Below are 112,131 nucleotides of genomic sequence, written 5' to 3'. Positions count from 1 at the left end.
GTTCCGCGTCGTAAGCCAGAACTTCAAGGCCGAGTACGAGCAGGCCTCCTCAGCGATCATCACCGCCGTCACCCGCTCGGGCACCAACGAGTTCCACGGCGAAGTGTTCGGCCAGTATCGCGACGAAAGCTTCATCGCTCAGGACGAGTTCGCCGAGCGGCGCGGAGATGAAAAGGCGGATTTGGAGGTGCGCCAGTATGGCGCCGCTCTGGGCGGTCCAATCATCCAGGATCGCCTGCACTTCTTCGTGAACTACGAGCGCAAGGAGGAGCAGCGCGCCGCCCAGGTGAACTTGGGGCGGCAGAATCCAGAATACGTCAGCCGGTTCGACGAATACATCGGCACTTTCGCCACCCCGTTCGAAGAAGACCTGATCTTCGGAAAGCTGAGCTTTCAGCCTGCGGACGGTCACCTGATCGACCTCAGCGTCACCTATCGCGATGAGGCGGACACCACGGGGGTTGGCGGCGCAAATACCTTTGAGCGCGCCAGCGGCCTGCGCCAGACTACTAAGAGCGGCAACCTGCGCTATCAGTGGCAGGGGGCGGGTTTTCTAAACGAGTTCGCGGTCGATTACCGCGACTACAACTACAACCCGACCGCAGCCAACTTCGATCTGCCTGGAGCCAGCTACCGCATTTTTGAGGGTCCTTATGATCCGTTTGGCGGGGTGGCCATCGTAAACATCGGCGGCGCCAACAGCCGACAGGACATCACGGACGAAGCCCTGACCTTCCGCAACGATCTGACTTTCACGGATGTGGAGTTCCGCGGCTTTCATACGATCAAGGTGGGGGCAAAATTTTCCAAGCAGACATACAACGTGGAGAAAGAATTCGGGCGCAATCCCCAGTTCTTTTATGACTTGAACGGCGTTGCCAGCGGTGACGATGACGTGCCGTACCGTGTCGAACTGGGCAATGAGTTTCCGACCATAGACCTGACCAACAACGTCTATGGCCTGTATATCCAGGATGACTGGCGGATCACCGACAAGCTCGAATTGAACCTTGGGCTGCGGTGGGACTATGAAGACAATTTCAATAATGCGGACTACGTCACGCCTCAGTCGGTTGTCACCGGACTGAACCAATGGATCGCGTCTACCGACGGAGGGAAACCGGCCGGGTATGCCCCAAGCTGGTTCAACATCAACGACTATATCGGCAGCGGTGACCGCGAGCCCTTTACCGACGCCTTCCAGCCGCGCTTCGGGTTCTCGTATGACATCTTCGGCGACCGCTCGACCGTGATCTTCGGCGGCGCCGGTCGGTATTATGATCGGGTGCAGTTCAATTTTGCATTTGACGAGCTGGCCAAGCCTTTCGACTTCTCTCAGAACGTCTTCTTCTCGACGACGGGCCGACCGGCCGGCGTGGCCGATGGCACCCCGACGGACCCGGTGCGCTGGAATCCCGTTTACGCGACGACGGACGGATTGGACGCCCTGTTGGCCGGCTTCCCCGCCAAGGGCGAGGCGTTCCTGCTGAAGAACGACTTCGAGCCGCCGCGCACCGACCAGTTCAACCTGGGCGTCCGCCAGCGCGTTGGCGAGTGGCAGACCGAGTTCACCCTGGCCTACGGCAAGACGGAGAACGAGTTCACCTGGCAATATCTGAACCGTTGTCGCGAACCGTCCTATGGCAACGACGACGGCGGCTTCGGCGACAACGGCGGCTTCTGTTCTCCCGGCGCGGCCAACCCTTACCGCTCTTACCTGGTGTCCGACCACAACAAGGAGCGTGAGTTTACCGCCCTCTATGTCAAGTTGGACAAGCCCTACACGGCTGATTCAGGTTGGGGCCTGAACGTTGCCTACACCCTGTCGAAAGCTGAGCAGAACGGCGGCGCCGACAACTTCTGCTTTGATTGCTTCTCGGTGGAGAGCTCGCCGATGCGGCCGTCGGGCAACGACGAGCGTCACCGCATCGTGGCCAACGGCATCATCGACCTGCCATTGGATTTCCGTTTGTCCGGTATCCTGACGCTAGGCTCGGGCACGCCGTATGACGTCTTTGACGGGCGGGGCTCACAGTTTTATTATCGACCCAACGCGGGCCGTCCCGAGCGGGAGCAGTTCTTCCTGCCGGACGCCTTTGCCTACCGGAATCTGGACCTAAGGCTGACCAAGAACTTCCAGGTCTTCGACGGGCAGCAGGTCGAGGTGTTCGTGGACGCGATCAACGTGTTCAACTTCAGCAACTTCACAGGCTACGACGGGGGAACGGGATCGGCTGCCAGCCCCAACGCCAACTTCGGTCGGCCAAGCGGAGTGCTGTTCCCGACCCGGACGTTCCAGGTGGGCGCCCGCTACTCGTTCTGATCTCCCTGGTTTGGCCGCCTCTCGCATCGAGCGGGAGGCGGTCGCTTCTTTTCTGCCCTGTACTGCGTGAGGCGCCATGAACCGTCGAGACCTTCTGATGCAGACCACGGCGGGTGCGGCGGCTCTGGCGGTGGGGGCGCCGGGCGTGGCGTCGGCTCAAGCCACGCCGTCGCCGACGCGCGCTGTCGTGGCGGATCCGGTCAACGGCACCGGGCGCCGGCCGCTCAGGCTGGATCGTGAGATCGACCAACTTCAGGAGCGGACCTTTCGCTGGTTCGCCCATGTGACGGACAAGCGCACGGGGCTGACGCCGGACCGCTGGCCGACGAAATCCTTTTGCTCGGTGGCGGCGGTGGGGTTCGCGCTGACCTGCTGGCCGGTGGGGGTGGAGCGCGGCTGGATGAGCCGGGCGGAGGCGCGCGAGCGCACGCTGAACACCCTGCGCTTCTTCGCCGCCCTGCCGCAGGGGCCGGAGGCGTCCGGCACGGCGGGTTACAAGGGCTTCTTCTATCACTTCCTGGACATGGAAGCCGGGCTTCGGTTCGCAACGAACGAGCTGTCGACGGTGGATACGGCGCTGCTGCTCGCCGGCATGCTGTTCGCCGCCCGCTACTTCGACGGTCGCGATCCGGCCGAGGCGGAGATCCGGGAGAAGGCGCAGTTCCTGTATGAGCGGGTCGAATGGCCCTGGGCCGTGGTGCGGCCGAACCGCATCAGCATGGGCTGGCATCCGGAGACCGGATTCATCCCCTCGGACTGGTTCGTCTACAACGAAGGCATGCTGATCCTGCTCTTGGCGATGGGCAGCCCGACGCATCCGCTGGACGCGGGGGTGTGGCACGAATGGGCGTATGGCTACGACAAGAGCTGGACCGAACGTTGGGGCAGCTGGCACCTGGAGTTCGCCCCGATCTTCGGCCACCAGTACAGCCACATGTTTGTGGATTTCCGCGGCGTCCAGGACGCTTGGATGCGGGGCCAGTCATCGCTGCGGGACGAGCGGCTCGACTATTTCGAGAACAGCCGCCGCGCCGTCTACGCCCAGCAGAAGTACGCCCATGACAATCCCGGCGGCTGGGCGGGCTATTCGTCCGAGGTATGGGGACTGACCGCCTGCGACGGACCTGGGGACTTCAAGCAGACCATCGACGGCAAGGAGCGGGAGTTCTTCTCCTACTCCGCGCGCGGTCCGGGCGACCGGGACGACGGGACGATGGCGCCAACGGCGGCCGCAGGCTCCATCGCCTTTGCGCCCGAGATCGTCGTGCCCTGCATCAAGGCGATCAAGGCGCGTTATGGGGCCGGCCTCTATACCCAGTGGGGCTTCCTCGACAGCTTCAATCCGACGCTGACGGTGCGGGACGGGCCGCTTCAGCACGGCAGGATCGTGGACGGGATCGGCTGGGTTGACGGCGATTATCTCGGCATCGACCAGGGCCCGATCGTCATCATGACCGAGAACCACCGCTCCGACTTCGTGTGGCGCCACATGCGCGGCGAGCCGAACATCCGGCGCGGGCTGGAGGTCGCAGGCTTCACCGGCGGATATCTCGGAACGTGACGGGTGCAGCGCGCCCGCATCGTCGTCACGCGCTTGGCCTGATGGCGGCGGGCGCGGCGACGGCGTGCGCGCCGAGACCGGCGGGCGAGACCCGCCTGCGCTTCTGGGCCATGGGCAACGAAGGCGGCCAGGTTCCGAACCTGATGCCCGAGTTCGAGCGCCGAAACCCCGGCGTGCGGGTGGAGGTGCAGGCCATCCCCTGGACCGCCGCGCATGAAAAGCTGCTGACGGCCTATGCCGGGTCGTCGCTGCCGGACGTCAGCCAGATCGGCAACACCTGGGTCGCGGAACTGACCGCCATCGGAGCCTTGTCGCCGACGCCGCCCGCCGCAGGCGACCTGCTGACCGACCAGTTTCCGGCGGTGCTGGACACCAACCGCATCGGCGGCCGGGCCATGACGACGCCGTGGTATGTGGACACCCGGCTGATCTTCTACCGCACCGACCTGCTGCGCCGCGCGGGGTTCGAGGCGCCGCCGCAGACCTGGGCCGAGTGGAAGCGGTCGATGCACGCGGTGAAGCGGGTCGCGGGCGGCGACGCCTATGCGATCCTGTTGCCGCTGAACGAGTTCGAGCAGCTTCTGACCTTCGGCCTTCAGCAGTCGGAGCCGATGCTGCGCGACCGCGACACGCGCGGAAACTTCTCCAGCCCCGGCTTCGTCTCGGCGCTCGCCTTCTACAAGAGCCTGTTCGACGAGGGGTTGGCGCCGCTGGCGTCGTCGACGCAGATATCGAACGTCTGGACCGAATTCGCGCGCGGCTGGTTCAGCTTCTACTTTTCCGGGCCGTGGAGCGTGGGCGACTTCCGCTCGCGCCTGCCCGAGAGCTTCCAGCCGAATTGGGCGACCGCCGGCGTGCCGGGGCCGCAGGGGCTGGGCGCCTCGGCGCCGGGCGGCTCCAGCCTGGCTGTGTTCCGCTCCTCTCCGCATCAGGAGGCGGCCTGGGCCTTGGTGCGCCATCTGTCGGAGCCGGCCGTGCAGCAGCGGTTCAACACCCTGGTCGGCGACCTGCCGGCGCGCCAGAGCGCCTGGAACACGCCGGCGATCGCGGGCGACGCTATGCTGACGCCGTTCCAGGGGCAACTCGGCCGCGCCAAGGCCGTGCCCAAGGTGCCCGAGTGGGAGCGGATCGTCACCGAGATGCAGATCGTGGCCGAGCGCATGGTGCGGGGCGAATACACGCCCGAGGCCGCGGGACGCGAAATCGACCGCCGCGCCGATCGTTTGCTGGAGAAGCGCCGCTGGATGCTGGAGACGGGGAGGGCGGCATGACCCTGACCGCGCCGGTTCCCACCACGCCGATCCGCCGGACGCAGGCCGGACGCACGCGCCGCGAGCGTGCGGCCTGGGGGTTCATCGCGCCGGCCATGATCGCGATCGGCCTGTTCTTCGCGCTGCCGGTGATCGCGGCGCTTTTGCTCAGCCTGACCGATTTCGACATCTATGCGCTGGCCGATCTCGGCAACCTGCGTTTCGTGGGCGCGCAGAATTATGAGCGACTGCTGACCAATCCGCTGTTCTGGGGCGCGATGAGGAACACGCTCTGGTTCAGCGTGCTGGGCGTGCCGCTGTCGATCGCGGCGTCGCTGCTGGCGGCGGTGATCCTGAACGATCGGATGGTGAAGTGGCGACCGATCTGGCGGGTGATGTTCTTTGCGCCCTATGTCACCACCCTGGTCGCCACGGCGGTGGTGTGGCGCTACCTGCTGCATACCCGTTACGGCGTGATCAACTGGGCGCTGGACGGGGTGGGCCTGCCCGCTGTGGACTGGCTCGGTCAGCCGTCGACCTCGATCCCGGCGATCCTGATGTTCGTTGTGTGGAAGATCTTTGGCTACAACATGCTGATCTTCCTGGCCGTGCTGCAGACCGTGCCTGACGACCTTTACGAGGCGGCCAAGATCGACGGCGCGGGACCGTGGGGCCGGTTCCGGCATGTGACGTTGCCGGCGATCGGCCCGACCATGCTGCTGGTCTCGATCATCTCCGTCGCCGGCTTCTTCCAGCTGTTCGCCGAGCCTTATGTGATGACGCAGGGCGGGCCGGCCCAAAGCACGGTGACGGTGCTCTACTTCATGTACGAAGAGGGCTTCAAATGGTGGAACCTCGGCTCCGCCTCCGCCGTCGCCTTTGTGCTGTTCCTGTGCATCCTGGCGGTGACGCTGGTGCAGCTGGCGGTCGCCCGGCGGATGGAGCGCGGCCGATGAAGGCCAGAACGATCCTGCTCAACCTCGCGGTCGCGATCATCGCCCTGATCGTGCTGTTCCCGCTGCTCTGGATGCTGTCCGTCAGCTTCATGCCGACGGGCGAAGCCGCGACCTTTCCGCCGCCGCTGGTCCCCTCGCGCTTCACGCTTGAGCACTACCAGGACTTGTTCCTCAACCAGGGCATGGGGCGCTATGTGCTGAACAGCGTGCTCCTAGCGACGCTGGCGACGGTCCTGGCGCTGCTGTTCACGGTTCCGGCTGGCTACGCCTTCGCCAAGCTGCGGTTCAGGGGACGCGAACGGCTGTTTCAGGTGCTGGTGGCGGCGCTGGTGGTGCCGGCCCAGATCGGGACCCTGCCGCTGTTCCTGATGCTGAAGAGCATGGGGCTGGTGAACACCCATGCGGGGGCGCTGGTGCCCTGGCTGGCGTCGATCTTTGGGCTTTTCCTGGTGCGCCAGTATGCGCTCAGCATTCCCGACGAGATGCTGGAAGCCGCTCGCGTGGACGGCGCCTCGGAGGGACAGATCTTCCGCCGCGTGGTGCTGCCGACACTTCAGCCTATCGTGGTGACCCTGGGCCTGTTCGTGTTCCTGGGCAGCTGGAACGATTTCCTGTGGCCGTTGATCGTGCTGACGGACCAGTCGAACTACACCCTGCCGGTCGCTCTAGCCGCCCTGTCACGCGAGCACGTGCAGGATGTGGAGCTGATGATGGCGGGTGCGGTGGTCACGGTCGCGCCCGTCCTGATCCTCTTTCTGGCCCTGCAACGCTACTACATCCGCGGCATGCTCGCGGGCAGCGTGAAGGGCTGAGCTTCTACGGAGACCGCCATGCGCGCCCTTCTTCTCGCCACGGCGGCGACGCTCGTCTTTGCGACCACCGCCGTCGCGCAGCAGGACGCGCGCGTGCTGGACGACATGAACGACGCCGAAAGGTGGGAGGCCAGCGCCTCGACCGACATCGTCTCGCGCCTGTCGTCAGTCGAGGGGCGGGAGGGGCGTGCGATCCGCCTCGACTACGACTTCACCGGCAAGGCCGGCTATGCGGTCGCCAGCCGAGCGTTGGCGTTTGATCTGCCCGACAACTACGAGGTCAGCTTCTGGGTGCGCGGGGAGGGGCCGGCCAACACCTTTGAGGTCAAGTTCACGGACGCCGAGGCCGAGAACGTCTGGTGGAAGCAGACCACACGCTACGATGCGCCGGACGGCTGGACCCGCTTCACCATTCGCCGCCGCCAGGTGTCAAAGGCCTGGGGGCCGAGCCCGGAGACGATCCTGCGGCGCGCCGAGCGGGTCGAGTTCGTGGTGGTCGCGGCCGAGAGCGGAAGAGGCGCGATCGAGATCGACCAACTGACCCTGCGGCCGCTGCCCGTGGATCCCGCCGTGCCGCCGCAGCCGATCGCCACCGACGGCGCCGCATCATCCACCGCGCCTCTTTCCGTGGATCTGAACTTGACGACCGCGTGGACGGCTCAGGCAGACGACGCTCCGGCCCTGACGCTGGACCTGGGCTACGAGCGGGAGTTCGGAGGCCTGACCTTGCGCTGGGCCGAACGCGGCGCGGCTTCCGACTACCGCATCAGCGCGTCGTCGGACGGGGAGACATGGCGAGCGCTGGCGTCCGTTGCCGGCAGCAACGGCGGCGTCGACTGGTTGCGCACCCCCGAAGCCTCGGCCCGCTGGCTGCGGCTCGAGCCCCGCGCCCTGGTCGCCGCCTCGGATGTCTCGGGCCAGGCGGGAGCGGGACAGCGGCTCGGCGTGACCGCTCCCACCGCCTTCGCCTTGAACGAGCTCGAGATCGAGCCGCTGAGCTTTGGCGAGGACCACACCGCCTTTCTCGAGGCCGTGGCCGAGGAGAACAGGCGGGGTCTCTATCCCCGTGGCTTCTTCGGAGAGCAGCCCTACTGGACGCTGGTCGGCGTGGACGGCGGCGGCGAAAGCGGCCTGATCAGCGAGGACGGAGCGATCGAACTGCGTCGCGGCGGGCCGAGCATGGAGCCTTTCGTGATCGACAACGGCCGGCTGGTCACCTGGGCGGACGTCCAGATCGCGCCGTCGCTTCTCGAGGATGATCTGCCGATCCCGAGCGTCAGGTGGAGCCACGACGACTGGACGCTGGACGTCACCGCCATGGCGGATGGAGCGCTCGGGACCGCCCAGCTTTATGGTCGCTATGTCCTGACCAACACCTCGCCACGGCCGATTGCCTTGACCCTGGCGTTGATGGGCCGGCCGATGCAGGTCAACGGGCCGGTACAGTTCCTGGCGGTGCCGGGCGGGGCCAGCCCGCTGCCGGGGATCGGCTGGGACGGATCGACCCTGAGCCTCGGCGAGGACTCGCGAGTGCGAATGCTGAGCGCGCCCAGCCAGGTGGTCGTCTCGAGCTTTGACGCCGGCGCCGATCCGCAATCGCTGCTGGCCTCGGCTCGGCCGGCCTCGGCGTCGATCGAGGACCCGACAGGCCTTCCCGCCGCAGCCGCCACGTTCGAGGTGACGCTGCAGCCGGGCGAAAGCCGCACCTTCGGCTGGGTCTCGCCCCTGGGCCAGGCGTCGGCCGACCTGCCGACGAGCGGCAGCATCGAGGCCGCGCTGGACACGGTGCGTGATCGCGTCGCCGCCGCTTGGCGCGCGCGGATAGATCGCGTTGACCTGATCCTGCCGCCGGAGGGGCAGCGGGTCGAGGACGTTCTGAAATCCTCGCTGGCTCACATGCTGATGAGCCGTCAGGGGCCGATCCTGCAGCCCGGTACGCGGTCCTACAATCGCTCCTGGATCCGCGACGGCGCCATGATGGCCGAAGGGTTGAACCGGCTGGGGCTGTCGGACCTGTCGGAAGACTATCTGCGCTGGTACGCGCCCTATCTGTTCGCCAACGGCAAGGTCCCGTGCTGCGTCGATGCACGGGGCGCCGATCCGGTGCCGGAGAACGACAGCCACGGCGAGTTCGTTTTCCTGGCGGCCGAGGCCTATCGCTACGGCGGCGACATCGAGCTGCTGCGCCAAGTCTGGCCCCAGGTGCAGGGCGCGATCCGCTACATGGACGAGCTGCGGGCATCGACTCGCACGGCCGAGTTCCAGTCGCCGGAGACGCGCCATCTCTACGGGCTGCTGCCGCCGACGATCAGCCATGAGGGCTATTCCGACAAGGCGGCCTATTCCTATTGGGACGACTTCTGGGGCCTGCGCGGCTATCGCGATGCGGTCTTCATCGCGGAGACGCTGGGCGACGTCGAAGCTGCACGGCGCATCGGCGCTTCCGAGCAGCAGTTCAAGACAGACATCCTGGCTTCCATCACGGCCACGGCCGCGTTCCATAACATCGACTGGATCGCGGGCGCGGCGGACCGGGGCGACTTCGACGCGACCTCGACCACCATCGGCCTGTCGCCCGGCGGCCTGCAGGAGGAGCTGCCGCAGGACCTGCTGAACGGCACCTTCGACAAGTGGTGGGCGAACTTCACCGCGCGTCAGGAAAACCGTCAGCCGTGGCGCGACTACACCCCCTATGAGCTGAGAAACGTCAGCGCCATGGTGCGGCTGGGTCGGCGCGAGGAGGCGTGGCGGGCGCTGGAGTTCTACTTCGCCGACGTTCGGCCGCGCGCCTGGAACGGCTGGGCCGAGGTGGTGGGCAGAGACCTGCGCGAGCCTCGCTTCATCGGCGACATGCCGCACGCCTGGATCAGCTCGGACTACATCCGCTCGGCGCTGGACCTGTTCGCCTATGAGCGCGACGACGGCGCCATGGTGCTGGCGGCCGGCGTGCCGGTGCGTTGGTTCGAGACGACGGAGGGCGTCGGCGTGGCGGGGCTGAGGACGCCCTACGGGGAGCTGACCTATCGGCTGCGCAAGGTGGGGCGCGACTATCGACTGGATTTCGCCGGCGAGGCGACCCCGCCGGGCGGCTTCGTTCTGCGCTGGCCGGAAGGCGAAGGGCGGCCGAGGTCGGTTCGCATCGACGGCCGTGCCGCGGCATGGAGGGGAGACGAACTGGCGATCCCGGCGGGCAGCAAGCGGGTGGTGCTTAGATAGCGCCGATCCACCTCCCCATCGCAGATGGGGAGGTGGCGCGAGGCGGAGCCTCGTGACGGAGGGGTCACCCGTCAGACGCACAGAAGCCCCTCCGTCTCGCCGGCTGTCGCCGCCGATCCACCTCCCCGCCGCTGCGCGGCAAGGAGGAGATGCTTCACGCCAGCCGTTTGAACGCCGTCCCGTCCGCGTCGAACAGGTGCGCCTGCTCCGCCGGGATGCGCAGGGTCAGGCGCTCGCCGGCCTGCGGTCTGGCGTCCCCGGGCAGCTGGACGGTCAGCGTCTCCGATCCGGCGGGATGGCTGAAATAGGCGTAGGTGGCGGCGCCCAGCGTCTCCACGAACAGCGCCTCGACCGACAGGCTGTCGCCTTCGCCGCCTAGCGTCAGATGCTCGGGACGAATTCCCAGGCTGACCGCATCACCGGCCACGGCGCGGCTGGCGTCGACGGCCACGTGCACCGCCTCGCCGCCGTCCAGCCGCACAAGAGCGCCGCTCGCCGTCGCCTGCTCGATCACGCCGGACAGCATGTTCATCTTCGGGCTGCCGATGAAGCCGGCGACGAACAGGTTGGCGGGGTGCTCGTACAGCTCCAGCGGCGCGCCGACCTGCTCGATCACGCCGCTTCGCAGCACCACGATGCGATCGGCCAGGGTCATGGCCTCGACCTGGTCGTGGGTGACGTAGATCATGGTCGTGCCCAGCGTCCGGTGCAGGCGCGCGAACTCGTAGCGCATCCTGACCCGCAAGGCGGCGTCCAGGTTGGACAGCGGCTCGTCGAACAGGAACACCTCGGGCTCGCGTACGATGGCGCGGCCGATGGCGACCCTCTGGCGCTGGCCGCCGGACAGGGCCTTGGGCTTGCGGTCCAGTTCGCCCGAGATGTTCAGAACCTCGGCGGCGGAGCGCACGCGGCGATCGATCTCGCCCTTGTCCGCCTTGGCCAGCTTCAGGCCGAAGGCCATGTTCTCGTACACCGTCATGTGCGGGTAGAGCGCATAGGACTGGAACACCATGGCGATGCCTCGCTCGGCCGGCTCGGCGTCATTGACGCGGCGTCCGCCGATGGCGATCTCGCCCGCGTCGGCCGTCTCCAGCCCCGCGATGGTGCGCAAGAGGGTGGACTTGCCACAGCCGGATGGGCCCACGAAGACCACGAACTCGCCGTCCGCTATCGCCAGATCCAAGCCCTTCAGCACGGGCGCGCCGCCGAAATGCTTCCTGATGCCCGTAAGCTGGACGTCCGCCATCTGAGTGTCACCCGCGCTGAGATGGCGGCACTGTAAGCGGTTACATTCGTCGGACAAGTCGGCTCCGCCGCCAAGGGACGCCCGTCCTGGCGGGATCGGCGCGCGCGAGCAGCCAAGGTGTCGATACGGGGTCGTGGCTGATCGCCAAAAGTCGGATGTCCGACCGAAACTTGCGCGTTCGACCCATTTGCCGGTCGTCTTTGAAATGGGCGAGGGCGGCGGATGCCGCTATGGTCGGCGGAACCACCGGAAACCGGGACATAAGGAAACGCTTTCATGCGAGACATCCGCCACTTCATCGACGGCTCGGCCTTCGACGGCTCAAGCGGCCGGTTTTCCGACGTGTTCGACCCCAACAGCGGCGAGGTTCAGGCCCGGGTGCAGCTGGCCAGCGCGGGCGAGGTCGATCGCGCCGTGCAGGCGGCGCAGAACGCTTTCGAAGGCTGGGCCTCGACCAATCCGCAGCGTCGCGCGCGGGTGATGTTCGAGTTCAAGCGCCTGGTCGAGGCGAACATGAACGAGCTTGCCGAGATGCTGTCGGGCGAGCACGGCAAGGTCATCGCCGACTCCAAGGGCGACATCCAGCGCGGGCTTGAGGTCATCGAGTTCGCCTGCGGCATCCCGCACGCGCTGAAGGGCGAATACACCCAAGGCGCCGGACCCGGCATCGACGTCTACTCCATGCGCCAGCCGCTGGGCGTGGTGGCCGGCATCACCCCGTTCAACTTCCCCGCCATGATCCCGATGTGGATGTTCGGCGTGGCCATCGCGGTCGGCAACACCTTTGTGCTGAAGCCGTCGGAGCGAGACCCGTCCGTGCCGGTGCGGCTGGCCGAGCTGATGCTGGAGGCCGGCGCGCCGAACGGCGTTCTGAACGTGGTGCACGGCGACAAGACGGCGGTGGACGCCATCCTGACCCATCCGCTGGTGCACGCCGTCAGCTTCGTCGGCTCGTCCGATATCGCCCACTATGTCTATCAGACCGGTGCGGCCAACCATAAGCGCGTGCAGGCCATGGGCGGGGCCAAGAACCACGGCATCGTCCTGCCTGACGCCGACATGGACCAGGTGGTCAAGGACCTGAGCGGCGCGGCCTTCGGCTCGGCCGGCGAACGCTGCATGGCCCTGCCCGTCGTCGTGCCGGTGGGCCAGCGCACGGCCGACGAACTGCGCGAGCGCCTGGTGGACGAGATCCCGCGTCTGAAGGTCGGCGTCTCGACCGACGCCGAGGCTCACTACGGGCCGGTCGTGACCCAGGCGCACAAGGAACGGGTGCTGGGGTGGATCGGCAAGGGCGTCGAGGAAGGCGCCGAACTGGTCGTTGATGGCCGAGATTTCAGCCTGCAGGGGCATGAGAAGGGCTATTTCATCGGCCCGTCGCTGTTCGACCGGGTGACGCCCGAGATGGAAAGCTACCGCGAGGAGATCTTCGGCCCCGTGCTGCAGATCGTGCGCGCCGAAAGCTTCGAAGAGGCGCTGGCCCTGCCGTCACAGCATCAGTACGGCAACGGCGTCGCCATCTTCACCCAGAACGGCCGCGCGGCGCGCGATTTCGCCGCCCGTGTCAACGTCGGCATGGTCGGCATCAATGTGCCGATCCCGGTGCCGGTGGCCTATCACACCTTCGGCGGCTGGAAGCGGTCCGCGTTCGGCGACATCAACCAGCACGGCATGGAGGGCGTCCGCTTCTGGACCAAGACCAAGACCGTGACGGCGCGCTGGCCCGACAGTGCGCTGGAACACGCCGACAGCTCATTCGTCATTCCGACGATGCGCTGACGCAAACCGCCCCGTCACCCTCGGGCTTGACCCGAGGGCCGGACTGTCCGCCGCCCATGCGACCCGGCGGACGCACAGCCGCTCTGCCTCCGATACTCGGGTCAAGCCCCAGGATGACGGGGAAGGGCGGAAGGAGTGAGCAGACGAATGGACTTCGCCCTTTCAGACGACCAGCGCGCGATCCAGGAGGCGGCGCGCGCCTTCTCCGACGCCGAGTTGGCGCCGAACTCCGCCCGGTGGGATGAGGAGAAGCACTTTCCCGTCGACGTCATGCGGCGGGCGGCCGAGATGGGCTTTTGCGGCATCTACGCCGCCGAAGAGCATGGCGGCATGGCGCTGGGCCGCGTCGATGCAGCCCTGATCTTCGAGGAACTGTCGCGCGGAGACGTGACGACGGCGGCCTTTCTGTCGATCCACAACATGGTGACATGGGTGATCGATCGCTTTGGTTCGGAAGAGCTGCGGACGCGCTTCGTGCCGTCCCTGGTGACGATGGACAAGATCGCCAGCTATTGCCTGACCGAGCCCGGCTCGGGGTCCGATGCGGCGGCCCTGCGAACCACGGCGATCCGCGACGGCGACCACTATGTGCTGAACGGGTCCAAGGCCTTCATCTCGGGCGCGGGCGTGTCGGATGTCTACGTCGTCATGGTCCGGACCGGCGGCGAAGGCCCCAAGGGCATCAGCGCGATCGTGGTGGAGAAGGACACGCCCGGCCTGTCCTTCGGCGCCAACGAGAAGAAGATGGGCTGGAACGCCCAGCCGACCGCCATCGTGCAATTCGACGACTGCCGCGTGCCGGCCGGGAACCTAGTGGGCGAAGAAGGGGCGGGCTTCCGCTACGCCATGGCGGGGCTGGACGGCGGACGGTTGAACATCGCCGCCTGTTCGCTGGGCGGGGCGCGACTGGCGCTGGAGACGGCGCAAGGCTATGTCGCCACGCGCAAGCAGTTCGGCAAGCCGATCGGCGAGTTCCAGGCGCTGCAGTTCCGTCTGGCGGACATGGCGACGGACCTTGAGGCGGCGCGGCTGATGGTGCTGCGTGGGGCGTGGGCCATCGACAACGATCATCCTGAGAAGACCAAATGGTGCGCCATGGCCAAGCGGATGGCCACGGACGCCTGCTTCCAGATCGCCGACGAGGCGCTGCAGTTGCACGGCGGCTATGGCTATCTGAAGGACTATCCGCTGGAGCGGATCGTGCGAGACCTGCGGGTCCACCGCATCCTGGAAGGCACCAATGAGGTCATGCGCATGATCGTGGCGCGGGAGCTGGCCAGAGGATGAGCGAAGCCGAAGTCCTGACGCGCGTCGAGAATGGTCTTGGCCGCATCACCCTGAACCGGCCCAAGGCGATCCACGCGCTGAACCGGTCGATGTGCGAGATCATGACGGAAGCCCTTCTGGCGTGGCGGGAGGACGATGCCGTCCTGTCGGTGCTGATCGACCATGCCGGCGAGCGCGGCTTCTGCGCCGGCGGCGATATCCGCATGATCGCCGAAAGCGGAGCGGGAGACGCCTCCGAGGCCAGGACCTTCTTTCTGGCCGAATACCGGCTGAACCACCTGATGTTCGAATACCCGAAGCCGATCGCCGCGATCGTGGACGGCATCGTCATGGGGGGCGGCGTCGGGATCTCGGAGCCTGCGGGCGTCCGGATCGCGACCGAGCGGACGACCTACGCCATGCCCGAGACGGGGATCGGCCTGTTCCCCGACGTGGGCGGCGGCTGGTTCCTGCCGCGCTTGCCAGGCCAGACCGGCGTCTGGCTGGCGCTGACGGGCGCACGGCTGAAGGCGGCGGATACGGTGGCGCTGGGCATCCACACCCACTTCATGACTGCGGAGAGCGTCGAACGCTTCAAGACCGATCTGGCCGATGCGCCGGGCGATCCGAAGTCGATCGCGGGTGGAAGGGCCGCGGACGCCGGTCCGGCGCCGCTCGCCGCTCACCGGGAAGCCATCGACGGGCTGTTCGCCTTTGACACGGTCGAGGAGATTGTCGCCGCGCTCGAGGCGGATGGTTCTGAATGGGCGCTGGCGCAACTGGCGACGCTTCGGACCAAGTCGCCGCAGTCGCTGAAGGTGACCCTGCGCCAGCTGCGCACCGGGGCGACGCTGAACAGCTTCGCCGACAACATGGCGATGGAGTACGCGCTGGGAGGGCGTGTGGTGCGCACGCACGACTTCCAGGAAGGCGTCCGCGCCGTGATCGTGGACAAGGATAACGCGCCGAAATGGTCGCCCGCGCGGCTGGAGGATGTCACCGACGCCGATCTGGGCGCCCTGTTCGCGCCTCTGCCAGACGACGAGGCGTGGACGCCGCTTGCGTCCGGCGCCGGTTCAGCGCGTAGCTAGGCCGAACCGTCTGGAGGGACACCGATGCTGAAGCCGCTTCTTCTCGCCGCCGCCTGCGCCGCCGTGCTGACGGGGTGCGCCACGTCCAGCATGACCGAGCCCACGCCGGCCATGACCGCCGCCTATGCCGCCGCCGTCGCCGACACCAAGCGCCCGGCGGAGGAGGTCGCGCGAGACCCGCTGCGGCATCCGGCCGAGATGCTGGCTTTCGCCCAGGTTCAGGCGGGGGATCGCATCGCCGATATCCGGCCGGGCGCGGGCTATTTCACCCGCCTGTTCGCTGACGTCGCCGGCGCGGAGGGGCGGGTCTACGCCTTTGTGCCCAATCGGACGGCGGCGCGGGAAAACGCACCGGCGGACGCGCTTGTCGCGGCCTATCCGAACGTGGCGCGCGTGAACGGCGAACTCGACACGATGCGGTTCGACCAGCCGCTGGACCTCGTGTTCATGAGCCAGGAGTACCACGACTTCCACATCCCGGGCTTTGGCGTGGACGTGGCGCGGATGAACCGGGCGGTGTTCGACGCCCTGAAGCCGGGCGGTCTGTTCGTCGTCATCGACCACTCGGGCGCGGCGGGCACAGGAATCAGCCAGGTCCAGAGCCTGCACCGGATCGAGGGCGCGCAGCTGCGCCGCGAGATCGAGGCCGCCGGCTTCGTCTTCGACGGCGAAAGCACGGCCGTGGCCAATCCAGCGGACGACCGCACGCTGAACGTCTTCGACGAGGCGATCCGCGGCCGCACCGACCAGTTCGTTTATCGGTTCCGCAAGCCGGGATAAACGCCGGCAGGATCAAAGGAAAAAGGAAACACCGGCATGACACGCATCGCCTTTATCGGCCTGGGCAACATGGGCGGCGGCATGGCCGCGAACCAGGCCAAGGCCGGTCACCAGGTCTCGGCCTTCGACCTTTCGGAAGCCGCCCTGGATCGGGCGGCCGGGGCCGGCTGCACGCGAGCGGCTTCGATCGCGGAGGCGGTTCGAGACGCCGAGGTGGTCATCACCATGCTGCCGGCCGGCCCGCACGTGCATCAGGTCTATGCCGAGCAGATCATCGGAGCGGCGCCCACCAGCGCCCTGCTGCTGGACTGTTCGACCATCGACGTGGAGACGGCGCGCAAGGTGGCGGGTCTGGCTCAGGCTGCGGGGTACGCCTTCGCCGACGCCCCGGTGTCGGGCGGCACCGCCGCGGCGGACGCGGGCACGCTGGCCTTCATGGTCGGCTGCGACGAAGCCGATTTCGCGCGCGTCGAGGCGGCGCTGGAGCCGATGAGCCGGATCACCATCCGTGCGGGCGACCACGGCGCGGGGCAGGCGGCCAAGATCTGCAACAACATGCTGCTGGGCATCTCCATGCTGGGGACCTGCGAGGCCATCGCGCTGGCGGAGAAGCTGGGGCTGGATCCCGACCGCTTCTTCGAGATCGCCTCCAAGTCGTCGGGACAGTGCTGGAGCGTGACCAGCTACTATCCCTGGCCCGGGCCTGTGCCGACGGCGCCGTCGAACCGCGATTATCAGGGCGGGTTCGCCTCCAACATGATGCTGAAGGACCTGAAGCTGGCCCAGGAGGCGGCGGCCAGGGCGAACGCCGCCACGCCGCTGGGCGCCCAGTCCGAGGCGCTCTACGCCATGTTCGCCGGCCTGGGTCATGGCGGGCGGGATTTCTCGGCCGTGCTGCAACTGCTGCGCGGCCGGCTGGCCGATCTGGAGACCACGGCGTGAGCGACACCTATTCCACCCTGCTGATCGACCGGCGCGACGAAGGTTATGCCGTTGTCACCCTGAACCGGCCGGAGGCGCTGAATGCGCTGAACTCGACCCTGTTCGGCGAGCTGGCGGCCTTCCTCGACAGCGTCGAGACCGACGACACGGTGCGCTGCCTGGTGCTGACCGGTTCGGCCAAGGCGTTCGCGGCCGGCGCCGATATCAAGGAGATGGCGGACCAGTCCTATGCCGACATGTTCAAGGGCAACTTCTTCGCCCTGGGCCATGACCGGATCACGCGGTTCAGAAAGCCGATCATCGCGGCGGTGTCCGGCTATGCGCTGGGAGGCGGATGCGAGCTGGCGATGCTGTGCGACTTCATCATCGCCTCTGAGACCGCCAGGTTCGGCCAGCCCGAGATCAACCTGGGCGTGGCGCCGGGTATCGGCGGCTCGCAGCGGCTGACGCGGCTGGTCGGCAAGTCCAAGGCCATGGACATGATCCTGACCGGCCGGATGATCGATGCGGCCGAGGCGGAGCGCGCCGGCTTGGTCAGCCGTGTCGTCGCGGCCGACGCCCTGCTGGACGAGGCTTGCGCCGCCGCCGCCAAGATCGCCGCGCAAAGTCCGCTGGCGGTGATGATGAACAAGGAAATGGTCAACGTCGCGCTGGAGACCACGTTGGCGGAAGGCGTGCGGTTCGAGCGGCGCCTGTTCCACTCGCTGTTCGCCTTCGAGGATCAGAAGGAGGGCATGTCGGCCTTTGTGGAGAAGCGCAAACCCAGCTTCTCCGGCCGCTGACGTCCCATGTCGATCGTGCCGCACAACCGGATGAAGGCGGCGGTCGGCTTTATCTTCGTGACGGCGGCGCTCGACATCGTCGCCATGGGGATCATCATCCCCGTGCTGCCGCAGCTGATCGAGGACTTCGTCGGCTCCAACGCGCGCGCCGGCATCATCAACGGGGTGTTCGTGGCCCTCTGGGCGGGGATGCAATTCGTCGCCTCGCCCATCATCGGCTCGCTGTCGGACCAGCATGGGCGACGACCGGTGATCCTGTTGAGCTGCGCGGGTCTGGCCTTGGACTATGTGCTGATGGCCTTGGCGCCGAACCTGTGGTGGCTGGCGCTGGGACGGATCGTGGCTGGGGTCACCTCGTCCAGCTTCACGACCATCTACGCCTATATGGCGGATGTGACGCCGCCGGAGGAGCGGGCGCGGGCCTATGGCCTGATCGGCGCGGCCTTCTCGGGCGGCTTCGTGCTGGGGCCGGTGATGGGCGGGCTGCTGGGCGAGATCGGGCCGCGCGCGCCGTTCTGGGCGGCGGCGGCGATGTCGGGCATCGCCTTCCTCTATGGCCTGTTCGTCCTGCCTGAGAGCCTGGCGCCGGAGAAGCGGATGCGCTTCAGCTGGCGGCGCGCCAATCCGGTGGGGGCGTTGACGCTGCTGGGGCGGCATCCGGAACTGAGCGGCCTGGCCGGCGTGACCTTTCTGCTGCATTTCGCTCACCACGTCTTTTCGGTCGTTTTCGTCCTCTACGCCCAGGCCCCATACGGCTGGGGTCCGATGGAGGTGGGGCTGCTGCTGGCCGGCGTCGGGGTGCTCGACATGGCGGTGCAGGGGCTGGTCGTCGGACGCGTGGTCAAGCGATTGGGGGATCGCGCGACCATGCTGGTCGGACTGATCGGCGGCACGATCGGGATCGCGCTGATGGGCTGGGCGACGACGCCGCTTCTGTTCATCCTGGCCATGGGGCCCAACGCGCTGTGGGGACTGGCGATGCCGACGCTGCAGTCGCTGATCACCCGCCAGGTGTCGGAAAGCGAACAGGGGCAGCTGCAGGGCGCGACCATGAGCGTGGCCTCCGTCGCCGGCGTCGCCTCGCCCCTGTTTTTTGGCTGGCTGTATTCGGTCTCCTCGCGGGTGGAGATCGGCCTCAGCTTCTATGTGGCGGCGGTCATCCTGCTTCTTGCGGCGGGTCTCGGCTGGATCACCGCCAGGCGTGCGGAACGGGCTGAACGCACGGCCGTTTGAGCGCCGAAGCTGCGCCTTGATGCGGCCTGAAAAGTCCGCAGAAATCCAGCGGGCTGCAACCCTGATGCGCGGATGACGATGAAGACCAGATTCCTGCTCCTTGCCTCGGCCCTGATGCTCTCGGCCTGCGGCAACCCGAATCCCTCCAAGGCGCAGGACGGCGTGTTCGCCGAAAGCAACCGCGTGACGCCGGAAAGCGCCGGGGCGATGAAGTCGAGCTTTGCGCCCGTGGTGCGCACGGCCGCCCCTGCGGTGGTCAACATCTCGGCGCGCACCGTGCAGCGGGTCCAGGCCGATCCGTTCTTCCAATTCTTCGGCGGCGGCATCCCGCAGGCGCGCGTGGCCGAGTCGGTGGGCTCGGGCGTCATCGTCCGCGCCGACGGCATCGTGGTGACCAACAACCACGTCATCGAGGGCGCCCAGGCCATCAAGGTCGTGCTGAACGACCGGCGCGAGTTCCCCGCGACCGTGGTGCTGGCCGATGCGCGATCCGACATTGCGGTGCTGAGACTGGAGAACGTCGGTGAGCGCCTGCCCACCCTGCCGATCGACGACAGCGAGCAGCAGCAGGTCGGCGACCTCGTCCTCGCCATCGGCAATCCATTCGGCGTCGGCCAGACGGTGACGAACGGCATCATCTCGGCCCTGAACCGCACCGAGACCGGCATTTCGGATTCCGGCTCCTTCATCCAGACCGATGCGGCCATCAACCCCGGCAACTCGGGCGGGGCGCTGGTCGACATGGATGGCGACCTGATCGGCATCAACACGGCGATCTTCTCGCGCTCGGGCTCCTCGGCCGGCGTGGGCTTCGCCGTGCCCGCAGCGATGGTGAAGCGGGTGGTCGATTCCGCGGTCGGCGGCGCCGAGAGCGTTGTGCGACCCTGGCTGGGCGTGAAGGGCGACACCGTGTCTGCCGATATCGCGCGCAGCCTGGGGCTCGAGCGGCCGCAGGGTGTTGTGGTGACCGAGCTCTACGCCAACGGTCCCGGCGCGCGCGCCGGCCTGCGCGAAGGCGACGTGATCACCGCCGTCGATGGGCAGGAGGTCAACGACCAAGGCGGGCTGAACTACCGCGTCGGCACCCGCAATCCGAACGACGAGGTCGAGGTCGCGATCCTGCGCGACGGACGACCCCAGACGCTGCGCGCGCGGGTACAGGTGCTGCCCGGCGACGCCGACACCGACCAGGCGACGGTGGTGGAGCAGGGCGCGTTTTCCGGCGCGCAGGTCTTGGCGCTCAATCCCGCGCTGGCCGACCGGCTGGGCGGCGATCCCTTTGCGCGCGGCGTGATCGTGACGGGTGTCTCGGGTCGTGGCTATGCAGCGCGGGTGGGTATCCGGCGCGGTGACGTGATCCAGACGATCAACGGGCGCGCGGCGACCGCCATCGGCGACCTGCAGCGGGCGCAGCCGGGATCGGAGATCGTCATCAATCGTGGCGGCCGTCTGCTGACCGGCCGCATCTGATCTTCTCAAGGTCGGGGCGGAGCGCCTACATCTGCCCGCCATGAGCGACCTGTTCGAAGCCTCCGGCATTCACCCGCCCGACGCCCCGCTGGCGGATCGGCTGCGGCCGACCGCGCTGGATCAGGTTGTGGGGCAGGACCACCTGCTGGGTGAAGGCGGACCGATCCGGCGGATGGTGGAGGCGGGGCGGCTCGGCTCCATGATCCTGTGGGGACCGCCCGGCGCCGGCAAGACCACCATCGCGCGGCTGCTGGCCAGGGCCGCCGGTTACGAATACCAGGCGATCAGCGCCGTCTTCTCCGGCGTTGCCGACTTGAAGAAGGCCTTCGAACAGGCGCGGGGTCGACGAGCGGCGGGGCAGTCGACGCTGCTGTTTGTGGACGAAATCCATCGCTTCAACCGCGCGCAGCAGGACGGCTTTTTGCCGTTTGTCGAGCAGGGAGTTGTGACGCTGGTCGGGGCCACGACCGAGAACCCCAGCTTTGAGCTGAACGGCGCTCTTCTGTCGCGATCTCAGGTGTTCGTGCTTAAGCGCTTGGATGATCAAGCCTTGGAGCAACTGCTGACGCGGGCCGAGGCGCACATGGAGCGTGCGCTGCCGCTAAGTCCGGAGGCGCGACAGGCGCTGCTGGCGCTGGCGGACGGGGATGGGCGCTATCTCTTGACCATGTCGGAGGTTCTGTTCGACCTCCGGGCCGGAGAGACGCTGGATGTGCAGGGTCTGGCCGGGGTGCTGCAACGGCGTGCGCCGGCTTACGACAAGTCCAGAGAAGAACACTATAACCTCATATCTGCGCTGCATAAATCGGTGCGCGGCAGCGACCCGGACGCGGCGCTGTACTGGCTGGCGCGGATGCTGAACGGGGGCGAGGATCCGCTCTATCTCGCGCGGCGCATCGTGCGCATGGCGGTCGAGGACATCGGCGAGGCGGACCCCCTGTCGATCCTGGTCGCCAATGCGGCCAAGGACACCTACGACTTCCTGGGAAGTCCCGAGGGCGAGCTGGCGCTGGCGCAGGCCGTGGTGCACCTCGCCACCGCGCCCAAGTCGGTCGGCGTCTACGAAGCCTATAAGGCGGCGCAAAAGGCGGCGCGCGAGACCGGCTCCCTGATGCCGCCTGCCCACATCCGCAATGCGCCGACCAAGCTGATGAAGTCGCTAGGATACGGAAAAGGCTATCAGTACGATCCGGACACGCCGGAAGGCTTTTCCGGCGCCAACTTCTTTCCCGACGAGATGGAGCGCCGCGTCTTCTACAAGCCCAAGGGCGAGGGGCACGAGGAGAAAGTCAAGGCGCGGCTGGAGCGCTGGGCCGAGATGCGAGCACGGATGCGGACCGGCTCCGAGACGCCTTGACCGTTCGGTCGGCGCCGGGCCAAGAGCCGCGATGACCTTTACGCCGCCCGTCGCCCTGTCCGATGAAGAGATCGCCGCCGTGCGATCCTGGGTGATCCACGAGGACGCCCATGTCGTCGCCTTCAACAAACCGGCGGGTCTGAGCAGTCAGGGCGGGCGCATCAAGGCCCACACGTTGGACGACCTGCTGTGGGCCTTTGCACGGTCGAACGGGAAGCGGCCCGACCTGGTGCACCGACTGGACCGCGACACCTCGGGCGTGATCCTGGCGGCCAAGACCAAGCCGGCGGCGGGGTTCCTCGGCAAGGCGCTGCAGATGCGGCGGTTCAGGAAGACCTATTTGGCCCTGGTCTCGGCGGCGCCGGATCCTCGCGGCGGCACGATCGACGCACCGCTGGCGCGTCAGGAGATCGGGCGCGAGAGCTACATGCGGGTCGTCGCCTTTGATGCGCCGGGTGCGCAGGGCTCGCAAAGCCGCTATCGCACCCTGGTCGCAAGTGAAGATGGCGCTGTGGTGGAGCTGGAGCCGCTGACCGGGCGCATGCACCAGTTGCGGGTCCATATGGCGCACATCGGTCGGCCCCTTGTCGGAGATGTGCGCTACGGCGGCGCGCTGACGATTGCGGGACGGGCGGCGCCGCGCCTGATGCTGCATGCGGCGAAGCTGTCCTTTCCGCACTCGGAGGGCGGCACGATCACCGTGGAGGCGCCGGCGCCCGACGACTTCGCCGGTCTCCGCCTCGCCATGGGGCTGCCCTAAGGAACCAAGCCGCGTACAGCGGCGCTATTTCGCCAAAGCTCAAGGAGTTACGTCGTGAAGCGCATCGCCGTCCTGACCCTCGCCGCTTCGGCCATGGCGCTGTCCGCCTGTGCATCGCTGGCGCCCTATGGCCCGCAGCGCGGACCGAACGGGCAGGGCTTCATCGAGCAGCGGATCGAATCCGACCGGTTCCGCGTGACTTACAACGGCGTAGGCGCGCCGGGCCCCGTCGCCGATTTCGCGCTTCTGCGTGCGGCCGAGGTCACGACCGAGAACGGCTACGACTGGTTCGAGGTCACCCAGCGCTGGATCGACGGCCGGCCGGACGGCGCGGGCGGCGTGCGTCCCAGCGTGTCGGTCGGCGCGGGAACGGGGCGGTACGGCGGCTGGTCGTCGTCGGGCGTGGGCGTCGGGCTCGGCCTGAACTTCAGCGGGCCGTCGCCGACGTCCACCACGCTGGAGATCATCATGGGACGCGGCGCTCGCCCGGATCGACCCCAGGTCTATGACGCGCGATCGGTGCAGAGCAGCCTGCGGCGCTGATCGCCGCGCAAGACCACGATCGCATTCTGCGTGAGGCCGACGCTGCGCTTCGCTTTCGGCGGGCGTCGGCTGTATAGCGGCGCAGCATGACACGTATTCTCCTTGTTGCGGCGGGCGGCGCGCTGGGCGCGATGGCGCGCTATGGATTGGGAACCATGGCCGGTCGGCTGGCGCCGCAGTCCGCGTGGCCATGGGGCACGTTCTGCGCCAATCTGATCGGCGGACTGTTAATGGGTCTGCTGGCCGGATGGCTGGCCTTGAGGGGCGGCGCGCAGCAGGAGACGGTTCGGCTGTTCGCAGCCGTGGGCGTACTCGGCGGCTTCACCACCTTTTCGGCCTTTTCGCTTGAGACGGCGCTGATGATCGAGCGTCGGGAGCTGGCGCTGGCCGCCGCCTATGTCGCGGGATCGGTGATGCTGGCCGTCGGCGCCCTGTTCGCCGGCCTGTTCATCGCGCGGCGGGTGTTCGCATGAGCCGCGAGGTCCAGACGCTGTATGTGGCCGAGGCGGAGGACGGCATCCGGCTGGATCGCTGGTTCCGCCGGCGCTGGCCGCACCTATCGAACATCCAAGTGCAGAAGATGGCGCGCTCAGGCCAAATCCGCGTGGACGGCGCCCGCATCAAGCCGGAAGGCCGGCTGACCGCCGGCGCCGCGGTGCGCGTGCCGCCGCTGCCCGACGTGATCGAGCGCCAGCCTGGCGACCCGCATCAGCTCAGCGAGCGGGATATCGAATATGCCCGGTCGCTGGTGATCTACGAGGACGAGCTGGTGATCGCTCTGAACAAGCCGCACGGGCTGGCGGTGCAGGGCGGCGCCAAGACGACCAAGCATGTCGATCGGCTGCTTTCGGCCTGGGGCGAGGGGATGGAGCGGCCACGCCTGGTACACCGGCTGGATCGTGACACCTCGGGCGTCCTGCTGCTCGGCAAGGGGCCGGAGGCGGCCAAGCGGCTGGCCGGAGCCTTCGCCCGTCGCCAGGCCAAGAAGACCTATTGGGCGGTGGTGATCGGCAATCCCAAGCCCGCCGCCGGGCAGATCGACCTGCCGCTGAAGAAGTCCGGCATCAACGACTTCGAGATGATGCGGCCTGCGGACGCCAAGGAGCATGGGGCCGAGCCTGCCGAAACCGCCTTTGTCACCGTCTCTCGCGCCGCGCACCGCGCGGCCTGGATGGCGTTGAGGCCCTTTACCGGTCGCACGCACCAGCTGCGGGCGCACATGCTGGCCATGGGACACCCGATCCTGGGCGATCCCAAATACAAGACCGAGGCTTCGGTCGAGCTGAGCGGTCCCTTGAGGCTGCAACTGCACGCCCGCAGGATCGAACTGGATCATCCCGCCGGCGGGGCCCTGGTTGTGGAGGCGCCCCTCAGTCCCGAAATGAAGGCGGGGTTCGCGCATTTCGGCTTCTCCGAGGATGAGGCTGAGGCGGACCCGTTCCACGGCGTGCGGAGGCAGCGATGAGCCACATCCCCAATCTCGACCCCATGATTGCAGCCAAGAAGGGCTTCAGCGAGATTGAGGACCGTATAAGGCGTTTCTGGACCACGGCCGACGTCGCGTCCGTCGACGGCGGCTGGGCGGTGCAACTGGACGGCCGCACGCCCAAGACTCCGGCCAAGCAGCCGCTGGTCCTGCCGACCGAGGCCGCCGCACGGCTGGTGGCCGATGAGTGGGCGGCCCAGGGCGAGTACATGGAGCCAGCCACCATGCCGGCCACGCGGCTGGCGTCCACGGCCATCGACCGGATCGGCCAGGCGCGCGACGCGGTGGCGGACGAGATCGCCGCCTATGCCGGGTCCGACGCCATCTGCTACCTGGGCGAGGGCGCGCTGGAGCGACGGCAGGCGGCGGCCTGGACGCCATGGCGCGACTGGGCCGAGCGGGAGCTGGGCGTGCAGTTGGCGGCCGCATCCGGCATCGTTCATGTGGCCCAGTCGCCGGAGGCCATCGCAAGGGTCAAGGCGCTGGCGCTGGCGCTGGACGACTTCTCCCTGACGGGCCTGGCCACCGCGACGCCGCTCCTGGGATCGGCCGTCCTGGCGCTGGCCCTGCAGCGCAGCGCCCTGGCGGCTGAGATGGCGTTCGAACTGTCGCGGCTCGAGGAAGCCTTCCAGGAAGGGCAGTGGGGTGTGGATGCGGAGGCGGCGGAACGTGCGGATCGTATCCGGGCCGAGGCGATCGTGTTGCAGAGATGGTTCGAGGCGCTGAACTAAACTTTCCGAACCGGAAAGGCGTGTCTTGACGACGTGGAAAGTGGAGGTCATTCTTCTGCCGATAGGTGAAGAGGCGACCATGTCCGACGACCGCAACGATCATGATCAGGCCCTGGCGGCCATTCGCCGCTCGCAGGAGACTGTTCGCCAACGGGTGACCCGCGGCTCGTGGCTCTATGATCTCAGCTACTCGGCCATAGCGGCGGTGATGGTGGCGGGTCAGGCCTTGCCGATCCCGTTCAATGTGCTGGCGTCCGTCGGCGGCGCGGTGTGCCTGGCGCTGCTGTGGAAACGCTGGTCCGACAAGAACGGGGTCAGCGTCACCGGCCTGTCGCCCCGACGCGCGCGCTGGGCGGCGCTTCTGGTCGGTCTCCTGCTCGGCGCCTTGATGGTCGGTGCGCTGTATCTCGGCCACACGGATCAGGCGCCTTGGGCGCTGGCGCTCGGGGCCGTGGCCTTTGTGATCGCTCTTGCGCTGTCGCGGCTGTGGATGCGGCTCTATCTCGCGGAAGGGGAGGCGCGGTCTTGAGCGCGCCCGTCTTCGACAGCGTGATCCACGCGCCCGGCCGGCTGCAGATCTGCGCCATGCTGTCCGCGGCCGACGAGGTGGAGTTCAGCGTGGTCCGCGACGGCATCGGCGTGTCGGATTCCGTTCTGTCCAAGCACGTCAGGCAGTTGGAAGAGGCCAGCTACGTCAAAGTGCGCAAGGCCGCCTTTGCCGGGCGCCAGCGCACTTGGCTCGGTCTCACGGCGAACGGAAAGGCGGCCTTCGCGGGCCATGTGGCGGAGTTGACGCGGCTGGCGGGGTTGGCGGGCGTGCCGATCAGCGCCTGACCAGCGCCTCGCGCTCGCTCGGCGTGAGGTGGCGCCAGCGACCCTCCTGCAAGCTGCCCAGCTTAAGCGGTCCGATGCGGATGCGCTGAAGGTCGATCACCTCCAGCCCGACCAGTTCGCACATGCGACGGATCTGACGATTGCGGCCCTCGGTCAGGACGAAGCGCAGCTGCTGAAGCTCGATCTGGGTGACGCGGGCGGGCTTCAGCTGTCGGCCATCCAGTTCGAGCCCATGTCGCAGCCTCGACAGGGCGGCTTCGCTCACGCGACCGTCGACGCGCACCAGATATTCCTTGTCCAGTTCGGATTGCGGGCCGATCACCGCCTTGGCCACGACTCCGTCGGACGACAGCAGCAGAAGGCCGTGGGAGTCCTCGTCCAGTCGACCGATGGGGGGCAGGGACGCATCTCGCGATGGCGGCGCTCCTTCTCCCACGCGATTGGCGGCGGTCATCAGACGCACGGCCGGAACCTTGCCCGGCTCCGGCTGACCGGAGACGTAGCCGACCGGCTTGTTCATCACGATGGTCACGCCAGACGCCAGCGTAGCCTGGGCACGGTCGTTGAGCGTCAGGGTCTGACCCGGCTCAATCTTGCGGCCAGGATCGCGCACCGTCTCGCCGTCAATGGACACCAGGCCGTCGGCGATGAGCCCTTCGGCTTCCCGGCGGGAACAAACGCCGGTCTGGCCCAGCCACTTGTTCAGGCGCATCGGCTCGGCGCCGTCAAAGGTGCGAACAAAGCTCATCAGGCGCGCCGGAACAGCAGCATCAGATTGTTGGCCGGCATGGCGATGCGCAGGGTGAAGGCCAGGCCATGCCCGCGAGCCGTCGCGATCACGGCGTCCCGGTCACGCAGACCCCAGGCGGGATCGCGCGCCTTCAGGTTGGCGTCGAACGCGGCGTTTGAGGCGGCGAGCGGCTGGTCGGCCTCCAGGAACGGTCCGTACAGGGCCAGCAGTCCGCCGGGGCGCGGCAGGACACGCTCAGCCAGGCTCATCAGCCCGTTCGTCGCCTCGGCGGGGCTGATGTGGATCATGTTGGCGCAGAAGAGCGCATCGAAGGCGGCCTCCGGCCAGGCGTCAGGTCGCAGACAGTCGAGCGTCAGCGGCGCTGTGAGGTTGGACGCGGTTCCGGCGGCCCTCCAGCGATCGATGCTGTCGCGCGCCTCGGCGCTGACGTCGCTCGGCGTCCAAACGAGGTCGGGCAAGGCCGAGGCGAAGATCGCGGCGTGCTCGCCCGAGCCGGAGGCGACCTCGAGCACCCGTCCCCGCGCCGGCAGGTGCGCCTTCAGCACGCGCAGGATTGGCTCGGCGTTGCGGCGCGCGGCGGGTGAGGAAAGGGCGCCGTCAGGCGCTCGGGACAGGACATCGAGGCTTTGCACGTCCCTCTCTTAGCCTTCGCGGCCGGGCGTGGGGAGGGGCTTGCCACGCGGCGTGGCAGGGTCGATGGACCGGACGTGACTTCGGACAACGACATCGTGGTGATCGGCGCCGGCGTGCTGGGTCTCTGCGCGGCGCTGGAGCTCCAACGGCGCGGTCGCTCGGTAGTGGTTATCGATCCGGGCGGAGACAACGCCTCCTCGGTCGCCGCCGGCATGATCGCGCCGGCCATGGAGGCGGCGATTGAAGACGTCGATGCCGGTCATGCGGCCCTGCTGCGACGCGCCCGCGACCTCTGGCCCGACTTCGCGGATGCCTTTGGCATCACCCTGCTTGCGCGAGGTGCGGAATGGCGAGGCGTTGGAATCCACGACCTGGAGCGGCGCATGCGCGCGCTCGGCTTCGACGTGCGGCGAGACCGAGACGTGCTGACGGCGACGCAAGAGCTCCAGGTCGATCCCGTCCAGGCCATGCAGGCGATGCGTCACAGGGCGCGGACAATCGCCGGCCAGGTCTCGGCGATGCGACGGGAAGAGGGGCGGTGGATCGTGACCCATCAGGGCGAAGAGACGACGGCGAAGGTGGTTGTGCTGGCCACCGGCGCGGCGCCTTCCCCTGCGGGATTGCCGGCGGTCACCGCACGCTTGTTCGACGCGATCCAGCCGATCCGAGGCCAGATCGGGCGGCTCGACACGCCGCTGGTAGATCATGCGGTTCGTGGACAGGGCGTCTATGTCGCACCCGGAACGACCGGTGCGGTGGTCGGAGCAACCATGGATGTCGGACGGCGCGATCTCGAACCCGATCCAGTGCTAGGCGAGCGACTGATGACCGCGGCGTCCGGATTGCTGACGCGTGATCTGTCCAACCATCCTGTGGAATGGAAGGTCGGCGTGCGCGGCGCCAGCCCTGACGGCCTGCCGATCGTGGGCCGTGCACCCGGCGCCGATGACCTGTGGCTTTCGCTGGCGCCGCGTCGCAATGGTTGGCTGCTCGGGCCGTTGGCCGGTCAGATCATCGCACAGGGCGTGACCGGAAAGCCAGCGGGCGCCAACGCCCGGCGACTGGAACCCGGACGCTTTCGCCTCCGGAGCGTCTAACCCAGTCGGTCCGAGCGCGTATTAGTGTTTGGTTAACTACGTTCTTCGATGGTTAACGCGCTATGGCAGTAGGTGCGATTCCAGGCGGGAACGGAGTGGAGGCGGCGATTCGGCGCGCCTCTCGCGCGACCGGCGTGGATTTCGACTTCCTGATGAAGACGGCGCGTCGAGAGAGCGCGATGAATCCGTCCGCCAAGGCGCGCACCTCTTCGGCGGCGGGGCTGTTCCAATTCATCGAGCAGACGTGGCTGGCGACGGTCAAGCAACACGGGCCGAACCATGGCTATGGCCAGTATGCGGACCTGATCCACCGGGGCGGCGACGGGCGCTGGCGGGTCGAGGGGTCGGCACGCAACGTGGTGCTGGACCTGCGCTTCGACGCACAGGCGGCCTCTTCGATGGCGGCGGAACTGACAGCGTCCAACGCCGCCTATCTGCGCGGCCGCACGGGACAGGAGCCAGGGGCCGGCGATCTGTACGCCGCGCACTTCCTGGGACCGGCCGGCGCCGCCAGGCTGATGGAGGCGATGCAGACGCGGCCGGGCTCAAGCGCCGCCGCCTTGTTCCCGGATGCGGCTTCGGCCAATCGCTCGATCTTCTATCGGGATGGCCGTTCGGCCACGGTCGCCGAGGTTCACGCCAACCTTCAGCGTTCAGCCGGCGGAGGCGAGCCCGCCGCGGGTATTGGAGCAGGCGACGTTCTCCCGCCGAAATCCGCTGATCCCGACATGATGCTGGCCGCGCGTCTTGACCGCATCCGTCAGGATCAGGGTCTGCTGGCGCTTCTTCTGGGGCAGGATGGGTCAAGCGGCGGAGGCGGCTTCGGCCAGGCCTTCACGCCGCGGGCGGATGACGCGGCCTAGCCGTCGGCGCATGGTAAACCGCTCCTTAAGCAACAAAGGCGGATGATCGCCCGACTGTCCGATTTCGCTGCGAGCCCTCGATGACCGCCTTTCGCGCCCGCCTGACCGATGTCGACATCCGCCGGCTGGTCAAGGCCGAGGACGAGGACGAACGCGCCGAGGCCGCCCACAAGCTGTGCCGCAGCATGGAGCGGGCGACGCTTGATCCGGCGGACCGGGCGGCGGCGCAGAAGATACTGCGGGTTTTGGCTCAGGACGCGGCCGAGCTCGTCAGGCGCGCCATGGCCGTGACGCTGAAAAGCTCGGACCTCATCCCCAATGACGTCGCGCGGCGACTGGCGGCGGATGTGGATTCCATCGCCCTGCCGATGATCGGCTTCTCGCCTGCCTTCAGCGACGACGACCTGATCGAGATCGTGCGCGCCGGCTCAGGCGTGCGTCAGACGGCGGTGGCGGCGCGCCCTCGCGTGTCGCGCGACGTGGCCGAGGTGCTGGCGGCGGAGGGGGCGGAGACCGCGGTGCGCACCCTGGCCGCCAACGACAACGCCGACCTGTCGGAGCGGTCGCTGGCCGTCATCGTCGATCGATACGGCGGCGCTCCAGAGGTCGTGGCCGCCGTGGCCTATCGCCAGGCGCTGCCGCTGGAGATTACCGAGCGGCTGATCGCGTTCGCCAGCGACGCGGTGCGCGAACACCTGGTCACGCGCCACGCCGTGACCGCCGAGACGGCCATCCGCCTGTCGCAGTTCGCGCGCGAGCGGGCCACCGTCGATCTGGTGGATCAGGCGGCGGCCAGCGCCGACATCGCGGGCTTTGTCACCCAGTTGAACGCCCGACGGGCGCTGACGCCGTCGCTGCTGCTGCGCGGGCTGGCGCGCGGTCAGATGACGCTGCTGGAGCATGGACTGGCCGAACTGGCCAACACGCCGCACGCGCGCGCCTGGCAGATGGTGCATGACGCCGGACCGCTGGGGCTGAAGGCGATCTACGATCGCGCGGGGCTTCCGCCGCGCCTGTTCCAGGCCTTTCGAGCCGGTGTCGACACCTGGCGCGCCCTGCAGGCCGAGGGGGCCGACACCAGCGGCGACGCCTTTCGCGGCAAGATGCTGGAGCGCTTTCTGACGCAGCGGCCGAATACCTCGCGTGACGACCTGGCCTATCTGATGGAGCGGCTGGACGTGCCCGCGCGGCCTCAGCGGATGGCGGCCGCCTGACCATCCAGATGCGAAAAGGCCCGCCGATCAGGCGGGCCTCTCGAGATCGGAAGCTGGCGTGTTGCTAGGCCAGGTGTTCGGCGACCCGCGCTTCGAGCGTCTCCGCCAGGGCGCGGCCAGTCGGGTGGTCGTCTGTCTTGATGCCGTCGCGAACCACCGCGCGAATCGCATCGATGTGCGCATCGATGATGACCACGGGAGCGCCCATGCGCCGCGCCGGATCGTCGAGCATCTTGCACAGCGACCCGGCGATCCGGGTCACCAGCGGATATTCGTAGGTCGTGCCCAGGCCCTTCAGGTCATGGGCGCGGAAATAAAGAGCCTCGGCGGTCTCCGGCGTGTAGCCAAGGGTGCGGATGTCGGCCTGCGCCTTGTCGAGCTTGGCGATCTCGTCCTGCAGCCATTGAGCGAACTGGGCGGACATCGCCTTCAGCGCTTCTTCGGCCTTGGCGATCGCGTCGGCGTTGATGCCGAAACCGCCGCCGACCTTTGCGCGGAGGGTGTTGGGCGGCCGGATGACCTGGGCCGGATTGCTCATGGACGACTTCCCAGACGATTTCCGCCGAGCATGCCCTCACGGCCTTAACATACGGTGACCACTAGCCAGCGAACTGTTCGGCCAGCACCCGCTCGTCGAATGAGCGGCCCGCGTCAAACAGCATGGTCAGCTGCAGGTCGCGGCGCTCGAACACATCGACGCGGGCGACCCGTCGCACTTCGAAGCCGTCCGCCGTGGCGCTGACCGGCCGCTTGTCCGGCTCCAGCACCTCGAACCGGACCCGCGCGCCGTGGGACAGAAGCGCGCCGCGCCACCGACGCGGGCGAAAGGCGCTGATGGGCGTCAGCGCCATGATCCGTGCATCCAGCGGTATGATCGGCCCGTGCGCCGACAGGTTGTAGGCGGTGGAACCGGCGGGCGTGGCCACCAGGCAGCCGTCGCAAATCAGTTCTTCCAGCCGGACCTTGCCGTCGATGGTGATCCGCAACTTGGCGCTTTGGCGCGTCTGGCGCAGCAGCGACACTTCGTTGAGGGCAAGGCCGGTCTGCACCGCCCCTGTTTCGCTCCAGGCGTCCATCTGCAGCGGATGAATGACGGTGCGCTCGGCCTCGGCGATCCGCTCCAGAAGGTCGTCCTCGGCGTAGTCGTTCATCAGAAAGCCGACGGAGCCTCGGTTCATGCCGAACACCGGGGTGCCGCGCCGGAGATTCGCGTGCAGCGTCTCCAGCATCTGCCCGTCGCCGCCCAGGGAGACGATGACGTCGGCTTCGTCCTCGGTAACGCCTCCATAGCGCGCGGAGAGCTCACGCCGAGCCGACTGGGCTTCCGGTCGGTCGCTGGCGACAAAGGCCAGGCGCGGACTTGTGCCCGGCGATCGTGGATCAAGAACGGCTGTCACGACCGCAGGCAAGCCTCAGCTCGGCGCATGAGTCAAACCGCAGAGCTGTGAGGCGCCGCGGTCAACCGTCGAAACATCTGCGCGGCGCCCTCTCGCGTGACGACGGGCGGACGCCAGTGCGCATCTCCGCCCGGCAGGCCGCCACAGAGTCTGCGCACTTCCAGCAGCATGGGTGAGAACACCGCCTTGTCGACACCGGCGGCGGTGCAGGCGAGGAACAGCGCCTCTGGGCCGGGCGCACGCAGGGCCGCCTGGATCTGGCTGAATGGAAATCCCGTCAGCGCCGCCAGCACGTTTTCGAACAGGCTGAGGCGGTCCTCTCGCAGGGCTCGAACCAGAAGGCCGGCCCTAAGCTGGCCGCCGGCCTGCAACTTCATCACCAGCCGGCGATCCGCCTCGTCGCTGGCGGCCGGGTCGGTCGCCCCGAGGGAAAAGGAGCCGGTGCGGCCGCGCGCCTGGTCGACCGCGCGATCGATGGCCGGAGCCAGCCTCGCATCCTCGATCTGGAAGCGTTCGTTGATCGCCTCTCGCAGCGCCTGGCCCACCCATGCATAGAGTTGCGCGGCCAGGACCTCGGTCAGGCGCGGGTGACGAGACAAGGGCGAGCGCAGGCCCGCGATCCGGCGCGAATGCTCGACCAGCCGGCGCATCGCCTCATCGCTGAGGCGTGCAGAGGTATTGCCGGCGAGCGCCGTCAGCGGTGCCGGCTCCGCCTGGTCGATGATGGCGTCGGCCACAACGGGCGACAGGTGCGGGCGTCGGGCCACCTCGATCTGATGCTCAAGCGTCGCCTCGACCAGGATGCGCAAGAGGTCCGCATCGGCCAGCAAGGGGCTGGCGGCGATAATCGGACGCGCGATCTCTATGTCGTCAAGGGCCAGAATGTGGATCAGCGGCGGCGGCGCCCAGTCGGCTGCGGCCAGCGCCTGGGACAGGGCGAACCGCACGTCTCGTTCCGCCTGCCTGGCCAGCGTCATGAAGATGTCGCTGAGAACGGGCGAGGCGCGAACGCCCGGTTCGGTTCGACAGAGCGTCAGAACGCCCGACAGCAGGCGCCGACGATCGTCCGCCGACCGGCTGCGCGCCAGTTCCACCAGGTCCGCCATCGCTGGTGCGTCAGCGATGGCGCCCTCGGGCCGGTCTATGGTGACGGCGCTGGACACGACCTTTGCTCCGAATCGTCGTTGATCCGCATGCCGGCAAGCTTGCGCGGCGAACCGAGCCTTAGCAACCGGTGCTTGACGAGGCGCGCGCGCCGTTCGACGCTGCCGGCAACCAGAGGATGCGGTGGGGGCGGATATGGCGGACGGAGCGGCTGGCGCGATGCAGGCCAGGGTCTCGGCGGAGGAGTGGCGCACGCGGGTCGATCTGGCTGCGCTCTACCGGCTGGTGGCGCTTAACGGGTGGGACGACATGATCTTCACCCATATTTCCGCACGCGTCCCCGGACCCGAGCACCATTTCCTGATCAATCCCTATGGCTGGTATTTCGAGGAGATGACGGCCTCGTCGCTGGTCAAGGTCGACCTTGAAGGAAACATCGTCGACCAGACCGACAGCTTCATCAACCCGGCGGGCTTCACCATCCACTCGGCGGTGCATGCCGCGCGTGAGGACGCCAAGTTCGTCATGCACCTGCATACGGTCGCCGGCGTGGGCGTGGCCGCTCAGAAGGAGGGCCTGTTGCCGCTGGGTCAGAACGCCTGCCTGCTTCAGCATCAGGTCGCCTATCATGGCTACGAAGGCCTGGCCCTGAACCATGAAGAGCGCGAACGGCTGGTGGCGGACCTCGGCGACAAGCCGCTGATGCTGCTGCGCAACCATGGCACCCTGGCGGTGGGCGAGACGGCTGCCCAAGCCTGGGTCGGCATGTTCTTTCTGGAGCGCGCCTGCGCCCAGCAGATCGCGGCCTTGTCCGCCGGACGCGACGGGGTGCTGATGGCGCCGGATGCGGCGCAGGCCGAGACGAAGGAGCAGGGACGCGGCGTCGGCTTCATCTCGGCCCTGGCCTGGCCGGGCGCACTAAGAATGCTGGATCGCAAGTCGCCGGGCTACGACGCGTGAAGGCCGCGACATTGGTGCTCGGGGCGACGGGCGCGAGCCTGATCGCCACATCGGCGCTGGCCGGCGCCTGGGTGCAGCCAAAAGGGCGTGCGCAGGTGATCGTCAAGGCCGAGGCGATGGAGGCTGATAGCGGCTTTGATCCCTCCGGAGACGAGCAACCGCTGCCGGCGCCGCAGCGCGACAATGCGGTGGGGGTCTTTGCGGAATACGGCCTGACCGATCGGCTGACCCTGCAGGTCAAGGGCGAGTGGCAGTCGGGCGAGGACGCCTTTATCGACTATGACGGGCGCGGGCCGGTCGAGATCGGGCTGACCTGGCAGGCCTGGCGCGACGACTACACGGCCGTCAGCCTCTATGGCGGCTACGCCGAGGCGGGCGACGGACGCAACGCCGCCTATGCGCCTCCAGGCGTGGGCGAGCGCGACTGGGAGGCGCGGGCGTCTGTCGGGCGATCCTTTGGTCGGCCGAGCCGTCGAATGTCCTGGGGGCCGGATCGCAGCTTCGTGGAACTCCAGGCCGCCCGGCGCATCCGCGACGGATTGCCGGACGAGACCCGCGTCGACTTCACCGCCGGCGCTCATTTCGGCGAGCGTTGGCTGGTGCTGGGCCAGGCCTATGGCGGGGCGGCGGACGGCGGCTCGCGCTGGCTGTCGGCGGAGACGTCCGTCGTGCGCCATGTGGGTAGCTGGAGCGTCCAGGCCGGCTGGCGGCAAACCGTCGCGGGCCGCGAGACGCCGGTCTCTCGCGGGCCCGTGCTGGCGGTCTGGAAAAGGTTCTGAGCGACGCGACGGAAACAGATGGGCCCCGCGTTACAGACACTTAATGTTGCGCCGGCGCCCTGAACGGGTAAGTCGGTCGCGCCCCCGACCGACGCGAGACCACCAGCGTGATCAAACGCCACTTCTTTCTTATAGCCGCCGCTTGCCTCCTGGCCGCCATGGTCGTCGCCGCGATCGTCAAGATCGGCTTCGCAGGTGACGAACAAGGCGGAGCCGGCGGGCCGGGCGGCCCAGGCGGGGGTGGTGGAGGACGCGGGCAGCAGGTGTCCGAAGCGGTGATCGCGCCACGCCAGTTCTCCGATCAGATTCGCGTGCTGGGCGTGGCGAGGGGATTGCGGTCGGTCAACATCACCTCCTCGACGACCGAGTTGATCACCCGCGTCCTGTTCACCGACGGCCAGCGCGTCGCCGCCGGCGCTCCGCTGGTCGAGCTGCAGGCGCGCGAGGAAGACGCCGCCATCATCCAGGCGCGAGCCGCCGTCGCCCAGGCGCGACGGGAGTATGAGCGCTATCAGGCGCTCGCCGAACGCGGCATCGCTCCCCGCGTGACGGCCGAAGACGCCGAGACGGCGCTGGAGACGGCGCAGGCCGCGCTGTCGGCGGCGCAGGCGCGACGCGGCGATCGGCTGATCCGGGCGCCCTTCGCCGGGACACTTGGCCTCAGCACCGTGACGGCCGGCACCCTGATAAACCCGGGCGCGGTGATCGCGACGCTGGACGACACCTCCTCGGTGCGCGTCGATTTCCCCCTGCCGGAGCGATATCTGAATCAGCTGCGGCCCGGAGCGGTGATCACCGCCACCGCCGACGCCTATGGCGACGAGGCCTTTCAAGGCCGGATCGCCTTGATCGACACGCGTGTGAACGAAACGACGCGCGCCGCCACGGCTCGCGCCGAGTTCGCCAATCCGGGCGGCCGCATCCGGCCCGGCATGCTGCTGCGCGTGGCGGTTCAGCAAGGCCAGCGCCAGGCGCCGGCCGCGCCGGAAGCCGCGGTGCAGTATCAGGGCGACGGGGCGTTCGTGTACCGCATCGCGCGCGGCGACAACGGCTCGACCGCCCAGCGCGTCGAGGTTCAGACCGGCGCAGTCGAGAACGGCTTTGTGGAGATCATCGCCGGGCTCGAGGCCGGCGACCGCATCGTCGGATCGGGCCTTAACCGCATCCAGCCTGGCGCGCCGGTGACCACGGGCCGCGTCCAGGGACGGCCGGCGGCTCAAGCCCCGGCCGCGAGTGGAGCCGCCGCGCGATGATGATTTCCGACCTTTCGGTCCGCCGTCCGGTTTTCGCGGCCGTCGCCTCCATCGTCCTGTGCGTCATCGGCCTGGCCGCCTTCTTCTTCCTGCCGGTGCGCGAGTTGCCGGACGTCGATCCGCCGATCGTCTCGGTCAACACCAGCTATGCGGGCGCCTCGGCCGAAGTGATCGAGAGCCGGATCACCGAGCCGATTGAGCAGCAGATCGCCGGCATCCAGGGCGTCGAGCGACTGAACTCGACCAGCCGCGACGGCCGGTCCAACGTCAACATCGAGTTCTCGCTGGACCGCAACATCGACGATGCGGCCAACGATGTGCGCGACCGGGTCTCGCGCGTGATCGGCAATCTGCCGGACCAGGCCGATCCGCCCGAAGTGGCCAAGGCCGATTCGGACAGCCAGCCGATCATCATCCTGTTCCTGCGCTCGACCAGCATGAACCGGCTGCAGCTGACCGACTATGCCGACCGCAACCTGGTGGACCAGCTGGCGACCGTGCCGGGCGTTGCCCAGGTCAACATCTATGGCGAGCAGCGCTACGCCATGCGCATCTGGCTGGACCCGGCGGCGTTGGCCGCACGAAACCTGACCGTCACCGACGTCGAGACGGCTCTGACCACTCAGAACGTGGAGCTGCCGGCGGGCTCGCTGGAGTCCACGTCCAAGGACTATACGGTACGCGTCGCCCGCAACTATGCGCGACCGCAGGATTTCGCCCAGCTGCCGATCGGCACGCGCGGCTCGGCCTCGGTGTCGAACGCCACCGCGACCGGCACCGGCAGCGGCTCGGCCGCCATCATCCAGGGCCAGCCGACCTATGTGACGCGTCTGGGCGACATCGCCCGCGTCGAGGAAGCGCCCGAAGAGGACCGCCGCCTGTTCCGCGGCAATGGCGTGGACCAGATCGGCCTGGCCGTGACGCGTCAGGCCCAGTCCAACGACCTGGCCATCTCCGACGGCGTCAAGGCGATGATGGAGGAGATCCAGCCGAGTCTGCCGCCGGGAACCGAACTGGCTATCGGCTCGGACAATTCGGTCTTCACCTCGCACGCCATCGACGAGGTCTGGATCACCATCGGCATCTCCATGGCTCTGGTGGCTCTGGTCAACTTCATCTTCCTGGGCAGCCTGCGCGCGGCCCTGATCCCGTCGATCGTGGCCCCGATCTGTCTCTTGGCCACCTTTATCGTGCTGGCTCCGCTGGGCTTCTCGCTGAATCTGCTGACGCTGCTGGCGCTGGTGCTGGCGATCGGGCTGGTGGTCGATGACGCCATTGTCGTGGTCGAGAACATCCAGCGCCGCCTGGACCTGGGCGAGCCGCCGCTGGTCGCGGCCGAGCGGGGGGCGCGCCAGGTGTTCTTTGCGGTCGTGGCGACGACCGTCGTGCTGCTGTCGGTGTTCGCGCCGCTGTTGTTCCTGCCGGGCTACATCGGACGGCTGTTCGTTGAGCTGGCGGCGGCGATCGCGGCGGCGGTGGCCTTCTCGGCCTTCCTGGCGCTTACGCTGTCGCCGATGCTGGCGTCCAAGATCCTGAAGCCGGCGCATGGCGGCGGCTGGGTCGCTCGTCGCGTCGACCGGGCGATGGACGGGCTGAAGAACTCGTACGGCGCCTCGCTGTCGGCCTTGCTGGGGCGTCGCGCGGCGGTGTTCGGCGTCGCCGGCCTGATCCTGCTGGTCGGCGGCGGCGCGGCCGCCATCTTCTTCACCCTGCCGGACGAACTGGTGCCGCCGGAAGACCGGGGGCGCGTCAGCGTGCGTGTGCAGGGACCCGAAGGCGCGGGCTTCGACTACACCCGCCGGATCATGCTGGGGCTGGAGCCGATCCTGGAGGAGTACCGGGCCTCGGGCGAAGCCGACAGCTACCTGGTGTCCGCGCCCGGGTTCGGCGGCGGCAGCTACAACTCGGGCAACGCCAACCTGACGCTGTCCGACTGGTCGGTGCGGGATCGCTCGGCCGACGAGATCGCGCAGGAGCTGAACCGAAAGCTGCGCGGCCAGACGGACGCCCAGGTTAACGCCTCCACGCCCGGAGCCTTCCAGCGCGGCGGCGGCAACTCCAACTCGGTCGAGATGATCGTGACGGGGTCCGAATACAGCCAGATCTACGCCTGGCTGCAGCCTGTGCTGGCCGCTTCGCTGGAGAACCCCGGCTTCTCGCGTCCGCGGCTGAACTATGAGCCGAACTCGCCGCGTCTGCTGGTCGATGTCGATCCGCAAAAGGCGGCGGCGCTCGGCGTGTCGTCGCAGACCATCGGGCGAACGCTGGAGACCATGTTCGGCTCTCGCCGCGCCACGACCTACATCAAGGGCGGGCAGGAGTACAACGTGATCCTGCAGACCGAGCGGGACAATCGCCGCGAGGTCGGCGATCTCGAGGCGCTGTATGTGGCGACCGGCGGCGGGCAGCTGGTGCCGCTCTCGGCCGTGGTCACCACCGAGACGACCGGCGACACGCCCGAGCGGCGCCGCCTCGACCGACAACGCTCGATATCGCTGCAGGCGGACCTGAACCCCGGCACCACCATCGCCGATGCCGTCAGCTTCCTGGAGGCGGAGGCCGCCAAGCAGCAGACCAGCGGCGTCACCCTGCAGTGGGGCGGGGCGGCGCGCGATCAGCAGGAGGCGGGCGGCGCGGTCGCGGCGGCTTTCGGGCTGGCGCTGCTCTTGGTGTTCCTGGTGCTGGCGGCTCAGTTCGAAAGCTGGATCACGCCGGCGGTGATCATGCTGACGGTGCCCTTGGCGGCGGCGGGCGGGTTGTTTGGCCTGCTGATGGCTGGGTCGAGCCTCAACATCTACTCGCAGATTGGCCTGATCATCCTGATCGGGGTGGCGGCCAAGAACGGCATTCTGATCGTGGAGTTCGCCAACCAGCTGCGCGACCAGGGCCGGTCGATCAGCGAGGCGATCATCGAATCGTCCACCCTGCGGCTGCGTCCGATCATCATGACCTCCATCGCCACAGCCTTCGGAGCTCTGCCGTTGGTCCTGTGGCAGGGGGCGGGGGCCGGCAGTCGCCAGACCATCGGCGTAGTGATCTTCACCGGCGCGATCTTCGCGACCTTGCTGACACTGTTTGTGGTGCCGGTGATCTATGGCGTGCTGGCGCGCTTCACCAAGTCGCCGGAATACACCGCCCGCAAGATCGAGGAATGGGAGGCGCAGGAAACGCCGCGTCCCGAAGGCTTGGCTCCGGCTGAATAAGGATCAGGAGGCGGGCGGCGTCGAAGGCGGCGCATAGCCTGTCTCCACCTTCAGGAAGGCGACGAGGTCGCGCCGGTCCGTCGCATCCGGCAGGCCGGGAAAGCTCATCTTGTTGCCGGGCAGGAAGGTGCGCGGGTTCTCCAGCCAGTGATCCAGCCGCTCGGCGTCCCAGGCGAAGTTCGCGCTGCTGAGCGCGTTGGAATAGTTGTAGCGAGGGTGCGAGCCCGCCTGGCGTCCGAACACGCCCCAAAGGTTTGGCCCCGTCATGTTCGGCCCGCCCTCCGTCAGGGTATGGCAGGATCGGCAGCGGGCAAAGGCGCGGCGGCCGTTCTCCAGGTCCGCCTGACTGTAGGGCGCAGGGAGGGACGCCAGCAGCACGGCTTTTTGAGTGTCGGTCATCGGAGCCGCCTTGGTGGCGGCTGGCGCATCCACGTCATCTCCGCCGCACGCGGACAGCGACAAGGCGGCGAGGGCGGCGGCGACAAGGCGGATCATGGCGGGCTCCGATCAGATGAAATGGTGATACCGCAGCCCAGGCGTGTCGCAATGGCGCAGGATGTCCAAGCCGTCGCGCTGGACGCCGGGGTGCAGCACCTGATAATCACTGTCAGGTAACCGCGGCGCTGGGGGGCGCCGCCAAGGCGAGCGTTCATGACCCACACCATCAAGCTGAGCCAGGCGCGCTGCGGCGATCGCGGCGTCATTGTCCAGGTCGGCGACCAGTCCCACCACCAGGAACACGAGATCGAACTGGAACGCCGCCTGCTGGAGCTCGGCTTTGTGGAAGGCGCCCAGGTCGAGCTGCTGCACCAGGGGCTGTTCGGCGGCGATCCGATCGCGATGAAGGTGGACGACATGCGTGTGGCCCTGCGTCGGCGCGAGGCCGCCAGCCTGCTGATCCGGCGCGACGCCGCCTGATGGACATCGCTGTTCGTCCCGCTCGCATCGCCCTGGTCGGCAATCCGAACAGCGGCAAGACCGCCCTTTTCAACGCCCTGACCGGCGCGCATCAGAAGGTCGCCAACTACGCCGGCGTCACGGTCGAGCGGAAGGAGGGCCTGATCCGATCGAGCGGCGGGCGCACCATGACGGTGCTGGACCTGCCCGGCACCTATTCGCTGCGCGCCCGCAGCCCGGACGAAGAGGTCACGCGCGACGCCGTGCTGGGCAAGCTGGCGGGCGAGGACGCGCCGGATGTGCTGATTTGCGTCGCCGACGCCACCAATCTGCGACTGGTGCTGCGGCTGGTGCTGGAGCTGAAGCAGGTCGGCCGTCCGATGGTGCTGGCCCTGAACATGTATGACATCGCCCAGCGGCAGGGTCTGCGCATCGATCTGGATGCGCTGCGCCAAGAACTGGGCGTGCCGATCGTGACCACGGTGGCGACGCGCAAGCGGGGCATCGACGATCTGGTCGCGGCGGTGGAGGCCGAGGCCGGCGTGTGGCGGCTCGAGACGCACAACGTCTGGCATGCGCCGGACGCGGCGCAGATCCGTTCGGCTCACCGTGAGGCCGAGCGCATCCTCAAGGCCTGCGTGCTTCCGCCCGAGCGGCCCGACACTCTGACGGGGCGGATCGATTCGGTGCTGCTGCATCCCTTGGCGGGACTGCTGATCCTGCTGGGCCTGCTGTTCGTCATGTTCCAGGCGGTGTTCGCCTGGGCCGGTCCGCTGATGGACGGGATCGAGGCGGGCGTCGGGGCGCTGGGCGGGCTTGTGGCCACGGCGGTTCCGGACGGGCTGCTGCAAAGCCTGATCGTGGACGGGCTGATCTCCGGCGTGGGCAGCGTACTGGTGTTCCTGCCGCAGATCCTGATCCTGTTCATGTTCATCATCCTGCTGGAGGATTTCGGCTACATGGCGCGGGCCGCCTTCCTGATGGACCGCATCATGGGCAGCGCGGGCCTGCATGGCCGCGCCTTCATCCCGCTGTTGTCCAGCTTCGCCTGCGCCATTCCCGGGATCATGGCCACGCGCGTGATCGAGAGCCGGCGTGACCGCCTGACCACCATCCTGGTTGCGCCCTTGATGACCTGCTCGGCGCGTATTCCGGTCTACACGCTGATCATCGCCGCCTTCATCCCCAATGAGACGGTGTGGGGCTTCGTTAACCTGCAGGGGCTGGTGATGTTCGGCCTGTACGCAGCGGGGATCGCCAGCGCGCTGGCCGTGTCCTTCCTGATCCGTCGCGTGTTCTGGCGCGGCGCCGTCGAGCCGTTCATGATGGAACTGCCGGCCTACAAGCTGCCGGACATCCGCAGCGTGCTGTTCAACCTGTGGCTCCGCGCCAGGATATTCCTGAACCGCGCGGGGCGGATCATCCTGCCGCTGATGATCGTGGTCTGGGCCGCATCGACCTTTCCCTATCCGCCGGAAGGCGCGACGGGGCCGGCCATCGACTATTCGCTGGCGGGCATCCTGGGCCATGCGCTGGAGCCGCTGTTCGCGCCCATCGGCTTCAACTGGCAGATGGTGATCGCGCTGATCCCCGGCATGGCCGCACGCGAAGTGGCGGTGGCGGCTCTGGGCTCGGTCTATGCGGTGGCCGACGCCGAGAATGCGACCGGCATGATGGCGACGACGCTGGCCGCCAACTGGTCGCTGGCGACGGGTCTGGCCTTCCTGGCCTGGTACATCTTCGCCCCGCAGTGCATGCCGACCCTGGGCGTGGTCCGACGCGAGACCAACTCGCGCAAGTGGACCTGGATCATGATCGGCTACATGTTCGGCCTGGCCTATCTCGCCGCCTTCCTGACCTACCGGATCGGGGTGGCGCTGGGCGCAGGCTGACGGCGGATCAGCGGCCGGTGGTCAGCTTGACCACCAGATGCGCGGTCGTGTCGATGATGGCCTCGGCCGTGTCCGCGCGGCGCAGCAGTTCGAAGCCGGCGGCGGTTGATTCCACCAGGCTGGCGACCTGATAGGAGGCGAGGCGGGGGCTCAGCGTCTTGGGCATAAGGCCGCTGTGGTGCGCCTGGGCGATGCGGCGTTCGATCGCCAGGTGCAGCCGGCGCAGACGGTTGATGCGGCTTTCGGCGAAAGCCGGCTCGCCCTTGTCCGCCAGCATGTGTTCGACCCGCAGGACCGGCCCGTGCTTGTCCCAAACCGCCAGAAGATCGGTGACGAAGGCGCGCGAAGACGCAAAGGCGCGCTCGCCCGCCCAATCGGTCTGGAAGTGCTTTTCCAATCCCCGGCAGTCAGCGCCCGCCTCTTCGCACAGGGCGAGAACCGGCTCCTCCACCGTCTTGAAATAAGTATAGAAGTTCGACGGCGAGACCCCGGCGGCAGCGGCCACGTCCGCCACGCGGATTTCGCCCACATGCCGTTCGTTCAGCAGCCCGCGCGCGGCGTCCAGGATGGAGCGACGAGTGCGACCTCCGCGCGCGCCGATCCTGTGGCCCAGCTTGTTGACGTTGTCGGACATTCCACCTGACGAACAGGATGAATCGGGGCGCGCCCGATGAAGGCCCACTGTATCGCCACGGGAGAGTGAAGACCAGATTCACAACGGAAAAGCCCCGCTGATCGCGAGGGCTCAGCGGGGCGAGCGCAGGCTCTGCAAGGCGCTCGGCGGACCGAACCCCCGACGCTCGGCCGGCACGAGATAAACTTGCAAAGCTGCAGGATCGTTCCCGCTGAAGCGCGTGGTGCCGGTTGCAGGAATCGAACCCGCGACATCCAGTTTACAAAACTGGCGCTCTACCAACTGAGCTAAACCGGCCCGCGTCGTGCGGATCAGCGGTCCTTATGCTTTTCGCGCCTCGCTTTCGCAAGCGTGCTCAGTCGAGTTCCGCGCGGATGCGCTGAGCCAGCGCCTCCAGCGTCGCCGGGTCCGCCTGCGGCGCATGGCCGTGACCCTTCATGGCGCGATCGCTCCAGCGGGGGACGATGTGGAAATGCAGGTGGAAGACCGTCTGGCCGCCGGCGTCTCCGTTGAACTGCATCAGGCTGAGACCGTCCGGCTTCAGCGCCGTCTCGACCGCGCGCGCGGTGCGTTGCACGGCCGCCATCAGGCGCGTCAGCACCTCGGGCTCGACGTCCAGGATGTTGCGGGCCTTTGACGTCCTGGAAATCACCAGCACATGGCCTTCCGACTGTGGAAAGACATCCATGAAGGCGCGGACGTGCTCGTCTTCCCAGACGACGACGCTGGGAATCTCGCCGCGGAGGATGCGGGCGAAGATGTTGTCGGGATCGTAGTCGCCGTAGAGGCTCATCGTGCGGCTCCGCTGGTGGATCGGCCAGAGCCTAGCAAGTGGCGAGGGCAAGGGGAAAGCCGTCGCTCCCTTGCCCCGGCGGAAGGTTGGGCTTACCGCTTCGCGCCGGAATCACGGATCGTGGACGGACAATGACCACAGCGCTTCTTTTTCCCGGACAGGGCAGTCAGGCGGTCGGCATGGGCGCGGCGCTCGCCGACGCCTTCGCCTCGGCCCGCGAGGTGTTCGCCGAGGTCGATCAGGCGCTGGGCCAGGACCTGTCCGGTCTGATGCGGGATGGTCCCGAGAACCAGCTGACCCTGACTGAGAACGCCCAGCCGGCGCTGATGGCGGTGTCGCTGGCCGTCGTACGGGTGCTGGACAGGGACTTCGGCGTCGCGGTCGATCGGGCGAGCTTCGTCGCCGGCCACTCGCTGGGCGAATACTCCGCCCTGGCGGCGTCGGGCGCCCTGGCGTTGGCGGACACCGCGCGTCTGCTGAAGCTGCGCGGCCAGGCGATGCAGCGCGCCGTGCCGGTCGGCCGGGGCGCGATGGCGTCGCTGATCGGACCCAAGACCGACCTGGCGCTTGCCGAGGCGGCCGCTCAGGCGGGTTCGGCGCTCGGCGTCTGCGTCGTGGCCAACGACAACAACGCCGGCAACATCGTCATTTCGGGCGACAAGGCCGCCGTGGACCGCGCCATTGAAAAGGCCAAGGAACTGGGCGCGCGCGCCATTCCGCTGAACGTCTCGGCGCCTTTCCACTGCCCCCTGATGCAGCCGGCGGCCGACGAGATGGCGCAGGCGCTCTCGTCCGCCCCGATCACCGCGCCGCGTCTCCCGGTGGTGGCCAACGTTACGGCGCGGCCTGAGACCGATCCGGAGACCCTCCGCCGTCTGCTGGTCGAGCAGGTGACCGGGCGGGTGCGCTGGCGCGAGAGTATGGAATGGCTGGCGTCCGAAGGCGGCGTCACCCGCTTCGTCGAGGTCGGCTCGGGCAAGGTTCTGACCGGCATGGCCAAGCGCATCGCGCCCGGCGCCGAGAGCCTGGCCCTGAATACGCCGGACGACCTGGAAGCGTTCGCAAAGGAAGTGGCGAGTGGCGAGTGACGCGTGGCGAATGTTCGCCGCCGCTTTGCTTTTTCTCGCCCCTAGCCACTAATCACTCGCCACTCTCGGAGAGACACGGATGTTCAATCTCGCAGGAAAAACCGCGCTGGTGACCGGCGCGACCGGCGGCATCGGCGGCGCGATCGCGCGGGCCCTGCATGCGCAAGGGGCCACGGTCGTCCTGTCCGGTACACGTGAGGCGGTGCTGGCGGATCTGGCGTCGCAGCTGGGCGAGCGGGCGCATTTCGCAACGGCCAACCTGTCGGAAGCGGCTTCGGTCGACGGCCTGGTGGCGGCGGCGGAAGCGGCGGCCGGCGCGCCGCTCGATATCCTGGTCGCCAACGCCGGCATTACCAAGGACGGCCTGCTGATGCGGATGAAGGACGAGGACTTCGCCTCGGTGTTGCAGGTCAATCTGGAGAGCTATTTCCGCCTGACCCGCGCCGCCGTGAAGGGCATGATGAAGCGTCGACAGGGCCGGATCATCGGCGTGACCTCCGTGGTGGGCGTCACCGGCAATCCGGGACAGACCAACTATTCCGCCTCCAAGGCCGGAATGATCGGCTTTTCCAAATCGCTGGCGCAGGAGGTCGGCTCGCGCGGCATCACCGTGAACTGCATCGCACCCGGCTTTATCGCCTCGCCGATGACGGATGTGCTGAACGAGAGTCAGCGCGATGCGATCCTTGGCCGCATCCCGGCCGGTCGGTTGGGCCAGGGCGAGGAGATCGCCGCCGCCGCCGTCTATCTGGCGTCGGAGGAGGCCGCCTATGTCACGGGCCAGACGCTGCACGTGAACGGCGGCATGGCGATGATCTGACTATTTCCCGCCCGAATGGCTGTGCTAAAGGGCGGGAATGCTTTGGCGGCCCATCCTTTGGGGCTTGCGTCGCCCTTGCTGCCGTGAGACGGCGATTTATCGATGAGACCCCGCCTCTACGGCGACTACACAAACAGGCAGAGAGACACCGATGTCCGATACCCTCGAGCGCGTTCGCAAGATCGTCATCGACCACCTGGACGCCGATCCGGACAAGGTCACCGAAAAGGCCAGCTTCATCGACGACCTGGGCGCCGACTCGCTCGACAACGTCGAACTGGTGATGGCCTTTGAAGAAGAATTCGACATCGAGATCCCGGATGACGCCGCCGAGCACATCCAGACGGTCGGCGATGCGGTGAAGTTCATCGACGAGAAGTCGGCGGGCTGATCCAGCCATTCGGCTGAACGGTTCAAGGCCGCCTGGCGCTCCTAGCGGAGACGCCCGGCGGCCTTTACTGTTTCTGACCCCCGGAATCTCGAGCAGGGATTCGCGGGCGCAAGATCGAGATCAACGGGAGAGCCATCCATGCGCCGCGTCGTCGTCACGGGCATCGGCCTTCTGACCCCCCTGGGCTGGGGCGTCGAAAAAACCTGGAAGGGCATTGTCGAGGGACGCTCGGGCATCGGTCCGATCACCGCCTTCGACACCGAGGGTTATGCCTGCACCATCGCCGGCGAGGTGCCGAGCGTGGATGGTCGCGGCGGCGGGGGCGAAGGCGACTTCGACCCTGACAAGATCATGTCGGCGAAGGATCGCAAGCGCGTCGACGACTTCATCCTCTACGCCATCGCGGCGGCCGACGAGGCGTTGAACGACGCAAACTGGAAGCCCGAGAGCGACGAGGACAAGGAACGCACCGGCGTGATGGTCGGGGCGGGCATCGGCGGCCTGGGCCCCATTGCCGAAACCGCCATCATCCTGAAGGAACAGGGGCCGCGACGGGTCAGCCCCTTCTTTATCCCGTCTGCGCTGATCAATCTCGCGGGCGGACAGATTTCGATCCGGCACGGGTTGAAGGGTCCGAACCACGCCGCCGTCACCGCCTGCGCGACAGGCGCCCACGCCATCGGTGACGCGGCGCGGATGATCGCGCTGGACGATGCGGACGTGATGGTCTGCGGCGGCGCCGAAAGCTCGGTCGTGCCGATCGGCATCGCGGGATTTCTGGCCTGCAAGGCCCTGTGCACCGCCTTCAACGACACGCCGGAGAAGGCGTCGCGTCCCTACGACCGGGAGCACGCCGGCTTTGTCATGGGCGAGGGCGCCGGTATCCTGGTGCTGGAGGAATACGAGCACGCCAAGGCGCGCGGCGCGACCATCTACTGCGAGGTGGTCGGCTATGGCATGAGCGGGGACGCCTATCACATCACCGCCCCGTCCGAGGATGGCGACGGGGGGCTCCGCGCCATGAAGGCGGCGCTGAAGCGGGCGGGGCTTGAGCCGTCGGACTTGGACTACGTCAACGCCCACGGCACCTCGACCATGGCCGACTGGATCGAGCTGAAGGCGGTCGAGCGGCTGGTCGGCGACCACGCCAAGGACCTCGCCGTGTCGTCCACCAAGTCGATGACCGGACATCTGCTGGGGGCGGCCGGCGCGATCGAATCGGCCTTCTGCGCGCTGGCGATCCGCGATCAGATCGCACCGCCGACGATCAACCTGGACGATCCCGAGCACGAGACGCCCATCGACCTTGTTCCGCACAAGGGCAAGCCGATGAAGATCGACGTGGCCATGTCCAACAGCTTCGGTTTCGGCGGCACCAACGCCTCGGTGATCTTCCGGAAGGTCGACTGAGATGCCGCGTCGCCCGCGCCGCGTGACCCGCCAGCCCGGCAAGCGACCGGTCGGAAGACGGTCGGGACCGGTCGCGCTGCTGACCGGGGCGGCGACGTTCGGGCTGTTCCTGATCGTGGCGCTGATCGCGGCCTGGGCGATCTATTTTGGTCCGGGACCCAGCGCACGTCAGGGCGAGTCCACCATCGTGATCCTGCCGAGCGGCGCAGGCGTCTCGGCCATCGCGGCGAACCTGCGCTCCAGCGGCGTGATCCGTTCGACCGATCTGTTCAAGGCGGCGGCGGCCCTGACCGGCGACGACCGGAGGCTGAAGGCGGGCGAATACGAAATCCCGTCCGGCGCGTCGCTCCGCGGCGTGATCCGCATGTTGGCCGAGGGGCGCGGCGTTCGCCACTTCGTCACCCTGCCGGAGGGCTGGTCGTCGGCGCAGGCCGTGGACATCCTGAACGGCGAGGCCGTGCTGGCCGGCCCGGCGGGCGCGGCGCCTGAAGAGGGTTCGCTTTGGCCGGACACTTATGAGGTCGCGCGCGGAGAGACCCGCCAGTCGGTGATCGCGAGAATGCAGCGCGCGGCGCGCGACAACCAGGCCGAGCTCTGGACCGCGCGCTCGCCGGGCACGGTGGTGCGCACGCCGCAAGAGGCGCTGGTGCTGGCCTCCATCGTCGAAAAGGAAACCGGCATCGCGGCCGAGCGACCGCGCGTCGCCGCCGTCTTCTCCAATCGGCTGCGCCAGGGCATGCGGCTGGAGAGCGATCCGACCATCGTCTACGGCATCACCAAGGGCCGGCCGTTGGGACGCGGCATCCGCCTGTCCGAGCTGCGCGCCGCCACGCCCTGGAATACCTATCTGATCGACGGCCTGCCGCCGACGCCGATCGCCAACCCGGGCGCGGAGGCGCTGAAGGCGGTGCTGAACCCGCAGAGCGATCCGGCGCTGTTCTTCGTCGCGGACGGGACGGGCGGGCATGTGTTCGCCAACACCTATGAGGAGCACCTGCGCAACGTCGCGCGCTGGCGTCAGGTCGAGCGTCAGCGGGCGGGGCTGCCGCCGGATGCGCCGACGCCCGTCGCCCCGGGCGCCGCGCCCGCTCCGATGATCCCGCCCGAGCAACAGCCGCAGACCGCGCCGGCCGCCGGCGGTCAGGCGACGATCACCCTGCCGCCGGGCGCCAGCCAAGGACCGCGATGACCACCCTATCGGGAATGACCGGCTTCGGCCGTGCGGACGGCGCGGCCGACGGCTGGACCTGGTCGGTCGAGGCGCGTTCGGTCAACGGCCGCAATCTTGAAGTCCGCTTTCGCGGGCCGCACGGCTTCGACAGCCTGGAGCGGCTGGCCAAGGCGGCGGGGCAGGCGCGCTTTGCACGGGGCCAGGTCAGTGTCGGCCTGCATGCCCGACGCGAGAGCGATGGCGCCTCGGCCGTGTCGGTCAACGAGGCGCTGCTGAACCGCTATCTAACGTTGGCCAATCAGCTGGCGGAAGAGGGGGCGACCCCGCCTTCGGCGGACGGCCTGCTGGCTCTGCGCGGCGTGATCGATGCTGCGGACGAGGACGCCGACGAGACCGCGCGGGAAGCGCTCGAGGCTGCAATGGCCCAAACCGTTGAACAGGCGCTCGATGCGCTGAAGATCGCCCGCGACCGGGAAGGCGCACAGCTGGAGCCGGTGCTGCTCGACTTCGTCGGCCGCATCGAGGCGCTGGTCGGCGCAGCCGAAAGGGAAGCCGGCGAGCAGGTCGAGGCGATCCGCGACCGCTTCACCCGCCGCATTAAGGAACTGGCGCCCGACGCGCCCGGTCTCGATGACCGCATTTTTCTTGAGGCGGCCGCCTTGGCGACCAAGGCCGACGTCCGCGAGGAACTGGATCGTCTGACGGCTCACGTCGCCTCGGCGCGGGCGCTTGTGGCCCAGGCGCCAGCCGGGCGGAAACTCGACTTCCTCCTTCAGGAGTTCATGCGCGAGGCGAACACCTTGTGCTCGAAATCCGCTACCACCGCGCTGACCGGAATCGGCCTGGAGCTGAAGGCCGTGATCGAACAGTTGCGTGAACAGGTTCAGAATGTCGAATGACCGCACGCCCCGCCGGGGCGTCCTCCTGATCGTCGCCAGCCCCTCGGGCGCCGGCAAGACCAGCCTGTGCCGCCGGCTGATGGCCGACCATGGCGGGCTGGAGCTGTCGATCTCCATGACGACGCGTGATCCGCGCCCGGGCGAGGTGGCCGGCCGCGACTACCATTTCGTCAGCCACGCCGAGTTCCAGCGCCTGATCGACGAGGACGCCTTTCTGGAATGGGCGGACGTCCACGGCCAACGCTATGGCTCGCCGCGCGCGCCGATCGACCGCGCGCTGGCGGAAGGCCGCGACGTGCTGTTCGACATCGACTGGCAGGGCGCGGCCGAGGTCGCGCGCAAATGCCCGGAAGACGCCGTGCGCGTCTTCATCCTGCCTCCGAGCCTCGAGGAGCTGCGCCGCCGCCTGGTGACGCGGTCCCAGGACGCCGAGCACGTCATCGAACGCCGCATCCAGAACGCCAAGGGCGAGATCGAGCACTGCGACGCCTTCGACTACGTCTTCGTCAATGACGACTTCGACCGGTCCTATGCCGAGTTGGCGCACATCTATCATGCCGAACGGTCGCGCCGGTTCCGCAACCTCTGGGTCGGCGACTATCGGGGCGCGCTGCTCAGAGAAGCGGTCTAGCGGCGAACCACGGCCGCATCCGGTTCAGCGCCTCTTCGATCTCGGGTGTCGAGACGGCGAAGCTGAAGCGGATGAAGCGGTGACCGTCGACGGGGTCGAAGTCGACGCCGGGCGCCGTCGCCACGCCCGTGTCGCGCAGCAGCTGCTCGCAGAAGCCGATGCTGTCGCTCGTCAGATGGCCGATATCGGCCCACACGTAGAAGGCCCCGTCCGGCGGCGCGATCCGCCGAAGTCCTAACGACGGCAGGGCTTCCAGCAGCAGGGCGCGGTTGCGGGCATAGGTCTGGATATGGCCTTCCAGTTCTTCCACACAGTCCATGGCGACGAGCCCGGCATGCTGGCTCAGCGAAGGCGGCGTCAGAAACAGGTTGCCCATATAGGCCCGGGCCGCCGCGACATGATGTTCCGGCGCGACCAGCCAACCCAGCCGCCATCCGGCCATGCTCCAGTATTTGGAGAAGCTGTTGATGATCAGGGCGTCGGGGGCGAACTGCAGCATGGACGGCGTCGGCCCGACGTAGGACAGGCCGTGGTAGATTTCGTCCGATACGATGGCGATCCTGCGCTCCCGGCAGACGGCGGCGATGGCGGCCAGTTCGTCGTCCGGGATGATCGTGCCCGTGGGATTGGCGGGGCTGGCGATGATGACGCCTGCGGGCGCGGGATCGAGCGCAGCCAGTTGCGCGGCCGTCAGCTGGAACCGGGTCTCGGGACCGCAGGCGATCTCGACCGGCGTGAGATTCAGCGCGTGCAGGGTGTTGCGATAGGCGACATAGCCGGGCCGCGCCAAGGCGATGCGGTCGCCCGGCCGAAAGCGGCTGGCCAGCGCCAGCACCAGGGCGGGCGAGGCGCCGCAGGTCAGCAGGATGCGGTCGGGATCGACCTCCACGCCATAGCGATCCTGATAGAGGCGGCCGATCCGCTCGCGCAACGGCGCGCTTTCCCAGTAACCCATGGCGTCCTGCTCCAGCACCTCATGAGCGCGGGCGAGGGCGGCGGCGGGTGCGCCGGTGGAAGGCTGGCCAAACTCCATGTGGATGATCGAGCGGCCTTCGCTCTTCAACTGGTGAGCCAGGCGGCTGAGGCCGATGGCGCGAAAGGGCTCGACGGTCATGGCAGTTGCTCGGCCAGCCGCAGGAAGCCGGCGATGTCTATGGTTTCGGCGCGCGCGTCCGGCTCGATCCCGGCCGCCTCGCACAGGGCGGCGCCGCCGAGCGGCTTCAGGCTGGATCGCAGCATCTTGCGGCGTTGGCCGAACGCGGAGGCCGTGACCCGTTCCAGCCGCTTCAAGAGGTCCGGTGCGGGGCGTTTCGCGTGTGGCGTCAGGTGGACCACGGCCGAGGCCACCTTGGGCGGCGGGGTAAAGGCGGCGGCGGGCAGATGCATGACGATGCGCGCCTCGCACACCGCCTGGCTGATCACCGCCAGCCGGCCGTAAGCATCGTCGCCCGGTGCGGCGACCACGCGCTCGGCCACTTCCTTCTGGAACATCAGGGTCAGGGCATGCGGCAGCCACGGACCCGTCAGCCATTTGATCAGCAGCGCCGTTCCGACATTGTAAGGCAGGTTGGAGACCAGGTGCGCAGGGCTACCCGCCAGCTCCGCCTCGCGGACCTTGAGCGCATCCCCTTCATGGATCGTCAGGCGGCCGGAGCCGTCGTCGAGCTCGGACAGGAGGGGAAGAAAGCGGGGGTCCTTTTCGACCAGCACCACCTTGCCCGCATCGCTTTCCAGCAGGGCGCGCGTCAGGCCGCCGGGGCCGGGACCGACCTCGATAACGGCTCGGCCGTCGAACGGGCCCGCCAGGCGTACGATCTTGCGGGTGACGTTGAGGTCCAGCAGGAAATGCTGGCCGAAGCTCTTCTTGGCCGAAAGGCCGTGGGCGTCGAGCGTCTCGCGGAGGGAAGGAAGGTCGGTCACGCGCGGGGTGTTAGCGCGCCGCTCGCGCCGCCGCCATCTCCGATGCCAGCCGAATGGCCGCGATCAGGCTGTCGGCGCGCGCGACGCCTCGACCGGCTATGTCGAAGCCGGTGCCGTGATCGGGTGAGGTGCGGATGATCGGCAGGCCCAAGGTCGCATTGACGCCGCCCCAGAAGTCCAGCGTCTTGACCGGGATGAGGGCCTGATCGTGGTACATGCAGATGGCCGCGTCATAGGTCCGCCTCGCCTCGTCGTGGAACAGGGTGTCAGCGGGGCGCGGATCGGAGATGTCGACGCCCTCGGCGCGCAGGTGCTCGGCGGTCGGGATCAGGATTTCGAGTTCCTGAAGCCCCAGAGCGCCGCCTTCGCCCGCATGCGGGTTCAGGGCCGCCATGGCCAGACGTGGCGACGTGATGCCGAAGTCGCGCTTAAGGCTCTCATGCACCACGCGCGCGGTGCGGGTGATGCGGTCGGCCGTGACCAGCTGCGGCGCCTGATCCAGTGCGACATGGATGGTGACCAGGCAGGCGCGCAGGTCGCGCGCCGTCAACATCATCACCGGGCCTCGCGTGCCGGCATAGGGCGCATCGGCCGTCAGTTCGGCGATGAACTCTGTATGGCCAGGGAAGCGAAAGCCAGAGGCGTACATCGGCGCCTTGGCGATCGGGGCGGTGACGACGCCGGACGCCTCGCCAGACAGCGCCAGAGAGACGGCCAGTTCGATGCCGTCGGCGACGGCTGGCGCATTGCGCGGATCGGGACGACCCGGTTCGACAGGCGCGGGCAGGGGATGGTGGATGACGGGCAGGACGGACGCGAATCGTGACGGCGCTTCCGCTGACGCCATGACCTCCGCCACCGGCACGCCCTGCGCCCTCAGCAACGAAGCGTCGCCGATGACGGCGAAAGGCGCGTCCGAGCCGGACAGGGTTCGCCAGGCGGCCGCGATGATCTCCGGGCTGACGCCGGCGGGTTCGCCGAGCGTCAGGACCAGAGGGGCCGTCACTTGACCTCGATCAGGGCGTCGTTGCGCAGATCGCGGAGGTAGCGACGTTCCAGGACCGCCAGGTTCTGACCGCGCAGCCGGCGCTCGGCGTCAGCCTGCGACGGGGCTTCCAGCCCGCCGACCCGACGGCCGCAGACGGCCAGCAGGTGAAGGCCCAGCGGCGTGCGGATCGGCGTGCTGACCGAACCGATCTCGGCCGAGCGGGCCACCTGCTGGAACTGCGGCGCCAGGTTCTGCACGTCCGATTCGCCGAGGTCGGTGCCCAGGACGCCGCGCGTCGCCGTGGCCTGGGACAGGATGTTGTCGCACGTCAGGCCCTGACGCAGGCCTTCCAGCGTGCGCGTGGCGGTGGCGACATCGGCCTCACTGGCCGTTTCCGGCAGTTCGACCATAAGCTGGCGCAGCGACACCAGGCTGCTGGAGGAGCCTTCGCGCTTGTCGCGCATGTAGATGATGTACACGCCGCCATCGACGGGAATGGGGTTGGACAGCTGTCCGACCTGAAGCTGGTCGAACGTCTGCTGCAGGGCCGGTTGAACCGTGTCCTTGACGATCCAGCCGGCGTCGCCCGGATTGCGGGCGGCGGCCGATGGCGCGGCCGAGAACTGCTGGGCCACGGCCTGGAAGGGCGCGCCGCCGACGATCTGCTGGACCAGCTGGCGGGCGCCGTCCAGCGCCGCCTGTTGGCCGCCCACGCGCGCGGCCTCGATATAGATTTCCCCGATCAGATACTGCGGCTTCGCGGCGGCTTCGTTCAGGCGGCGCACCTCGGCCTCGATCTGATAGCGGCTGGCGCGCGCGCGGCTGTTGAAGCGGCCGCCCACAAGCTGGCTCCAGCCGATCTCCGTGCGCAGGTTTTCGCGAAAGGCCTGAGGCTGAATGCCAGCCTGCGACAGCTGCGCCAGGTATGCCTCAGAGGTCAGGCCCGCGCGACGCGCCATTTCGGTGATCTCGGCGCCGACCTCTTCGTCGGTGACCTTCAGCGTCTCATAGTTGGTGATTTCCTGCGCCTTCAGCCGCTCTTCGATCAGGGCGTTCAGCGCCGCCTGCTGGATCGCGGGCAGGTTCTCCTGGGTGGGCCGAATCTCGGACGACAGGATCAGCATCAGCATGCGCTGACGCAGGTCATAGCCGGTAATGATGCGATCGTTGACGGAGGCGACGATGCCGTCAGCCAACTCGAACTCAGGCGCGGGCGCGGCCGGCGCGGGAGCGGCTTCGGCGGCGGGGTTCAGGGCGCCGGCGGCCGGCTGGCCGGACGGCGTCGCGGGCGTGGAGGCGGGCGCGGTCGGGCGCGCCGGCGCCGTCTGGCCATGGGCCGTGCCGGCGAGGATCGCCGCCATCGCGACGGCCATCGGGTAACGCATCACACGCATCGTTCGTCCTGGTTCCTCAAAGCGATCTCCGCGCATCCTGGCGCGGGCCCACGGTCGGCCGTCCCCCGGTTCGGCGATCCTGCACGATCACCTACCGTATCTCGCCTCGTCTGTAATCTGACCCGCCGAAAGTGGCGAGGTTTAGGCGCACATAGAGTCCCTCGGACGGCCCGCTGGGGCGCACGCGCGTGTTGTCGCGCCGCACGCCGATCTCGAAGCGGAAACAGTCGTCATCGAACAGCAGGCCGACCTCCGACCGGGTGATCTCGTCGCGGTTCAGATCGGCGATGGCGGCGCCCGCAACGCCCCAGTTGCCGTAGACTAGCTGTTGCGCCGCCAACTGAACGAACTCGTAGTTTCGGTTCAGCGGGCCAGGCACCGGATTGGAGCGATCGACGATATAGCTGAGGCTGGCCACATTGCGCAGGCCCCAGCGTCCATCGACCGCCGCCTGCGCCCGACGGATGTCGCCATCGTCGGAAATGGTGGCATGGCCCCAGCCGCGGATTCGGTCGGACGGGGAAAAGTCTCCCTGAACCACCCAGTCCGATCGTTTCGCCGCCAAGCCCGTCGGATCGTAGCTCTGATCCGGCGCATCCGGCGCGGCGGCCAGGAAGTTGTTTTCGGCGTTCGAGCGATAGCTGCGCCCGACGAACAGGCTTGCGCGTCGATCTTCGGCCCAGCGGATCGTGGCCCGTCCACCCGCGGTAAGCCGGACCCCGCCTTCCAGAAGGTCGTAGCCGGGAAAGCGGTCGAGGCGGAACAGGGAGGTCTCGTCCAGTTCCAGCGTCTGGCTGTCCTCGTTGGGAATGCGCGGGTCCAACTCGGTCGTGGTGGATGCGGACAGTTGCGCCATCGGTTCAAGGATGATGTCGGCGGCGGCCGTGCGGCGGATCAGCGGATAGGCGAGGTCCAGGCCGGCGCTGGCGCGGCCGCGCGTGACGGTCTCGTCGTCAGACACGTTCATCATCGGCGGCAGGTCGGAAATGGCGTAGGCGTCGCCGCGCACATCGACGAACGGCTCCCATCGCAGACCGCCGGCCGTCAGGATGACGCGCCGCCACTCCGCCTCGCCGGTGATCCGGCGCGTATCGACACCAGGAAGGTCGTCCGACACCAGAGGGAGGAGTTCCGGGCTCAGGATCGGCGCCCCGACGAAGCGTTCGCGCGTCAGCGACACGGCGGACGCCTCGAGCCGCAGCCGTCCGCCGAACACCGGCGCGTAGGGCTCCCAGCGGAAATCGATCAGCGGCGCGACGACCGGCAGCGTGTCTTCGTCCTCGAACACCTGAAAACCGCTGGCGTCGCGGAAGTCGGTGTCGGCGAAGCGCGGGTCGAGGCGCAGGCTTTGCAGCGCGAAGGCGGCGATGGAGAAGTAGGACCGCTGGGTCTGCCGCTCGGCGTAGGCCTGGGTGATCAGGCGGCGTCGGTCGCCGTAGTAGAGGCCGTTGTCCTGATAGGGGTCGCTCACGTCGTAGCGGTCGAACAGCGTCTTGTCTGAGGTCCGCTCCAGCGTGAAGCCCGCGCGCCAGGGGCCCTGCAGGTCGAAGGCGCCGTGCGACAGCAGATAGCTGCGGCTCTCGCGGTCGTCGAAGCTGACGTTGCTCTCATAGTCGCCGTCGCCGTCCAGGTCGAAGTCGCCGAAGTTGCGCTCGTAGGTGTAGCCCCCGCGAACCACCACCATGCCGTTGGCGAAGCGCCGGCGCCATTGCAGGTTCAGGAACGGGGCCACTTCCGTGTTGAACTGGGGGCTGATCAGCCAGTCCTCGGACGGCGAGACGACATGCAGGTAGGGCGTCTCGATCGAGAAGCCGCGCCCCTCGTCGTAGTCCAGCACCGGGATCAGAAAGCCTGACGCGCGATCCACCGTCGGGTCCGGATGGGCGAAGAAGGGCGTGTAGAAGACGGGGACGCCGCCGATGCGGAACACGGCGTTGCGATACAGGATGGCGCGCAACTCGGCGTCCTGGACCACCTTTTCCGCCTGGATGGCGATGCTGGGGGTCTTTGGACCGTTGGCGTCGCAGATGGGGCAGGGGGTGAAGATGGCGTAGTTCAGCTCGTTGTGCTGAGCGTCGCGGCGTACGGCGGTCGCGGCCATCAGGCTGGCGCCGTTCGCGGTGCGGGTGGCGAAGTCGACCGCGACCCCGGTCGTGAAGTCGTTCCCGAACTCGGCGCGGCTGGCGTAGACCACGGTGCCGTCGGGGGCGACCGTCTCGACCCGGCCTTCGGCCGTCGCCGCGCCTTGCGCCAGGTCATAGCTCAGATTTTCGCCGCGAAGGGTGTAACCCCGCGCACGCACCAGAGACCGCTCGCCGTCCACGCCGGTGGCGGTGATCACATCGCCCTGACGCGAGGCGACGTCCGCCTCGACATAGACGGCCTCCGGCGACAGCCCATCCGCGCCGGCCGGTTGGGTCAAAGGCTGCGTCTGGGCCGCGACCATGCCGGCAGGGGCCAGCACCGCCAGCGCCGCACCGGCCAGAAGGCGATCTCGCAAGGCCTGAAGGCGCCCGCTACGCTGCATGAACCATCCGTTTCGTCTGAACTCTACGCGTGCACTCTAGCTCGAGGCGCGGCTTAGCCGTCTTCGGTATAGAACAGCAAGGTAAGCGCGGCGAGCGCCGTCAGGACGGGCGGCAGCCAGGCCGCCACGACGGGGGGAACGACTTCGGCCGACCCCATGGCGGCCGAGACCTGGGTCATGAAGAAGAAGGCAAAGCCCAGGACCACCGCGAACACGCTCATTCTCGCCACGTCGCCCAGCCGCATCAGCCGAAGCGAAAAGGCGGCGGCCAGGATCGACATGGCCCCGAACACCAGCGGCGTGGCGAGCCCCTGCTGAAACTGCAGCCGATAGGCGGTGGAGGTGAAGCCGGCGTCCTCGATGCGCCGGATCTGGTTCGGCAAGGACCAGAAGGGCGTCGACTGCGGCCGAGCGAAGCGGTCAAACGCTTCGCGATCGGCAAGGTTGGACGTCAGGTCCAGGGTGGCGTAGCGCACCGCCTTCTGCCCGATCTGCGCGCCGACCGCATCTACCAGGCGCCAACGTCCGGAGCTGAGGGCGGCGGACCGGGCGTCGATCCGCTCGTTGAAGGTGCGCCGGCCCTCGTCGTCGGTGGTGTAGATAAAGAAGGTGGTGTTCAGCAGCCGTCCGGTGGCGCGATCCTGGCCGGCGGCGCGGATCACCATCTGGCGCTGGGCGTCGCCTTCGCGCAACCAGATCGCTTCTGCGGCCTCGACGCCCGGCGCAGCCCCCGTCAGCCGCGCACGCTCGCTGCGCCACAGGCCGTCGGCGGTGGACGCCAGCGGGCTGAGCACCGCCACCGCGAGCACGCCCATGGCCACCGCCATTCCGGCCGCCGGCAGGACGAATCGCCAGGCGGACACTCCGGCCGCCCGAAGCGCGATAAGCTCGCTGCGCCGGTTCAGCCGGACATAGGCGAACAGGGTGCCGAACAGAAAGACGAACGGCAGCAGGGTCACGATGACCGCCGGCGACTTCAGCAGCACGAGGCCGAAGATCTGCACCGCCGACAGGTCGGCGCTGGACCCCGGCCCGCGCGAGACCTCGACGAAATCGATCAGCATCACGAGCGCGGAGATGACGCCCAGCGCCACGGCCAGCGCCCGCAGCTGCTGCACCAACACATACCGTTCGATGCGGCCCAGCGCAGGCCAGCGGAAAGGCGAGTAGGCGGCAGATGACGTGGTCTCGGTCATGCCAGCCTCGCCTTTGGAGCGGCCAGCGCCGGCCAGCGCCTGCGCCGCTTTGGCTTCAGAGCGCGAAACAGCAGTCGTAGGGCAATGGCCGTCGCGGCGATCGGAAGCGCGTACTGAAGCACATTCAGCCAGCCGTTCCAGGCGCTGGCGGCGACCAGGGCGAAGCCGATGATCCGCACCACAAGAAAGGCCGCCGCCGCCCTGGCGATCCGCGCCGAATAGCCGGTGCGGCTGAACGAACCTCCCATGATCGCCGCCATCGCCATCGCCATGGCGACCAGCACATAGAGCGGCGAGGCGATGCGGGAATGCGCCTCGGCCAGCAACTCGCCCCGTGATCCGGCCGTCTCAAGCAGCGCCGGTGTCGGGCGCAACAGCTGGCCGAGATAGAGGTCGGAAGGCTTGTAGCGCACGGTCTCCGTCGTCGCGGTGAACGGCGACAGATCGAATACATAGTTGTCGAACGACAGATAGTTCAGCACGCCGCTGGACGAATACTGCTGCCAGGAGCCGTCATTCAGCGTCAGCACCGGTGCGCCATTCGCCCGGCCGAACCGAGCCTCGGCGGCGTCCCAGGTCGTGACCTTGCCGTCGTCGTCCTGGTAGATGAACAGGTTCTTCAAGAGTCCGTTCTGCTCGATCTGCTGCACATAGACGGTCAGGCCCTCAGGCCCCTGGACGAACTGCCCTTCCTGCACCAAGAGCGCCGCCAGGTCGGTGCGGATGGCGAAGGTTTGGGCGCGCCCCTCGCGCTGCGCCCACGGCTGGGCGAACAGATTGATGAACAGGGCCAGGAGAGCGACGATCGAGGCCAGGCGCAGGGCGGGAGAGATCACCGACCACCGCGTCATGCCGCCGGCGAAGGCGGCCGTCAGCTCCTGCTCGCGCTGAAGGCGTGTCAGGGCGATCAGGGCACCGACGAACAGGCCGAATGGCAGGATCACCGCCAGCAGCTGAGGCACCGCCAGCAGCGTCAGCTTGACCATGACCCAGACGCTTTGTCCGCGTTCGACGATGACCTCCAGCTGGTCCAGGCTCTGGCTCAGCACGCCGATTCCGGCCAGGGCCGCGCACGCCGCCACGACACGCGTCGCGATCTGTCGGAAAAGGTAGCGTTGAATCAGCATCGTGGAAGCGGCGTCTTCGCCCGGTTGCAGGCGGCCCTGTTGAGGCGCATCTAGTAGCACATCCAGGCGCGGCGGCGGCAAGCCGACGGCCCTCCCTTATTGACGACCAAGAAGACCGGGCGCCTCGGCCCGGCCGGAGTTCTGCATGAAGATCGAGTTTGTGGCCGCCGCAGGCGCCTGTGAAATCCTGGCCCTGCTGGTCCACGATGGCCGTCAGTTCGCGGGAGCCGGGGCCGAGGTCGATACAAGGACGGGCGGCGCCTTGTCGCGCGCGATCGGCAAGAGCCGCGTGACCGGCGCTGCGGGCCAGAGCCTGAATGTCGCGGGAACCAGCGGAGCGGACGCCGACACCGTTGTGCTGATCGGCGCCGGCGATGGGGGCGCGTTTGACGACCTGGCCATAGAGGCGGCCGGCGCCAACGCCTATCATGCCGTGAAGCTGTCGGGCGCGGAATGCCTGACCATCGATGCGGCCCATCTTTCGCCGGAACAGGCGGCGCGGATCGCCTTCGCCGTGCGTCTGGCCAGCTACCGCTTCGACAAGTATCGCACGACCGAAAAGCCCGAGAAGAAGCCGTCGATCACTTCGGTTCGCGTGGTCGCCTCCGACATCCGCGCGGCGGAAAGCGCACTGGAGCCGCTGGCGGCTGTCGCTGAGGCCGTTGAGTTTTCGCGCGACCTGGTGTCCGAGCCGGCCAACGTCCTTTATCCAGCCGAGTTCGCGCGCCGCGTGAAGGAGCTGGAACGCCTGGGTCTCGGGGTGGAAATCCTGGGTGAGGCCGAGATGGAAAAGCTCGGCATGCGCACGCTGCTGGCCGTGGGGCAGGGCAGCCGCCGCGAGAGCCAGCTGGCCGTGATCCAGTGGAAGGGCGGCGCCGAGGGCGAACAGCCCATCGCCTTTGTCGGCAAGGGGGTCTGCTTCGACACCGGCGGCATCTCCATCAAGCCCTCTGAGGGCATGGAGGACATGAAGTGGGACATGGGCGGCGCGGCCGCCGTGTCCGGCCTGATGCACGCGCTGGCGGGCCGCAAGGCCAAGGTCAATGCGATCGGCGTGCTGGGCCTGGTCGAGAACATGCCGGACGGCAACGCCCAGCGCCCGGGCGACGTGGTGGTCTCCATGTCGGGCCAGACAGTTGAGGTCATCAACACCGACGCCGAGGGCCGCCTCGTTCTGGCCGATGCGCTCTGGTACACGCAGGAACGTTTCAAGCCCAAGTTCATGATCGACCTGGCGACCCTGACCGGGGCCATGATCGTGGCGCTGGGCCTCGACTACGCCGGCGTCTTCTCGAACTCCGACGAGGTGGCTGACAACGTGCTGGCGGCCGCGCCGAAGGTCGGCGAGAATTTCTGGCGCATGCCGATCCCGTCGATCTACGAAAAGCACATCGACAGCCAGATCGCGGACGTGAAGAACGTCGGCAACGGCCGCGCCGGCGGATCGATCACCGCGGCCCTGTTCCTGCAGCGCTTCACCAACGGCGTGCCGTGGGCGCACCTGGACATCGCGCCGACCGCCTGGACCAACAAGAGCATCAATCCGACCGTGCCCGACGGCGCCGTCGGCTTTGGCGTGCGCACGCTCGACCGCATGGTGGCGGACGCCTACGAAGGCTGATGACGGCGGACGGCGGTCCCGAGATCTGGTTCTATCACCTGGAGCGTTCCACGCTTGATCAGGTGCTGCCGGTCCTGCTTGACAAGACGCTTCAGCGGGGATGGCGCGCCACCGTGCGCGCCGCCTCGTTCGAGGCGCTGGAGCCGGTCGACGAACGGCTCTGGACGTTTCGCGACGACAGCTTCCTGCCGCATGGACGCGCAGACCAGCCGCATGCCGAGCGCCAGCCGGTGCTGCTAAGCGTCGCACGGGAGAACCTTAACCGTTCTCAAGCGCTGTTTGTCATAGACGACACGGACCTGGACGGGCTGGAGGGTATCGAGCGGTGCTTCATCATCTTCGACGGACGCGACGATCAGGCGCTGGGTGCGGCCCGCGATCGCTGGCGGCGGCTGAAGGGGCAGGGCGCCAACCTCAGCTACTGGCGTCAGGCCGAGGATGGGCGCTGGGAAAAGGCGGCCTGATCGCGGCGCTGGCCGTGCTGGGCGCCTGTTCGACCCCGGTCTCCGACAAGCCCGCGCCGCGTGCGGTGGAAGAAGCGCAGCTGAACCCGCCGGTCGGCAGTCACGTGCCCACAAGCTCGACCGCAGATCTGTGCAAGGCCGGCGAGATGCAGTGGCTGGTCGGCCGCACCAAGGCGGAAATTCCCGTACCGGTCGATGTGGTGAACCGGCGCGTGACCTGTACGACCTGCCCCGTCACCCAGGACTTCTCGCCTTATCGCCTCAACGTCTTCTATGACGAGAAGAGCGAAGTGATCGAGCAGGTCCGTTGCGGCTGAACAATCCTGACACGGAGAACGTCCGATGATGCGTCGCCTGATACCCGCCGCCCTGCTGCTGTCCGCCGCCGCCTGTGCGCCCGTGGGCGGGACAGAGCCCGATGGTCCGCCCGCGGGCGAGGGACCGTCGCAATGCCGAGCTGACCAGTATCGCACCTATATCGGACGCAATCGTTCCGAGCTCCCAGCCCAGCCTGCGGGCGCGACCTGGCGGGTGACCTGCACCACCTGTCCGGTGACGATGGACTATAATCCAAACCGGCTGAACATCCTGTTCGAGGAAAACAGCGGCGTGATCCGCGAGGTGAAGTGCGGCTAAAGGCTGCGGGCGGCTAAAGCCCGGCCGCCCAGTCGGTCGCCCGCACCAGGCTTTCGACGATGCCGGGCTCGGACGAGGCGTGGCCGGCGTCGGCGACGATGTCCAGCTTCGCCTCCGGCCAGGCGCGATGCAGCGCCCAGGCGCCCGACATCGGCGTCACCACGTCGAAGCGGCCTTGCGCGATCCAGCATGGGATGTGGCGGATACGATAGACCTGGTTCAAGAGCCAGCCATCTTCCTCGAAGAAGCCGCCGTTGGTGAAGAACCAGTTCTCGATCCGCGCGAAGGCGACGGCGAACTCGGGCTCGGCGAACTTGTCGGGGCGGGCGTCCGGGCCGGCGGCGCTGACGGTCTCGCCTTCCCAGCTGGACCAGGCGATGGCGCAGCGTTCGCGCTCCGCCACATCGTCGCCGATCAGCCGCTTGTAGTAGGCCCCCATCAGGTCGCCGCGCTCGGCCTCCGGGATCGGCTCCACGAACCGCTCCCAGGCGTCGGGGAAGATCATCGAGGCGCCGTTCTGGTAGAACCAGTGCAGTTCCTGCTTCGTCAGCAGGAAGATGCCGCGCAGCACCAGCGACAGAACGCGATCGGGATGGGTGACGGCGTAGGCCAGCGACAGGGTCGATCCCCAGGAACCGCCGAACACCACCCAGCGATCGACGCCCAGCCGCTCGCGCAGGCGCTCGATGTCCTCGATCAGCGTCCAGGTGGTGTTGTTCTCCAAGGAAGCATTCGGCCGCGACTGGCCGCAGCCTCGCTGGTCGAACAGGACGATGCGGTACCTGGCCGGATCGAAAAAGCGCCGCATGCCGGGATTGACCGCGCCGCCCGGACCGCCGTGCAGGACGACGACGGGCAATCCCTGCGGGTTGCCGCACTCCTCGTAGTAGATCTGATGGACGCCATCCGTCTCCATCCAGCCCGACGCGAACGGCTCGATCTCCGGATAGAGGTCGCGGCGTGGATGGTCGGGCGTGGGGAAGGCCATGTGGGGCAGTGTCTTTCAGGCTTATGAAGGGTCTTGGGATCGCTTCTGACGCCATGCCGCATGGCCGAGCAGAAGCCAACCCAGGATCATCAGCACTCCGCCGATCGGGGCCACTGCGCCCATCCACCTGAGACCAAGCAAGGCGATGGCGCTCAGCGCCAGGCAGAAGACCAGGGCGCCGCCCAGAGCGAGCGCGCCGGCCCTGATCGCCGGCCTGCCACCCCAGAAACCGCAGGCGACGGCGAGAACCGCATGAACGAGCAGATAGTGGCCGGCCGTGGTCAGCAGGGCGCGCGCGTCGGGCTCAGCCCCATGAGCGGCGAAGGCGCCGAGCACGATGGCCAGAGCGCCGCAAAGCGCCGCCGTGACGATCAACCCTCGACTGTCAGTCTGATCGCTCCGAGCCCTCATCATCGGGGCGCCGCCTCGACGGCCCCGTCCATCAGGCGACGTCGCCGACCGCCGCATCCAGCAGCATGAAAGCACGGCCCTCATCCGTGGTCAGTCGCGCCTGGACTTCGGCCACGTCGCTGCTTCGCGCCGCATCCGACAGCTGCCCGGCGAAGCCGCGGACGTAGCGTTCGGCGTCCGAGCGCAGTTCGGGATCCCCGAGCACTCGGCGGGACACGCTGCGCACTGCCGCCGGCGCCACGCGTCGGACAATATGGCGAGCCGCGGCGGGATCGCTCCGGCCGATCGCGCGCGCCGCCTCCTCGATGCGGGAGCGAGGCAGCAGGGCATTGGGATCGATGCCCATGCGGCGGACCGCCGCGATCATGCGCTCGGCCAAACGATCCTCGATCGGCTCGGCGGATGCAGGCGCGGGCGGCGTCTCGGCCTCACCGTCCGACACCAGGTCCTGCCAATCCAGCCCGTCGTCGGCCGCAGACGCCGGGGCGACATAGGCCGGAAGTGGCGGAAGAGGCGTCGGCGCAGGGGTCTCGGCCGTGTCCGAACCGCCCATACGCAGTCGACCGCGCAGCCCTGCAGCCCGCCGCTCGGCCTGGGCAGGTTCGACCTCCGCAGTCGAGAGCGATGGCGACCGCAGCGGCGTGCGTTCCGGCTCGCTGGGCGGCGGCTCACGCCGTCTCGCCGACGCATCGCCGGAGACCACGCTCATCAGTCGCACGGCCTCGTTCAGCATGTCGTAGTTGCGCCTGACCCGCTCCTGGAAGCCGGCTTCAAGCGCCTCATTGTCTTCCGCGGCCTTGCGCGAGGCGGCGGTCAAGGCCGCCATGCCCTCTTCCACGGATGTCCGCACGGCCTTGATGTGGGCGCGGGCGTCCTCGGGCAGGCGGGCGGCGCGCTGGTCGATCTCGCCGAACGCGGCGTCGACCTCGCCAAGCGTCGCGTTCATCCGCTCCAGCATGACCTCGAGGCGCTCGACGGCCTGCTCGCCGGCCTGATCGACCAGGCCGGCGGTCTCGTTGACGATGCGCCGGGCGTCCTCGATCCGGGCGTCAGCGGCCTGGTCGGCGCGCTGCGCCGCCTCGAACAGCGATTCGCCCAGGCGATCGACGCGGTGGCGGGCCTGCTCGGCGGCGTCGGCGGCCGCCGCGCGGGAGTCCTCGGCGGTGGCCTGAAGCGCCTCCAGCGAGCGGCGGGTTTCCTCCACCAGACCGTCGCGAGCCTCGGCGGCGAGCGATTCGAACCGGTCCAGCGCCAGCTTGGTGGCGCTGTCGAAGCCGTCGGCCTCGCGCTGCGACATCTCCACCAGGGCTCTAAGCTGATCCGAGGCGGCCTCGATCAGCTCCCGCATCGACTCGGCGGAGGCCTGCGCTGCGCCGCCGAGTTCGCCGGCCGCGGCACGCGAGGCCGACAGTTGCTCCACCAGCTGCGCGCGCTGGCTTTCGACCTGAGCGGAGAAGTCTTCCTGATCGGTGCGAAGGGCGTAGGCCGTGGTCACCAGTGCCGCGCGTTGCTGGCCGAGACCTTCCTCGACAAGCTGGATCTGTTCTGCGACGCCCGAGCCGGCGTTCTCCAGTCGCTGGGTCTGGCGGGCCAGATCGTCCGAAGCCAGACGCGCGGCGTCCTGCGCCTCGCCGGCGGCGGCGGCGAGATCGGCGGCGCGGGCGGCCAGAACCGCTTCGGCTTCCCTGAGTTGAGTCTGGGCGAGGTCGGAGGCGTCCACCACCATGCGCGACTGGCGCTCGACGGCGTCCAGGACGCCGACGGACTGCGAATCGAGCTGAACGGAAAGCGTCTGCATCTGGTCGCGTTCGCGACCCAGGGTCTCGCCCAGCCGACGTGCGGTGCGACCGGCGGTTTCCGCCGCCTCGTTCAGGCGCAGGGTTTCTTCAGCCAGGGCTTCACGCAGCAGCGCCATGTCCGCGCGGGCGCGCTCGGTCGTCAGGGCGGCGTTGTCGATGTCGGCGCGCAGGGTCTGCAGCACCTGGCCCGTCTGCTGGGCGGCGAGGGCGGTCGGGGCCACTAGGGCGTCGGACAGTTCTCGCGCCCGCCGGCTTTCGGCGGCCAGACCGGCGCCCTGACGCATGGCGTGCGCCAGCATCAAGGCCAGCCCGACCGGCGCCAGGGCGATCAGCAGATAGACGGCGATGCGAAGCGGATCGAGGGGCTGCCCGCCCGAGCCGAACTCATAGGCGGCGAGGGACGCGATGCCGCCGATCCAGAGCACGGAGGCCACGCCCGCGATCACATAGGCCTGACGCACCGACGAATCCTGCCGCCGGTGCGGCGATCGCGATGGCGCGGGAGGCTGGTAGGCGGCGGGGGCGCCGTCCCGCGAGGGGGCGAGGTCCGCATTTGCGAGGGGTTGAACAACGGCCTGAGCCGCAGCGTTCTGTTGCTCCAGAAGTCGCCGACTATGGCGCTCGGACATCTGTGGAGACGAGTGGACTTCGGGCGCGGCGCGCCTGTTCCGTTGAAGGTCCGCGCCGTCATCATCGGACTCGAAGATCGGCGGCGACAACTCCGCGGATGTGGGCAGTTCGTCTTCGGTGAGCTTCAGCGGCGGCCGCATGCGGGACTTCATCAGAGGTCGATCTCGATCACGGAGGACTCACGGGACGCCCGCGGGCGCAACCGAACCCTAGCGGTTCGCGCGGCAAGGTCAAAGGCGGATGCCCGCCCGAACCGATCAGCAGCGAGGCTTCGCCGGAGCGGCCGTCAGCAGTGCGACGGAGGCGTCGGACTGGCACTCGCCGACCCGATGCACTTCGCGTTCGACCTGCCGGGGCGAATGGATGTCTACGCCGAACTGCGACAGGGCCGCGGCGGCGAGAAAGACGATGAAGCCGGCGATCAGCTCGATCAACGTCTGCACTGTCGCCCCTCCCAAAGCATCCTGTTGCCCTTCTTGTACGCCTACGCGGCGAAAACAACAATGGTTGGCGAGCGTGGCCGTTGACCCGCGAACCGCAACCGTGGAACGGAGAGGAAGCTGAAGCGTCATGAGACCTCAATCCCGTTGTCGGGCGAGTCAGGCAGGCTGATTGGGATGACGGCGACGGACGAGAGTTACGAAGGCAGCCTACTGGAGCCGGGCGCAGGGGTATGGCGCACGGCTCAAGCCGACCGATTCGCGGTCCTGATGGAGAACGACGCCTACTTCACGGCCCTGGCGTCCTCGCTGGCCAAGGCTCAGCGATCAGTGGTGATCCTGGGCTGGCAGTTCGATCCGCGCACCCACCTGGACGCGAACACCCGACCGGGCGACAAGCAGGCGGAGATCGGACACCAGCTGCGGATGCTGGTTCGGCGCAAGCCGGACCTAGATGTCCGCCTGCTGATCTGGAAGTCGCCGCTGCTGATCGCCGCGTCGCAGGGCTTCTATCCGCACAAGGCGCAGCGCTGGTTTCGCAAGCGGATGGTCGAGTTCAGGCTCGATTCGCCGGGCCCGATCGGCGCCTGCCATCACCAGAAGGTGGTGATCATCGACGATCTGGTCGCGTTCTGCGGCGGCGGCGACGTGTCCACCGACCGGTGGGACACGGCCGAGCATCTGGATCACGACCCCCGGCGCTGCCTGCCGTCCGGCGTGATCTGCAAGCCTCGGCACGAGACCATGGCGGTCGTCAGCGGACCGGCGGCGCGGGCGCTGGGCGATCTGGCGCGCGAGCGCTGGTTTAAGGCGACGTGGGAGCGCATCCTGCCGGACGAGGTGGAGGGCGACCCCTGGCCTGACGACGTGCCGGTCGCCGTGCACAATGCGCCGTTGGGCATCTCGCGCACCGAACCGAAGTGGGCTGGTCGCGTCGAGGTGCGCGAAAACGAGGCGCTGCACCTGGAGGCGATCCGCCGCGCGAAACGGCTGATCTACTTCGAAAACCAGTATTTCACCTCGCCCGTCATCGCGGCGGCGCTTGCCGAGCGGCTGGCCGAACCGAACGGTCCCGAGGTGGTGCTGATCTCGACCGGCAAGAGCCCCAGCTGGTTCGACAGCATGACCATGGACACCGCGCGCGCCGAGGTGCTGTACCGGCTGGAGGCGGCCGACCGGCACAACCGCTTCTTCGCCTTCAGCCCGCGAACCGAAGGCGGCGAGCGGATCATCGTCCACGCCAAGGTGACGGTGATCGACGACAAGCTGCTGCGCATAGGCTCGACCAACCTCAACAATCGCTCGATGGGGCTGGACACCGAATGCGACGTGTCCGTCGAGCCGCCCACGCCCGAAGGCCGCGCGGCCATCATGGCCCACCGACATCGCTCGATCGGTCACTTCGTGGGCGTCTCGGGCGAGACCTTCGGCGCGATGGAGGCGGTTCTCGGCTCGACCGGGCAGGCGATCTGCAGCTTTGGAGAGCGCAGGCTCGATCCACTCGGCTCGGACCCGCCCAAGCGAATCGAGCGAATGATCGCCGAGTGGCAGCTGGGCGATCCCGGATCGTCGTCCGACGCCTGGCGGCCGTGGAAGCGGCTGGAACGCTCCCGCCGTACACGGCCGGCGTCAGAGGGCGGGCAGGAGCCCGGCTGACGCTCAGACGTTCGCCCGCACCTTGAAATCGACGATCAGCGGCAGATGGTCGGACGCCGCGCGCGCCAGTTGAGAAAAGACCGTCTTCACGCCGGTGATCTCGATGTGCGGGCTGACGAAGCAATGGTCGATACGGATGGCCGGGAAGCCGGACGGGAAGGTCTTGATTGATGGCCGCAGACCCAGCTGGCGCTGGGCGTCTTGCAGTCGGCCGCACAGGATCTGGTAGGGCCGGGTGATGGAGGTGGCGTTGAAGTCGCCGGCCAGCAGCGTCGGGCCCGTGCAGGCGTCGGTCCACCCGGCCTGCACCAGGGCGCGGGCCTGGGCGCGCTGCTCGCGCGGGACGAGACCCAGGTGCGTATTGATGACGTTCAACGTCACGCCATCGATGTCGATGGCCGACCAGATGGCGCCGCGCGGCTCAAGCCCCGGTATGCCGGGTACGGTCGGCAGGGCGTCGGCGCGGACCAGCCGCTCGGGGTGCGGGGTCAGGATGGCGTCGCCGTACAGTTCGGCCTCGACCCGCATGGCCGGGTGGAAGCGAGAGGTCATCTCCAGCCGGTCGGCGATGGCGCGCGCCTGATCAACCATGCCGGTGCGAGCGCGGCCCACGTCCAGCTCCTGCAGGCAGACGATGTCCGCCTCCTGCTCGTCGATCACGGCCGCGATCCGGTCCACGTCGAGCCGACGGTCGCCGCCCACGCAGCGGTGAACATTGTAGGTGAGAAGACGGGGCATGAATCCCGATAGGTGGCGGCAGCTTCGCCTTGGCTAGGCTTTTTGTCGTTGGATTGCGACCCCGATGGGGCGTATCGGCGTCAGATCACGACCAGCCGATCGGGCAGTTCGTTGACGTCGCGCGGGTCGGGCGGGAAATGCTCGGCCAGCACGTCGCCGCACAGGCTGATGGCGGCCTCGAAGCCGGTGGCCGGGCGACCGTCCTGCATGGCCTTGGTAATAGCGAGCGCGGCCTGACCCCAGACTTCGGGAGGCGTCTTGCGATGCACGCCCTCGTCGGCGATCACCTCCACGCGGTGATCGTAGAGGGCCGCGAAGATCAGCACGCCGGTGCGCGCCTCCGTCTCATGGATGCCATGAGCCAGGAACTGAGCCAGCGCCGCCCTGCGCACGCGGATGCGCCTGACGTTTCTCGGCGTCACCAGCCGCAGCACCGCTGGTATGCGAGTCACCAGGAAGACGGCGATGAAGATGGCGGCCTGGAGCACGGCATAGGCGCCGATGGCCTTGGCCACGGTGATGTCGCGCGCCGCCAGGTGCGCCGACTCCCAGCTGTCGCCGACGCCGGGAAACCATGCGGGATCAAAGCCGAGCGGCAGCAGCGCCAGCGGCAGGATCAGGGCGGCTGCGGCCGCCCAGCCCAGGCTGATGTCGCGATAGCTCGAGACCTGTTGCGTCACGACGCAGAAAATCTCGCCAGAGGTGCGCGCCTCGGCCTTGCGGATGGCCGCCGCCACGCGCGCGCTGTCCTCGGCCGTGAAGGGGGTCACCATCCGCCTGAGGCTCCGCCGCCGCCGAAACTGCCGCCGCCGCCACGGAAGCCGCCGCCGATGCCGCCCGAGCCGAATCCGCCACGGCGGCTGCTCGCGCTCGCTCGGAAAGCCTCCGACGCCGCCCAGATCAGCACGGGCGAGACGCCTCGCCGGCGATAGTGTCGCCCACGTCGGCTGACCGAGCCCATCGCCCCCAGGAACATGAACAGGAACACCAGCGCGATCAGGATCATCGGTCCGATCGGCGCCTCGGCGCGCTCGGGTTCAACGCCCTGGGCTCGCGCCTGGGCCTCTGCGGGATCGAGCCGCATCTGGGCGATCAGGGCGTCCACGCCGTCGGTGATGCCGCGCTCATACCCGCCGCTCCGAAAGGCGGGCAGCATCCGCGTCTGGATCACGCGCGAGGAAAAGGCGTCCGTAAGGATCGGTTCCAGCCCATAGCCCACCTCGATCCGAGCCTTGCGCTCGTTTGGGGCGACGATCAGCAGGACGCCGTTGTCCCTCTGGCCGCGTCCGATGCCCCAATGGCGGCCGAGCTGATAGCCGTAATCCTCGATCTCGAGGCCGTTCAGGCTGTTCAGGGTGACGACGACCAGCTGGTCGCTGGTGTCGGCCTCGAGCGCGGCCAGCTTGGCGTCGAGCCCGGTTTCCTTGGCGGGCGAAAGCAGCCGCGCCTGATCGACGATCCGCCCGGTCAGCGGCGGGAACTGCGGGTCGCCTTGCGCCAGCGCGGGCGACGTCAGTGCAAGGACCGACAGCCCCAGCAGCAGCGCCGACAGCCGTCGCGCGATGCGTTCCATGAGCGATAGGGTAGCCACACGGCCGTCCTTACTGCGCCGGCGGCGGCGATCCCGGGGCGACCGGCGCGGCCTGACCTCCTGGCGTCGCGGCCGGAGCGGACGAGGGCGCGCCGAGGTTGAAGTTCACCTGCGGCGCCGCCTGGGCCTCGGCGGCGGCCGTGAACAGCTGCATCGGCTGCGATCCGGAGTGTACGGTCTTGGCCCAGATCACGTTGGGAAAGGTGCGCAGGCTGGTGTTGTAGTCGCGCACGGCCTCGTTGTAGTCGCGCCGGGCGATGGCGATGCGGTTCTCCGCGCCCTCGATCTGGTCTTGGAGGGTGAGGAAGTTCTGGTTCGCCTGAAGCTGCGGATAGGCTTCGACCGAGACCAGCAGGCGAGACAGGGCGCCGCTCAGTTGCCCCTGCGCCTGCTGGAACTGCTGAAAGGCGGCGGGGTCGTCGAGGTCGTCGGCCGAGACGGTGACAGCAGTGGCGCGAGCGCGGGCGTTGATCACGTCCGTCAAAGTCGTCCGCTCCTGGATCGCCGCGCCCTGGACCGTCGCCACCAGGTTGGGGATCAGGTCGGCGCGACGTTGGTAGTCGTTCTGAACGTCGGCCCAGGCCGCCTCGGCGCGTTCCTGCTTGGTCGGAATGGTGTTGTAGCCGCAAGCCGACACGGCGGGCGCGAGGACCAGCAGGGCCAGCAGGGCGGCGGGCTTTGGCGTGGACATGAGCAGGCTCCTGACAGCGCTCGACGAACGGCGAGTCGGAGTATTCCCGCTCGTCCGCCGCGCCACAAGCGCCAAGGCGGAGCGTCAGGCGTCCAGCGGCTCCGGCGCGATCCCGTTCTGGCGGCAGGCGGCCACATAGGTGTTGGCCAAGAGGCAGGCGATGGTCATGGGACCCACGCCGCCCGGCACGGGCGTGATGCGCCCGGCGACCTGAACAGCTTCGGCAAAGGCCACATCGCCCACGACACGCGTCTTGCCTTCGGCGGCCTTGGCGGGATCAAGCGAGGGGACGCGGTTGATGCCGACGTCGATCACCGTGGCGCCCGGCTTGATCCAGTCGCCGCGAACCATCTCGGGCCGGCCGACCGCCGCCACCAGGATGTCGGCGGTGCGGCAAAGGGCAGGGAGGTCGCGCGTTCGCGAATGCGCGATGGTGACGGTGCAGCTTTCGGCCAGCAGCAGCTGCGCCATCGGCTTGCCGACGATGTTGGAGCGCCCGACCACCACCGCGTGAAGGCCCGACAGATCACCCAGCTGGTCCTTCAGCATCAAAAGGCACCCGAGCGGCGTGCAGGGAACAAGGCCGGGCAGCCCGACCGCCAGCCGCCCCGCGTTGACGACATGGAAGCCGTCCACGTCCTTGTCGGGATCGATCGCGGCCAGCACCGCCGAAGCGTCGATGTGAGCGGGCAGAGGCAGTTGCACCAGGATGCCGTGTACGCCCGCATCGGTGTTCAGCCCCGCGATCAGCGACAGCAGCTCGGCCTGAGTCGTCGTTTCCGCCAGCCTGTGGGTGTCCGACCGCATGCCTGCGCCCAGGGTGCGCTCGCCCTTGTTGCGGACATAGATCTGGCTGGCCGGATCCTCGCCCACGATCACGACGGCCAGGCCCGCCTGGACACCATGCGCCTGGTTCAGGCGGGCGGCGGCGGCGGCGACGCGCTCGACCAGGGCCGCGGAGAACGTCTTGCCGTCGATCAGGGCGGCGCGTGCAGGCTCGACCGTCATTGGAGCGTCTCCGGTTCCGACTTCGGGGGCAGGCGCGCGATTTACAGTTCCGCTGGATCGGCGTCTATGATCGCGCCGCCTTTTGGAGACTGATTCATGCGTCGTTCGTCCGTCTTGCCGCTCGCGGGCGTCGTCGTTCTGGCTCTGGGCGCGCCCGCGCTGGCGCAGGATGGACGCCGGATCGCCGTGAGCGAGGCCTTGCAGGGCGAACTGACCGCGCGAGACCCCGCAGCGGAAGACGGGGCGCGCTACGACGGCTATCGTTTCCAGGCGCGTGCTGGAGAGCGGGTGGCGATCACGCTCGAGTCGGACAGCTTCGATCCGGTTCTCGTCGTCGGCCGGCAGGACCGGCGCAGCTTCGACGAACTTGCGCGCAACGACGACGCGCCGGGGCGAGGACTGAACGCCCGGCTGGTCTTCACCGCACCGGAGGACGGCGCCTACGCCATACGAGCAACATCCCTGGACGAGGCGTTGGGCGGCTATCAGCTCGCCTTGGCCAGCGCTCCGGCGGCGCCGGCCGCGGCGCCCTTGACCCTGCCCGCCAACATCGCCGGCCAGTTGCAGGAAGGCGGAGCCGTCAACGACGATGGCGCGCCCGCCGCCTTCTACAGCTTTTCGGGACGCGTCGGTCAGCACCTGGCGATCACCCTGAAATCGTCCGACTTCGACGCCTATCTCGTGCTGCGGGGCGCCGACGGCTCCGAGGCCTTGGATGAGGATGACGACGGTGCGGGCGAGGGCACCGACGCGCGCATTTCTCACACGCTTGAAGCGGACGGCGACTATGTGATCGAGGCGCGCGCGCTGAGCGCCGAGGATGTCGGTCGTTATCGCCTGCAGGTCGAGGAGACGCCGCCGCCGCCCGAACCCACGCCGGCTGTGTTCGGACAGGCCGTCGAAGGCGAGATCGCGGATGCGGACGCCCAGGCCGACAATGGCGCGCATTATGACGCCTATCGCTTCAGCGGGACGGAAGGCCAGCGGGTTCAGGCCGTCCTGCGCTCGGGCGACTTCGACGCCTATCTGGAGATCGGATCGGCCGAGGGAGCGTTCGAGGCGCTGGCGTCGGACGATGACGGATTGGGCGAGGGCACGGACGCGCGGCTCAACCTGACCCTGCCGTCTGACGGCGACTATGTGATTCGCGCCATGCCTCTGGGCGCCGAAGAGCGGGGTCTTTATTCGCTGGAACTGACCGACCGAGGTCCGGAGCCGGCTCCGGGCGTCGTCGTCATCGGCGAGACCGCGCGCGGGACTTTGTCAGCATCGGATGCGACCACGGAGGAGGGCGCCGCCTTCGACGCCTATCGCTTTCAGGCCAAGAAGGACGAGAAGCTTCAGCTGACGCTGGTTTCCAACGCCTTCGACGCCTTCCTCGATGTTGGCCGACAGGCGGAGGGCGAACCGTACGAAAGCCTCGCCACCGACGACGACGGGCTGTCGGACACCCATGCCCGGCTGTCCTGGACCGCGCCGGAGGACGGCGGCTACGTAGTCAGGGCGCGATCCTTCGGCCCGAATGCGACCGGCGCCTATGCGCTGACGATCGAACGCAAGCCCTGATCCTGTTCAAGGACCCGGCGCCATGAGCGAAGAGCCGATCCTCGCCCGCAAGGACCAGCATCTGGACATCGTGCTGCAGGGCCGTGGTCGGCACGCGCGCGACGCCGGCTTCGACACGGTGCACTTCGTGCATGAGGCCCTGCCGGACCTGGACCACGCCAAGATCGACCTGGGCGCCGACTTCCTGGGGCAGCGGTTGCAGGCGCCCCTGCTTATCAGCTCGATGACGGGAGGGCCGGCGCGCGCCGGCGATATCAATGCGCGCCTCGCCGAGGCTGCCCAGCACCTGGGGATCGCCCTGGCTGTCGGGTCGCAGCGCGCAGCGCTGGAACACGGCGCCGCCAGCGGCCTGGATGGGGGACTGAGGCGTCGAGCCCCAGATACGCCGATCCTGGCCAATATCGGCGCGGCCCAGCTGACGCGCGGCTTTGGAGTGGACGAGGCGCGGCGGATCATGGAGGCGATCGGCGCCGACGCCCTGATCGTTCACCTGAATCCCCTGCAGGAGGCATGTCAGCCCGAGGGCGACCGCGATTGGTGGGGCGTGGGCGCCGCGCTGGAGGCGCTGGTCCGGCGGCTCGATGCGCCCGTGGTCGTCAAGGAGACGGGGGCGGGCATCTCGGCTTCCACCGCTCGCCGCTTGGCGGACATGGGCGTGGCCGCGATCGACGTGGCCGGGGCGGGCGGCTCGAACTGGGCGCTGATCGAGGGCGAGCGGTCGAGCGGCGCCGAGGACCGCTCGCATGCGGCCGTGTTCGCCGACTGGGGCATCCCAACCGCTCGGGCTCTGATTGAGGCGAGGAGGGCTGTCCCCCATCTGCTGCTGATCGGCTCAGGCGGGGTGCGGAACGGCCTGGACGCCGCCAAGGCGATCCGGCTGGGCGCCGACATCGTCGGACAGGCGGCCGGCGTGCTCCAGGCCGCGACGATCTCGACGGAGGCCGTGGTCAGCCACTTCCAGACGGTGGTGCGCCAGCTGAGAACCGCGTGCTTCTGCACCGGTTCGGCCAACCTGCAGGCCTTGAAGCGCGCGCCGCTGCAGGCCGAGCAAATTTAGCGGCCGGCGGACCTCAGATCAGGCGGTGACGATGTTCATGGCCTTCATCAGGGCGTCGCGGACGGCGGCCTCCGTGAAGGGCTTCTGGATGGTGGGATTGCCGCGCCATTCGTCGGGCAGCCCGCCTTCACCATAGCCGGTCGAGAACACAAACGGCACGCCACGCGCCTTGAGCGCCGCAGCGACCGGAAACACCTGACGCCCCGCGACATTGACGTCCAGGAGGGCGGCGTCCAGCTCGACGTCGCCGCGAGCCAGCGTCTCGCCGTCGTCGATGTTGGATGCGGGACCGACCGGCGTGCAGCCCATGTCCTCGAGGATGGTTTCCAGAAGCATGGCGACCAAAGACTCGTCCTCGACCACCAGCACGCGCCGACCCTGCAACCCGTCGTTCATCCTGTCTGCCTTCCGTCGAGCGGAACCGTCAGCTCCGCCGTTAATCCGGTGGGGGCGTAGACCAGATCGATCTCTCCCGCCAGATCATGGCGAACATTCCGCTGAATCAATCGACTGCCGAAACCCCGGCGATCAGGTTCGGCGACAGGCGGGCCGCCCACCTCGCGCCAAGACATGTGCAGGACGCGGTCACGCTGATCGGTGACGCTCCAGTCGACGAGAACCCGTCCATCCGCATGAGACAGTGCGCCGTACTTGGCGGCGTTGGTGGCCAGTTCGTGAAAGATCATGCCCAGGGACAAGGCCATGGCCGGCTCCAGCGCCACCGGCGGACCATTCAGGCTGACCCGCGCGACGCCATGAGCCTCGGTTTCATGGTTCAGAATGGCGCGAAGGTCGGCGCCTTCCCAGTGGCTGCGCGTCAGCAGATCGTGGGTGTGCGACAGGGATAGTATGCGTGACTGGAAGGCTTCGGCGAACGTCGCGGGATCCTGGTGCGAGCGAGCGGTCTGCACGGCGATCGACTGAACCGTGGCCAGGGTGTTCTTCACCCGGTGGTTCAACTCGTCGATCATCAGCTTCTGACGTTCGGCGGCGCGCACGCTGTCGGTGACATCGTGACCTTGAACCAGAATGGCGGCCACCGCACCCGAGCTGTCGCGGATCGGCTGGTAGATGAAGTTGAGGTAGAGGTTCTCCATCAAACGGTTGGGGCCAGTCTGAAGCTGGATCCGGCTCTGACGACCTTCGAATGGCTCGCCGGTGGTGAACACGGTGTCCAGGTTGCTGAAAAAACCTTGGTCTTCAAGTTCGGGCAAGGCCTCGCGGATCGGCTTGCCCACGATGTCGCGTTCGCCGACAAGTCGGTGAAAGGCGTCGTTGACGATTTCGAAGCGATGTTCAGGCCCCGTCAGCAACGCCATGAAGCCGGGCGCCTGCATGATCATTTCGACAATGCGATTGCGCTCAGCTTCGAGCCGCCGGTTGCTCTCCTGCACCTGCTGGGCGCGTTTCAGGACCTGCCCACCGACGGCGATATGAGGGGAGCCCGCCTGGACGCCTTGCCCCTCGCGCGAGGCTTCCAGATCGGTGACGTCGGTGGTGTGCTGCAGCAGCAGCACCACCTCGCCGTCCGGATTCAGGACAGGCGTGTGAGTGGCGCTCCAGAGGCGCTCTTCGAACACCGCCTGACCGTCTATGCCTGGTCTAAGCACGGAAAAACGCACGGTCGCCAGATGATCGCGTTGGCGCATGTCGCGCGCGCGTTCCAGCGATGTGCGGACCTGCCGGACGTTTTCCGGCGCTTCGCTGCCCGAACCCGAATCGAAGGTCTCGAACATAGGCTTGCCGACGATCTGGTCGCGACCGACGCTGAGAGCGTCCAGATACGCCTGGTTGGCGGCGACGATGGTCAGGTCGGCGGGTCTCAGCAGCACATAGGCGTTTGGGGACGCGTCGAAAGCGGCGCCCAGGTCTTCGGCGTTGTCGCCTGTCGCGAAGACTCTCAAAGACTACCCCACCGAAAACTTGGCTCTGAACGCATCCGCACGGTGAAGGTTCATGCGCCGGAGGATTTTTTCGCCCCTTCAACCCCCGGCCGGATTTTGCTTAAGGGCGGGCATGACTTTCGTCGGCGGCCTCGCCCCTTTCGCTTTCGCCCTAGCCTTGGCTTTCCCTTCCGTGACTTTCGCCGCACCGACAATCAGGGTGGAGCAGGGCGTGCTTGCCGGCGAGGCGAGCGGCGACGTGCTGGCCTTCAAGAACATTCCCTATGCGGCGCCGCCCACGGGCGAGCGCCGCTGGCGACCGCCGGTCGAGCCGTCGTCCTGGCAGGGCGAACGGGACGCCACGACCTATGGCGCCATCTGCATCCAGGCGCCGGCGCCGGGCGATCCCGGGGTCGGGGCGGGTCCGATGAGCGAGGACTGCCTGAACCTGAACGTCTGGTCACCGGCCGCGCGCACATCGAGGCCGGCGCCCGTCATGGTGTGGATCCATGGCGGAGGATTGAACAACGGTTCTGGCACGGCCGGCCTCTACGACGGCTCGGCCTTGGCCAGAGAAGGCGTGGTCGTGGTCACGCTGAACTATCGGCTGGGCCGGCTAGGCTTCTTCGATCATCCGGCGCTGGCGGCTGAGCGGCCGGCGGGGGAGGCGGCCGGCAACTACGGCCTGATGGACGTCATCGCCGCCCTGCGGTGGGTGCGCGGCAACATCGGGGCCTTCGGGGGTGATCCGGCCAATGTGACGGTCTTTGGCGAGTCGGCCGGCGGCGCGATCGTAACCCGCCTGATGATCTCGCCGCCGGCGCAGGGGCTGTTTCACAAGGCTGTGGTCCAGTCGGGCCTGGGACGCGAGCGGGTGGCCTGGCTGGATCGACGCGGCCCCAAGGGCGAGCCGTCGGCGCGCGAACGGGGCGAGGTGTTCGCCTATGGCGCGGGGCTGCGCACGGCGGCGGACCTGCGTGCTGCGCCAGCCGAACTGTTCCTGACGCCTGCGCCGATCTTCGCCAATGGCGACCTGACGATCATCGACGGGCGGGTCGTGCCCGATCAGGTGGAGGCGGTCTTCCGCGCCGGCCGTCAAAGCGCCGCGCCCTTGATCATCGGCACCAACAGCCGTGAGTTCTGGTGGATCCGTCCAACCGATCCCAACGGATACGGCACGGCCGATGATGAAATGACATGGCTGGAGCGCGCGGAGGCGGCGCAGGTCTATGGCGGGCTGGAGGGCTTCGACGCCCAGGCCATGACGGACCTGGTGTTCGCCGAGCCGGCGCGTCACCTGGCGCGACTGCATGCGCGTGCGGGTCACAAGGCCTGGCTTTATCGCTTCGACATCAGCTCGGCCGAGAATCCTGAGCCGCACGGCGGCGCAACCCACGCGATCGAGCGGCCTTATGTGTTCGGCACGCTGAACACCTTGCCCTATCCGGTCGAGGACCGGGACCGCGCGGCGTCGCGGGCGATGATGGCCTATTGGACCGCATTCGCGCGGGCCGGCGATCCGAACGGGCGGGGACGACCGGCCTGGCCGGGCGCTGCCGAAGGCGACACGCAGTTGCTCTACTTCGGCAATGATGGTCCGGTGGCGCAGGCCGTGCCGGACCGGATCAGGCTGGACGTGCTGGAGCGTTATCGGGAGCGGACCCGCTAAGTCGGTTCTAGACGGCGCCGCTGGACGCCGTCTGCTTGTCCTTCAGCGTCACCAGCTCCTCGGCCATGGTGGGGTGGACCGCGCAGGTGGCGTCCCACTGAGCCTTGGTCAGGCCAGCCTTCACGGCGATGGCCGCCAGCTGGATCATCTCCGGGCCGTCGGGTCCGACGATGTGGACGCCCACCACGCGCTGGGTGTCGGCGTCCACCACCAGCTTCATCAGCACGCGTTCGTCCGAGCCGGTGAAAGCGTATTTCATCGGGCGGAAGCGGGTGACGTAGACGTCGACGCCGGCCGCACAGCTGTGCCGCGCCTCGGCCTCAGTCAGGCCGACGACCCCCACCGGCGGCTGGCTGAACACGGCTGTGGCGACGGCCTCGTAGTCAAAGTGCTGGGGGTTGTCGCGAAACACGGTCTGGTGGAACGCCACCGCCTCACGGATCGCGACCGGCGTCAGGTTCATGCGGTCGGTCACGTCGCCGATGGCCCAGATGTTGTCGGCGGAGGTGCGGGAGAAGGCGTCCACCTTGATCGCGCCCGCCTCGTTCAGCTCGACGCCGGCGCTTTCCAGCCCGAGATCGACCACGTGCGGCACGCGTCCGGTTGCGAACATCACCACGTCGGTCTCGATGCGCATGCCGTTTTCGAGATGGTTGACGAGACCCCTATCGGTTTTCTCGATAGACGCATGCTGGCAGCCCAGGATGACCTTGATCCCGCGCTTCTCGATCTCGCCGGCCAGATGGGCGCGCACATCGTCGTCGAAGCCGCGCAGGACGTTGGGTCCGCGGTAGATCAGCGTGGTGTCGACGCCCAGCCCGGCGAAGATGCCGGCGAACTCCACCGCGATATAGCCGCCGCCCGCGATCAGGATGCGCTTTGGCAGCTCAGGCAGGTGGAAGGCTTCCTCTGAGGTGATGGCGTGTTCGATGCCGGGAAGAGCCTCCGGCTTCCACGGACGGCCGCCAGTGGCGATCAGGATGCGTTCGGCGGTAACCGTCTGGTTCTTGCCCACGATCTCGACGGTGTGGGCGTCCTTCAGCACGGCGCGGCCATGGATCAGGTCGACGCCCGCCTTGCCGAGGTTGGCGGTGTAGATGCCGGACAGGCGGGCGATCTCGACGTCCTTGGCCTGCAGGAAGGTGGGCCAGTCGAAGCGGGCGTTGTCGAACGACCAGCCGTACCCCTCGGCGATCTCCAGCGCATGGCTGACCTCGGAGGCCATGACCATGAACTTCTTGGGCACGCAGCCCCGGATCACGCAGGTGCCGCCGACCCGGTATTCTTCGGCGACCGCGACCTTCTTGCCGCCCAGCGCCGTCAGCCGCGCAGCCCGCACGCCGCCCGACCCCGCGCCGATGACGAACAGATCATAGTCGTAGGAATGGCTCATCGTCGGCTCCGGCGCGTCTTGGGTCGAGCCGACTTAGGCGCCGTCGGGCACTGCGGCAACGGACAAACGAAAACGGCGGCCCCGCAAGGGACCGCCGTCTCGAAGTCAGTCTGGCGAGACGCCAGGCTTCAGACGGTCTTCAGTTGACCGGCCGATTCCTTGCCCGAGCGACGGTCGCGCTCGATCTCGTAGGAAATCTTCTGGTTTTCATCCAGGCCGCGCAGGCCAGCGCCTTCGACGGCCGAGACGTGAACGAACACGTCCTTGCCGCCGTCATCCGGCTGGATGAAGCCATAACCCTTGGTCGGGTTGTACCACTTGACAGTTCCGGTCGCCATTTCAGGACCTCCATCGAAAACGGCCAGACGCAAGAGCGCGCCAGGCGGGGGTCGGTCTGAAAGGAGCGGCAACGGATCCCAGAGCGAGGCGCGGAGAACGAATGCGTTACGCAGAGAGATCGACAGGACGGAGAATGGCGGCTTTCACCTCGAAACGCAAGGCCGAAGGCGCATCAGCCTTCCGCAGGTTCTTCCGCCTTGTAGAATTTGACGCAACGCTGGCGCAGCGCAGCGGTGATGGTCGCGCCATAGAGCTGGTCCTGGATGCCGACGAAACCCTCGGCCGCCAGCTGCTTCTTGACGTCGCCGACGGTGCGGCATTCGCCGCTCTCCGCCAGCTGATAGGCGCGCTCGATGGTGGTGGGTCGAAAGGTCATGGGCGCAATATAGGCATGCTTGTGGCGAAAAGCTTGCCCCAGCGACTCGCGGTTCAGGGTCGCAGGACCTGGACGCCCGCGTCCTCGCCGATGATCGCCTCGTCCGCCAGGTCCAGGAACAGGCCGTGCTCGACCACGCCGGTGATCAGCTTCAGATCGTCGGCCAGCCGCACGGGATCATGGATGGCGCGGCAGGCGGCGTCATAGATCAGATTGCCGCCGTCGGTGCGGACCAGACCGCGGTCGGCCTGCCGCACGCGCGCGGGCTGGCTGATGTCATGGTCGATCAGCACGTCCGCGAGCCGGTTCGCCGTGGTCTTGTGACCAAACGCGACCACTTCGATCGGCAGAGGGAAGGCGCCCAGGACCGGCACAACCTTGGCAGCATCGGCGATGACGATGCAGCGGTCGGACGCCTCCCACACCAGCTTTTCGCGCAGCAGGGCCGCGCCGCCGCCCTTGATCAGCGCCAGGCCCGGGCCGATCTCGTCCGCGCCGTCGACGGTCAGGTCGATGCGCGGCGTGTCCTCAAGCGTCGACAGCGTCAGGCCGAGGTCCCGCGCGAGATCTGCGGTCTTTTCGGAGGTGGGAACGCAGCGCAGGCCGGATAGGCCGCGCGCCGCCAGCGCCTTGACGAACCATGCGGCGGTGGAGCCCGTCCCCAGACCAACGACCATGCCGGCCTCGACCCGTCCGGCCGCCGCCTCTCCGGCGTTCTTTTTCTGTAGGTCGCTCATCTCGCGTCCTTTTTGCTCTTGGCCTTGTCGCGGAAGGCGAGGCCGGCGCCGGGCTTGTTCACCTGACGGGCGCGGCCGAACACCAGGGCGTCGGCGGGGGCGTCCTGCGTCACCACCGAACCGGACCCGACCACCACGCCCGCGCCGATGCTGACCGGCGCGACCAGCGCGCTGTTGGAGCCGATAAAGGCGCCTGCCCCGATCTCGGTGCGCGCCTTGTTGAAGCCGTCGTAGTTGCAGAAGATCGTGCCTGCGCCGACGTTGGCCTTCTCGCCCACAGCGCCGTCGCCGAGATAGGCGAGGTGATTGGCCTTGGCGCCCTTGGCCATGGTCACGTTCTTGACCTCGACGAAGTTGCCGACCCGCACGCCTTCGGCCAGGTCCGCACCGGGGCGCAGGCGCGCATAGGGACCAACCTCGGCGCCCGATGCGACGCGGGCGCCCTCGACGTGGCTGAAGCTGCGGATGCGCGCGCCGCCCGCGACCACGGCGCCGGGGCCGAAGACAACGAACGGCTCGATCACCGCGCCGCCGCCGACCTGAGTGTCCCAGGCGAAGTGGACGGTCTCGGGGGCCGGCATGGTGACGCCGGCGGCGAGGAACGTCTCGCGCTGGACCTTCTGGAACAAGGCCTCGGCCTGCGCGAGCTCGCCCTGGGAGTTGACGCCCATCACCGCGTCCTCCTCGGCGAAGACCGCGTGTGTGGGATGATTGGCTCTGCGGGCGAGTTCGACCACGTCGGTCAGGTAATATTCGCCCTTCGCGTTGTCGTTGGTGACGCCGGCCAGCAGCTGGAACAGCAGGGCCGACGGCGCGGCCATGACGCCCGAGTTGCAGGCGGTCAGCGCCAGCACCTCCGCCGACGCTTCCTTGGCCTCGGTGATGGCCTGCAGCGTGTCGCCGTCCAGGATCAGCCGGCCGTAGGCGCCCGGATCTCGGGCATGGAAGCCGACGACCGTGACGCCCTCGCCGCCGAAGACGGGCTCGATGTCCGACGCCTTCAACAGCGGCACGTCGCCGTAGGTCACGACCACCTCGCCGTCAAAGCCCGCGAGCGCCGCCTCGGCCGCGCGCACGGCATGGCCGGTGCCGAGCGGCGGGTCCTGCACGGCGATGCTGGCGGCGCCCAGGCGTTTCTCCACATGGGCGCGGACGTCGGGCGAGTGGTCGCCGACCACCACCACGATGCGTTCGCAGCCGAGGGCCTCGGCCGCGTCGATGGCGTGGTCCAGCATGGTGTGATGACCCACGCGGTGCAGCACCTTGGGCAGCGGCGACTTCATTCGCGTGCCCTGGCCTGCGGCCAGGATGATGGCGGCGCGTGGGCGGGTTTGGCTGGTCATGAGTCTTCCCGGCGTCTAGGCGTTCCGCGCCGTCTACAATGCCCTCTCCGGCTCGTCATCCTTGGGCTTGACCCGAGGATCGGATTTGACGACGGCGGTGCGCGGCCCCCGTCGCATGTGCGGCTTAACGGCTGATCCTCGGCTCAAGCCCCAGGATGACGGAGTATGGAATGACCGAGCGCGATCTTGAGGGCTGGACCCTTGTCTTCGATCTGGATGGGACGCTCGTGGATTCAGCGCCGGACCTAATCGGGACGCTGAACCGCCTGCTGGTCGAGGAGGGCCTGCCGCCGGTGGAGATGGAGGCGGCCCAGACGCTGATCGGGTCCGGGGCGCGGGCCCTGCTGGTGTACGGGTTCGAGGCGGCGGGAGGCGACATGGAGCGGGCGCGGTCGGAGGCGTTGTTCGAGCGGTTCCTCACCGACTATCGCGCGCACATCGTGGACGGCACGCGGGCGTACGAGGGGGTGGAGGAGACGCTGGACCGGCTGAGCGCGCGGGGCGCGCGGCTGGTGGTCGCCACAAACAAGCGCACCGATTTGTCGGAACTGCTGATGCAGAAGCTGGAGCTCGCATCGCGCTTCGCCGCCGTTGTCGGCCCAGAGCGTGTCAGCGCCCGAAAGCCAAGCGGCGCGCACCTGACCGAGGCCGTGCAGATCGTGGGCGGCGATCCGGCGCGCGCCATCATGGTCGGAGACGCAGCGCCGGACGCGGACGCCGCCCGTGATGCGGGACTTCCATGCATCCTCACCACCTTCGGCTACACGCCCGTACCGGTTGAGCAGCTCGGCGCTGACGTGCTGATCGACACTTTCGAGGACGTGGAGGAGGCGGTGGACGCTATTGTGTCCAGCTTCTACGTGCGCCGGGCGATGGGCGTTTAAAGGCCGGGTCGGCGGTCGCGGGCAAAGACGTCGCAGAAATCCGTCGCGTCGGCGGTTGCGGATCGGAGCCCGGGTGGACACCTTGGCATGTTCGTCTTTTCCAAGGCCGCCGTCCATGCTCTCCCGCTTCTTCGCCATTCCCCTGTGGCAGCGCACCGCCGTCGGCTTCGTGCTGGGCATTGTTGCGGGGCTGATCCTGCGCGAGCAGGCCGAGGTCTGGCTGCAGCCGATCGGCGACGTTTACCTGAACCTGATCCGCATGGTGGTCGCCCCGCTGGTGCTGTTCACCATCGCCAGCTCCATAGCCAAGCTGGGGGAGGGCGCGGGCGCCGTGCGGCTGGGCGTGCGCACCATCGTCTGGTTTGCGGTCACCTCGCTGTTGGCTGTGCTGGTGGGCATCGCATTTGGCCACTTGATCAATCCGGGCTTGGGCCTGGCCAACCTGCCGCTGGGCGAGGTCAGGGCGCGCGAGATCCCGACGCCGCTGGAGGTGCTGATCGGCATCGTGCCGACCAACCCGTTCGCGGCGCTGAGCGAGGGGCGGGTGCTGCAGATCATTTTCTTCTCGGCCCTGGTCGGTTCGGCGCTGGTGGCGCTGGGCGACCGCGCCCAGGGCGTGCGGCGGCTGGTGGACGAGGGCGCAGCGGTGATCTTTCGTATCACGCGCTGGGTGATCCAGCTGACGCCGATCGGCGTGTTTGGTCTGATCGGGTCGGTGGTCGGCGGCTACGGCTGGGAGGCTCTGTTGCCGCTGGGCAAGTTCATCTTCGCCATCTATGCGGCCTGCCTGTTCCACATCTTCGTGATCTATTCGGGCCTGCTGAAGCTGCACGGTCTGAACGTCGTCAGCTTCTTCCGAGGCGCGTTCGCCGCCCAGCAGACCGCCTTCGCCACCTCGTCTTCGCTGGGCACCCTGCCGATCACTCTGCGTCAGACGGTGGAGCGGCTGGGCGTGCCCCAGGCCTATGCAGCCTTCGCCGTGCCACTGGGGGCCAATGTCAAGATGGACGGGTGCGGCGCCATCTATCCGGCCATCGCCTCCATCTTCATCGCCCAATACTTCAGCATCGACCTGACGCTGACCCAGTATGTGCTGATCGGGCTGACGGCCGTGCTGGGGTCGCTGGGCACAGCCGGCGTGCCGGGAACCTCGATCGTCATGCTGACGCTGACCCTGTCCACCGCCGGCCTGCCGTTGGAGGGCATTGGCTACATCGTCGCCATCGATCGGATCATCGACATGATGCGCACGGCGACCAATGTCACGGGCCAGATGCTGGTCCCGGTGCTGGTCGCGCGTGAAGAGAAAATCCTGAACGAGGGCGTCTACAACGGCCACGTCGCCTGGCTGCCGGGAGACCCGGACGCCGTTTCGACCGAAGCGGTCAGGGCTTCGGGCATCTGATCTCGGGGCGCGAGCGGCGACAGCGATTTGCGTCGCCGGCTTTCGGCGCCATGTTGATGGACCGTCTTTAGGACAGAGCAGGAGCGAGAACGATCATGGCCCGGAAGCCCAACTACAACTTCGAACGCCAGGAACGTGAGCGCGCCGCCGCCCAGAAAGCCGCCGCGAAGGCGGCCGCCAAGGCCGAGCGGAAGGCCGAATCGTCTTCCGCCCAGTCTCCGACGCCCGAAGACCTCGGCGCGGACGGTTCCTGACGACAGCCGCCTTGCGCCGTTGTGATTGTGAGCAGCGGCGCAAGGTCCTATCCTTGTTGAATGAGCATGCGCTGGACCCCCGAGAGCTGGAGATCGAAGCCTGTCCTGCAGATGCCGACGGATTATCCGGACGCGCGCGCCCTGGCGGCGGTTGAGGACGAACTGCGGGCGCTTCCGCCGCTGGTGTTCGCCGGCGAGGCGAGGCGTCTGACCGAGCGGCTGTCGCAGGTGGAACGCGGCGAAGCCTTTCTGCTTCAGGGCGGCGATTGCGCCGAAAGCTTCAAGGAGTTCTCGACCGACAACATCCGCGACACCTTTCGCCTGATCCTGCAGATGGCGGTGGTGCTGACCTTTGCCGGGCGCAAGCCGGTGGTGAAGGTCGGCCGCATCGCGGGCCAGTTCGCCAAGCCGCGCTCCTCGGGCGTCGAGCAGATCGGCGATGTCGAGCTGCCCAGCTATCGCGGCGACATCATCAACGGCATGGGATTCACGCCCGAAGAGCGCACGCCCGATCCGCAGCGACTGATCCGAGCCTATAACCAGTCGGCGTCTACGCTGAACCTGCTGCGCGCCTTTGCCGGCGGCGGCTATGCCGACCTCTACAATATCCACCGCTGGACGCTGGGCTTCGCCGGCGACAATGCGGCGGGCGCCCAGTACCGTGAGCTGGCGGACAAGATCACCGAGGCCCTGGCCTTCATGGAGGCGGTCGGCGTGACGCCGGAGACGCACCCAGACCTAAGCCGGGTCGAGGTCTTCACCAGCCACGAGGCGCTGCTGCTGAACGTCGAATCGGCGCTGACCCGACTGGACGGAGCCACGGGCGAATGGTTCGACACCTCGGCGCACATGCTCTGGATCGGCGAGCGCACGCGTCAGCTGGACGGCGCGCACGTCGAGTTCATGAAGGGCATCCGCAATCCCATCGGGGTCAAGTGCGGCCCGACCATGGAGGCCGCCGACCTCTTGCCGCTGATCGACGCGCTTAACCCGGACAACGTCTCGGGCCGGCTGACGCTGATCGGCCGGTTCGGCCACGACAAGGTCGGCGCGCGGCTGCCTGGACTGATGCGGGCGGTGAAGGCGTCCGGCCGCAAGGTGGTGTGGTCGATCGACCCCATGCACGGCAATACGCTGAAGGCCGGCAACGGCTACAAGACCCGGCCCTTCGACCGCATTCTGGGGGAGGTCCGGACCTTTATCGACGTCGCCGAGGCGGAGGGCGTGCACGCCGGCGGCGTCCACCTGGAGATGACCGGTCAGAACGTCACCGAATGCCTGGGCGGCGCGCAGGCAGTCACCGAGGACGACCTGTCCAGCCGCTATCACACCCATTGCGACCCGCGCCTCAACGCCGACCAGGCGCTCGAACTGGCGTTCCTGGTGGCCGAGCGGCTGAAGGCCGTGCGGACCGAGCAGGCCAGGGCGGCCTGACATGACGGCCAGCGAGACAATCGCCACGCGCGGTCGCGTCGCCTACCAGGGCGCGCCGGGATCGTTCAGCCATCAGGCCTGCCTGGCGCTTCGCCCCTGGGACGAGGCGGTCGGCCATGACAGTTTCGAGGCAGCCATCGAGGCGCTCAAGTCCGGCGACTGCGGTTGCGCCCTGATTCCGGTCGAGAACTCGGCCGTCGGCGTGGTGCAACCGGCGGCCAGTCTGGTGGCCGCGCTTGAGCTTGAACCCATCGCCGAAGTGTGGCGGCCGATCCGGCACGCCTTGATGGCGATCGACGGTGCTCGGCTGTCGGACATCCGGACCGTGGAAAGCCATCCGGTGGCCCTGGCGCAGTGCGCCGCAACCTTGAAGGCCATGAATCTCGCGCCGGTCGAGGCCTTCGACACGGCGGGCGCCGCGCGGGCGGTGGCGGAGGCGGGCGATGCGACTCGCGCGGCGCTGGCGCCGGCCGGTGCGGCGGAAGCCTACGGGCTGTCGATCCTGCGCAACGATCTTCAGGATTCCGGCGACAATCGCACGCGGTTTGTCCTGCTAAGCCTCGACAAGGGTTGACGGCGCACGCCTGTTGCGTGTTTGAACAACGGACGGATCGCTACGATCCGCCCTTGCCGGAACCCAGTGGACCCATGTCCCTCGCGCGCGCCTTTTTCCGCTCCTTCGACCGTTCGCGCGCGGTTGACGGCTATTATTTCGGCTTTCGATACGCCGGCTGAGGCGTCGGGCATTTCTCGCTCCTGACTGTCTCTCCGGCGACCGCTCCCCAACGGAGTGGCAGCACGCCCCTGCAAATCGAAACACCATGCCGAAAGCCCTACGCCGTGACCCCATCTCCTCTGAAGCAGGCCTGGCCTGAACCCGCGCCGCACCAGACGCCCGAACAGCAGGCTTTGGCGGCGTTGCGCGCCGAGATCGACAGCATAGACGACCAGATCCTTGCGCTCTTCGAGCAGCGCCTGGCCGTCGCCTCCACCGTTGGCCGAGCAAAGGACGCGCCCAGCGGCGCCCATACCAAGCTGCGTCCCGATCGCGAGCAGACCGTGCAGGCGCGGATGCTCGCCAAGTGTGCGCCCGAGAACGCCCAGGCGGTCGAGCACCTCTGGCGCGAGATCGTCGGTTGGGGCCTGGCGCGCCAGGGCCGACTTCAGGTCCAGGTTTGGGCGCCGATCGAGCCGACGCGGGCCTTTGACGGAGCGCGCCTGCGCTTCGGCGCCGCCGCTGATATTCGCATGGTGCGCGATCCGCAAAGCGCGCTCGCCTTCGCCGCCGAAGGTCGTGGGATTTCGGTGCTGGCCATCAACACTGAAGACGCCTGGTGGATGGGCCTGCGCCGCGAATGGTCGATGCTCAGCGTCTTCGACGGCTATGGCGGCGACACGCCCACCTCGCTCGCCGTCGGCAAGATCGATCCGCCCGCCTTGCCCAAGGGCCGACGGGTGGTGGTCACCGCGGGCGGCGACGCGGGCGACGGCGGCGGCGCCCGCCGCTGGGGCCTGAACACCCACCATGGCTGGACGTTGGCCCTGACCGACGCGGATCTGTCGCCCGGCGAGGCCGAAGGCTGCGTGGGCGCCATCGGCTGACCGAAACAACAAGGGCGCGCCAGGCGCGCCCTTCCGCACAAGCGGAACGCACCGCGCGGGTTCGCAGGGGCTAACGCCGAGCGCCATCAACTTTGATGTTTGCGGATTTGAAGAAGACGAATGGTGGGTGATCACAGGTTCGAACTGTGGACCCGCTGATTAAGAGTCAGCTGCTCTACCAACTGAGCTAATCACCCGACCGATCGTCTTGTCTTCGAAAGCGGCGTGGCCGTCCCGAAGGGCGCTCCTACTACCCAGCGGGCGGCGGCTTGGCAAGCGGTTTCGGAAACTTTCTGAAGCGCGCTAAGGTCGCGGCGGAATCAGCCGCAGGCACAGGCGGCAGGGGGAGCTGCTCATGGCCTTTTGGAACCGTCGTCGATCGATCGACGCCATGCTGGCGCACTCGCATGAGGGGCCGCGTCTGAAGGCGACGCTGAGCTGGCCGCATCTGCTGGCGTTGGGCGTGGGTGCGATCGTCGGCACGGGCATCCTGACGCTGATCGGTGTGGGCGCGGGGCTGGCGGGTCCTGCGGTGCTGATCAGCTTCGCCTTGGCGGGGCTGGTGTGCGCGTGCGCGGCGCTGGCCTATGCGGAGCTGTCGACCATGATGCCGACGGCGGGCAGCGCCTACACCTACTCCTATGCCGTGCTCGGCGAGCTGATCGCCTGGGTCGTGGGGTGGAGCCTGATCCTGGAATATTCGCTGGTCGTTTCGGCGGTGGCGGTCGGGTGGAGCGGCTACGCGGTCGCTTTCTTGAGCGGGCTAGGAGTCGATCTGCCGCTGGCGCTGACGGCGGGGCCGCATGCGGGCGGGATCATCAATCTGCCGGCGGTGGCGATCATCGGTGTAGTCACGGGGTTGCTGCTGCTGGGAACCAAGGAAAGCGCGACGCTCAACGCCGTGCTGGTGCTGGTGAAGATCGCGGCGTTGGCGGTGTTCGTGGCGGTGGCGATGCCGGCGTTCGATGCGGAGAACTTCACGCCCTTCATGCCCAACGGCTTTGGCGCGCCCTTTGTGCAGACCGGGGTGATGGCGGCTGCGGCGATCATCTTTTTCGCCTTCTACGGCTTCGACGCCATCTCGACGGCGGCCGAGGAGACCAAGCGGCCCGAGCGGGACCTCGCCATCGGCATCGTGGGCTCGATGCTGGTGTGCACGGCGCTGTACCTGCTGGTGGCGACCGCGGCGATCGGCGCACGGCCGGTGGCCAGCTTCGCCGACAGCGCCGAGCCGCTGTCGCTGATCATGCGAGAGCTGGGGCAGGGCACGGCGGCGCAGTGGATCGCGGCGGCGGCGGTGATCGCCCTGCCGACCGTGCTGTTGGCGTTCCTGTTCGGTCAGAGCCGCATCTTTCTCGGCATGGCGCGCGACGGGCTGCTGCCGAGGCGCCTGGCGCGAGTGTCGAACCGGGGCGTGCCGGCGGTGGTGACGGTGTTCACCGCCGTGGTCGTGGCGATCCTGGCGGGGCTCCTGCCGCTGGATGAGTTGGCGTCGCTCGCCAATGCGGGGACGCTGGCGGCCTTCTGCGCGGTGGGAGTCAGCCTGATCGTGCTGAGGCTTCGTGAGCCCGGCCGCCGGCGCGTGTTCAAGGCGCCGCTCTGGCCGCTGGTCGGCGGGCTGACCGTGATCGGCTGCATTGTCTTCTTCCTGAGTCTGCGGGGCACGACGCAGATCGGCTTTCTGATCTGGAACGTGATCGGCGTCGCCATCTACTTCGCCTGGTCGTCGCGGCACTCTCGGCTGGCGAAGGGTGAAGAGGCGGCGGCCTGATGGCGCGACGCGACCTGTCGGGCGCGATCGACTTCTCTGTGCTCGACCGCACAACCGGCGACGATCCCGAGATTTCGGAAGAGGTGCTGGGCCTGTTTGCCGAACAGGCGGCGCTCTGGTCGGGCTTGCTCGACCCGAAGGTCGAAGGCTGGCGCGATGCGGTGCATACCTTGCGCGGCGCCGCGGCCGGGATCGGAGCGGGAGACCTGGCGGACCAGTGCGCCGCCGCCGAGGCGCTGGAGGCCAAGATGGCGTCGCCCGCATTGGAGCGGGTGCGCTCGGCTCTGGACGCGGCGCTGGCGGACGTGGCCGCCTATCGCCACGAGCTGATGCTGAGAAGCCTCAGGCGTTAGCCACGCGTGCGGTCATAGGCCGCGAACTCGTGCGCGATGCAGCGATCGATCAGCAAGCGCCAAACAGGTTCGGCGATGTCGGGCGACAGGCCCTGCGCCCTTGCGGCCGTCAGCACCTTGGCGACCACGTCTTCGATGCGATCGTCGTCGTGGACAGCGTCGCGATCCGGCTTGATGCGAGCCGCGGCGTCCATGTAGCGCTGACGCTCGGCCAGCAGAGCCACCAAGGCGCGATCCAGCGCATCGACGCCCTGGCGGACCTCGGGCATCGTCTGGCAGGCGGCGGGATCGACGCGAGAGTCGACGGCGACAAGGGCGGGCTTGCTCATGGCGGTGGGTTAGCGACTAAGCCGCCGCGCCTCAACCGACGAAGGCGCGTTCCAGCACATAGTCGGCGGGTTCGGCGTTGGAGCCTTCCTTGAGGCCATAGGTCTCCAGCAGTTCGCCGACTTCCTTGATCATGGCCATGGAGCCGCACAGCATGATGCGGTCCTTTGCGGGATCGAAGCCTTCGGGCAGGCCGAGGTCGCGGAAGAAGTCGCCGGACTTGATCCGGTCGGTGATGCGGCCGGGCGTGTCAAACGCCTCGCGCGTGACGGTCGGATAGTAGGTCAGCTGAGCCTTGGCCTCGTCGCCGATCAGCGGGTCGTCTTGGATGCCGCTGGTGAAGAAGTCGCGATAGGCCAGGTCCGCCACGCCCCGCACCGTGTGCACCACATAGACGTGGCCGAAGCGGGAATAGGTCTCCGGATCGCGCGCGACGCTGAGCCATGGCGCCAGGCCCGTGCCGGTGCCGATCAGGAACAGCCGCTCGCCGCCGGTCAGGGCGTCCAGCACCAGGGTGCCAGTCGGCTTCTTGCCCATCAGCACGGTGTCGCCCGCCTGGATCTTCTGCAGGCGTGAGGTCAGGGGTCCGTCCGGGACCTTGATGGAGAAGAACTCCAGCTGTTCGTCCCAGCACGGGCTGGCGATGGAATAGGCGCGCAGCACCGGCTTGCCGCCGTCCTCTCCCGGCAGGCCGATCATCACGAACTCGCCCGAACGGAAGCGGAAATCGTCGGGGCGGGCCACGCCGAAGCTGAACAGGCTGTCGGTCCAATGGCGGACCCACAGAACCTCCAGCTGGTGAAACGGGCTGGCCTTGACGGGCGGGGCGGAGAGGGCGGCGTCGGTCATCGGGCCTATCTAGGCTGCGAACCTGTCGCAGGGAAGGCGAACCGGATTTTCCCTGATGACGGCCACGGAATCGCCAGATAGCTTGGCCGGATGCGCACCCTTCTACTCGCCTCTTCCATCCTGCTGTCGGCCGGTTCGGCCCTGGCGCAGGCGCCCGCCGATCCTGCTGTTCTGACGCCCGAGCGCGTGTTCGCAAGCCCGAGCCTCGCCGGTCCCGTCGCACGCGGCGTCAGCCTGTCGCCGGACGGACAGCTGGTCGCCTTTTTGCGCGGACGCGAGGACGATTCGAACGTCCAAGACCTGTGGGCCGCCCCGACCGGAGAGGGCGAGCCCTATAAGCTGATCGACGCCCGCGCGCTGGCGCCCGAGGCCGGCGAACTGTCGGAAGCGGAAAAGGCGCGCCGGGAACGGCTGCGGATCAGCGCGCGGGGCGTGGTCGACTACGCCTGGGATCAGCAGGGCCGCTATATCCTGGCGCCGCTGGAAGGCGACCTGTTCCTGGCGACGCGGGCCGATGGATCGGTGCGCCGTCTGACCGAGACCGAAGCGGATGAAATCGACGCCAAGGTGTCGCCTAAGGGTTCCTACGTCTCCTTCGTGCGCGACCAGAACCTGTATGTGCAGGACCTGGCGACCGGGCGCGAGACCCCAATCACCGACGACGGGCGCGACCTGATCACCTGGGCCACGGCCGAGTTCATCGCGCAGGAGGAGATGAAGCGGTTCACCGGTTATTGGTGGAGCCCCGACGAGCGTTACATCGCGCTGACCCGCGTGGACGAAAGTCCGGTGGACATCGTGCCGCGCTTCGAGATTACCGGCGCGGGCACGACCGTGGTCGAGCAGCGCTATCCCAAGGCAGGACGCCCGAACGCGGTCGTCGAGCTGTATGTGCGCGACCTGATCAGCGGCGACCGCATCAAGGTCGATCTTGGCGACAACACCGACATCTATCTGGCGCGGGTCGATTGGTCGAATGACGGTCGCACCCTGTACGTCCAGCGCCAGTCGCGCGATCAGAAGCGGTTGGACCTGCTCAGCGTCGATCCCGCGACTGGACGCTCACGCGTCATCGTCAGCCAGCGGGCGGACGCCTGGGTCGATCTGAATGACGACTTCCATGTGCTGCCGGACGGCCGCTTCATCTGGTCGAACGAGGACTCCGGCTGGCGTCACCTCTATCTGTATGACCGCAACGGCCGGGTGGTGCGGCCGATCACGCGCGGAGACTGGCCGGTCAAGGGTTTGAACGGCGTCAACGAACAGACGGGCGAGGTCTTTTTCACCGCCTCCATGCGAGACGGCAAGGAGCTGCCGATCGAGCAGCAGCTGTTCCGCGCCAGCCTGAACCGCACCGAAACGCCGGTAGCGATCACCCCGGCTGGCGGTTGGTGGAACGCCTCGGTCAATGCGCCGGGCACCGCCTACGTCGGCAACTATTCCGATCCGAAGACGCCGCCGCAGTCGGCGCTGTATCGCATGGACGGGACCCGCGTGCGCTGGATCGAAGAGAACCGGCTGGACGCCGACCATCCCTTTGCGTCCTACGTCTCGCGTCTGCGCGAGCCCGAGTTCGGAACCCTGCAAAGCCATGGCCAGACCCTGGTCTGGCGCATGCAGACGCCGCCGAATTTCGATCCCTCGAAGAAATACCCAGTGGTGATGCAAGTCTATGGCGGGCCGGGCACCGGCGCCGGCGTGCAAAAGAGCTGGCAACCGGCGACGAGCCAACTGCTGACGGAGGCTGGTTATATTGTCTTCCGTCTGGACAACCGGGGTGAGGGTGACCGCTCGCAGGCGTTCGAGACCAGCAACTATCGCCAGCTCGGCGTCGTAGAGACCGAGGACCAGACCATGGCGGCGCAGTGGCTGAAGCGTCAGCCCTTCGTCGACGGCGACCGCATCGCCATCATGGGCTGGAGCTATGGCGGCTTCATGAGCCTGATGACCCTGACTGAGCCCGAGGCGGGACTGGCCGGGGCGATGGCGGGGGCGGCGCCCACCGACTGGGCGCTGTACGACACCCACTACACCGAGCGGTACATGTCTACCCCGCAGGCCAATCCGGAGGGCTATGCCCGCACCGACGTCCTGCCGCGCCTGGGGGACATGACCGGCCGGCTGTTGATCCTGCACGGCATGGCCGACGACAACGTCATCCTGCCCAACGCGACCCGCGTCATCGACAAGCTGCAGGAACAGAGCCTGCCGTTCGAGATGATGCTTTATCCCGGCCAGCGGCACGGCGTCCGCGGCGATCCGAGACAACTGCAACAATGGCGCACCTATCTGGACTTCCTCGATCGCACTATCGGGACGCGCTCGCACGAGGCGGAGGACTGATCGGCGGGGCGCTGGCGGCCTTGTCGCTCGCCGCCTGCGCCTCGGCGCCCGCCATCGACACCGCTTCGCTGCAACAGCGTGACGCGGCCTACGCCAGCGTGATCCGGTTCGCCGAGGCGCCGGTCGCGAGCGGCCGTGGACCGCTGTCCGGCATGCCGGTGCTGCTGAAGGACAACATCGAGACGCGCGACATGCCGACCACGGCCGGCTCGCTGGCTCTGACCGACAACGCGCCGGGGCGGGATGCGCCCCTGGTGACGCGGCTGCGTGACGCGGGCGCGGTGATCCTGGGCAAGACCAATCTGTCGGAGTGGGCCAATATCCGTTCGTCGGAGTCGATCAGCGGCTGGAGCGCCGTCGGGGACCAGACCCGCAACCCCTACGACCTTGAGCGCACGCCCTGTGGCTCCTCGTCCGGCAGCGCGGTGGCGGTCGCCATCGGCCTGGCTCCCGCCGCCATCGGGACGGAGACGGACGGCTCGATCACCTGCCCAGCCTCCGTTAACGGCGTGGTTGGCTTCAAGCCGACGGTGGGCCTGGTCTCGCGCACCCATGTGGTTCCGATCAGCCACTCCCAGGACACCGCTGGGCCGATCACGCGAACGGTAGAGGATGCGGCACTGGTTCTAAGCGCCCTTGCCGGCAGCGACCCGGCCGACGCGGCCACGGTCGAAGCCGACGCCCGCAAGGTCGATTATCGGGCGACGCTGGACGCCGGATCGCTACGCGGCGCGCGCATCGGCGTGATGCGGTTTCTGTTGGACGGCTACTCCGCCGAAACCCAGGCCGCGTTTGAGCAGTCGCTGGCGGCACTGCGCGCTGCGGGCGCGGAGGTGATCGAAGTGACCGAGGCGCCGGCCGACTACCAGCGGATCGGGGGCTGGGAACTGACGGTCCTGCTGACCGAACTGAAGCATGACCTCAACGCCTATCTGGCGTCCACGAACCCCGCGCAGGTTCGGACCCGCACCCTGGCCGAGGTGATCGCGTTCAATGCCGCCGAGCCGCGCGAGACGGTGCTGTTCGGGCAGGATCTGTTCGAGCGCGCCGAGAAGACCGGCGGCCTCGACGATCCCGCCTATGTCGAGGCGCGCACGCGTTCGCTGAAAGCGGCGGGCGAGGACGGCATCGACCGGATGATGCGCGATCATCGGCTGGTCGCGCTGATCGCCCCAACCACCTCGCGGGCCTGGACCAACGATCCCAAGGACGAGGACGAGATGCAGGGTTCGGCTAGTCGCCTGGCGGCCGTGGCCGGCTATCCGCACCTGACCGTTCCCATGGGTCTGGACCGCGGCATGCCCGTGGGCCTCAGCTTCATCGGCGGCAAGTGGGACGACGCCCGCATCCTGTCCCTGGGCTATGCCTACGAACGGGTTCGCGCATTTCAGCCCGCGCGCCCCTAAAGCGTGTCCAACCGCGAACGCCCCGTCGGCTGGCGCGTTGAGCGGCCATGGAAATGATTCTTCTGCTCATCGGCGCCGTTGTGCTGGCCGGGGCGCTGTTCGCGGTCTCGTCGATGCGCAACAGGCCGGCCCATTTCGTGGACAAGGACGCGGACGGGGAACCGGACGAGCCCGGCGGTCCGGCGACAGGCCTGTAGCGCGACATGAACGTGGATCATCAACTGATCGCCAACGTGATCGGCTCGGCCGCGGCTGTCTGCTCGGTCACCAGCTTCGCACCGCAGGCCCTGAAAATCTGGAAGACGCGCGACGCTTCGTCGATCAGCCTGCGCACCTATTCGCTGACGGTCAGCTGCTTCATCCTTTGGGTGATCTATGGCGTGATGACCGAGGCCTGGCCGGTGACGGTGTCGAACGTCTGCGCCTTGGGCATGTCGACCATGGTGTTGGTGATGAAGTGGCGCTTTCGCGACGGCGATCCTAAGGAAGCCGCCGCCTGACCCTTACCCAACGTGATCTTGGCGCCCTCTGCGGAGCGCGCTAGGCCTTATCCATCAACCGTCCCAAGGAGACGTTCAACATGGCCGATCTGGCTCAAGTGACCGAAAAAATCCGCGCCGCCGTTGGCGACAACTCCGGCCTCGGCAAGACCGTGAAGCTGGATCTGGACGGTCAGGACAAGATCTTCATCGACGGCGCATCGGTCCCGAACACCGTCACCAACGAGGACAAGCCGGCCGACGCCACCGTCTCGATGAAGTGGGACGACTTCACGGCGCTGTCCGAAGGCCGCCTCGATCCGATGATGGCCTTCATGCAGGGCAAGCTGAAGATCGCCGGTGACATGATGATCGCTCAGAAGCTGGCGCCGCTGCTGAAGCGCTGATGCGCGGCGATTGACGAACCGGATCGACGGCGCGGCTCCACGGAGACCGCGCCGTTTTCGCATTGGGGACGACCATGGATTTCCGGCACAGCGATCGCGGTTTGGAGTGGCAGGCGCGCCTGCGCCGCTTTCTCGACGAGCAGGTCATCCCGCGTGAGGGAGAATACCGGGCTCAGGTCGCGGCCGATCCCTTGCGCCAGCCGCCTGTCATGGAGGCGATGAAGGCGTCGGCTCGGTCGGAAGGCTTGTGGAACCTGTTCCTGCCTGGCGAGGATGGAGCGGGCCTCAGCAATCTGGAATACGCGCCCCTGGCCGAGATGATGGGCCATCATCTGTGGTCGGCCGAAGTGTTCAACTGCAACGCGCCGGACACCGGCAACATGGAGGTGCTCCACCTCTATGGCGACGAGGCGCAGAAGACGCGCTGGCTGCGTCCGCTGCTGGATGGCGCCATCCGTTCGGCCTTTCTGATGACCGAGCCGGAGGTGGCCTCGTCCGACGCGACCAACATCCAGACCCGGATCGAACGGGATGGCGACCATTATGTCGTTAACGGCCGCAAATGGTGGTCCACCAACATGGCGCATCCCAACGTTCAGATGGCCATCGTCATGGGCAAGACCGACCCGGACGCAGCGACCCACGTCCAGCAGTCGCAGATCATCGTGCCCGTGGACACGCCCGGCTTTCGCGTTGAGCGGATGCTGTCGGTGTTCGGCTATGACGAACGCCCCATCGGTCACGCCGAGGTGGTGCTGGAGAACGTGCGCGTGCCGGCCGGCAACCTGATCGCGGGCGAGGGCAGAGGGTTCGAAATCGCCCAAGGTAGGCTGGGGCCCGGCCGAATTCACCACTGCATGCGGGTGATCGGGGCGGCCGAGAGGGCGCTGGACCTGATGTGCGAACGGCTGCTGTCCCGCACAGCGTTCAGGAAGCGCCTGTCCGAACACTCGGTTTGGGAGCAGCGCGTCGGCGAAGCGCGCACCAACATCGAGATGTGCCGTCTGCTGGTGCTGAAGGCCGCCTGGATGATGGATGAGGTGGGCGCAAAGGGCGCGCGCTCGGAGATCGCGCAGATCAAGGTCGCCGCGCCTCGCATGGCGCTTCAGGTCATCGATGACGCCATCCAGGCGTTCGGCGGCGCGGGTGTCTCGGCCGACACGCCGCTCGCGGAACTCTACGCCTCGGTTCGGACGTTGCGCATAGCGGATGGTCCGGACGAGGTGCACAACCGCACCATCGCTCGGCTGGAGTACGGACGTATCGCCGACAACAGCCGAGGACGGACGGAACCTTGACCGTAAGCGCCCGTTCTGAAGAAGGGCGAGCCAGTGAGAGTCAGCGCAATGAATGCACGCACAGAGCCTGACGCCCGCTCCGCCGTCGAGATCGATCGCTTTCGCCAGGTCCGCGCGCGCATGGCCGAGCTGGCGCAGGGCTTGTCGGCCGAGGACCTTGCCGCGCAATCCATGCCGGACTGCAGTCCCGGCAAGTGGCATCTGGCGCATACCAGCTGGTTCTTCGAGGCGATGTTGCTGGCGAGCGAACCAGGCTATCGACCGGTGGACGAGCGCTATCAGGCGCTGTTCAACTCCTACTATGAGGCGCTGGGCGAACGGGTGGCGCGTCCGGAACGAGGGCTGATGACCCGGCCCTCGCTGGACGAGGTCATGGCCTATCGCCGCGAGATCGACCGACGGATGACGGTTTTTCTCGGGGACGCGCCAACCGACGGGCTGACGCGCTATCTGCTGGAACTCGGCCTGCACCACGATCAGCAGCATCAGGAGTTGTTCCTGATGGACCTGCTGAACCTGATGTCGCGCTCGCCGCTCGATCCGGCGGCCTATGTCGAGGAGCCTCGTGAGGCAAAGCCGGAGAGCCCAAATGGCGGCTCCACCCGCTTCGATGGCGGCGTGGTGAAAATCGGCGCCGACAAAGCGGGCTTCGCCTTCGACAACGAAGGACCGAGGCACAAGGTGTTCCTGGCGCCCTTCGCGCTGGACCACGATCTGGTGACCAACGGGGATTGGCTCGAGTTCATCGCCGCAGGCGGCTATGCGCGGGCGGACCTGTGGCTTTCGGACGGCTGGGCGACGGTCAAGGCTGAAGGCTGGACTGCCCCCTTGTACTGGCGCCAAGAGGCCGACCACGGCTGGACGGTCATGACGCTCGCCGGGCGCAGGCACGTCGATCCCGCATCGGCGGTGCGTCACATCAGCTTTTATGAGGCCGACGCCTATGCGCGGTTCGCGGGCAAGCGCCTCCCGACCGAGGCGGAATGGGAGCACGCGGCCACGATGCGCCCTGACGCCTTCACCAACCTGGCAGGTGAGGTCTGGCAATGGACCGCCAGCGCCTATCAGCCCTATCCGGGCTTCAAGCCCACCGAGGGCACGGCCGCCGAGTACAACGGCAAGTTCATGGCCAACCAGATGGTGCTGCGCGGCGGATCGTTCGCGACGCCTCCGGGACATGCCCGGATTACCTACCGCAACTTCTTCTATCCCCAGCAAAGGTGGGCCTTCATGGGACTGCGACTGGCCGCCGACGCGTCCGAGACAGAGAACAGAGCGGAAGGGGATGCGCTCGACGCCTTTCGGAGCGACCTGATCGACGGGCTGTCCCGCACTCAGAAATCGACGCCGCCCAAATGGTTCTACGATGCGGAAGGCTCTCGCCTGTTCGAGGAGATCACGCGCCTTCCCGAATACTACCCCACGCGTCAGGAGACGGCGCTGCTGCGGCGCACGGCGAGCGATCTCGCGGGCATGATCGGACCGGGCGCGGTGCTGGTGGAGTTCGGCTCGGGCGCCAGCGAGAAAACCCGCATTCTGCTGAATGCCGCCACGAACCTTTCGGCCTATGTGCCGCTCGATATCAGCGAAACGGCGCTCAACGAAGCGGCGGCGGCGCTGAAGCAGGACTATCCGACCCTGAACGTGGCGCCGGTGTTGGGTGACTTCGAGACCCTGGCGACCTTGCCGGACAGCCTGGGGACCGGGCGCAGGGTTGGCTTCTTCCCCGGATCGACGATCGGCAATCTGGAGCCGGACCAGGCGATCCGATTCCTGCGCGAGGCGCGCCGCATGCTCGGCGAGGAGGCGCTGTTCATCCTGGGCGTCGATCTGGTCAAGGATCCCGCCGTGCTGACCGCCGCTTATGACGACAGCCAAGGGGTGACGGCGGCCTTCAACCGCAACCTTCTGGTCCGGGCCAATCGCGAACTCGGGGCCGACTTCGACCTGGACGCCTTTGAACACCTCGCGCTGTGGCGGGCGGATCGATCGCGCGTCGAGATGCACCTGCGCGCCAGGACCGCGACGCCTGTGGACGTGGCGGGACAGCGATTCGCCTTCCAGCCGGGCGAGACGGTGCACACCGAGAGCTCGCGCAAGTTCACGCGTGAGCTGGTCGAGGAGATGGGGGAGGCGGCCGGATGGACCCTTCAGCGGTTTGACGTCTCCGATGATCCCGCGGTGGCGCTAGCGACGTTGACCGCGCGCTAAGGCCAACGATCTCAAATGCAAAAGAGGCGGCGAACCTGAGCGCGCCGCCTCTTTCTGTTTGCCTGCGCGAGAAATCACTCGGCCGGAGGGGGCGCGTCGTCCTTGCGGGATCCATGGGATGCCTCGCCGCCCTTTCGCCCGGCCTGGGCCGCGAGACCCCGATCCTGGGAAAAGCTTCGCTTTTCGCTCGGCACGCTGGCGCCGCCCTTGCGCGCGATTTCGCGCTGCCGCTCCGGGTCCATCGAGGCAAAGCCTCGTTTGGAAACACCAGAGCCGCGTGTGGTCTGTCCTTCCGCCATCTGAGGTCCTTTCCTGATTGTTGTGGCGCTTACCAAAGTGAACCCGGTTGAATCGGAGCGGTTCCGGCCGGATTTCAGTTTTCATGGCCCGCTGATCTTGGATGAATCCCCGGCTTGACTGAGGTTCACCCGTAAGGGCGGGAATCGCCTGGATCGCCGCCGCCGGGCTGGAGCGGCGGGGCCTCGTCCGGGATGTCGGACGGGTCCAGTTCCGGCTCGGGCATGGGGCTGGGGTCGATCTCCGGACCTGGGACGCCGGGGGGTGTCGGTTCGATGTATGTCATGGTTGTCTCCTGTGGGTGGACAACGCGCGCGCGACGCGCCCGTTCACCCACGGACGCCAGGAACCGCTGCTGTGCTGGCGGGTTCTTCGGCCGATAAAACCCACCGCCATCAACGGAGACACCGATGACCGACAGCTATCCCTCGACCTCGCCCGACGACATCGTCACCGAAGGCGACGATCTGTCGCGCCGACTGGAGCGTGACGCAGACGCCCTGCTCACCGGCGAAGGCGGAGGCGCCGGCTCCACGTCCGAGGGCGTTGCTTCCCTGCGCCAGGCCGTGCGCGAAGACGCAGGCAAGGTAAAGGCGTTGGCTCAGACCACAGCTGCCGACACCCGTGACCGCATTGTCGAAGAGCCGCTGAAGGCCACCTTCTATGCCCTGATCGCGGGCGTGCTGCTGGGCGTGCTGCTCAGCCGCTAAACAGCGAAGATCAGGCGAGGCCGGTCGCGGGTCGTGCGACCGGCGCTCGGCCGAGCGCCGCATCCGACACGAACGGGTTGGTGCGCCTCTCCTCGCCAAAGGTGGAATGCGGTCCGTGGCCCGGCACGAAGGTCACGTCGTCACCCAGCGGCCAGAGCTGCTCCACGACCGAGCGAAGCAGCGCCTCGTGATTGCTGCGAGGAAAGTCGGTGCGGCCGATCGAACCCTTGAACAAGACGTCGCCGACCTGGGCGAAGCGGGCCTCTGGGTTGAACAGGATGACGTGGCCCGGCGTGTGGCCGGGGCAGTGTCGCACCTCCCACGTCGTTTCGCCCAACGTCAGGCGGTCGCCGTCTTGTAACCAGCGATCCGGCGTGAAGGTGCGCGCCTCCGGCAGGCCGTACATCTGTCCCTGGGCCGGAATGCCTTCGATCCAGAACAGATCGTCCGCATGAGGACCGATGATCGGCGCGCCCGACTTCTCCTTCATCTCGGCCGCCCCGCCGGCGTGATCGAGATGACCGTGGGTGATCCAGATCTGGTCCAGCGTCAGCCCGCGCCGCGCGACCTCCGCCAGCACCGCATCGACCGAGCCTCCCGGATCGATCACCGCCGCCTTGCTGGTCCGCGTGCACCAGACCACGGTGCAGTTCTGCTGAAGCGGCGTCACCGGCGTGATGAAGACGCCGATCGGAGAGGCTGGCTGGATCATGCCGCTTCTTAGCGACCTCTCGCCGCGTGCGGAACCATCGCCGCGTTGACCTTTGGCCTGCGCCTCGACATAAGGGCGGGCTTCGAGGCGCCGCTCCTGACGGGGGCGGCCCTCTTGCTTTATCCACTCCGCGCCGGCCGCTTATCGGCCCCGGCGCCCCAGAGCGTCAGAATCCCGACCATGCAAGTCGTCGAAAAGTCGAACGAAGGCCTCAGCCGCGTGATCGCGGTGACCATCCCCGTGGCGGAGCTGAACGCCAAGCTCGACAAGCGCATCAAGGACGTCGCCCCGCAGATGAAGCTGAAGGGCTTCCGTCCGGGCAAGGTGCCGGTCTCGCATGTGCGCAAGACCTTCGGCCGCGACTTCATGGGCGAGATCATCAACGCCCAGCTGAACGAAACCAGCCAGAAGGCGCTCGACGAAGCCAAGCTGCGTCCCGCCGCTCCGGCCGAGATGAAGCTGGTGTCGGACATGGACAAGGTCATCGCGGGGCAGGAAGACCTGTCCTACGAGATGGCTCTGGAAGTGATGCCGGACTTCACGCCGGTCGATCCCAAGACGCTGAAGCTCGATCGTCCGACCTATGAGGCGTCCGACGCCGATCTGGACGAGGCGCTGACCGAGCTCGCCGGCCAGGCCAAGACCTACGAAGACAAGAAGGGCAAGTCGGTCAAGGCGGCGGACGGCGACCAGCTGACCATCGACTTCGTCGGCAAGATCGACGGCGAAGCCTTCGAAGGTGGTTCCGCCGAGGACGCGGACCTGGTGATCGGCTCGGGCCGCTTCATCCCGGGCTTCGAAGAACAGCTGAAGGGCGCCAAGGTCGGTGAGGACAAGACCGTCGAGGTGACCTTTCCCGAGGACTACCAGGCCAAGCACCTGGCCGGTAAGGCCGCGACCTTCGACGTCAAGGTCAAGGCCATCAAGGCCGAGGCCGAGTCGAAGATCGACGACGATTTCGCCACGCGCATCGGGCTGGAGTCGCTGGACAAGCTAAAGGAGCTGCTGAAGTCCAACCTCGACCAGCAGTACAGCCGCCAGATCCGCTTCAAGCTGAAGCGCGCCCTGCTGGACCAGCTGGATGAGGCGCACGACTTCCCGCTGCCGCCCAAGATGGTCGAGGCCGAGTTCGACGGCATCTGGCAACAGGTCGAGGCCGACAAGGCCGGCGGCCGCCTGCCGGAAGAGGACGCCGCCAAGTCCGACGAGGAGCTGAAGGCCGAGTACCGCACCATCGCGGAGCGCCGCGTGCGTCTCGGTCTGGTGCTGGCCGAGATCGGCCGCGCCAACAACGTTCAGGTCACCGACCAGGAGCTGAACGCCGCCATCCTGCAGGAAGCCCGCAACTATCCGGGTCAGGAGCAGCAGGTGCTGAACTTCTATCGTCAGAACCCGAACGCCGCCGCCCAGATGCGTGCGCCGATCTATGAAGAGAAGGTGGTCGACCTGATCGTCGGCGTCGCCGACGTGACGGATACCCCGATCACCAAGGAAGAGCTGCTGAAGGACGACGAAGAGGGCTGACCTCTTCCGCAGTTCGACGAAGAACAAGGGCGGGGCCGCAGGCTCCGCCCTTTTCACATGCGCCGTCCGACCTTGCGGCGCGGGCTGCGGGACGCGATATGCAAACCAAGGGCAGGCGACCGAGCGAGTCGCGCCCACTCAACGCATCCGAGAAGGCCTTCATGCGCGATCCGATCGATTATCTGCAATCCAACCTCGTGCCCATGGTGGTCGAGCAGTCGAGCCGTGGGGAGCGGTCCTTCGACATCTTCTCGCGCCTGCTGCGCGAGCGGATCATCTTCCTGACGGGGCCGTTCGAGGACGGCATGGCGTCCCTGATCTGCGCCCAGCTGCTGTTCCTGGAATCGGAGAACCCGAAAAAGGAAATCAGCATGTACATCAACAGCCCCGGCGGTCAGGTGACCTCGGCGCTCGCGATCTACGACACCATGCAGTACATCAAGAGCCCGGTCTCGACCGTGGTCATGGGCATGGCCGCCTCGGCCGGCTCTCTGATCCTGACGGCGGGCGAGGCAGGCCAGCGCATCGCCCTGCCGAACGCGCGGGTGATGGTGCACCAGCCGTCCGGCGGCTTCCGCGGCCAGGCCTCGGACATCGAGCGCCACGCCGAGGACATCCGCTACACCAAGCGCCGGCTGAACGAGATCTACGTCCACCACACCGGCCGAACGCTGGAGGAGGTCGAGAACACGCTGGACCGCGACCACTTCATGTCGGCCGAGGAAGCCAAGGCGTGGGGCATCGTCGATCACGTCTACGATCGCCGCGAACAGGCCGACGCCGACGGCATCAAGACGCCCGGCGCCTGATCCGGCTGCGGCTGAGCACGGAAAGGCGCACCCTGACGGGTGCGCCTTTTTCTTTTGTGCTATCAGCGCGCGATGCAGCACACGCGAGATTCAAGCGGCGTCGTCGAGGTCGATGGCGAAACCTATGAGTGGGAAATCCGTCGTCAGCCCCAGCCGAGAGGCGGGGGTAAGTGGGACGGCCTGGCGCTGTCCCTGCGGCTCAAGGATTTCAAGCGCGAGGCCATTGTCCAGTTTCCCATGCCGATGCGCGCGAACGGGCAGCCGGACGTGGAAAAGCAGCGCGTCAACGTCGACGCCATCCGCAACGCCGTGACGTCGGCGATCGAGGCGGGCTGGGCCCCGACCTCGCGCGGCAAGGCGATGGTGTTTGATGTGGACGCCAACGGCCACTGACAGTCAGGGCCGTTGCGTGAACACCCGGAAACCGGGTTCATCGGCGATGGCAAGCATTTCCGTGTCTCCGGATGTGTCGCCGTAAGCGGCGCGCAAACGGATGTCGGGCCCAAAGGCGGCGCGCAGGCGGTTGACCTTTTCGGCGCCCCGGCAGTTCTCACGGGCGAAGGCGCCGGTCACCCGGTCCTCGTCGTCAAAGGCGATCTGAGTGCCCAACAGGGCGTCGGCGCCGAGTCTGCGGGCGAACGGCGCCACCGTCTCTTCCGGAGACGCGGTGACGATCACGCGGTAGGCCCCGCGTTCACCCCAGCTGTTCCAGCAGGCAAGGGCGTCCGGGCGCATGAAGCGCGACCACGAGTCGGCGGCGAACGCTTCGGCGTCGGCATCGAGTTCGGCGCGTGAGACGCCGCTGAGAAACTCCCGGACCGACGCGGCCTTGATCCGCCCCCGGTCCCGGGCGCGGGCATAGTGAGCCAGCGCGGGCGCGAGCTTGACCAATCCCAACGCCCAGCCGCCCGGACCGGCGCGCCAGCGCAGGAACTCGGTAAAGCTGTCGCGGATCGTCAGCGTACCGTCGAAATCGAACGCGACGACAGGGCGTCGGTCGGGATCGGTCGAATGGGAGTGGCGAAGCGGCTCCATGCTCCCCATGTCAGACATTCGCCGTGATCCTCATCAAATCTGACCCATTCTCGCGTTGCAGCAATCCCCGGTCGCCTTCGGGGTTGTGGCGGAACGAGCGATGGGTGATTGTCATTTTTTGAAGACCTTCGCGATCAGGATTACGGAATCAACGCGGAGTAAGCGCGTTTCGCCTCATGTCGAGGCGCATCGCGGGAGTGAAAAGAAGGGTCCATGACCAAAGCAGCCGGCGCCGACGCCAAGAGCACCCTGTACTGCTCCTTCTGCGGCAAGAGCCAGCATGAAGTCCGCAAGCTGATTGCGGGCCCGACCGTGTTCATCTGCGATGAATGCGTCGAACTGTGCATGGACATCATCCGCGAAGAGCACAAGATCGGCTTCGTGAAGTCCAAGGACGGCGTGCCGACTCCGAAGGAAATCCGCGAGGTCCTGGACGATTACGTGATCGGCCAGTCGCACGCCAAGAAGGTGCTCTCGGTCGCGGTCCACAATCACTACAAGCGCCTGAACCACGCGACGAAGAACAACGACGTCGAGCTGGCCAAGTCGAACATCATGCTGATCGGGCCGACCGGCTCGGGCAAGACGCTGCTGGCCCAGACGCTGGCGCGCATCATCGACGTGCCCTTCACCATGGCCGACGCCACCACCCTGACCGAAGCGGGCTATGTCGGCGAGGATGTGGAAAACATCATCCTGAAGCTGCTGCAGGCCAGCGACTACAACGTCGAGCGGGCGCAACGCGGCATCGTCTACATCGACGAAATCGACAAGATCAGCAGGAAGTCCGACAACCCCTCGATCACCCGCGACGTGTCGGGCGAGGGTGTGCAGCAGGCGTTGCTGAAGATCATGGAAGGCACCGTCGCTTCCGTGCCGCCGCAGGGCGGGCGCAAGCATCCGCAGCAGGAGTTCCTGCAAGTCGACACCGCCAACATCCTGTTCATCGTCGGCGGCGCCTTCGCGGGGCTTGAGAAGGTGATTTCGGCCCGCGGCGAGGGGGCCTCGATCGGCTTCGGCGCCAAGGTCAAGGAGATCGACGAGCGACGCACGGGCGACATCCTTAAGGGCGTCGAGCCGGACGACCTGATGCGCTTCGGCCTGATTCCCGAGTTCATCGGCCGCTTGCCGGTCCTGGCGACGCTCGAGGATCTGGACGAGAAGGCGTTGGTCACCATTCTGACCGAGCCGAAGAACGCCCTGGTCAAACAGTACAAGCGCCTGTTCGAGATGGAGAACGTCGGTCTGACGTTCACCGACGACGCCTTGATGGCGGTGGCCAAGAAGGCCATCACCCGCAAGACCGGCGCTCGCGGCCTGCGCTCGATCCTTGAAGGGATCCTGCTCGAGACCATGTTCGAGCTGCCGACGTTTGAAGGCGTCGAGGAAGTGGTGGTCAACGCCGAGGTCATCGACGGCAAGGCTCAGCCGCTGCTGATCTATTCCGAAGCCTCCAAGAAGAAGGCCGACGGCGCCGCCTGATCGGCGCAGTTGACCGAACAAGCAAAGGCGAGCTTCCGGGCTCGCCTTTTTCTTTGGGCGTCGTGTTCCGGCCGCCTCACCGTTCGAACAGGCGAGCACCGGCCTGGCCGGAACGAAATGACGCGACGCACACGGCTCGGCGCATGCGCCTTGCTGCGACTGACGCAACCGGGACCCGCAAGTGCTTCCGGCGGCAAGGGCCACGATGTTGGCGGCCACTCTTCCGTCACGCTTGAACCCTGCCGCCCAGAGGCCACATACTCACCCGAACGCCGTCGGAACCGACGGGCCGCTTCGATCCGCCAAGGCATGACGCCGAGGCGGGCGCGGCGGCGGGCCGGAGATCACCAAGGGCCCAGGAGTGCGCATATGTCCGAGACCAAGATCCTTCCCGTCCTCCCGCTACGCGACATCGTCGTCTTTCCGCACATGGTCGTGCCGCTGTTCGTCGGCCGCGAGAAGTCGGTGAAGGCGCTGGACGAGATCATGAAGGGCGAGAAGCAGATCCTGCTCGCCACCCAGAAGAACTCCGTCGACGACGACCCGTCGCCCGACGCCATCTATCCCATCGGCGTGCTGGCCAGCGTGCTGCAGCTGCTGAAGCTGCCGGACGGCACGGTCAAGGTGCTGGTCGAAGGCAAGGGCCGTGCGCGCCTGACGCGCTTCACCGACCGCGCCGACTATTTCGAGGCTGAGGCCGTCGAGATCGCTGACGAACCGGGCGAACCCTCTCAGGCCGAGGCCATGCTGCGCGCCGTGGTCGAGCAGTTCGAAAACTATGTGAAGCTGAACAAGAAGGTGCCGCCCGAGGCCCTCAGCTCCATCCCGCAGATCACCGACGCCTCCAAGCTGGCCGACAGCGTGGCCGCGCACCTGTCGGTCAAGATCAGCGACAAGCAGGGCCTGCTCGAGACCATCGACGTGCCGCAGCGCCTGGAAAAGGTCTACGGCCTGATGGAGGGCGAGATCAGCGTCCTGCAGGTCGAAAAGAAGATCCGCAGCCGCGTGAAGCGGCAGATGGAGAAGACCCAGCGCGAGTACTATCTCAACGAGCAGATGAAGGCGATCCAGCGCGAGCTGGGCGAGACCGACGATCAGCGCGACGAGATCATGGAGCTCGAGAAACGCATCCGGAAGACCAAGCTGTCCAAGGAGGCGCGCACCAAGGCCGAGGCCGAGGTCAAGAAGCTGCGCAACATGAGCCCGATGTCGGCCGAATCGACTGTCGTGCGGAACTACCTCGACTGGCTGCTGGCCGTGCCGTGGGGCAAGGCCAAGCAGAAGCCGATCGACCTTCAGAAGGCGGAGGACATCCTGGAAGAGGATCACTTCGGCCTGGAGAAGGTCAAGGAGCGGATCATCGAGTACCTGGCCGTCCAGGCCCGCACCGGCAGCCTGAAAGGTCCGATCTTGTGCCTCGTCGGCCCTCCGGGCGTCGGCAAGACCTCGCTGGCCAAGTCCATCGCCAAGGCGACCGGGCGTGAATACGTCCGCATGTCGCTGGGCGGCGTGCGGGACGAATCGGAAATCCGTGGCCACCGCCGGACCTACATCGGCTCCATGCCTGGCAAGATCATCCAGTCGATGAAGAAGGCCAAGACCACCAACGCCTTTGTGCTGCTGGACGAGATCGACAAGCTGGGCGCCGACTGGCGCGGCGATCCGTCTTCGGCCCTGCTGGAGGTGCTGGATCCGGCGCAGAACTCGACGTTCGGCGATCACTATCTTGAGGTGGACTACGACCTGTCGCAGGTGATGTTCGTCACGACCGCGAACAGCCTGAACATGCCGCAGCCGCTGATGGATCGGATGGAGATCATCCGGGTGTCCGGCTACACCGAGGACGAGAAGGTCGAGATCGCCAAGCGCCACGTCCTGCCAAAGCAGTTGGTGGATCACGGCCTGAAGGACGGCGAGCTGGTCGTGCCGGAAGAGACGATTCGCGATCTGATCCGCTACTACACCCGCGAGGCCGGTGTACGCTCGCTTGAGCGGGCGCTGGGCGGGCTGGCGCGCAAGGCCGTGCGCGAGATGGCCAAGACCAATGTGGCGTCGATCACAGTCGATGCGGACAAGCTGGCCGAATACGCGGGCGTGAAGAAGTTCCGCTATGGCGAGACCGACGAGAACGATCAGGTCGGCATCGTCACCGGCCTGGCCTGGACCGAGTTCGGCGGCGACATCCTGACCATCGAGGCGATCAAGATGCCGGGCCGCGGACGCATGACCGTGACCGGCAACCTGAAGGAGGTCATGAAGGAGTCGGTGTCGGCGGCGGCGTCCTACGTTCGGGCTCGCTCTCTCAGCTTCGGCGTCAAGCCGCCGGTGTTCGAGAAGACCGACGTCCACGTCCACGTGCCGGACGGCGCCACGCCCAAGGACGGTCCGTCCGCCGGCGTCGCCATGACGGTGGCCATGGTCTCGGTCCTGACCGGCGTGCCGATCAGGAAGGACATTGCCATGACCGGCGAGATCACCCTGCGCGGACGCGTGACCGCGATTGGCGGCCTGAAGGAGAAGCTGCTGGCGGCCCTGCGCTCGGGCATAAAGACGGTGCTGATCCCGCAGGAGAACGAGAAGGACCTCGCCGATGTGCCGGACAAGGTAAAGTCGGCGCTGGAGATCGTGCCGATCTCGACAGCGGACGAGGCATTGAGCTGGGCCCTGACTGGCGCCCTGACGCCGACGGAATGGGACGAAGCCGCCGACCCGTTGCCTGCCCCGCAACCGCCTCTGGACGGCGCGGCGGTCGTCGTCAGCCACTAAGAAGCCAGGCACAAGGAAAAGGGCGCGCTCCTCACGGGGCGCGCCCTTCTTCATGCGTGAGGCGGTTCAGGCTTTTTCGACAAAGGTGTCGATGACGCGCTTCTCGCCGGCCTTCTCGAAGTCGACCAGCAGCTTGTTGCCCTCGACCACCCGCACGTCGCCATAGCCGAACTTCTGGTGGAAGACGCGCTGCCCCTTGAGCCAGCCCGAGCTCGCCTTGGGATCGGCGGTGGCGACCAGACGGCCTTCGCCTTCGATGACGGCGCGTCGGGCGTGGGCGGGGCGGGGCGGCTGGGCGGCGGTAAAGGTCTGGGCGCGCTTCCAACCGGGCGAAGAATAGCTGTTGCCGAAGCTGGGGACATCGTCCCAGCGGCTCTTGGCCTCCTTCATGCCGCTGGATGCGCCATAGTAGCCGGTGTCCGACTGCGCCTCGACGTGGGCGATCGGCAGTTCGTCGACGAAGCGGCTGGGCAACTGTGAAGTCCAGCGTCCGTAGACCTGACGGTTGGCGGCGAACGAGATGCGAGCATCCTGCTTGGCGCGCGTGACGCCGACGTAGGCGAGGCGCCGTTCCTCCTCCAAGCCCTTCTCGCCCTTCTCGTCGATGGAACGCTGGCTGGGGAACACGCCTTCCTCCCAGCCGGGCAGGAAGACCAGCGGGAACTCCAGCCCCTTGGCGCCGTGCAGCGTCATGATCTGAACCGCCCCATCACCATTGGGATCGTCGCCCGCACCGCGATCGAGGTCCATGACCAGCGAGACGTGTTCCAGATAGGCCTGCAGCGTGTCGAACTGCTGCATCGACTGCACCAACTCCTTGAGGTTCTCCAGCCGCGTCTGGCCAGATGTGCGGTCGGCCTTCTGCATGTCGGTGTAGCCGCTTTCCTCCAGCACCGTCTCCATGACCTGCCAGTGCGGCGTGGTCTCGGACAGGGCGCGCCAGCGATCCAGGTCGCGCACGAAGTTGGACAGGGCTGTGCGGGTGCGGGCCTGAAGCTCGTCGGTGTTGATCAGGCCGCGCACGGCGGTCATGGCGGACAGGTCATGCTGGCGGGCGATGTGCAGGATCTTCTGCACACTGGTCTCGCCCACGCCGCGCTTGGGCACATTGACGATGCGTTCGAAGGCGAGGTCGTCGTCTTCGGAAAGGATCAGCCGCAGATAGGCGTGGGCGTCGCGGATTTCCGCGCGTTCGAAGAAGCGCGGCCCGCCGATGACGGTGTAGGGCACGGCCAGCATGACGAATCGTTCTTCGAACGCGCGCATCTGAAACGACGCGCGAACAAGAACGGCCATGTCCTTGTATTTGCGGCCATCGCGTCGTGCGGTTTCGATCTCGTCGGCGATCAGCCGAGCCTCGGCCTCGCCGTCCCAGACGCCGCGCACCCGCACCTTGTCGCCGCCGTCCACTTCGGTCCAAAGCGTCTTGCCGAGCCGGTCGCGATTGGCCGCGATCAGGCCGGACGCAGCGCCCAGGATGTGGGTGGTCGAGCGATAGTTGCGCTCCAGCTTGACGATCTTGGCGCCGGGGAAGTCGCGCTCGAACCGAAGGATGTTGTCCACCTCCGCGCCGCGCCAGCCGTAGATGGACTGGTCGTCGTCGCCCACGCAGCAGACGTTGCCGGTCGAGGCGGTCAGCAGCCGCAGCCAAAGGTATTGGGCGACGTTGGTGTCCTGATACTCGTCCACCAGGATGTAGCGAAATCGCCGCCGATATTCTTCAGCCAAGTCAGCATGCTGCGACAGGATCGTGATGTTGTGCAGCAGCAGATCGCCGAAATCGCAGGCGTTCAGGGTGCACAGACGGGCCTGATAGGCGGCGTACAGCCCCTGGCCCTTGCCGTTGGCGAAATCCTCGCCGGGCGGCAGCTTCTCGGGCGTCCAGCCGCGGTTCTTCCAGTGATCGACCAAGCCGGCCAGCGAACGCGGCGTCCAGCGCTTGGTGTCGATATTGGCGGCTTCCAGCAGCTGCTTCAGCAGCCGCTCCTGGTCGTCGGTGTCCAGGATGGTGAAGGTCGACTTTAGCCCCACCAGTTCGGCGTGGCGGCGCAGGATCTGGGCGGCGATGGAGTGAAAGGTGCCGAGCCAGCGCAGCCCTTCGGTATCCGGGCCGATCAGGTGCGTGATCCGCTCGCGCATCTCGCGCGCGGCCTTGTTGGTGAAGGTGACGGCCAGCAGCTCCCACGGCCTGGCGCGTCCTGTCGCCAGGATGTGCGCCAGGCGGGTGGTCAGGACCCGCGTCTTGCCCGTGCCGGCCCCCGCCAGCACCAGCACCGGCCCCTCGGTCGTCTCCACGGCTTCTCGCTGTTCGGAGTTCAGGCCGGCGAGATAGTCATTGGCCGGCGCGTGGCCGGCGGGAGCTCGGGCGCGGGCGAGATCGGAGATGCGGGGGGAAGGCAGGTCGGTCACGACGGGCGGGTAACTTCACAAGACGGCTGAATCGAGGTGAGAACATATGTAGCACATCGGCGTAAGTCAGCCGCGCGCCGCGCCTTATTCCGGCGCGTCGGCGGCGAATGATCGATCGCCGCCGGCCCAGGCCAGCGCCAGCAGACGACAGGCCGAGGCCAGCGGCCGACGCCCGCGCCGTTCATCGATGCGGATCAGCAGGCCGGCGCGGGTCAACTGCAGGGTCTCGGCGACGGCGTCCAAAATCGCCCAGAACTCGGGCTCCAGCGCCACGGAGGTCGCGTGGCCGGACAGGCTCACCGAACGCTTTGTCAATCCGGCCATGGCCTTGCTCCTTACCGGCGATGCGTGACACATCCGGACGCCCGATGTGAAGCGCCGGATGTCGCATCCATGCTAACGGCGGCTGATCCTGCTCAACCGAGACGCCATGACGACGACCCCCCGCATCCTGTCGCCCGCCTGGTTGGCCATCGGCGGCGTTCTCGCCTGCGCCCTGATCTGGGGCACCACCTGGTACGCGATCACGCTGCAGCTCGGCGTCGTGGATCCGGTCGTCTCGGTCGTGTGGCGATTCGGCCTGTCGGCGCTGGTGATGTTCGGCTTCTGCATGGCGACACGCCGACAGGTCCGGATGAATCGCAGCCAGCACCTGGCCGCGCTGGGGCAGGGGGCGTTCGTCTTCGCCGCCTCCTACGGCTTCGTCTATGCGGCCGAGGAGCGGGTCGCCTCGGCGGTCGTGGCGGTGATGTTCGCGGCCCTCGCGTTCCTGAACCTGGCTCTGTTCCGCATCGTCGTGGGCCAAAAGGCGTCGCGCGAGGCCTGGGGCGGGGCCTTGTGCGGCGTGCTTGGGGTCGCCGTGCTGTCGGGCGGCGAGA

At 67.6% G+C, this 112,131-nt stretch carries 108 protein-coding genes and 2 tRNA genes (2 of these 110 running past the window's edge); 68 read left to right on the top strand and 42 right to left on the bottom strand.

Annotation, left to right across the window (positions count from 1 at the left end):
- From KY493_RS06640 to KY493_RS06615, 6 genes are all read left to right on the top strand, one after another.
- Positions 1-2,323, top strand: partial view of a TonB-dependent receptor domain-containing protein gene (locus KY493_RS06640; protein ID WP_255568085.1) — the 3' portion only. The gene continues 608 nt to the left of window position 1, outside the view; the window shows 2,323 of its 2,931 coding nt (coding positions 609-2,931); its start codon lies off the left edge, out of view; the stop codon is at positions 2,321-2,323.
- 76 nt (positions 2,324-2,399) lie between these two features.
- Positions 2,400-3,884, top strand: a complete 1,485-nt coding sequence (locus KY493_RS06635; protein ID WP_219898161.1) for a glucoamylase family protein — start codon at positions 2,400-2,402, stop codon at positions 3,882-3,884.
- Entirely contained in the window at positions 3,881-5,155 is a 1,275-nt protein-coding gene (locus KY493_RS06630) for a sugar ABC transporter substrate-binding protein (RefSeq protein ID WP_255568084.1), read from the top strand. The genes KY493_RS06635 and KY493_RS06630 overlap by 4 nt, the downstream gene beginning before the upstream one ends.
- Positions 5,152-6,090, top strand: coding sequence for a carbohydrate ABC transporter permease (locus KY493_RS06625; RefSeq protein ID WP_219898160.1), 939 nt, complete (start codon positions 5,152-5,154; stop codon positions 6,088-6,090). The genes KY493_RS06630 and KY493_RS06625 overlap by 4 nt, the downstream gene beginning before the upstream one ends.
- A complete protein-coding gene (locus tag KY493_RS06620; protein ID WP_219898159.1) occupies positions 6,087-6,902 on the top strand; it encodes a carbohydrate ABC transporter permease in 816 nt (271 codons plus the stop codon). The genes KY493_RS06625 and KY493_RS06620 overlap by 4 nt, the downstream gene beginning before the upstream one ends.
- Before the next feature lie 18 nt (positions 6,903-6,920).
- Positions 6,921-10,118: a discoidin domain-containing protein gene (locus KY493_RS06615; protein ID WP_219898158.1), complete on the top strand. Its 3,198-nt coding sequence runs from the start codon at positions 6,921-6,923 to the stop codon at positions 10,116-10,118.
- Between the two features lie 154 nt (positions 10,119-10,272).
- Here the strand turns inward: KY493_RS06615 and KY493_RS06610 are convergent, their stop codons facing one another.
- Positions 10,273-11,364, bottom strand: coding sequence for an ABC transporter ATP-binding protein (locus KY493_RS06610; RefSeq protein WP_219898157.1), 1,092 nt, complete (start codon positions 11,362-11,364; stop codon positions 10,273-10,275).
- 276 nt (positions 11,365-11,640) lie between these two features.
- On the opposite strand from KY493_RS06610, the gene KY493_RS06605 reads away from it, so the two are divergent.
- The 16 genes from KY493_RS06605 to KY493_RS06530 all read left to right on the top strand — a co-directional run bounded on the left by KY493_RS06605 (position 11,641) and on the right by KY493_RS06530 (position 26,418).
- Positions 11,641-13,143 carry a CoA-acylating methylmalonate-semialdehyde dehydrogenase gene (locus KY493_RS06605; protein WP_219898156.1) on the top strand — a complete coding sequence of 501 codons (1,503 nt, stop codon included), beginning with the start codon at positions 11,641-11,643 and terminating at the stop codon, positions 13,141-13,143.
- A 147-nt stretch (positions 13,144-13,290) separates the two neighbouring features.
- On the top strand, positions 13,291-14,430 hold the full coding sequence (locus KY493_RS06600) for an isobutyryl-CoA dehydrogenase (RefSeq protein ID WP_219898155.1): 1,140 nt from the start codon (positions 13,291-13,293) through the stop codon (positions 14,428-14,430).
- Positions 14,427-15,500, top strand: a complete 1,074-nt coding sequence (locus KY493_RS06595; RefSeq protein ID WP_219898154.1) for an enoyl-CoA hydratase/isomerase family protein — start codon at positions 14,427-14,429, stop codon at positions 15,498-15,500. Before KY493_RS06600 ends, KY493_RS06595 begins: the two co-directional genes overlap by 4 nt.
- 24 nt (positions 15,501-15,524) lie before the next feature.
- A complete protein-coding gene (locus tag KY493_RS06590; protein WP_219898153.1) occupies positions 15,525-16,280 on the top strand; it encodes a class I SAM-dependent methyltransferase in 756 nt (251 codons plus the stop codon).
- A gap of 36 nt (positions 16,281-16,316) precedes the next feature.
- On the top strand, positions 16,317-17,222 hold the full coding sequence (gene mmsB / locus KY493_RS06585) for a 3-hydroxyisobutyrate dehydrogenase (RefSeq protein ID WP_219898152.1): 906 nt from the start codon (positions 16,317-16,319) through the stop codon (positions 17,220-17,222).
- Positions 17,219-18,004: an enoyl-CoA hydratase gene (locus KY493_RS06580; RefSeq protein ID WP_219898151.1), complete on the top strand. Its 786-nt coding sequence runs from the start codon at positions 17,219-17,221 to the stop codon at positions 18,002-18,004. The genes mmsB and KY493_RS06580 overlap by 4 nt, the downstream gene beginning before the upstream one ends.
- A 6-nt stretch (positions 18,005-18,010) precedes the next feature.
- A complete protein-coding gene (locus tag KY493_RS06575) occupies positions 18,011-19,237 on the top strand; it encodes a TCR/Tet family MFS transporter (protein ID WP_219898150.1) in 1,227 nt (408 codons plus the stop codon).
- A 78-nt stretch (positions 19,238-19,315) separates the two neighbouring features.
- Positions 19,316-20,707 (top strand): Do family serine endopeptidase, encoded by a 1,392-nt coding sequence (locus KY493_RS06570; protein WP_219898149.1) that lies wholly within the window; start codon positions 19,316-19,318, stop codon positions 20,705-20,707.
- Positions 20,708-20,747: 40 nt separating this feature from the next.
- The gene (locus tag KY493_RS06565; RefSeq protein WP_219898148.1) at positions 20,748-22,064 is read left to right on the top strand and encodes a replication-associated recombination protein A; all 1,317 of its coding nucleotides are present in this window, start codon (positions 20,748-20,750) and stop codon (positions 22,062-22,064) included.
- A gap of 31 nt (positions 22,065-22,095) precedes the next feature.
- A complete protein-coding gene (locus KY493_RS06560; RefSeq protein ID WP_219898147.1) occupies positions 22,096-22,824 on the top strand; it encodes an RluA family pseudouridine synthase in 729 nt (242 codons plus the stop codon).
- A gap of 54 nt (positions 22,825-22,878) precedes the next feature.
- On the top strand, positions 22,879-23,367 hold the full coding sequence (locus tag KY493_RS06555; RefSeq protein WP_219898146.1) for a hypothetical protein: 489 nt from the start codon (positions 22,879-22,881) through the stop codon (positions 23,365-23,367).
- Between the two features lie 86 nt (positions 23,368-23,453).
- Positions 23,454-23,840: a fluoride efflux transporter CrcB gene (gene crcB, locus KY493_RS06550; protein WP_219898145.1), complete on the top strand. Its 387-nt coding sequence runs from the start codon at positions 23,454-23,456 to the stop codon at positions 23,838-23,840.
- The gene (locus tag KY493_RS06545; RefSeq protein WP_219898144.1) at positions 23,837-24,832 is read left to right on the top strand and encodes an RluA family pseudouridine synthase; all 996 of its coding nucleotides are present in this window, start codon (positions 23,837-23,839) and stop codon (positions 24,830-24,832) included. Before crcB ends, KY493_RS06545 begins: the two co-directional genes overlap by 4 nt.
- Positions 24,829-25,584, top strand: a complete 756-nt coding sequence (locus KY493_RS06540) for an ATP12 family chaperone protein (protein WP_219898143.1) — start codon at positions 24,829-24,831, stop codon at positions 25,582-25,584. Before KY493_RS06545 ends, KY493_RS06540 begins: the two co-directional genes overlap by 4 nt.
- 79 nt (positions 25,585-25,663) lie before the next feature.
- Positions 25,664-26,113 carry a hypothetical protein gene (locus tag KY493_RS06535; RefSeq protein WP_219898142.1) on the top strand — a complete coding sequence of 150 codons (450 nt, stop codon included), beginning with the start codon at positions 25,664-25,666 and terminating at the stop codon, positions 26,111-26,113.
- On the top strand, positions 26,110-26,418 hold the full coding sequence (locus KY493_RS06530; protein WP_219898141.1) for a transcriptional regulator: 309 nt from the start codon (positions 26,110-26,112) through the stop codon (positions 26,416-26,418). The genes KY493_RS06535 and KY493_RS06530 overlap by 4 nt, the downstream gene beginning before the upstream one ends.
- Here the strand turns inward: KY493_RS06530 and KY493_RS06525 are convergent.
- Positions 26,408-27,166 (bottom strand): pseudouridine synthase, encoded by a 759-nt coding sequence (locus tag KY493_RS06525; RefSeq protein ID WP_219898140.1) that lies wholly within the window; start codon positions 27,164-27,166, stop codon positions 26,408-26,410. The genes KY493_RS06530 and KY493_RS06525 overlap by 11 nt on opposite strands.
- A complete protein-coding gene (locus KY493_RS06520) occupies positions 27,166-27,801 on the bottom strand; it encodes a DUF938 domain-containing protein (RefSeq protein ID WP_219898139.1) in 636 nt (211 codons plus the stop codon). The genes KY493_RS06525 and KY493_RS06520 overlap by 1 nt, the downstream gene beginning before the upstream one ends.
- Before the next feature lie 75 nt (positions 27,802-27,876).
- On the opposite strand from KY493_RS06520, the gene KY493_RS06515 reads away from it, so the two are divergent.
- From KY493_RS06515 to KY493_RS06505, 3 genes are all read left to right on the top strand, one after another.
- Positions 27,877-28,899: an FAD-binding oxidoreductase gene (locus KY493_RS06515; protein ID WP_255568083.1), complete on the top strand. Its 1,023-nt coding sequence runs from the start codon at positions 27,877-27,879 to the stop codon at positions 28,897-28,899.
- 62 nt (positions 28,900-28,961) lie between these two features.
- Entirely contained in the window at positions 28,962-29,762 is an 801-nt protein-coding gene (locus tag KY493_RS06510) for a transglycosylase SLT domain-containing protein (RefSeq protein WP_219898138.1), read from the top strand.
- Between the two features lie 80 nt (positions 29,763-29,842).
- The gene (locus KY493_RS06505) at positions 29,843-30,976 is read left to right on the top strand and encodes a DUF2336 domain-containing protein (protein WP_219898137.1); all 1,134 of its coding nucleotides are present in this window, start codon (positions 29,843-29,845) and stop codon (positions 30,974-30,976) included.
- Positions 30,977-31,040: 64 nt separating this feature from the next.
- Here the strand turns inward: KY493_RS06505 and KY493_RS06500 are convergent, their stop codons facing one another.
- The 3 genes from KY493_RS06500 to KY493_RS06490 form a co-directional block, all read right to left on the bottom strand.
- Positions 31,041-31,514: an Hpt domain-containing protein gene (locus KY493_RS06500; protein WP_219898136.1), complete on the bottom strand. Its 474-nt coding sequence runs from the start codon at positions 31,512-31,514 to the stop codon at positions 31,041-31,043.
- A gap of 61 nt (positions 31,515-31,575) precedes the next feature.
- The gene (locus tag KY493_RS06495; protein ID WP_219898135.1) at positions 31,576-32,373 is read right to left on the bottom strand and encodes an NAD kinase; all 798 of its coding nucleotides are present in this window, start codon (positions 32,371-32,373) and stop codon (positions 31,576-31,578) included.
- A gap of 32 nt (positions 32,374-32,405) precedes the next feature.
- Positions 32,406-33,536 (bottom strand): DUF2336 domain-containing protein, encoded by a 1,131-nt coding sequence (locus tag KY493_RS06490; RefSeq protein WP_255568081.1) that lies wholly within the window; start codon positions 33,534-33,536, stop codon positions 32,406-32,408.
- Positions 33,537-33,672: 136 nt separating this feature from the next.
- Between KY493_RS06490 and KY493_RS06485 the strand changes: the two genes are divergently transcribed.
- The 4 genes from KY493_RS06485 to KY493_RS06470 all read left to right on the top strand — a co-directional run bounded on the left by KY493_RS06485 (position 33,673) and on the right by KY493_RS06470 (position 39,672).
- Positions 33,673-34,437 (top strand): class II aldolase/adducin family protein, encoded by a 765-nt coding sequence (locus tag KY493_RS06485; protein ID WP_219898134.1) that lies wholly within the window; start codon positions 33,673-33,675, stop codon positions 34,435-34,437.
- Positions 34,434-35,216 carry a hypothetical protein gene (locus KY493_RS06480; protein ID WP_255568080.1) on the top strand — a complete coding sequence of 261 codons (783 nt, stop codon included), beginning with the start codon at positions 34,434-34,436 and terminating at the stop codon, positions 35,214-35,216. The genes KY493_RS06485 and KY493_RS06480 overlap by 4 nt, the downstream gene beginning before the upstream one ends.
- A gap of 107 nt (positions 35,217-35,323) precedes the next feature.
- Positions 35,324-36,469, top strand: a complete 1,146-nt coding sequence (locus KY493_RS06475) for an efflux RND transporter periplasmic adaptor subunit (protein WP_219898133.1) — start codon at positions 35,324-35,326, stop codon at positions 36,467-36,469.
- Positions 36,469-39,672, top strand: a complete 3,204-nt coding sequence (locus tag KY493_RS06470; protein ID WP_219898389.1) for an efflux RND transporter permease subunit — start codon at positions 36,469-36,471, stop codon at positions 39,670-39,672. Before KY493_RS06475 ends, KY493_RS06470 begins: the two co-directional genes overlap by 1 nt.
- A gap of 3 nt (positions 39,673-39,675) precedes the next feature.
- Here the strand turns inward: KY493_RS06470 and KY493_RS06465 are convergent, their stop codons facing one another.
- Positions 39,676-40,167: a cytochrome c family protein gene (locus tag KY493_RS06465; RefSeq protein ID WP_219898132.1), complete on the bottom strand. Its 492-nt coding sequence runs from the start codon at positions 40,165-40,167 to the stop codon at positions 39,676-39,678.
- Positions 40,168-40,323: 156 nt separating this feature from the next.
- Here KY493_RS06465 and KY493_RS06460 point away from each other — a divergent pair, with 156 nt between their 5' ends.
- The gene (locus KY493_RS06460) at positions 40,324-40,590 is read left to right on the top strand and encodes a FeoA family protein (RefSeq protein ID WP_219898131.1); all 267 of its coding nucleotides are present in this window, start codon (positions 40,324-40,326) and stop codon (positions 40,588-40,590) included.
- Complete coding sequence (locus KY493_RS06455; protein WP_219898130.1) at positions 40,590-42,461, top strand: ferrous iron transporter B; 1,872 nt, start codon at positions 40,590-40,592, stop codon at positions 42,459-42,461. The genes KY493_RS06460 and KY493_RS06455 overlap by 1 nt, the downstream gene beginning before the upstream one ends.
- Before the next feature lie 7 nt (positions 42,462-42,468).
- On the opposite strand, the gene KY493_RS06450 is transcribed toward KY493_RS06455, so the two are convergent.
- The 3 genes from KY493_RS06450 to KY493_RS06440 all read right to left on the bottom strand — a co-directional run bounded on the left by KY493_RS06450 (position 42,469) and on the right by KY493_RS06440 (position 43,888).
- A complete protein-coding gene (locus KY493_RS06450) occupies positions 42,469-43,095 on the bottom strand; it encodes a TetR/AcrR family transcriptional regulator (RefSeq protein WP_219898129.1) in 627 nt (208 codons plus the stop codon).
- Positions 43,096-43,316: 221 nt separating this feature from the next.
- Positions 43,317-43,392, bottom strand: a tRNA-Thr gene (locus KY493_RS06445).
- A 58-nt stretch (positions 43,393-43,450) separates the two neighbouring features.
- Positions 43,451-43,888, bottom strand: coding sequence for an HIT family protein (locus KY493_RS06440; RefSeq protein WP_219898128.1), 438 nt, complete (start codon positions 43,886-43,888; stop codon positions 43,451-43,453).
- Positions 43,889-44,019: 131 nt separating this feature from the next.
- Here KY493_RS06440 and fabD point away from each other — a divergent pair, with 131 nt between their 5' ends.
- The 7 genes from fabD to gmk all read left to right on the top strand — a co-directional run bounded on the left by fabD (position 44,020) and on the right by gmk (position 50,298).
- A complete protein-coding gene (gene fabD / locus KY493_RS06435; protein WP_219898127.1) occupies positions 44,020-44,976 on the top strand; it encodes an ACP S-malonyltransferase in 957 nt (318 codons plus the stop codon).
- Positions 44,977-45,055: 79 nt separating this feature from the next.
- Positions 45,056-45,796, top strand: a complete 741-nt coding sequence (gene fabG, locus KY493_RS06430) for a 3-oxoacyl-[acyl-carrier-protein] reductase (protein WP_219898126.1) — start codon at positions 45,056-45,058, stop codon at positions 45,794-45,796.
- A 151-nt stretch (positions 45,797-45,947) separates the two neighbouring features.
- The gene (locus tag KY493_RS06425; protein WP_008264317.1) at positions 45,948-46,187 is read left to right on the top strand and encodes an acyl carrier protein; all 240 of its coding nucleotides are present in this window, start codon (positions 45,948-45,950) and stop codon (positions 46,185-46,187) included.
- Positions 46,188-46,325: 138 nt separating this feature from the next.
- On the top strand, positions 46,326-47,597 hold the full coding sequence (gene fabF, locus KY493_RS06420) for a beta-ketoacyl-ACP synthase II (protein WP_219898125.1): 1,272 nt from the start codon (positions 46,326-46,328) through the stop codon (positions 47,595-47,597).
- A 1-nt stretch (position 47,598) separates the two neighbouring features.
- Entirely contained in the window at positions 47,599-48,786 is a 1,188-nt protein-coding gene (mltG, locus tag KY493_RS06415; RefSeq protein ID WP_219898124.1) for an endolytic transglycosylase MltG, read from the top strand.
- Positions 48,783-49,667 (top strand): YicC/YloC family endoribonuclease, encoded by an 885-nt coding sequence (locus KY493_RS06410; RefSeq protein WP_219898123.1) that lies wholly within the window; start codon positions 48,783-48,785, stop codon positions 49,665-49,667. The genes mltG and KY493_RS06410 overlap by 4 nt, the downstream gene beginning before the upstream one ends.
- Positions 49,657-50,298, top strand: coding sequence for a guanylate kinase (gmk, locus tag KY493_RS06405; protein WP_219898122.1), 642 nt, complete (start codon positions 49,657-49,659; stop codon positions 50,296-50,298). Before KY493_RS06410 ends, gmk begins: the two co-directional genes overlap by 11 nt.
- On the opposite strand, the gene KY493_RS06400 is transcribed toward gmk, so the two are convergent.
- The 7 genes from KY493_RS06400 to lptF all read right to left on the bottom strand — a co-directional run bounded on the left by KY493_RS06400 (position 50,282) and on the right by lptF (position 59,531).
- Entirely contained in the window at positions 50,282-51,412 is a 1,131-nt protein-coding gene (locus tag KY493_RS06400) for a pyridoxal phosphate-dependent aminotransferase (RefSeq protein ID WP_219898121.1), read from the bottom strand. The two genes, gmk and KY493_RS06400, sit on opposite strands and share 17 nt — an antisense overlap.
- Positions 51,409-52,218, bottom strand: a complete 810-nt coding sequence (rsmA, locus tag KY493_RS06395; RefSeq protein WP_219898120.1) for a 16S rRNA (adenine(1518)-N(6)/adenine(1519)-N(6))-dimethyltransferase RsmA — start codon at positions 52,216-52,218, stop codon at positions 51,409-51,411. Before rsmA ends, KY493_RS06400 begins: the two co-directional genes overlap by 4 nt.
- Positions 52,219-52,228: 10 nt before the next feature.
- On the bottom strand, positions 52,229-53,224 hold the full coding sequence (pdxA, locus tag KY493_RS06390) for a 4-hydroxythreonine-4-phosphate dehydrogenase PdxA (protein WP_219898119.1): 996 nt from the start codon (positions 53,222-53,224) through the stop codon (positions 52,229-52,231).
- Positions 53,221-54,591 (bottom strand): peptidylprolyl isomerase, encoded by a 1,371-nt coding sequence (locus KY493_RS06385; RefSeq protein ID WP_255568078.1) that lies wholly within the window; start codon positions 54,589-54,591, stop codon positions 53,221-53,223. The genes pdxA and KY493_RS06385 overlap by 4 nt, the downstream gene beginning before the upstream one ends.
- Before the next feature lie 100 nt (positions 54,592-54,691).
- Complete coding sequence (locus KY493_RS06380; RefSeq protein WP_219898118.1) at positions 54,692-57,127, bottom strand: LPS-assembly protein LptD; 2,436 nt, start codon at positions 57,125-57,127, stop codon at positions 54,692-54,694.
- Between the two features lie 53 nt (positions 57,128-57,180).
- Positions 57,181-58,323 (bottom strand): LptF/LptG family permease, encoded by a 1,143-nt coding sequence (locus KY493_RS06375; RefSeq protein ID WP_219898117.1) that lies wholly within the window; start codon positions 58,321-58,323, stop codon positions 57,181-57,183.
- Positions 58,320-59,531, bottom strand: a complete 1,212-nt coding sequence (lptF, locus tag KY493_RS06370; RefSeq protein WP_255568077.1) for an LPS export ABC transporter permease LptF — start codon at positions 59,529-59,531, stop codon at positions 58,320-58,322. Before lptF ends, KY493_RS06375 begins: the two co-directional genes overlap by 4 nt.
- A gap of 64 nt (positions 59,532-59,595) precedes the next feature.
- On the opposite strand from lptF, the gene KY493_RS06365 reads away from it, so the two are divergent.
- From KY493_RS06365 to KY493_RS06350, 4 genes are read left to right on the top strand one after another with little or no spacing between them, the layout of a single operon-like run.
- On the top strand, positions 59,596-61,071 hold the full coding sequence (locus tag KY493_RS06365; RefSeq protein ID WP_219898116.1) for a leucyl aminopeptidase: 1,476 nt from the start codon (positions 59,596-59,598) through the stop codon (positions 61,069-61,071).
- Entirely contained in the window at positions 61,071-61,535 is a 465-nt protein-coding gene (locus KY493_RS06360; RefSeq protein WP_219898115.1) for a DNA polymerase III subunit chi, read from the top strand. Before KY493_RS06365 ends, KY493_RS06360 begins: the two co-directional genes overlap by 1 nt.
- A 14-nt stretch (positions 61,536-61,549) precedes the next feature.
- Entirely contained in the window at positions 61,550-61,852 is a 303-nt protein-coding gene (locus tag KY493_RS14475) for a hypothetical protein (protein ID WP_255568076.1), read from the top strand.
- 25 nt (positions 61,853-61,877) lie between these two features.
- A complete protein-coding gene (locus tag KY493_RS06350) occupies positions 61,878-62,171 on the top strand; it encodes an I78 family peptidase inhibitor (protein ID WP_219898114.1) in 294 nt (97 codons plus the stop codon).
- 13 nt (positions 62,172-62,184) lie between these two features.
- On the opposite strand, the gene pip is transcribed toward KY493_RS06350, so the two are convergent.
- The 4 genes from pip to KY493_RS06330 form a co-directional block, all read right to left on the bottom strand.
- A complete protein-coding gene (gene pip, locus KY493_RS06345; protein ID WP_219898113.1) occupies positions 62,185-63,159 on the bottom strand; it encodes a prolyl aminopeptidase in 975 nt (324 codons plus the stop codon).
- 21 nt (positions 63,160-63,180) lie between these two features.
- Complete coding sequence (locus KY493_RS06340) at positions 63,181-63,573, bottom strand: DUF423 domain-containing protein (RefSeq protein WP_255568075.1); 393 nt, start codon at positions 63,571-63,573, stop codon at positions 63,181-63,183.
- 28 nt (positions 63,574-63,601) lie between these two features.
- Entirely contained in the window at positions 63,602-65,830 is a 2,229-nt protein-coding gene (locus KY493_RS06335) for a tipN (protein ID WP_255568074.1), read from the bottom strand.
- 426 nt (positions 65,831-66,256) lie between these two features.
- Positions 66,257-66,442, bottom strand: a complete 186-nt coding sequence (locus KY493_RS06330; protein WP_219898111.1) for a hypothetical protein — start codon at positions 66,440-66,442, stop codon at positions 66,257-66,259.
- Between the two features lie 174 nt (positions 66,443-66,616).
- Here KY493_RS06330 and KY493_RS06325 point away from each other — a divergent pair, with 174 nt between their 5' ends.
- Positions 66,617-68,095 carry a phospholipase D-like domain-containing protein gene (locus KY493_RS06325; protein ID WP_219898110.1) on the top strand — a complete coding sequence of 493 codons (1,479 nt, stop codon included), beginning with the start codon at positions 66,617-66,619 and terminating at the stop codon, positions 68,093-68,095.
- Between the two features lie 3 nt (positions 68,096-68,098).
- Here KY493_RS06325 and KY493_RS06320 read toward each other — a convergent pair whose 3' ends face one another.
- The 5 genes from KY493_RS06320 to KY493_RS06300 form a co-directional block, all read right to left on the bottom strand.
- Positions 68,099-68,833, bottom strand: coding sequence for an endonuclease/exonuclease/phosphatase family protein (locus tag KY493_RS06320; RefSeq protein WP_219898109.1), 735 nt, complete (start codon positions 68,831-68,833; stop codon positions 68,099-68,101).
- Positions 68,834-68,913: 80 nt separating this feature from the next.
- Positions 68,914-69,606: a TPM domain-containing protein gene (locus tag KY493_RS06315; protein WP_219898108.1), complete on the bottom strand. Its 693-nt coding sequence runs from the start codon at positions 69,604-69,606 to the stop codon at positions 68,914-68,916.
- Positions 69,600-70,424: a YgcG family protein gene (locus KY493_RS06310; RefSeq protein WP_255568073.1), complete on the bottom strand. Its 825-nt coding sequence runs from the start codon at positions 70,422-70,424 to the stop codon at positions 69,600-69,602. The genes KY493_RS06315 and KY493_RS06310 overlap by 7 nt, the downstream gene beginning before the upstream one ends.
- 10 nt (positions 70,425-70,434) lie before the next feature.
- Positions 70,435-71,115 (bottom strand): LemA family protein, encoded by a 681-nt coding sequence (locus tag KY493_RS06305; protein WP_219898107.1) that lies wholly within the window; start codon positions 71,113-71,115, stop codon positions 70,435-70,437.
- An 84-nt stretch (positions 71,116-71,199) separates the two neighbouring features.
- Complete coding sequence (locus KY493_RS06300; protein ID WP_219898106.1) at positions 71,200-72,123, bottom strand: bifunctional methylenetetrahydrofolate dehydrogenase/methenyltetrahydrofolate cyclohydrolase; 924 nt, start codon at positions 72,121-72,123, stop codon at positions 71,200-71,202.
- A 96-nt stretch (positions 72,124-72,219) separates the two neighbouring features.
- Here KY493_RS06300 and KY493_RS06295 point away from each other — a divergent pair, with 96 nt between their 5' ends.
- Complete coding sequence (locus KY493_RS06295; protein ID WP_219898105.1) at positions 72,220-73,689, top strand: PPC domain-containing protein; 1,470 nt, start codon at positions 72,220-72,222, stop codon at positions 73,687-73,689.
- Between the two features lie 22 nt (positions 73,690-73,711).
- Positions 73,712-74,746 (top strand): type 2 isopentenyl-diphosphate Delta-isomerase, encoded by a 1,035-nt coding sequence (gene fni / locus KY493_RS06290; RefSeq protein ID WP_219898104.1) that lies wholly within the window; start codon positions 73,712-73,714, stop codon positions 74,744-74,746.
- A gap of 18 nt (positions 74,747-74,764) precedes the next feature.
- Here the strand turns inward: fni and KY493_RS06285 are convergent, their stop codons facing one another.
- Both KY493_RS06285 and KY493_RS06280 read right to left on the bottom strand, forming a co-directional pair.
- Entirely contained in the window at positions 74,765-75,142 is a 378-nt protein-coding gene (locus KY493_RS06285; protein WP_219898103.1) for a response regulator, read from the bottom strand.
- Entirely contained in the window at positions 75,139-76,650 is a 1,512-nt protein-coding gene (locus KY493_RS06280; protein WP_255568071.1) for an HWE histidine kinase domain-containing protein, read from the bottom strand. The genes KY493_RS06285 and KY493_RS06280 overlap by 4 nt, the downstream gene beginning before the upstream one ends.
- Before the next feature lie 172 nt (positions 76,651-76,822).
- Here KY493_RS06280 and KY493_RS06275 point away from each other — a divergent pair, with 172 nt between their 5' ends.
- On the top strand, positions 76,823-78,298 hold the full coding sequence (locus KY493_RS06275) for a carboxylesterase/lipase family protein (protein ID WP_255568070.1): 1,476 nt from the start codon (positions 76,823-76,825) through the stop codon (positions 78,296-78,298).
- A gap of 7 nt (positions 78,299-78,305) precedes the next feature.
- Here the strand turns inward: KY493_RS06275 and gor are convergent, their stop codons facing one another.
- The 5 genes from gor to glmU all read right to left on the bottom strand — a co-directional run bounded on the left by gor (position 78,306) and on the right by glmU (position 82,486).
- Positions 78,306-79,691, bottom strand: a complete 1,386-nt coding sequence (gene gor, locus KY493_RS06270) for a glutathione-disulfide reductase (RefSeq protein WP_219898101.1) — start codon at positions 79,689-79,691, stop codon at positions 78,306-78,308.
- 128 nt (positions 79,692-79,819) lie between these two features.
- The gene (locus tag KY493_RS06265; protein ID WP_219898100.1) at positions 79,820-80,029 is read right to left on the bottom strand and encodes a cold-shock protein; all 210 of its coding nucleotides are present in this window, start codon (positions 80,027-80,029) and stop codon (positions 79,820-79,822) included.
- Positions 80,030-80,202: 173 nt separating this feature from the next.
- Complete coding sequence (locus tag KY493_RS06260; protein WP_219898099.1) at positions 80,203-80,406, bottom strand: hypothetical protein; 204 nt, start codon at positions 80,404-80,406, stop codon at positions 80,203-80,205.
- Between the two features lie 53 nt (positions 80,407-80,459).
- Positions 80,460-81,143: a ribose-5-phosphate isomerase RpiA gene (gene rpiA, locus KY493_RS06255; RefSeq protein WP_219898098.1), complete on the bottom strand. Its 684-nt coding sequence runs from the start codon at positions 81,141-81,143 to the stop codon at positions 80,460-80,462.
- Complete coding sequence (glmU, locus tag KY493_RS06250) at positions 81,140-82,486, bottom strand: bifunctional UDP-N-acetylglucosamine diphosphorylase/glucosamine-1-phosphate N-acetyltransferase GlmU (RefSeq protein WP_219898097.1); 1,347 nt, start codon at positions 82,484-82,486, stop codon at positions 81,140-81,142. The genes rpiA and glmU overlap by 4 nt, the downstream gene beginning before the upstream one ends.
- A 170-nt stretch (positions 82,487-82,656) precedes the next feature.
- Between glmU and KY493_RS06245 the strand changes: the two genes are divergently transcribed.
- The 6 genes from KY493_RS06245 (at position 82,657) to KY493_RS06220 (ending at position 88,065) form a co-directional block, all read left to right on the top strand.
- Entirely contained in the window at positions 82,657-83,370 is a 714-nt protein-coding gene (locus KY493_RS06245; RefSeq protein ID WP_219898096.1) for an HAD-IA family hydrolase, read from the top strand.
- A gap of 115 nt (positions 83,371-83,485) precedes the next feature.
- A complete protein-coding gene (locus KY493_RS06240; RefSeq protein WP_219898095.1) occupies positions 83,486-84,775 on the top strand; it encodes a dicarboxylate/amino acid:cation symporter in 1,290 nt (429 codons plus the stop codon).
- Between the two features lie 95 nt (positions 84,776-84,870).
- Positions 84,871-85,029 (top strand): hypothetical protein, encoded by a 159-nt coding sequence (locus KY493_RS06235; RefSeq protein ID WP_219898094.1) that lies wholly within the window; start codon positions 84,871-84,873, stop codon positions 85,027-85,029.
- 60 nt (positions 85,030-85,089) lie between these two features.
- On the top strand, positions 85,090-86,463 hold the full coding sequence (locus KY493_RS06230; protein ID WP_219898093.1) for a class II 3-deoxy-7-phosphoheptulonate synthase: 1,374 nt from the start codon (positions 85,090-85,092) through the stop codon (positions 86,461-86,463).
- A gap of 1 nt (position 86,464) precedes the next feature.
- On the top strand, positions 86,465-87,037 hold the full coding sequence (locus tag KY493_RS06225; RefSeq protein ID WP_219898092.1) for a prephenate dehydratase domain-containing protein: 573 nt from the start codon (positions 86,465-86,467) through the stop codon (positions 87,035-87,037).
- A 266-nt stretch (positions 87,038-87,303) separates the two neighbouring features.
- Positions 87,304-88,065 carry a chorismate mutase gene (locus KY493_RS06220; protein WP_255568069.1) on the top strand — a complete coding sequence of 254 codons (762 nt, stop codon included), beginning with the start codon at positions 87,304-87,306 and terminating at the stop codon, positions 88,063-88,065.
- Positions 88,066-88,186: 121 nt separating this feature from the next.
- On the opposite strand, the gene KY493_RS06215 is transcribed toward KY493_RS06220, so the two are convergent.
- Positions 88,187-88,262: transfer RNA gene (locus KY493_RS06215), tRNA-Lys, on the bottom strand.
- Positions 88,263-88,420: 158 nt separating this feature from the next.
- Between KY493_RS06215 and KY493_RS06210 the strand changes: the two genes are divergently transcribed.
- On the top strand, positions 88,421-89,836 hold the full coding sequence (locus KY493_RS06210) for an amino acid permease (RefSeq protein ID WP_219898091.1): 1,416 nt from the start codon (positions 88,421-88,423) through the stop codon (positions 89,834-89,836).
- On the top strand, positions 89,836-90,189 hold the full coding sequence (locus KY493_RS06205) for an Hpt domain-containing protein (RefSeq protein WP_219898090.1): 354 nt from the start codon (positions 89,836-89,838) through the stop codon (positions 90,187-90,189). Before KY493_RS06210 ends, KY493_RS06205 begins: the two co-directional genes overlap by 1 nt.
- On the opposite strand, the gene KY493_RS06200 is transcribed toward KY493_RS06205, so the two are convergent.
- Positions 90,186-90,518, bottom strand: coding sequence for a chorismate mutase (locus KY493_RS06200; protein WP_219898089.1), 333 nt, complete (start codon positions 90,516-90,518; stop codon positions 90,186-90,188). The two genes, KY493_RS06205 and KY493_RS06200, sit on opposite strands and share 4 nt — an antisense overlap.
- A 31-nt stretch (positions 90,519-90,549) precedes the next feature.
- Entirely contained in the window at positions 90,550-91,365 is an 816-nt protein-coding gene (locus KY493_RS06195) for a ferredoxin--NADP reductase (RefSeq protein ID WP_219898088.1), read from the bottom strand.
- A 90-nt stretch (positions 91,366-91,455) separates the two neighbouring features.
- On the opposite strand from KY493_RS06195, the gene KY493_RS06190 reads away from it, so the two are divergent.
- The 7 genes from KY493_RS06190 (at position 91,456) to egtB (ending at position 99,509) form a co-directional block, all read left to right on the top strand.
- Positions 91,456-93,708 (top strand): S9 family peptidase, encoded by a 2,253-nt coding sequence (locus KY493_RS06190; RefSeq protein ID WP_219898087.1) that lies wholly within the window; start codon positions 91,456-91,458, stop codon positions 93,706-93,708.
- Positions 93,642-95,114, top strand: a complete 1,473-nt coding sequence (locus KY493_RS06185; protein WP_219898086.1) for an amidase — start codon at positions 93,642-93,644, stop codon at positions 95,112-95,114. The genes KY493_RS06190 and KY493_RS06185 overlap by 67 nt, the downstream gene beginning before the upstream one ends.
- 47 nt (positions 95,115-95,161) lie before the next feature.
- Complete coding sequence (locus KY493_RS06180) at positions 95,162-95,311, top strand: hypothetical protein (protein WP_219898085.1); 150 nt, start codon at positions 95,162-95,164, stop codon at positions 95,309-95,311.
- Positions 95,312-95,317: 6 nt separating this feature from the next.
- Positions 95,318-95,614 (top strand): SemiSWEET family sugar transporter, encoded by a 297-nt coding sequence (locus KY493_RS06175; RefSeq protein ID WP_219898084.1) that lies wholly within the window; start codon positions 95,318-95,320, stop codon positions 95,612-95,614.
- An 80-nt stretch (positions 95,615-95,694) separates the two neighbouring features.
- Complete coding sequence (locus KY493_RS06170) at positions 95,695-96,000, top strand: SCP2 sterol-binding domain-containing protein (protein ID WP_219898083.1); 306 nt, start codon at positions 95,695-95,697, stop codon at positions 95,998-96,000.
- A gap of 74 nt (positions 96,001-96,074) precedes the next feature.
- Positions 96,075-97,298, top strand: coding sequence for an acyl-CoA dehydrogenase family protein (locus KY493_RS06165; RefSeq protein ID WP_219898082.1), 1,224 nt, complete (start codon positions 96,075-96,077; stop codon positions 97,296-97,298).
- Positions 97,299-97,346: 48 nt separating this feature from the next.
- Positions 97,347-99,509: an ergothioneine biosynthesis protein EgtB gene (gene egtB / locus KY493_RS06160; protein ID WP_219898081.1), complete on the top strand. Its 2,163-nt coding sequence runs from the start codon at positions 97,347-97,349 to the stop codon at positions 99,507-99,509.
- Between the two features lie 74 nt (positions 99,510-99,583).
- On the opposite strand, the gene KY493_RS06155 is transcribed toward egtB, so the two are convergent.
- Together KY493_RS06155 and KY493_RS06150 are read right to left on the bottom strand one after the other, a co-directional pair.
- The gene (locus KY493_RS06155; protein ID WP_219898080.1) at positions 99,584-99,808 is read right to left on the bottom strand and encodes a general stress protein; all 225 of its coding nucleotides are present in this window, start codon (positions 99,806-99,808) and stop codon (positions 99,584-99,586) included.
- Positions 99,809-99,933: 125 nt separating this feature from the next.
- Complete coding sequence (locus KY493_RS06150) at positions 99,934-100,092, bottom strand: hypothetical protein (protein ID WP_219898079.1); 159 nt, start codon at positions 100,090-100,092, stop codon at positions 99,934-99,936.
- Between the two features lie 124 nt (positions 100,093-100,216).
- On the opposite strand from KY493_RS06150, the gene KY493_RS06145 reads away from it, so the two are divergent.
- Positions 100,217-100,516, top strand: a complete 300-nt coding sequence (locus KY493_RS06145; RefSeq protein WP_219898078.1) for a hypothetical protein — start codon at positions 100,217-100,219, stop codon at positions 100,514-100,516.
- Between the two features lie 10 nt (positions 100,517-100,526).
- Here the strand turns inward: KY493_RS06145 and KY493_RS06140 are convergent, their stop codons facing one another.
- Positions 100,527-101,228, bottom strand: a complete 702-nt coding sequence (locus KY493_RS06140) for an MBL fold metallo-hydrolase (protein WP_304502414.1) — start codon at positions 101,226-101,228, stop codon at positions 100,527-100,529.
- A 180-nt stretch (positions 101,229-101,408) separates the two neighbouring features.
- On the opposite strand from KY493_RS06140, the gene tig reads away from it, so the two are divergent.
- From tig to KY493_RS06125, 3 genes are all read left to right on the top strand, one after another.
- Complete coding sequence (gene tig, locus KY493_RS06135; protein ID WP_219898077.1) at positions 101,409-102,752, top strand: trigger factor; 1,344 nt, start codon at positions 101,409-101,411, stop codon at positions 102,750-102,752.
- A gap of 161 nt (positions 102,753-102,913) precedes the next feature.
- On the top strand, positions 102,914-103,561 hold the full coding sequence (locus tag KY493_RS06130) for an ATP-dependent Clp protease proteolytic subunit (RefSeq protein ID WP_219898076.1): 648 nt from the start codon (positions 102,914-102,916) through the stop codon (positions 103,559-103,561).
- A gap of 72 nt (positions 103,562-103,633) precedes the next feature.
- Positions 103,634-103,954 (top strand): hypothetical protein, encoded by a 321-nt coding sequence (locus KY493_RS06125; RefSeq protein ID WP_219898075.1) that lies wholly within the window; start codon positions 103,634-103,636, stop codon positions 103,952-103,954.
- Positions 103,955-103,957: 3 nt separating this feature from the next.
- On the opposite strand, the gene KY493_RS06120 is transcribed toward KY493_RS06125, so the two are convergent.
- A complete protein-coding gene (locus KY493_RS06120) occupies positions 103,958-104,614 on the bottom strand; it encodes an HAD-IB family hydrolase (RefSeq protein ID WP_219898074.1) in 657 nt (218 codons plus the stop codon).
- Positions 104,615-104,809: 195 nt separating this feature from the next.
- Between KY493_RS06120 and clpX the strand changes: the two genes are divergently transcribed.
- Positions 104,810-106,078 carry an ATP-dependent Clp protease ATP-binding subunit ClpX gene (gene clpX / locus KY493_RS06115; protein ID WP_219898073.1) on the top strand — a complete coding sequence of 423 codons (1,269 nt, stop codon included), beginning with the start codon at positions 104,810-104,812 and terminating at the stop codon, positions 106,076-106,078.
- A gap of 369 nt (positions 106,079-106,447) precedes the next feature.
- Positions 106,448-108,844 (top strand): endopeptidase La, encoded by a 2,397-nt coding sequence (gene lon, locus KY493_RS06110; RefSeq protein ID WP_219898072.1) that lies wholly within the window; start codon positions 106,448-106,450, stop codon positions 108,842-108,844.
- Positions 108,845-108,910: 66 nt separating this feature from the next.
- Here the strand turns inward: lon and KY493_RS06105 are convergent, their stop codons facing one another.
- Both KY493_RS06105 and KY493_RS06100 read right to left on the bottom strand, forming a co-directional pair.
- Positions 108,911-111,253, bottom strand: coding sequence for an ATP-dependent helicase (locus tag KY493_RS06105; protein ID WP_219898071.1), 2,343 nt, complete (start codon positions 111,251-111,253; stop codon positions 108,911-108,913).
- Positions 111,254-111,337: 84 nt separating this feature from the next.
- Positions 111,338-111,577: a ribbon-helix-helix domain-containing protein gene (locus tag KY493_RS06100; RefSeq protein WP_219898070.1), complete on the bottom strand. Its 240-nt coding sequence runs from the start codon at positions 111,575-111,577 to the stop codon at positions 111,338-111,340.
- 106 nt (positions 111,578-111,683) lie between these two features.
- On the opposite strand from KY493_RS06100, the gene KY493_RS06095 reads away from it, so the two are divergent.
- Positions 111,684-112,131 carry the 5' portion of a DMT family transporter gene (locus KY493_RS06095; protein WP_219898069.1) on the top strand. The gene runs 461 nt beyond the window's last position, so only the first 448 of its 909 coding nucleotides appear in the window; it begins with the start codon at positions 111,684-111,686; the stop codon falls past the right edge of the window.

Origin of the sequence: Brevundimonas sp. PAMC22021 (genome assembly GCF_019443405.1) — a bacterium.
Taxonomy (GTDB): domain Bacteria; phylum Pseudomonadota; class Alphaproteobacteria; order Caulobacterales; family Caulobacteraceae; genus Brevundimonas.
This window is presented reverse-complemented; position numbering and strand designations above follow the sequence as displayed.

What these genes read in the sequence shown, in the direction of transcription:
- KY493_RS06635 (WP_219898161.1), top strand. Translation starts at nt 2,400, where the DNA reads ATGAACCGTCGAGACCTTCTGATGCAGACCACGGCGGGTGCGGCGGCT.
- KY493_RS06625 (WP_219898160.1), top strand. Translation starts at nt 5,152, where the DNA reads ATGACCCTGACCGCGCCGGTTCCCACCACGCCGATCCGCCGGACGCAG.
- KY493_RS06620 (WP_219898159.1), top strand. Translation starts at nt 6,087, where the DNA reads ATGAAGGCCAGAACGATCCTGCTCAACCTCGCGGTCGCGATCATCGCC.
- KY493_RS06615 (WP_219898158.1), top strand. Translation starts at nt 6,921, where the DNA reads ATGCGCGCCCTTCTTCTCGCCACGGCGGCGACGCTCGTCTTTGCGACC.
- KY493_RS06610 (WP_219898157.1), bottom strand. Translation starts at nt 11,364, where the DNA reads ATGGCGGACGTCCAGCTTACGGGCATCAGGAAGCATTTCGGCGGCGCG.
- KY493_RS06605 (WP_219898156.1), top strand. Translation starts at nt 11,641, where the DNA reads ATGCGAGACATCCGCCACTTCATCGACGGCTCGGCCTTCGACGGCTCA.
- KY493_RS06600 (WP_219898155.1), top strand. Translation starts at nt 13,291, where the DNA reads ATGGACTTCGCCCTTTCAGACGACCAGCGCGCGATCCAGGAGGCGGCG.
- KY493_RS06595 (WP_219898154.1), top strand. Translation starts at nt 14,427, where the DNA reads ATGAGCGAAGCCGAAGTCCTGACGCGCGTCGAGAATGGTCTTGGCCGC.
- KY493_RS06590 (WP_219898153.1), top strand. Translation starts at nt 15,525, where the DNA reads ATGCTGAAGCCGCTTCTTCTCGCCGCCGCCTGCGCCGCCGTGCTGACG.
- mmsB (WP_219898152.1), top strand. Translation starts at nt 16,317, where the DNA reads ATGACACGCATCGCCTTTATCGGCCTGGGCAACATGGGCGGCGGCATG.
- KY493_RS06575 (WP_219898150.1), top strand. Translation starts at nt 18,011, where the DNA reads ATGTCGATCGTGCCGCACAACCGGATGAAGGCGGCGGTCGGCTTTATC.
- KY493_RS06570 (WP_219898149.1), top strand. Translation starts at nt 19,316, where the DNA reads ATGAAGACCAGATTCCTGCTCCTTGCCTCGGCCCTGATGCTCTCGGCC.
- KY493_RS06565 (WP_219898148.1), top strand. Translation starts at nt 20,748, where the DNA reads ATGAGCGACCTGTTCGAAGCCTCCGGCATTCACCCGCCCGACGCCCCG.
- KY493_RS06560 (WP_219898147.1), top strand. Translation starts at nt 22,096, where the DNA reads ATGACCTTTACGCCGCCCGTCGCCCTGTCCGATGAAGAGATCGCCGCC.
- crcB (WP_219898145.1), top strand. Translation starts at nt 23,454, where the DNA reads ATGACACGTATTCTCCTTGTTGCGGCGGGCGGCGCGCTGGGCGCGATG.
- KY493_RS06545 (WP_219898144.1), top strand. Translation starts at nt 23,837, where the DNA reads ATGAGCCGCGAGGTCCAGACGCTGTATGTGGCCGAGGCGGAGGACGGC.
- KY493_RS06540 (WP_219898143.1), top strand. Translation starts at nt 24,829, where the DNA reads ATGAGCCACATCCCCAATCTCGACCCCATGATTGCAGCCAAGAAGGGC.
- KY493_RS06535 (WP_219898142.1), top strand. Translation starts at nt 25,664, where the DNA reads ATGTCCGACGACCGCAACGATCATGATCAGGCCCTGGCGGCCATTCGC.
- KY493_RS06525 (WP_219898140.1), bottom strand. Translation starts at nt 27,166, where the DNA reads ATGAGCTTTGTTCGCACCTTTGACGGCGCCGAGCCGATGCGCCTGAAC.
- KY493_RS06510 (WP_219898138.1), top strand. Translation starts at nt 28,962, where the DNA reads ATGGCAGTAGGTGCGATTCCAGGCGGGAACGGAGTGGAGGCGGCGATT.
- KY493_RS06505 (WP_219898137.1), top strand. Translation starts at nt 29,843, where the DNA reads ATGACCGCCTTTCGCGCCCGCCTGACCGATGTCGACATCCGCCGGCTG.
- KY493_RS06500 (WP_219898136.1), bottom strand. Translation starts at nt 31,514, where the DNA reads ATGAGCAATCCGGCCCAGGTCATCCGGCCGCCCAACACCCTCCGCGCA.
- KY493_RS06485 (WP_219898134.1), top strand. Translation starts at nt 33,673, where the DNA reads ATGGCGGACGGAGCGGCTGGCGCGATGCAGGCCAGGGTCTCGGCGGAG.
- KY493_RS06470 (WP_219898389.1), top strand. Translation starts at nt 36,469, where the DNA reads ATGATTTCCGACCTTTCGGTCCGCCGTCCGGTTTTCGCGGCCGTCGCC.
- KY493_RS06465 (WP_219898132.1), bottom strand. Translation starts at nt 40,167, where the DNA reads ATGATCCGCCTTGTCGCCGCCGCCCTCGCCGCCTTGTCGCTGTCCGCG.
- KY493_RS06460 (WP_219898131.1), top strand. Translation starts at nt 40,324, where the DNA reads ATGACCCACACCATCAAGCTGAGCCAGGCGCGCTGCGGCGATCGCGGC.
- KY493_RS06455 (WP_219898130.1), top strand. Translation starts at nt 40,590, where the DNA reads ATGGACATCGCTGTTCGTCCCGCTCGCATCGCCCTGGTCGGCAATCCG.
- KY493_RS06450 (WP_219898129.1), bottom strand. Translation starts at nt 43,095, where the DNA reads ATGTCCGACAACGTCAACAAGCTGGGCCACAGGATCGGCGCGCGCGGA.
- KY493_RS06440 (WP_219898128.1), bottom strand. Translation starts at nt 43,888, where the DNA reads ATGAGCCTCTACGGCGACTACGATCCCGACAACATCTTCGCCCGCATC.
- fabD (WP_219898127.1), top strand. Translation starts at nt 44,020, where the DNA reads ATGACCACAGCGCTTCTTTTTCCCGGACAGGGCAGTCAGGCGGTCGGC.
- fabG (WP_219898126.1), top strand. Translation starts at nt 45,056, where the DNA reads ATGTTCAATCTCGCAGGAAAAACCGCGCTGGTGACCGGCGCGACCGGC.
- KY493_RS06425 (WP_008264317.1), top strand. Translation starts at nt 45,948, where the DNA reads ATGTCCGATACCCTCGAGCGCGTTCGCAAGATCGTCATCGACCACCTG.
- fabF (WP_219898125.1), top strand. Translation starts at nt 46,326, where the DNA reads ATGCGCCGCGTCGTCGTCACGGGCATCGGCCTTCTGACCCCCCTGGGC.
- mltG (WP_219898124.1), top strand. Translation starts at nt 47,599, where the DNA reads ATGCCGCGTCGCCCGCGCCGCGTGACCCGCCAGCCCGGCAAGCGACCG.
- KY493_RS06410 (WP_219898123.1), top strand. Translation starts at nt 48,783, where the DNA reads ATGACCACCCTATCGGGAATGACCGGCTTCGGCCGTGCGGACGGCGCG.
- gmk (WP_219898122.1), top strand. Translation starts at nt 49,657, where the DNA reads ATGTCGAATGACCGCACGCCCCGCCGGGGCGTCCTCCTGATCGTCGCC.
- KY493_RS06400 (WP_219898121.1), bottom strand. Translation starts at nt 51,412, where the DNA reads ATGACCGTCGAGCCCTTTCGCGCCATCGGCCTCAGCCGCCTGGCTCAC.
- KY493_RS06385 (WP_255568078.1), bottom strand. Translation starts at nt 54,591, where the DNA reads ATGCGTTACCCGATGGCCGTCGCGATGGCGGCGATCCTCGCCGGCACG.
- KY493_RS06380 (WP_219898118.1), bottom strand. Translation starts at nt 57,127, where the DNA reads ATGCAGCGTAGCGGGCGCCTTCAGGCCTTGCGAGATCGCCTTCTGGCC.
- KY493_RS06375 (WP_219898117.1), bottom strand. Translation starts at nt 58,323, where the DNA reads ATGACCGAGACCACGTCATCTGCCGCCTACTCGCCTTTCCGCTGGCCT.
- KY493_RS06365 (WP_219898116.1), top strand. Translation starts at nt 59,596, where the DNA reads ATGAAGATCGAGTTTGTGGCCGCCGCAGGCGCCTGTGAAATCCTGGCC.
- KY493_RS06360 (WP_219898115.1), top strand. Translation starts at nt 61,071, where the DNA reads ATGACGGCGGACGGCGGTCCCGAGATCTGGTTCTATCACCTGGAGCGT.
- KY493_RS06350 (WP_219898114.1), top strand. Translation starts at nt 61,878, where the DNA reads ATGATGCGTCGCCTGATACCCGCCGCCCTGCTGCTGTCCGCCGCCGCC.
- pip (WP_219898113.1), bottom strand. Translation starts at nt 63,159, where the DNA reads ATGGCCTTCCCCACGCCCGACCATCCACGCCGCGACCTCTATCCGGAG.
- KY493_RS06340 (WP_255568075.1), bottom strand. Translation starts at nt 63,573, where the DNA reads ATGATGAGGGCTCGGAGCGATCAGACTGACAGTCGAGGGTTGATCGTC.
- KY493_RS06325 (WP_219898110.1), top strand. Translation starts at nt 66,617, where the DNA reads ATGACGGCGACGGACGAGAGTTACGAAGGCAGCCTACTGGAGCCGGGC.
- KY493_RS06320 (WP_219898109.1), bottom strand. Translation starts at nt 68,833, where the DNA reads ATGCCCCGTCTTCTCACCTACAATGTTCACCGCTGCGTGGGCGGCGAC.
- KY493_RS06315 (WP_219898108.1), bottom strand. Translation starts at nt 69,606, where the DNA reads ATGGTGACCCCCTTCACGGCCGAGGACAGCGCGCGCGTGGCGGCGGCC.
- KY493_RS06305 (WP_219898107.1), bottom strand. Translation starts at nt 71,115, where the DNA reads ATGTCCACGCCAAAGCCCGCCGCCCTGCTGGCCCTGCTGGTCCTCGCG.
- KY493_RS06300 (WP_219898106.1), bottom strand. Translation starts at nt 72,123, where the DNA reads ATGACGGTCGAGCCTGCACGCGCCGCCCTGATCGACGGCAAGACGTTC.
- KY493_RS06295 (WP_219898105.1), top strand. Translation starts at nt 72,220, where the DNA reads ATGCGTCGTTCGTCCGTCTTGCCGCTCGCGGGCGTCGTCGTTCTGGCT.
- fni (WP_219898104.1), top strand. Translation starts at nt 73,712, where the DNA reads ATGAGCGAAGAGCCGATCCTCGCCCGCAAGGACCAGCATCTGGACATC.
- KY493_RS06285 (WP_219898103.1), bottom strand. Translation starts at nt 75,142, where the DNA reads ATGAACGACGGGTTGCAGGGTCGGCGCGTGCTGGTGGTCGAGGACGAG.
- gor (WP_219898101.1), bottom strand. Translation starts at nt 79,691, where the DNA reads ATGAGCCATTCCTACGACTATGATCTGTTCGTCATCGGCGCGGGGTCG.
- KY493_RS06265 (WP_219898100.1), bottom strand. Translation starts at nt 80,029, where the DNA reads ATGGCGACCGGAACTGTCAAGTGGTACAACCCGACCAAGGGTTATGGC.
- KY493_RS06260 (WP_219898099.1), bottom strand. Translation starts at nt 80,406, where the DNA reads ATGACCTTTCGACCCACCACCATCGAGCGCGCCTATCAGCTGGCGGAG.
- rpiA (WP_219898098.1), bottom strand. Translation starts at nt 81,143, where the DNA reads ATGAGCGACCTACAGAAAAAGAACGCCGGAGAGGCGGCGGCCGGACGG.
- glmU (WP_219898097.1), bottom strand. Translation starts at nt 82,486, where the DNA reads ATGACCAGCCAAACCCGCCCACGCGCCGCCATCATCCTGGCCGCAGGC.
- KY493_RS06245 (WP_219898096.1), top strand. Translation starts at nt 82,657, where the DNA reads ATGACCGAGCGCGATCTTGAGGGCTGGACCCTTGTCTTCGATCTGGAT.
- KY493_RS06240 (WP_219898095.1), top strand. Translation starts at nt 83,486, where the DNA reads ATGCTCTCCCGCTTCTTCGCCATTCCCCTGTGGCAGCGCACCGCCGTC.
- KY493_RS06235 (WP_219898094.1), top strand. Translation starts at nt 84,871, where the DNA reads ATGGCCCGGAAGCCCAACTACAACTTCGAACGCCAGGAACGTGAGCGC.
- KY493_RS06230 (WP_219898093.1), top strand. Translation starts at nt 85,090, where the DNA reads ATGAGCATGCGCTGGACCCCCGAGAGCTGGAGATCGAAGCCTGTCCTG.
- KY493_RS06225 (WP_219898092.1), top strand. Translation starts at nt 86,465, where the DNA reads ATGACGGCCAGCGAGACAATCGCCACGCGCGGTCGCGTCGCCTACCAG.
- KY493_RS06210 (WP_219898091.1), top strand. Translation starts at nt 88,421, where the DNA reads ATGGCCTTTTGGAACCGTCGTCGATCGATCGACGCCATGCTGGCGCAC.
- KY493_RS06205 (WP_219898090.1), top strand. Translation starts at nt 89,836, where the DNA reads ATGGCGCGACGCGACCTGTCGGGCGCGATCGACTTCTCTGTGCTCGAC.
- KY493_RS06200 (WP_219898089.1), bottom strand. Translation starts at nt 90,518, where the DNA reads ATGAGCAAGCCCGCCCTTGTCGCCGTCGACTCTCGCGTCGATCCCGCC.
- KY493_RS06195 (WP_219898088.1), bottom strand. Translation starts at nt 91,365, where the DNA reads ATGACCGACGCCGCCCTCTCCGCCCCGCCCGTCAAGGCCAGCCCGTTT.
- KY493_RS06190 (WP_219898087.1), top strand. Translation starts at nt 91,456, where the DNA reads ATGCGCACCCTTCTACTCGCCTCTTCCATCCTGCTGTCGGCCGGTTCG.
- KY493_RS06185 (WP_219898086.1), top strand. Translation starts at nt 93,642, where the DNA reads ATGGCGCACCTATCTGGACTTCCTCGATCGCACTATCGGGACGCGCTC.
- KY493_RS06180 (WP_219898085.1), top strand. Translation starts at nt 95,162, where the DNA reads ATGGAAATGATTCTTCTGCTCATCGGCGCCGTTGTGCTGGCCGGGGCG.
- KY493_RS06175 (WP_219898084.1), top strand. Translation starts at nt 95,318, where the DNA reads ATGAACGTGGATCATCAACTGATCGCCAACGTGATCGGCTCGGCCGCG.
- KY493_RS06170 (WP_219898083.1), top strand. Translation starts at nt 95,695, where the DNA reads ATGGCCGATCTGGCTCAAGTGACCGAAAAAATCCGCGCCGCCGTTGGC.
- KY493_RS06165 (WP_219898082.1), top strand. Translation starts at nt 96,075, where the DNA reads ATGGATTTCCGGCACAGCGATCGCGGTTTGGAGTGGCAGGCGCGCCTG.
- egtB (WP_219898081.1), top strand. Translation starts at nt 97,347, where the DNA reads ATGAATGCACGCACAGAGCCTGACGCCCGCTCCGCCGTCGAGATCGAT.
- KY493_RS06155 (WP_219898080.1), bottom strand. Translation starts at nt 99,808, where the DNA reads ATGGCGGAAGGACAGACCACACGCGGCTCTGGTGTTTCCAAACGAGGC.
- KY493_RS06150 (WP_219898079.1), bottom strand. Translation starts at nt 100,092, where the DNA reads ATGACATACATCGAACCGACACCCCCCGGCGTCCCAGGTCCGGAGATC.
- KY493_RS06145 (WP_219898078.1), top strand. Translation starts at nt 100,217, where the DNA reads ATGACCGACAGCTATCCCTCGACCTCGCCCGACGACATCGTCACCGAA.
- KY493_RS06140 (WP_304502414.1), bottom strand. Translation starts at nt 101,228, where the DNA reads ATGATCCAGCCAGCCTCTCCGATCGGCGTCTTCATCACGCCGGTGACG.
- tig (WP_219898077.1), top strand. Translation starts at nt 101,409, where the DNA reads ATGCAAGTCGTCGAAAAGTCGAACGAAGGCCTCAGCCGCGTGATCGCG.
- KY493_RS06130 (WP_219898076.1), top strand. Translation starts at nt 102,914, where the DNA reads ATGCGCGATCCGATCGATTATCTGCAATCCAACCTCGTGCCCATGGTG.
- KY493_RS06125 (WP_219898075.1), top strand. Translation starts at nt 103,634, where the DNA reads ATGCAGCACACGCGAGATTCAAGCGGCGTCGTCGAGGTCGATGGCGAA.
- KY493_RS06120 (WP_219898074.1), bottom strand. Translation starts at nt 104,614, where the DNA reads ATGTCTGACATGGGGAGCATGGAGCCGCTTCGCCACTCCCATTCGACC.
- clpX (WP_219898073.1), top strand. Translation starts at nt 104,810, where the DNA reads ATGACCAAAGCAGCCGGCGCCGACGCCAAGAGCACCCTGTACTGCTCC.
- lon (WP_219898072.1), top strand. Translation starts at nt 106,448, where the DNA reads ATGTCCGAGACCAAGATCCTTCCCGTCCTCCCGCTACGCGACATCGTC.
- KY493_RS06100 (WP_219898070.1), bottom strand. Translation starts at nt 111,577, where the DNA reads ATGGCCGGATTGACAAAGCGTTCGGTGAGCCTGTCCGGCCACGCGACC.